This window comes from Runella zeae DSM 19591, assembly GCF_000423565.1.
In the GTDB taxonomy this organism is placed as follows: domain Bacteria; phylum Bacteroidota; class Bacteroidia; order Cytophagales; family Spirosomataceae; genus Runella; species Runella zeae.
On sequence record NZ_KE384036.1, the window covers coordinates 346,029 to 461,371 of the forward strand.

Annotated in this window: 98 protein-coding genes (2 of these 98 cut by a window edge); 47 read left to right on the forward strand and 51 right to left on the reverse strand. The window is 42.4% G+C overall.

Annotation, left to right across the window (positions count from 1 at the left end; translation table 11 throughout):
• Positions 1-268 carry the start of an OmpW family outer membrane protein gene (locus G563_RS0119985; protein WP_028666863.1) on the reverse strand. 401 nt of this gene lie to the left of the window's left edge, so 268 of the gene's 669 nt are visible here — the first part of the coding sequence; its start codon is at positions 266-268; its stop codon lies beyond the left edge, outside the window.
• A 42-nt stretch (positions 269-310) separates the two neighbouring features.
• On the reverse strand, positions 311-916 hold the full coding sequence (locus tag G563_RS0119990) for a DUF4136 domain-containing protein (protein WP_051211090.1): 606 nt from the start codon (positions 914-916) through the stop codon (positions 311-313).
• Positions 917-988: 72 nt separating this feature from the next.
• Between G563_RS0119990 and G563_RS0119995 the strand changes: the two genes are divergently transcribed.
• A complete protein-coding gene (locus tag G563_RS0119995; protein ID WP_028666865.1) occupies positions 989-1,906 on the forward strand; it encodes a histone deacetylase family protein in 918 nt (305 codons plus the stop codon).
• Positions 1,907-2,034: 128 nt separating this feature from the next.
• On the opposite strand, the gene feoB is transcribed toward G563_RS0119995, so the two are convergent.
• The gene (feoB, locus tag G563_RS0120000) at positions 2,035-4,155 is read right to left on the reverse strand and encodes a ferrous iron transport protein B (RefSeq protein WP_028666866.1); all 2,121 of its coding nucleotides are present in this window, start codon (positions 4,153-4,155) and stop codon (positions 2,035-2,037) included.
• Between the two features lie 5 nt (positions 4,156-4,160).
• Entirely contained in the window at positions 4,161-4,388 is a 228-nt protein-coding gene (locus tag G563_RS0120005; RefSeq protein ID WP_028666867.1) for a FeoA family protein, read from the reverse strand.
• Between the two features lie 302 nt (positions 4,389-4,690).
• On the opposite strand from G563_RS0120005, the gene G563_RS0120010 reads away from it, so the two are divergent.
• From G563_RS0120010 to rsgA, 11 genes are all read left to right on the forward strand, one after another.
• A complete protein-coding gene (locus G563_RS0120010; protein ID WP_028666868.1) occupies positions 4,691-5,071 on the forward strand; it encodes a hypothetical protein in 381 nt (126 codons plus the stop codon).
• A 106-nt stretch (positions 5,072-5,177) separates the two neighbouring features.
• Entirely contained in the window at positions 5,178-9,491 is a 4,314-nt protein-coding gene (locus tag G563_RS0120015; protein ID WP_028666869.1) for a CusA/CzcA family heavy metal efflux RND transporter, read from the forward strand.
• Positions 9,492-9,544: 53 nt separating this feature from the next.
• Positions 9,545-10,702, forward strand: coding sequence for an efflux RND transporter periplasmic adaptor subunit (locus G563_RS0120020; protein ID WP_084650922.1), 1,158 nt, complete (start codon positions 9,545-9,547; stop codon positions 10,700-10,702).
• Between the two features lie 61 nt (positions 10,703-10,763).
• The gene (locus tag G563_RS0120025; protein WP_028666871.1) at positions 10,764-11,345 is read left to right on the forward strand and encodes a peptidylprolyl isomerase; all 582 of its coding nucleotides are present in this window, start codon (positions 10,764-10,766) and stop codon (positions 11,343-11,345) included.
• 185 nt (positions 11,346-11,530) lie between these two features.
• Positions 11,531-13,051 (forward strand): LTA synthase family protein, encoded by a 1,521-nt coding sequence (locus G563_RS0120030; RefSeq protein WP_037327573.1) that lies wholly within the window; start codon positions 11,531-11,533, stop codon positions 13,049-13,051.
• Between the two features lie 123 nt (positions 13,052-13,174).
• A complete protein-coding gene (locus G563_RS0120035; protein ID WP_028666873.1) occupies positions 13,175-14,383 on the forward strand; it encodes a DegT/DnrJ/EryC1/StrS family aminotransferase in 1,209 nt (402 codons plus the stop codon).
• 68 nt (positions 14,384-14,451) lie between these two features.
• Positions 14,452-14,610 (forward strand): hypothetical protein, encoded by a 159-nt coding sequence (locus G563_RS38190; protein ID WP_157585495.1) that lies wholly within the window; start codon positions 14,452-14,454, stop codon positions 14,608-14,610.
• A gap of 5 nt (positions 14,611-14,615) precedes the next feature.
• Positions 14,616-15,110, forward strand: coding sequence for a DUF6169 family protein (locus tag G563_RS35385; protein ID WP_051211091.1), 495 nt, complete (start codon positions 14,616-14,618; stop codon positions 15,108-15,110).
• A 33-nt stretch (positions 15,111-15,143) separates the two neighbouring features.
• Positions 15,144-16,223 carry an iron-containing alcohol dehydrogenase family protein gene (locus G563_RS0120050; RefSeq protein ID WP_028666874.1) on the forward strand — a complete coding sequence of 360 codons (1,080 nt, stop codon included), beginning with the start codon at positions 15,144-15,146 and terminating at the stop codon, positions 16,221-16,223.
• A gap of 57 nt (positions 16,224-16,280) precedes the next feature.
• Positions 16,281-16,931 carry a hypothetical protein gene (locus G563_RS35390; RefSeq protein ID WP_051211092.1) on the forward strand — a complete coding sequence of 217 codons (651 nt, stop codon included), beginning with the start codon at positions 16,281-16,283 and terminating at the stop codon, positions 16,929-16,931.
• 157 nt (positions 16,932-17,088) lie between these two features.
• Positions 17,089-18,012: a ribosome small subunit-dependent GTPase A gene (gene rsgA, locus G563_RS0120060; protein WP_037327703.1), complete on the forward strand. Its 924-nt coding sequence runs from the start codon at positions 17,089-17,091 to the stop codon at positions 18,010-18,012.
• A gap of 67 nt (positions 18,013-18,079) precedes the next feature.
• Here rsgA and G563_RS0120065 read toward each other — a convergent pair whose 3' ends face one another.
• The 6 genes from G563_RS0120065 to G563_RS0120090 form a co-directional block, all read right to left on the reverse strand.
• Positions 18,080-19,762 carry a RagB/SusD family nutrient uptake outer membrane protein gene (locus G563_RS0120065; protein ID WP_211235295.1) on the reverse strand — a complete coding sequence of 561 codons (1,683 nt, stop codon included), beginning with the start codon at positions 19,760-19,762 and terminating at the stop codon, positions 18,080-18,082.
• Positions 19,763-19,776: 14 nt separating this feature from the next.
• Positions 19,777-22,893, reverse strand: a complete 3,117-nt coding sequence (locus G563_RS0120070) for a SusC/RagA family TonB-linked outer membrane protein (protein ID WP_037327576.1) — start codon at positions 22,891-22,893, stop codon at positions 19,777-19,779.
• Between the two features lie 327 nt (positions 22,894-23,220).
• A complete protein-coding gene (locus G563_RS0120075) occupies positions 23,221-23,598 on the reverse strand; it encodes a hypothetical protein (RefSeq protein ID WP_028666878.1) in 378 nt (125 codons plus the stop codon).
• Between the two features lie 145 nt (positions 23,599-23,743).
• Positions 23,744-24,349 carry a recombination mediator RecR gene (gene recR, locus G563_RS0120080; RefSeq protein ID WP_028666879.1) on the reverse strand — a complete coding sequence of 202 codons (606 nt, stop codon included), beginning with the start codon at positions 24,347-24,349 and terminating at the stop codon, positions 23,744-23,746.
• Positions 24,350-24,539: 190 nt separating this feature from the next.
• On the reverse strand, positions 24,540-25,379 hold the full coding sequence (locus G563_RS0120085; protein WP_157585497.1) for a helix-turn-helix domain-containing protein: 840 nt from the start codon (positions 25,377-25,379) through the stop codon (positions 24,540-24,542).
• A gap of 141 nt (positions 25,380-25,520) precedes the next feature.
• Positions 25,521-25,811, reverse strand: coding sequence for an ATP-dependent Clp protease adaptor ClpS (locus G563_RS0120090; protein WP_028666881.1), 291 nt, complete (start codon positions 25,809-25,811; stop codon positions 25,521-25,523).
• 102 nt (positions 25,812-25,913) lie between these two features.
• Here G563_RS0120090 and G563_RS0120095 point away from each other — a divergent pair, with 102 nt between their 5' ends.
• Positions 25,914-27,401: a sodium:solute symporter gene (locus tag G563_RS0120095; protein WP_028666882.1), complete on the forward strand. Its 1,488-nt coding sequence runs from the start codon at positions 25,914-25,916 to the stop codon at positions 27,399-27,401.
• A 14-nt stretch (positions 27,402-27,415) separates the two neighbouring features.
• Here G563_RS0120095 and fbp read toward each other — a convergent pair whose 3' ends face one another.
• Both fbp and G563_RS0120105 read right to left on the reverse strand, forming a co-directional pair.
• A complete protein-coding gene (gene fbp, locus G563_RS0120100; protein WP_028666883.1) occupies positions 27,416-28,414 on the reverse strand; it encodes a class 1 fructose-bisphosphatase in 999 nt (332 codons plus the stop codon).
• A 169-nt stretch (positions 28,415-28,583) separates the two neighbouring features.
• Positions 28,584-29,471, reverse strand: coding sequence for a fructosamine kinase family protein (locus tag G563_RS0120105; protein WP_028666884.1), 888 nt, complete (start codon positions 29,469-29,471; stop codon positions 28,584-28,586).
• A gap of 79 nt (positions 29,472-29,550) precedes the next feature.
• Between G563_RS0120105 and G563_RS0120110 the strand changes: the two genes are divergently transcribed.
• Positions 29,551-30,747, forward strand: coding sequence for an anhydro-N-acetylmuramic acid kinase (locus G563_RS0120110; RefSeq protein ID WP_028666885.1), 1,197 nt, complete (start codon positions 29,551-29,553; stop codon positions 30,745-30,747).
• A gap of 51 nt (positions 30,748-30,798) precedes the next feature.
• On the opposite strand, the gene G563_RS0120115 is transcribed toward G563_RS0120110, so the two are convergent.
• Complete coding sequence (locus G563_RS0120115) at positions 30,799-32,055, reverse strand: aspartyl protease family protein (RefSeq protein WP_028666886.1); 1,257 nt, start codon at positions 32,053-32,055, stop codon at positions 30,799-30,801.
• A 251-nt stretch (positions 32,056-32,306) separates the two neighbouring features.
• Between G563_RS0120115 and tpiA the strand changes: the two genes are divergently transcribed.
• Together tpiA and G563_RS0120125 are read left to right on the forward strand one after the other, a co-directional pair.
• Entirely contained in the window at positions 32,307-33,071 is a 765-nt protein-coding gene (tpiA, locus tag G563_RS0120120; RefSeq protein WP_028666887.1) for a triose-phosphate isomerase, read from the forward strand.
• Between the two features lie 92 nt (positions 33,072-33,163).
• On the forward strand, positions 33,164-34,261 hold the full coding sequence (locus tag G563_RS0120125; RefSeq protein WP_028666888.1) for a hypothetical protein: 1,098 nt from the start codon (positions 33,164-33,166) through the stop codon (positions 34,259-34,261).
• Here the strand turns inward: G563_RS0120125 and G563_RS0120130 are convergent.
• Both G563_RS0120130 and G563_RS0120135 read right to left on the reverse strand, forming a co-directional pair.
• Positions 34,258-35,031 (reverse strand): amidohydrolase, encoded by a 774-nt coding sequence (locus G563_RS0120130; RefSeq protein WP_028666889.1) that lies wholly within the window; start codon positions 35,029-35,031, stop codon positions 34,258-34,260. The two genes, G563_RS0120125 and G563_RS0120130, sit on opposite strands and share 4 nt — an antisense overlap.
• Before the next feature lie 50 nt (positions 35,032-35,081).
• On the reverse strand, positions 35,082-36,395 hold the full coding sequence (locus tag G563_RS0120135) for an alkaline phosphatase D family protein (protein ID WP_028666890.1): 1,314 nt from the start codon (positions 36,393-36,395) through the stop codon (positions 35,082-35,084).
• Positions 36,396-36,491: 96 nt separating this feature from the next.
• On the opposite strand from G563_RS0120135, the gene G563_RS0120140 reads away from it, so the two are divergent.
• The 4 genes from G563_RS0120140 to G563_RS0120155 all read left to right on the forward strand — a co-directional run bounded on the left by G563_RS0120140 (position 36,492) and on the right by G563_RS0120155 (position 40,214).
• On the forward strand, positions 36,492-37,226 hold the full coding sequence (locus G563_RS0120140) for a class I SAM-dependent methyltransferase (RefSeq protein WP_028666891.1): 735 nt from the start codon (positions 36,492-36,494) through the stop codon (positions 37,224-37,226).
• Between the two features lie 145 nt (positions 37,227-37,371).
• A complete protein-coding gene (locus G563_RS0120145) occupies positions 37,372-38,046 on the forward strand; it encodes a hypothetical protein (RefSeq protein WP_028666892.1) in 675 nt (224 codons plus the stop codon).
• A gap of 124 nt (positions 38,047-38,170) precedes the next feature.
• Positions 38,171-39,409 (forward strand): diaminopimelate decarboxylase, encoded by a 1,239-nt coding sequence (gene lysA / locus G563_RS0120150; protein WP_028666893.1) that lies wholly within the window; start codon positions 38,171-38,173, stop codon positions 39,407-39,409.
• Between the two features lie 91 nt (positions 39,410-39,500).
• Positions 39,501-40,214 (forward strand): YebC/PmpR family DNA-binding transcriptional regulator, encoded by a 714-nt coding sequence (locus G563_RS0120155; protein ID WP_028666894.1) that lies wholly within the window; start codon positions 39,501-39,503, stop codon positions 40,212-40,214.
• Between the two features lie 35 nt (positions 40,215-40,249).
• Here the strand turns inward: G563_RS0120155 and G563_RS0120160 are convergent, their stop codons facing one another.
• The 7 genes from G563_RS0120160 to G563_RS0120190 all read right to left on the reverse strand — a co-directional run bounded on the left by G563_RS0120160 (position 40,250) and on the right by G563_RS0120190 (position 52,208).
• Complete coding sequence (locus tag G563_RS0120160; protein ID WP_051211093.1) at positions 40,250-43,663, reverse strand: VCBS repeat-containing protein; 3,414 nt, start codon at positions 43,661-43,663, stop codon at positions 40,250-40,252.
• Positions 43,664-43,726: 63 nt separating this feature from the next.
• On the reverse strand, positions 43,727-45,268 hold the full coding sequence (locus G563_RS0120165; RefSeq protein ID WP_028666896.1) for a RagB/SusD family nutrient uptake outer membrane protein: 1,542 nt from the start codon (positions 45,266-45,268) through the stop codon (positions 43,727-43,729).
• 69 nt (positions 45,269-45,337) lie between these two features.
• Complete coding sequence (locus tag G563_RS0120170) at positions 45,338-48,871, reverse strand: SusC/RagA family TonB-linked outer membrane protein (protein ID WP_028666897.1); 3,534 nt, start codon at positions 48,869-48,871, stop codon at positions 45,338-45,340.
• Positions 48,872-48,932: 61 nt separating this feature from the next.
• Positions 48,933-49,898, reverse strand: a complete 966-nt coding sequence (locus tag G563_RS35395; RefSeq protein ID WP_051211094.1) for a FecR family protein — start codon at positions 49,896-49,898, stop codon at positions 48,933-48,935.
• Positions 49,899-50,012: 114 nt separating this feature from the next.
• On the reverse strand, positions 50,013-50,630 hold the full coding sequence (locus G563_RS0120180; protein WP_028666898.1) for an RNA polymerase sigma factor: 618 nt from the start codon (positions 50,628-50,630) through the stop codon (positions 50,013-50,015).
• A 118-nt stretch (positions 50,631-50,748) separates the two neighbouring features.
• A complete protein-coding gene (gene miaA / locus G563_RS0120185; protein ID WP_028666899.1) occupies positions 50,749-51,666 on the reverse strand; it encodes a tRNA (adenosine(37)-N6)-dimethylallyltransferase MiaA in 918 nt (305 codons plus the stop codon).
• 83 nt (positions 51,667-51,749) lie between these two features.
• Entirely contained in the window at positions 51,750-52,208 is a 459-nt protein-coding gene (locus tag G563_RS0120190) for a hypothetical protein (protein WP_028666900.1), read from the reverse strand.
• A 135-nt stretch (positions 52,209-52,343) separates the two neighbouring features.
• Here G563_RS0120190 and G563_RS0120195 point away from each other — a divergent pair, with 135 nt between their 5' ends.
• The gene (locus G563_RS0120195) at positions 52,344-53,021 is read left to right on the forward strand and encodes a DUF4230 domain-containing protein (protein WP_028666901.1); all 678 of its coding nucleotides are present in this window, start codon (positions 52,344-52,346) and stop codon (positions 53,019-53,021) included.
• A gap of 4 nt (positions 53,022-53,025) precedes the next feature.
• On the opposite strand, the gene holA is transcribed toward G563_RS0120195, so the two are convergent.
• Complete coding sequence (gene holA / locus G563_RS0120200; RefSeq protein ID WP_028666902.1) at positions 53,026-54,045, reverse strand: DNA polymerase III subunit delta; 1,020 nt, start codon at positions 54,043-54,045, stop codon at positions 53,026-53,028.
• A gap of 93 nt (positions 54,046-54,138) precedes the next feature.
• Positions 54,139-55,434, reverse strand: coding sequence for a type IX secretion system plug protein (locus G563_RS0120205; RefSeq protein ID WP_028666903.1), 1,296 nt, complete (start codon positions 55,432-55,434; stop codon positions 54,139-54,141).
• 101 nt (positions 55,435-55,535) lie between these two features.
• Here G563_RS0120205 and G563_RS0120210 point away from each other — a divergent pair, with 101 nt between their 5' ends.
• The 4 genes from G563_RS0120210 (at position 55,536) to G563_RS0120225 (ending at position 59,930) form a co-directional block, all read left to right on the forward strand.
• Positions 55,536-56,561, forward strand: a complete 1,026-nt coding sequence (locus tag G563_RS0120210) for a S66 peptidase family protein (RefSeq protein WP_028666904.1) — start codon at positions 55,536-55,538, stop codon at positions 56,559-56,561.
• 80 nt (positions 56,562-56,641) lie between these two features.
• Positions 56,642-57,628: a gliding motility lipoprotein GldB gene (gene gldB / locus G563_RS0120215; protein WP_028666905.1), complete on the forward strand. Its 987-nt coding sequence runs from the start codon at positions 56,642-56,644 to the stop codon at positions 57,626-57,628.
• Positions 57,629-57,682: 54 nt separating this feature from the next.
• Positions 57,683-59,485, forward strand: coding sequence for an ABC transporter ATP-binding protein (locus tag G563_RS0120220; RefSeq protein WP_028666906.1), 1,803 nt, complete (start codon positions 57,683-57,685; stop codon positions 59,483-59,485).
• Between the two features lie 106 nt (positions 59,486-59,591).
• Positions 59,592-59,930 carry a phage holin family protein gene (locus G563_RS0120225; RefSeq protein WP_037327581.1) on the forward strand — a complete coding sequence of 113 codons (339 nt, stop codon included), beginning with the start codon at positions 59,592-59,594 and terminating at the stop codon, positions 59,928-59,930.
• Positions 59,931-60,032: 102 nt separating this feature from the next.
• Here the strand turns inward: G563_RS0120225 and G563_RS0120230 are convergent, their stop codons facing one another.
• The 3 genes from G563_RS0120230 to G563_RS35400 all read right to left on the reverse strand — a co-directional run bounded on the left by G563_RS0120230 (position 60,033) and on the right by G563_RS35400 (position 62,103).
• The gene (locus G563_RS0120230) at positions 60,033-60,635 is read right to left on the reverse strand and encodes a T9SS type A sorting domain-containing protein (protein ID WP_157585499.1); all 603 of its coding nucleotides are present in this window, start codon (positions 60,633-60,635) and stop codon (positions 60,033-60,035) included.
• Positions 60,636-60,960: 325 nt separating this feature from the next.
• The gene (locus G563_RS0120235) at positions 60,961-61,497 is read right to left on the reverse strand and encodes a DinB family protein (RefSeq protein ID WP_157585501.1); all 537 of its coding nucleotides are present in this window, start codon (positions 61,495-61,497) and stop codon (positions 60,961-60,963) included.
• Between the two features lie 36 nt (positions 61,498-61,533).
• Positions 61,534-62,103: a TetR/AcrR family transcriptional regulator gene (locus G563_RS35400; RefSeq protein WP_051211095.1), complete on the reverse strand. Its 570-nt coding sequence runs from the start codon at positions 62,101-62,103 to the stop codon at positions 61,534-61,536.
• A 157-nt stretch (positions 62,104-62,260) separates the two neighbouring features.
• On the opposite strand from G563_RS35400, the gene G563_RS0120245 reads away from it, so the two are divergent.
• The 3 genes from G563_RS0120245 to G563_RS0120255 all read left to right on the forward strand — a co-directional run bounded on the left by G563_RS0120245 (position 62,261) and on the right by G563_RS0120255 (position 65,515).
• Entirely contained in the window at positions 62,261-63,532 is a 1,272-nt protein-coding gene (locus G563_RS0120245) for a metal-dependent hydrolase family protein (protein WP_028666910.1), read from the forward strand.
• Between the two features lie 144 nt (positions 63,533-63,676).
• Complete coding sequence (locus G563_RS0120250; protein ID WP_028666911.1) at positions 63,677-64,963, forward strand: citrate synthase; 1,287 nt, start codon at positions 63,677-63,679, stop codon at positions 64,961-64,963.
• A 192-nt stretch (positions 64,964-65,155) separates the two neighbouring features.
• The gene (locus tag G563_RS0120255; protein WP_028666912.1) at positions 65,156-65,515 is read left to right on the forward strand and encodes a hypothetical protein; all 360 of its coding nucleotides are present in this window, start codon (positions 65,156-65,158) and stop codon (positions 65,513-65,515) included.
• Between the two features lie 23 nt (positions 65,516-65,538).
• On the opposite strand, the gene G563_RS0120260 is transcribed toward G563_RS0120255, so the two are convergent.
• The 10 genes from G563_RS0120260 to G563_RS0120305 all read right to left on the reverse strand — a co-directional run bounded on the left by G563_RS0120260 (position 65,539) and on the right by G563_RS0120305 (position 79,554).
• Positions 65,539-67,173 (reverse strand): M1 family metallopeptidase, encoded by a 1,635-nt coding sequence (locus G563_RS0120260; protein ID WP_028666913.1) that lies wholly within the window; start codon positions 67,171-67,173, stop codon positions 65,539-65,541.
• A 188-nt stretch (positions 67,174-67,361) separates the two neighbouring features.
• Entirely contained in the window at positions 67,362-70,715 is a 3,354-nt protein-coding gene (gene secA / locus G563_RS0120265) for a preprotein translocase subunit SecA (protein WP_028666914.1), read from the reverse strand.
• Between the two features lie 307 nt (positions 70,716-71,022).
• Entirely contained in the window at positions 71,023-72,678 is a 1,656-nt protein-coding gene (locus tag G563_RS0120270) for a sodium/sugar symporter (protein ID WP_028666915.1), read from the reverse strand.
• A gap of 69 nt (positions 72,679-72,747) precedes the next feature.
• Complete coding sequence (locus G563_RS0120275; RefSeq protein ID WP_028666916.1) at positions 72,748-73,452, reverse strand: L-ribulose-5-phosphate 4-epimerase; 705 nt, start codon at positions 73,450-73,452, stop codon at positions 72,748-72,750.
• 43 nt (positions 73,453-73,495) lie between these two features.
• Positions 73,496-74,980, reverse strand: a complete 1,485-nt coding sequence (gene araA, locus G563_RS0120280) for an L-arabinose isomerase (RefSeq protein ID WP_028666917.1) — start codon at positions 74,978-74,980, stop codon at positions 73,496-73,498.
• Between the two features lie 37 nt (positions 74,981-75,017).
• On the reverse strand, positions 75,018-75,680 hold the full coding sequence (locus tag G563_RS0120285) for a DUF6250 domain-containing protein (RefSeq protein WP_157585503.1): 663 nt from the start codon (positions 75,678-75,680) through the stop codon (positions 75,018-75,020).
• 27 nt (positions 75,681-75,707) lie between these two features.
• Positions 75,708-77,342, reverse strand: a complete 1,635-nt coding sequence (locus tag G563_RS0120290; protein WP_028666919.1) for a ribulokinase — start codon at positions 77,340-77,342, stop codon at positions 75,708-75,710.
• Between the two features lie 57 nt (positions 77,343-77,399).
• Positions 77,400-78,095, reverse strand: coding sequence for an NUDIX hydrolase (locus G563_RS0120295; RefSeq protein WP_028666920.1), 696 nt, complete (start codon positions 78,093-78,095; stop codon positions 77,400-77,402).
• 79 nt (positions 78,096-78,174) lie between these two features.
• Complete coding sequence (locus G563_RS0120300; protein ID WP_229598540.1) at positions 78,175-78,942, reverse strand: sulfite exporter TauE/SafE family protein; 768 nt, start codon at positions 78,940-78,942, stop codon at positions 78,175-78,177.
• A 42-nt stretch (positions 78,943-78,984) separates the two neighbouring features.
• Complete coding sequence (locus tag G563_RS0120305) at positions 78,985-79,554, reverse strand: MarC family protein (protein ID WP_374754529.1); 570 nt, start codon at positions 79,552-79,554, stop codon at positions 78,985-78,987.
• Between the two features lie 329 nt (positions 79,555-79,883).
• On the opposite strand from G563_RS0120305, the gene G563_RS0120310 reads away from it, so the two are divergent.
• Genes G563_RS0120310 through G563_RS0120325 form a run of 4 tightly spaced genes read left to right on the forward strand, consistent with a single transcriptional unit; the run spans position 79,884 to position 83,918 of the window.
• Positions 79,884-80,252, forward strand: coding sequence for a PadR family transcriptional regulator (locus G563_RS0120310; RefSeq protein WP_037327713.1), 369 nt, complete (start codon positions 79,884-79,886; stop codon positions 80,250-80,252).
• 50 nt (positions 80,253-80,302) lie between these two features.
• Entirely contained in the window at positions 80,303-82,852 is a 2,550-nt protein-coding gene (locus tag G563_RS0120315) for a PspC domain-containing protein (RefSeq protein WP_028666924.1), read from the forward strand.
• A 25-nt stretch (positions 82,853-82,877) separates the two neighbouring features.
• A complete protein-coding gene (locus tag G563_RS0120320; protein WP_157585505.1) occupies positions 82,878-83,087 on the forward strand; it encodes a hypothetical protein in 210 nt (69 codons plus the stop codon).
• A 6-nt stretch (positions 83,088-83,093) separates the two neighbouring features.
• A complete protein-coding gene (locus G563_RS0120325; RefSeq protein WP_028666926.1) occupies positions 83,094-83,918 on the forward strand; it encodes a hypothetical protein in 825 nt (274 codons plus the stop codon).
• A gap of 32 nt (positions 83,919-83,950) precedes the next feature.
• Here G563_RS0120325 and G563_RS0120330 read toward each other — a convergent pair whose 3' ends face one another.
• The 6 genes from G563_RS0120330 to G563_RS0120355 form a co-directional block, all read right to left on the reverse strand.
• A complete protein-coding gene (locus G563_RS0120330; RefSeq protein WP_028666927.1) occupies positions 83,951-84,280 on the reverse strand; it encodes a nucleotide pyrophosphohydrolase in 330 nt (109 codons plus the stop codon).
• Positions 84,281-84,299: 19 nt separating this feature from the next.
• Positions 84,300-84,836 carry a bifunctional pyr operon transcriptional regulator/uracil phosphoribosyltransferase PyrR gene (gene pyrR, locus G563_RS0120335; RefSeq protein WP_028666928.1) on the reverse strand — a complete coding sequence of 179 codons (537 nt, stop codon included), beginning with the start codon at positions 84,834-84,836 and terminating at the stop codon, positions 84,300-84,302.
• A 52-nt stretch (positions 84,837-84,888) separates the two neighbouring features.
• Positions 84,889-86,970 (reverse strand): NAD-dependent DNA ligase LigA, encoded by a 2,082-nt coding sequence (ligA, locus tag G563_RS0120340; RefSeq protein ID WP_028666929.1) that lies wholly within the window; start codon positions 86,968-86,970, stop codon positions 84,889-84,891.
• A gap of 79 nt (positions 86,971-87,049) precedes the next feature.
• Positions 87,050-88,264: an ABC transporter permease gene (locus G563_RS0120345; protein WP_028666930.1), complete on the reverse strand. Its 1,215-nt coding sequence runs from the start codon at positions 88,262-88,264 to the stop codon at positions 87,050-87,052.
• A gap of 13 nt (positions 88,265-88,277) precedes the next feature.
• A complete protein-coding gene (locus G563_RS35405; RefSeq protein ID WP_211235296.1) occupies positions 88,278-89,687 on the reverse strand; it encodes a glycoside hydrolase family 140 protein in 1,410 nt (469 codons plus the stop codon).
• 149 nt (positions 89,688-89,836) lie between these two features.
• Positions 89,837-90,967 carry a glycosyltransferase gene (locus G563_RS0120355; protein WP_028666931.1) on the reverse strand — a complete coding sequence of 377 codons (1,131 nt, stop codon included), beginning with the start codon at positions 90,965-90,967 and terminating at the stop codon, positions 89,837-89,839.
• Positions 90,968-91,126: 159 nt separating this feature from the next.
• Here G563_RS0120355 and G563_RS0120360 point away from each other — a divergent pair, with 159 nt between their 5' ends.
• The 3 genes from G563_RS0120360 to G563_RS0120370 are packed head-to-tail and all read left to right on the forward strand — an operon-like array spanning position 91,127 to position 95,705.
• A complete protein-coding gene (locus G563_RS0120360; RefSeq protein WP_028666932.1) occupies positions 91,127-92,845 on the forward strand; it encodes an alpha-amylase family protein in 1,719 nt (572 codons plus the stop codon).
• A gap of 45 nt (positions 92,846-92,890) precedes the next feature.
• The gene (locus G563_RS0120365) at positions 92,891-93,763 is read left to right on the forward strand and encodes a helix-turn-helix domain-containing protein (RefSeq protein WP_028666933.1); all 873 of its coding nucleotides are present in this window, start codon (positions 92,891-92,893) and stop codon (positions 93,761-93,763) included.
• Positions 93,764-93,797: 34 nt separating this feature from the next.
• Complete coding sequence (locus tag G563_RS0120370) at positions 93,798-95,705, forward strand: S9 family peptidase (RefSeq protein ID WP_037327590.1); 1,908 nt, start codon at positions 93,798-93,800, stop codon at positions 95,703-95,705.
• Between the two features lie 97 nt (positions 95,706-95,802).
• On the opposite strand, the gene G563_RS0120375 is transcribed toward G563_RS0120370, so the two are convergent.
• Entirely contained in the window at positions 95,803-96,036 is a 234-nt protein-coding gene (locus G563_RS0120375) for a DUF3820 family protein (protein ID WP_028666935.1), read from the reverse strand.
• Between the two features lie 12 nt (positions 96,037-96,048).
• Positions 96,049-98,229: a penicillin acylase family protein gene (locus G563_RS0120380; protein ID WP_028666936.1), complete on the reverse strand. Its 2,181-nt coding sequence runs from the start codon at positions 98,227-98,229 to the stop codon at positions 96,049-96,051.
• Positions 98,230-98,273: 44 nt separating this feature from the next.
• Between G563_RS0120380 and G563_RS0120385 the strand changes: the two genes are divergently transcribed.
• Both G563_RS0120385 and uvrC read left to right on the forward strand, forming a co-directional pair.
• Positions 98,274-100,886, forward strand: a complete 2,613-nt coding sequence (locus G563_RS0120385) for a cation-translocating P-type ATPase (protein ID WP_310586562.1) — start codon at positions 98,274-98,276, stop codon at positions 100,884-100,886.
• 87 nt (positions 100,887-100,973) lie between these two features.
• On the forward strand, positions 100,974-102,779 hold the full coding sequence (gene uvrC / locus G563_RS0120390) for an excinuclease ABC subunit UvrC (RefSeq protein ID WP_028666938.1): 1,806 nt from the start codon (positions 100,974-100,976) through the stop codon (positions 102,777-102,779).
• A gap of 62 nt (positions 102,780-102,841) precedes the next feature.
• On the opposite strand, the gene G563_RS0120395 is transcribed toward uvrC, so the two are convergent.
• Together G563_RS0120395 and G563_RS0120400 are read right to left on the reverse strand one after the other, a co-directional pair.
• The gene (locus tag G563_RS0120395; protein ID WP_028666939.1) at positions 102,842-103,219 is read right to left on the reverse strand and encodes a hypothetical protein; all 378 of its coding nucleotides are present in this window, start codon (positions 103,217-103,219) and stop codon (positions 102,842-102,844) included.
• 85 nt (positions 103,220-103,304) lie between these two features.
• Positions 103,305-103,673, reverse strand: a complete 369-nt coding sequence (locus tag G563_RS0120400; RefSeq protein WP_028666940.1) for a hypothetical protein — start codon at positions 103,671-103,673, stop codon at positions 103,305-103,307.
• Between the two features lie 273 nt (positions 103,674-103,946).
• On the opposite strand from G563_RS0120400, the gene G563_RS0120405 reads away from it, so the two are divergent.
• Positions 103,947-104,687 (forward strand): NUDIX hydrolase, encoded by a 741-nt coding sequence (locus tag G563_RS0120405; protein ID WP_028666941.1) that lies wholly within the window; start codon positions 103,947-103,949, stop codon positions 104,685-104,687.
• Between the two features lie 10 nt (positions 104,688-104,697).
• On the opposite strand, the gene ytxJ is transcribed toward G563_RS0120405, so the two are convergent.
• Positions 104,698-105,048 (reverse strand): bacillithiol system redox-active protein YtxJ, encoded by a 351-nt coding sequence (ytxJ, locus tag G563_RS0120410; protein ID WP_028666942.1) that lies wholly within the window; start codon positions 105,046-105,048, stop codon positions 104,698-104,700.
• Between the two features lie 120 nt (positions 105,049-105,168).
• On the opposite strand from ytxJ, the gene G563_RS0120415 reads away from it, so the two are divergent.
• From G563_RS0120415 to G563_RS35415, 6 genes are all read left to right on the forward strand, one after another.
• The gene (locus G563_RS0120415; RefSeq protein WP_028666943.1) at positions 105,169-106,455 is read left to right on the forward strand and encodes a 3-deoxy-D-manno-octulosonic acid transferase; all 1,287 of its coding nucleotides are present in this window, start codon (positions 105,169-105,171) and stop codon (positions 106,453-106,455) included.
• Between the two features lie 142 nt (positions 106,456-106,597).
• Entirely contained in the window at positions 106,598-106,948 is a 351-nt protein-coding gene (locus G563_RS0120425; RefSeq protein ID WP_028666944.1) for a DUF6787 family protein, read from the forward strand.
• 105 nt (positions 106,949-107,053) lie between these two features.
• Positions 107,054-107,422, forward strand: a complete 369-nt coding sequence (locus G563_RS37155; RefSeq protein WP_169579793.1) for a hypothetical protein — start codon at positions 107,054-107,056, stop codon at positions 107,420-107,422.
• A 66-nt stretch (positions 107,423-107,488) separates the two neighbouring features.
• Positions 107,489-107,929, forward strand: coding sequence for a hypothetical protein (locus tag G563_RS0120435; RefSeq protein ID WP_028666945.1), 441 nt, complete (start codon positions 107,489-107,491; stop codon positions 107,927-107,929).
• 314 nt (positions 107,930-108,243) lie between these two features.
• Complete coding sequence (locus G563_RS0120440; RefSeq protein WP_051211097.1) at positions 108,244-108,792, forward strand: DinB family protein; 549 nt, start codon at positions 108,244-108,246, stop codon at positions 108,790-108,792.
• A gap of 79 nt (positions 108,793-108,871) precedes the next feature.
• Positions 108,872-109,942, forward strand: a complete 1,071-nt coding sequence (locus G563_RS35415) for a glycosyltransferase family protein (RefSeq protein WP_037327594.1) — start codon at positions 108,872-108,874, stop codon at positions 109,940-109,942.
• 44 nt (positions 109,943-109,986) lie between these two features.
• On the opposite strand, the gene G563_RS37160 is transcribed toward G563_RS35415, so the two are convergent.
• Entirely contained in the window at positions 109,987-110,385 is a 399-nt protein-coding gene (locus tag G563_RS37160; protein WP_051211098.1) for a DUF4890 domain-containing protein, read from the reverse strand.
• 280 nt (positions 110,386-110,665) lie between these two features.
• Between G563_RS37160 and G563_RS0120455 the strand changes: the two genes are divergently transcribed.
• Genes G563_RS0120455 through G563_RS37735 form a run of 3 tightly spaced genes read left to right on the forward strand, consistent with a single transcriptional unit; the run spans position 110,666 to position 111,713 of the window.
• Positions 110,666-110,941 carry a TIGR03643 family protein gene (locus tag G563_RS0120455; protein ID WP_028666947.1) on the forward strand — a complete coding sequence of 92 codons (276 nt, stop codon included), beginning with the start codon at positions 110,666-110,668 and terminating at the stop codon, positions 110,939-110,941.
• Between the two features lie 15 nt (positions 110,942-110,956).
• Complete coding sequence (locus G563_RS0120460) at positions 110,957-111,553, forward strand: DUF429 domain-containing protein (RefSeq protein WP_028666948.1); 597 nt, start codon at positions 110,957-110,959, stop codon at positions 111,551-111,553.
• Position 111,554: 1 nt separating this feature from the next.
• On the forward strand, positions 111,555-111,713 hold the full coding sequence (locus G563_RS37735) for a DUF2256 domain-containing protein (protein WP_084650926.1): 159 nt from the start codon (positions 111,555-111,557) through the stop codon (positions 111,711-111,713).
• A gap of 44 nt (positions 111,714-111,757) precedes the next feature.
• On the opposite strand, the gene G563_RS0120470 is transcribed toward G563_RS37735, so the two are convergent.
• Together G563_RS0120470 and G563_RS0120475 are read right to left on the reverse strand one after the other, a co-directional pair.
• Positions 111,758-115,243 (reverse strand): PVC-type heme-binding CxxCH protein, encoded by a 3,486-nt coding sequence (locus G563_RS0120470; RefSeq protein ID WP_084650931.1) that lies wholly within the window; start codon positions 115,241-115,243, stop codon positions 111,758-111,760.
• A gap of 34 nt (positions 115,244-115,277) precedes the next feature.
• Positions 115,278-115,343: the 3' portion of a GDSL-type esterase/lipase family protein gene (locus G563_RS0120475; RefSeq protein WP_229598541.1), read on the reverse strand. Its footprint extends 1,176 nt past the window's final position; only the last 66 of its 1,242 coding nucleotides appear in the window; the start codon falls outside the window, past its right edge; its stop codon occupies positions 115,278-115,280.

Consider the following 115,343-nt stretch of genomic DNA (forward strand, 5'->3'; position numbering starts at 1 on the left):
GTGACCCTAACGAAACCCCTACGGAAAGGTTATTTTTAGGAAAAACGAAATCCATCAAAATAGAATAATTCCGCAAAGTGGATTTTTCCATATAATCCCCGAAGCTCCCCATCGGAAGCCCTAATCCGCCTGTCACCGAAATTCGATAGGTAGTGTAGCGTTCATAGGGCGACTCACGCTTATAGAGCTGATCGCGGGTGATTACCTGTTGCGCAGAGGCCTCAATAAAGAAACCTGCCGCTATTATCAAACACAATATTTTTCTCATTTTTTAGAATGCTGCTTTTAGCGAGTGTGGTTAATCAAAAAATCAATTACGTTTTATATAGGTCGATTGGGCAAAGAGGCTATCTATAATCGAAAACAGGGCATTTTCGTCAAATATACCATTGCCTCGAATCTGACCATTCCAGATTACGGTCGCTTGTTGGCTCGTGCCTGCATTTTTGAGATCGATGATTTCGACGTACCAATAGGTCTCCGTAGATTGGTAGTAAGAATAGGTAGGTGGGTAATAAAAACCTCCTCCGTATCCCCAATAGCTGTTCCAAGGGTTGTAGTTGGCCACAAGTCCCGTTTGGGTTTCGCTAATCCGCATCACATTGACGCCCAAATCAGGCTTGGCGTCTTTCAAAATACGATTATAGCCCCGCTTTGTCATATTTTCGGCGACTCTACTCAATACCCTAAAATCAAAGGCAGAAGTAGATACGCCCGAACGGTCGTTTTGAATTACAAATACGCTATCGGCCAAGCTAAAAGTAGCATAATTGTTAAAGTTGGCATTTTTATCGTAGTTCGTAATAAAAACTTGCGAATCTTCTAGGCTCAAATCTTGCAAGGGATCGGGCGTGCAAGAAAAACTCAATATGGCGACTACTAGCCCCAAAAAAAGGTTCAAAAACTTAACTTTCATCGTGTTCAAGTGTTAATTAGAATGTGTGTTTTACTATAACGAAATTTTCCTCAAAATCATTTTATTGTTTTCATGCTCAAAATTGCCTACGCTCCTTTATATTGTCATCCTCTACCAAAAGGTCCTCATGGCGAACCACACCGCTTTCCGATGCTCAAATACGAGCTCATTCCCGAACAGCTTATGTATGAAGGAACTTGTACTAAAGAACATTTTTTTGAGCCTGCTGAGTTGGACGAACGCTGGATTTTGGGAGTTCACACACAAACATACTGGGAAGACTTAAAGTATCTAAGAATTTCGGATAAAATGATTCGTCGGATTGGATTTCCGCTTTCGTCGGAGCTTGTCAAACGCGAAACGCGTATCGCCCAAGGTACTATCGAATGTACACATTTTGCTCAAAAAAACGGAATTTCGATGAATGTTGCCGGCGGAACTCACCATGCTTTTGCCGACCGAGGAGAAGGTTTTTGCTTACTCAATGATGTGGCTATCGCCGCTCATTATTTGTTAGAAACCAAACAAGCTCATAAGATTTTGGTGATTGATTTGGACGTGCATCAAGGCAATGGCACGGCGGCTATTTTCCAAAACGAAGAGCGCGTTTTTACTTTTTCGATGCACGGCAAAGACAATTATCCTTTGCACAAAGAAACCTCTGACCTTGATATTGAATTGCTTACAGGCACCAACGACCAAACTTACTTAGACCTATTAACCACTACTTTACCAAACCTATTTGACCAACAAAACCCAGATTTTGCTTTTTATATTTCAGGAGTTGATATTTTAGAGACTGATAAATTAGGACACCTCAAGGTCTCTCTTAGTGGCTGTCGCCAACGCGATCAATTTGTATTTGAGCAATGTCGCCAACACAACATCCCTGTGGTGGTTTCGATGGGGGGAGGTTATTCACCGCGTTTGGCCGATATTGTTGAAGCGCATTGTAACACTTACCGAGTAGCTCAGGAGATTTATTTTTAAAATAAAAATGTACGAGGTATAGACGTGTAGTACGAGGGATAGACGTGTAATACGAGGGATAGACATGTAGTACGAGGGATAGACATGTAGTACGAGGGATAGACGTAAAGCCTATCCCTACGGGCGCTTTACCTCAGTAGTTGATACGTCAAAAATGCTAATCCATAGGCTAAAACTGTCATGTAAGCCAACTGAATGAGGGGCCATTTCCAGCCATGCGTTTCGCGATATACCGTAGCAATCGTACTCATGCACATCATGGCAAATACGTAAAAAATCAACAGCGAAAAAGCCAAAGCAGGAGTGTACATCGGCTTACCTGTTTTGGGATTAATCTCGGCCCGCATTCGGGCTTTGATGGTGCCGTTGTCTTCATCGGCCTCGCTCCCAATGCTATAAATAGTACTCATCGTCCCCACAAACACCTCGCGTGCGGCAAAAGAAGCCAGTAGCGCAATGCCTATTTTCCAGTCATATCCAAGAGGAGCTATGGCGGGTTCGATAAATTTCCCAAAATGCCCCGCATACGAATTTTCAAGTTTTTGAGCCGCAATCGCATTGTCCAATTCCGTTCCTTGTAGCATTGGTTTTTCTTGTTTTACCTGCTCTTCAGCTTTTTCAATGCTATCGCCCGGGCCATAAGTAGCCAATACCCACAAGATAATCGAAATAGCTACGATGATTTTTCCGGCCTCTGTCACAAAAGACTTGACACTATCCCACACTGCCAAGCCTACATGATACCAACGTGGTACTTTATAAGTAGGCATTTCCATCACAAAATACCCTTTCTCGGTATTGGCAACCCAGCCTTTTATGACCCAAGCCGACAATAAAGCACTCAACAACCCCAACAAATACAAACCCATCAATGTAAGACCTTGTAGCGTAAAAAAGCCCAAAACTGGCGTAGCAGGTACGACCAAGGCTATCAAAATGGTAAAAATAGGTAAACGCGCCGAACAGCTCATCAAAGGCGTGACCAAAATGGTAAGCAAACGCTCTTTACGATTACCGATACTTCGGGCCGACATAATGGCCGGAACCGCACACGCCACACCCGAAATCAGCGGCACAACACTTTTGCCATTCAACCCAAAACGCCTCATGAGTTTATCCATAATCACCATCACCCTCGCCATATAACCCGACTCTTCTAAAAGAGCTACCAACAAAAACAAAAAGGCGATTTGAGGAATAAAAATCACGACGCCTCCAATTCCCGCCACCAAGCCGTCCGTAAGCAAATCAGTAACTAAACCCGGTGGTAAGGTTTCTTTAAGCCAATCATTGAAGGAGGCTATTCCTGCATCAATCATATCCATGGGATACGAAGCCAGCGTAAATACGGCTTGAAAAATCGTTAACAACACCAAAAAAAAGACGGCGTATCCCCAAAATGGATGTAGCAATATATTGTCTAATCTTTGGGTCCATAGGGGTTTTACCAGAAAATTGTCGGTCGTTTTTACCGACTCTTTTACCAATCCATCAATCACAGCATAGCGGTGCATGGTTTCGGCGGCTTGAAAGCCACTCTCTTTGAAATCATGCTTCTCTATCAATTTGTCGAATCCGACGCGTTTTTCGGGTGATAAAAATGAAAAAATATCATGTTGCTGTACATAATGAAGCGCCAAATAATTGTTTGACAATTGGCTGCCTTTTTTTACTTCATCTATCAAGCCCGGAAACTGTTCTGCGGGATCAAAATAATATTTCTGAAGATTCTTGGGTTTTTCTAAGGTTTGGACAATAGCCTTTTTGAGATTATCAAGCCCTTCGCCGACCCGAGCATTGATACGAACCACTGCCACGCCTAGCTTCATTGCCAGCTTTACGGCATTGATTTGCAGGTTTTTGTCTTCTGCTACGTCAAGCATATTCAACGCCAACACCACAGGTAGTCCAAGGTCAGCTACCTGCGTAAAAAGCAGCAAGTTCCGCTTGAGGTTTGATGCATCGGCTACTACTACCACTACATCAGGATAATCTTCATGATGGGGATTAGCCAAAATATCAATCACCACCCGCTCATCAAGTGCTTTAGGATAAAGGCTATATAGCCCAGGTAGGTCAACCACCGTCGCTTCGGTTTGCCCTTCCAACATCAACGGCCCCGATTTTTTCTCGACCGTTACACTTGGGAAATTACCTACTTTTTGGCGTAAGCCAGTAAGCTGATTAAATAACGAAGATTTGCCACTATTGGGATTTCCAATAAGGGCAATGATAGGTGTCTTTTTCAAAATAGTCAGATGCTTTCTTCTACCAAAACCGTTGCTGCTTCTTCTTTGCGCATGGCCAAACAATAGCCATTTACCTGAATACCAAGAGGGTCGCCCAAGGGAGCAATAAAATCAAGCATTACTTCACTTCCCGGCAAACATCCCATCTCAAGTAATTTCAACGACAAATCCACCTGTTGAAATTCTTTCACAAAAGCCCTCTCTCCTATCTTCAAATCAGCAATGGTTTTCATAAGTTATTAGGTATTTCTTCTCGATAGGTTTATTATTCTAGTATCTTTCAACAATAATTTCTACTAGAACGCCCAATCTATTTAGATTGAGTTTAAATAAAACACTTACAAAGTAACATCTCTAAGACTACAATTTCAAATGATAGGTATCATCCTTTTAAAATAAAAAAAGTAAGCATCTATATTTCAATCAGTTATACCAACCATTATCTATTCTAATTCTAAATTTTGGCAAAGCCGAACCAATTGTGTGGATTGTTGGTATCATTCAATGTATTTTTGATTGATAACTTCATTCTTCCATGAAAGTTTTGGTGGCATACTGTTTGGCGTGTATCGTGCTGGTGCAAAGTCTCCTTCCTCGGACGGCGACCGACCTCCTGCACTCTCCAGAAGTATGGGCCCACTTCAAAGAGCACAAGCAAGAAACCCCTGCGCCGCTCAGTTTTTGGGAGTTTTTGTGGATGCATTACTCTGCCGACTCCACACATACCAAACAAACCAAACATCATCTTCCTAGCATGGATGCTAATGGCATGGCGGGACTTTGTGTACTTCCTATTGCTATCTTATCTTTTGAAAGTAATATTCCCGTTTTCTTTTCTAAAGAAGCCAACTTTCAGTGGCTTAATTCTTACGCCTTTCTCTCTTTCAAGGCGCTTATTTGCCCACCCCGAGCTTAGTCTCTTTTTCTTCATGGGATAATTGTGCCCATCTGATGCTTCTTTCAGCGGCATCTTCTTATTGATATTTCTCCTTTTTTCATTTTACTTATTACTAAAATCAATCATGATTGATTCGTTGATTCATTATAGTATCAAAAACAAACTCATTATTGGGTTGGCGATACTTACGCTCATCATTTGGGGCGGTTATTCGTTATCGCGTTTGCCGGTAGATGCCGTGCCCGACATTACCACCAATCAAGTACAAATCCTCACCCTTACACCTACTTTAGCGGCACAAGAAGTAGAGCAATTTGTGACCACCCCTATTGAGCTATCTCTGGCCAATATCCCGGATGTAACCGAAATTCGCTCCGTTTCTAAGTTAGGGCTTTCGGTAGTGACGATTGTTTTTAAGGATGATATTGACATCATACGAGGAAAACAATGGGTGGCCGAGCAACTCAAAATGGTAGAAGCCGAAATCCCTGCGGAGTTTGGCAAACCGATGATTGCTCCTCTTACTACAGGTCTCGGCGAAATCTATCAATATACGCTTGCCACCAAAGAAGGCTTTCATGACCGCTATGACCTTACTGAGCTAAGGACGATTCAGGATTGGATTGTAAAACGACAATTGGTTGGGATAGAAGGAGTTATTGAAATCAGTAGTTTTGGCGGATTTGTCAAACAATACGAGGTCAGTGTCGACCCCGAACGTCTTCGCGCTCACAATACCACACTACCAGAACTTTATGCCGCGCTTCAAAACAACAACGCCAATACAGGTGGCAGTTATATTGAGCGGGTCGGGCAGGCTCAATTTATCAGAGGCGAAGGTGTAGTGAAAAGCCTCAGCGATATTGAGCAAATTGTGGTTAAAAATAACAACGGAATTCCATTATTGGTACGCGATGTTGCTTCTGTGAGCTTTGGCCATGCCAATCGGTTTGGGGCACTCGTCAGAAATGGGGAAGGCGAGGCCGTAGGCGGGATAGTGCTCATGCTCAAAGGTGCCAACTCGGCCAATACTGTCAATGCAGTAAAAGAGCGGGTAGCGCGTATTCAAAAAACCCTACCCGAAGGCATTGAGATTGTGCCTTTTATCGAACGTACCAAACTTATCAACAAGACTATTTCTACCGTTACAGAAAATCTACTTCTGGGTGGGCTTATTGTGATTGTAGTATTGGTAATGCTCATGGGAAGTTTGAGGGCGGGTTTAGTAGCGGCTTCGGTGATTCCGCTAGCGATGCTGTTTACCATCGGAATGATGAATACCTTCGACATATCTGCCAATCTGATGTCGTTAGGAGCCATTGATTTTGGGGTGATTGTGGATGGGGCGGTGATTATTGTAGAAGCCATTGTACACCGTTTTCAGGTATGGTACGAAGAAAACAAACAAAATAATGTAGATGACCCCGCCGAACGTGACAATATGGTGTACGAAACCTCCAAACGCATTCGTACGTCAGCAGCTTTTGGCGAAATCATCATTTTGATGGTGTATTTACCTATTTTATCGCTCGTAGGCATCGAAGGCAAGATGTTTAAGCCTATGGCGCTGACGGTGGGTTTTGCCATTTTAGGTGCTTTTATTTTGTCATTGACTTACGTACCAATGATGTCGTCGTTGGTAATGGGTCGAAACCTACACAAACATTGGACTTTTTCGGAGCGAGTACTTCAATGGCTTTATCGTCGCTACGAGCCCATGATTCGTTGGGCACTCCGCTGGAAAAAAGCCACCTTGGGCATCACTGCTGCCCTTTTTGCCGTCGCCCTTTTGGTATTTTCTCAGCTCGGTGGGGAGTTTGTTCCTACGCTCGACGAAGGAGACCTTGCCATTGACTTCCGCACCGCTTCAGGTACTTCACTCACCGAAACCATCCATGCGGCCAATAAAGCCCACCAAATTTTGAAAAAACACTTTCCCGAAATCCAGCAGATTGTAGGACGGGTGGGTGCTTCTGAAATCCCCACCGACCCCATGCCCATCGAAATGGTAGATCAGATGATAAACATGAAAGATATTTCGGAATGGAAAAATGCGAAGAATCGCCAAGAAATGTCCGAAAAGATGGCAGATGTATTGGCCAAAGAGCTTCCGGGTACTAGCGTCGAAATGACTCAGCCTATTCAGATGCGTTTCAATGAGATGATTACGGGAGTGCGCTCGGATGTGGTCGTCAAATTGTTTGGCAATGATTTGGAAGTGCTATACGAACGCGCCAATGCCGCCGCCAAAATCATCGAAAAAGTGGAAGGAGTTGCGAGTGTGCGTGTGGAGCAAATCGTAGGTTTGCCGCAAATCAGTATCGCATACAACCGCGCCAAAATCGCCCAATACGGCCTTAACATTGCTGACCTTAATCGACTCATCAGAGCGGGTTTTGCGGGCGAGACCACGGGTACAGTGTATGAAGAAGAACGTCGTTTCGATCTCGTGGTACGCTTAGATTCGCTTCATCGGCAAGACATCGAAAACGTACGGCAATTGCTCGTACCCCTCCCCTCCGGCGGAACGGTGCCTTTGTCAGAAGTAGCTTTGGTGGATTTTCGTAAAGCACCGGCGCAGATTTCGCACGAGGAAACCCGCCGCCGTATCACCATTGGCATAGGTGTACTGAACCGGGATGTTGAAAGCGTAGTCAAGGATGTAAAACTTCAAATTGAGAAAAAAGTAGCTTTACCATCGGGTTATTTTTATACTTACGGTGGCGCATTCGAAAACCTACAGCGTGCCAAAGAACGCCTTAGTTTTGCGGTACCTCTGGCCTTATTTCTAATTTTTGCTTTACTGTATTTTACCTTTCATTCCCTCAAAGAGTCGTTGCTTATTTTCACGGCCGTACCAATGTCGGCTATTGGGGGCATTTTTGCCCTTTGGCTGCGCGATATGCCCTTTAGTATCTCGGCAGGCGTAGGATTTATTGCTTTGTTTGGCGTGGCGGTATTGAATGGAATTGTATTGATAAGTTATCTAAATGATTTAGAAAAGCAAGGTATTAGCGATGTATATGATCGAATCATCAAAACCGTAGAAGTACGATTTCGGCCCGTGCTTATTACTGCTACCGTAGCATCGTTGGGCTTCTTGCCGATGGCTATTTCCAACTCAGGCGGAGCCGAAGTGCAACGTCCGTTGGCCACGGTAGTGATTGGGGGTATTTTGTCGGCTACTTTGCTTACGTTGGTAGTACTGCCTGTATTATATGCCTTGTTTTCGGTAAAAAAAGACAGCTCCACCCCCAAAGTAGGACTTACGGCAGTTGTATTGTTGGTAACAATAGGAATCGCCAACGCCCAAACATCCCCAGCCCTTTCGCTCAACCAAGTGATTGAACGCGCTACTCAGCAAAACCTCTCACTCAAAACCTCCCAACTCAATGTAGAATCGCAACAAGCCCTCGTAGGCTCCGCTTGGGCTATTCCTAAACTCTCTACGGATTTACTTGCAGGGCAAGTTCAAGCACGTCCCTTTGATTATACACTCAATGCGGTTCAGAGTTTTGAACCTTTTGGGGTGTATCGAAGCCGTGAAAAAGTTTTGAATCAACAAGTAAATGTTGTAAAAAAACAGCAACAACTTCAGCGTAACGAACTTATTTTCAACATCAAACAACAATACTATCAACTTCTGTATTTGTATCGTCTCCAACATCTTTTACAGGCGCAAGATAGTCTTTATCAAAAAGCCGTAGAAGCTACGAATGTAAGATACCAAACAGGCGAAGGAAGCCAATTAGAAAAAGTCGCGTCTCTTACCAATCTACGAGAAGTCCAAAATCGGGAAGTCATTTTGAAACAAGAACTCCAAACTTCCTACCTTACTCTACAAGCGTGGGTTTACTCAAATGAACCTTTACAAATAGACACCACTTTGAGTTTGCAACGCGCTCCGTCGGCAGTGGAAGGAAATAATCTTTATGTGGCCTTGGCCGAAGCTGAAAGTCAGCTAAGCCATAACTATATCGACCTCGAACGCGCACAACTCAAGCCCGATTGGCGCGTGGGAGTAGCCAACCAATCCATCGAGGGAAGATTAGGGTTTAGTTATGTGTCGGGGGGTATTGGCATTCCCCTCTACACCAAACCTCAAAAAGCACGCATAGAAGCCGCTCGTCTCAATGAGCAAGCTGCTCAAAATCAACTCAAAGTAGTCACGTTTCAGACAGAGACACAAGTCAAAGTGCTACGCCAAGTACTCAATCAAATTCAAAACACCCTCCAATATTATGAACAATCGGCTTTGCCACAAGCTGATTTGCTGATACAAACCGCCTACAAACAATTTCGACTAGGAGACATTGAATACATTGAGTTTTTTCAGAATACCCGGCAAGCATGGCAAATCCGTGAAGGGTACTTAGCCGAACAGCTTCGTTTTACCCAAAAGCTCATTGAACTGGAAAAATGGCTCGGAATAGAGTAAATCCTCTCCTAAAAGTATGATTCAACTTAAGAAATGATTTAATAAAAAATACCATGAAAATTTCCTCACAATTCATATCCTCTCCTAAAATGATTTGGGCAAGCGCCAAAAATACGTTCTTATCTTTCTTCATTTGCATTTTGGGACTAAGCTGTACCAAACCCGATGCTACCCAAACTGAAGAACCCTCTGCCAATAGTTCAGAACTTCGTCTTACGCCTGAGCAAGAAAAAAGTTTTGGGATTACATTAGGAAATTCTCAAATCCGTACGGTATATGATGCTATCGTACTCAATGGAGTAGTCGAAGTTCCCCCTCAGCAAACCGCCTCCGTGAGTTTCCCGTTGACGGGAACTGTCCGTAGCATTCATGTATTAGCAGGAAGTCAAGTCTCAAAAGGTAGTAACCTTGCTACCATTGAGAGCCTCGAACTTATTCAATTGCAGGAAGATTACTGGAAAACAGTAGGACAACTTATATTTGCCGAACAAGAACGCCAACGCCAAACCACCCTAAATCAAGAAGATGTAGGTACCAAACGAAAACTCCAACAAGCCGAATCAGAAGTACGGGTATTGGAAGCAAGCAAACAAGGTTTAGAAGCCAAGCTACAGCTTATTGGCCTTGACCCAAATAGCCTCAAAACCAACCAAATCGTCCGCAGTATTGCCTTACGTTCTCCGATAAATGGTACCGTAAAACTAACCAAAGTTAGCATAGGAGCATCGGTCGGGGCAGGAGAAGCACTTTTTGAAATAGCCAATCAAGTCAATGCTCGCCTTGTATTGAAAGTATTCGAAAAAGACTTTCCCCAAATCAAGATAGGTCAAAAAATAGTGTTTCAGGGTGGTTCAGGAACGATTACTTCCATCAGCAATTACTTTGACCCTACAAGCCGTACCGTAGATGTGTATGCTACTCTCCAAGGGGTGCGTGTTATCTCTGGTCAATACCTCAATGCCAAACTGGAATCTTCGCCCCGCCAAGCAGAGACAGTACCCGATATGGCCTTGGTACGTACTGGCGAAACGGCCCACGTTTTTATCAAGACACCACAGGGCATTTACCAGCCTATAGAAGTAAAAGCGGGAGTTTCGCAAGAAGGATTTGTAGAAGTCATTTTTTCGTCAAAACCTAACGCCCCTATCGTGCTTAGTGGTGCCCAAACCCTTCAAGCAGAGCTTACCAAAGATGCAGGTGAAGAAGAATAAGGTATTTTGATTTAAATATGTTTTTATTATTTTTGACAACCTTACATTGTCAAAAATAACTATGTATAAAACTCTTTTATTGCTCGCCCTTGCTGCTGTACTTGTTAGCTCAAACTACAAAGAAAAAACCTATGCGGTAGGTCAAATCAAAACCAACATGGGCGAGATTCTCTTTTGGCTCTACGACGAAACCCCCAATCACAAAGCTAGCTTCATCAAGCTAGCTAAGCAAAACTATTGGGATACGCTGACCTTCAATCGCGTTATCAACAATTTTGTGGCACAAGGAGGATGCCCCGATACTCCTGCCGGATTTTCGGATTCGCCTTATTTGCTAAAACCCGAATTCCGTAAAAACATCCGCCACATATACGGAGCCGTAGGCGCAGGGCGCGACAACAACCCCGAAATGCTCTCGGCAGGATGTCAGTTTTATATTGTTCAAAACAAAAATGGCTTGGCGAGACTGGATGATAAATTTACCGTATTTGGGCAAGTATTTAAAGGCATGGACGTAGTAGATGCCATAGTGGCTGTCAAAACCGACTCAACAGATACACCTTTTTCTCCTATTAAACTCGACGTTAATGTATTGTATCTAAACGCCAAGCAACTCAAAGTAAAAGGTTATACTCTTCCCTAATCCCTTGTTTTTACTCGCCTAAAATTCCACAAAGCTCTCAGACAGGTTGTTTGTTTTGATTAATTTCTATGTTATCTTTCTTAAAAAAGTACAGACTTTTATTTAGTCTGATTCCCATAGGTTTATTTATAATTGCCATTTACCCCAATCTTATTAATCTCCCTACTGGTGACGACATTTACACTATGGAGATTTTTAATCAGCTCCAAACAGCTCCTACTTGGTGGAATAAGGTTCAACTTTTGTTTTCCCAACACAACGAACACCGTATTTTGGTAACTCGGCTGGTAGCGTTGCTTCAATACAATATCAGTGGTTACATTGATTTACGGTGGTGGATTATCGTCGGCAACCTCTCTCTTTTATTGATTGCTTGGCTATTTTATAAAAATATCTCCCCAGATTCTTGGCTCTTTCTTCCCATTGCCTTCATCATCATTTGCCCCGCTTCTAATACACTAGCTGCGATGCAAAATGCCAATTTATTTTCTGTGGCTTTTGGGCTAGCTTCGCTACATTTCGCCCTCAAAAACACCAAGCCAGCCTTTGATTTCTATGCCTTCTTGTTTGCTTTCCTAGCCATTTTTTCTAATGGTGGAGGCTTTGTCAGCTTTGGGCTGATGGGTTGCATCTTCTTTTTTCAGCGTCGCTATCAATTACTCGCCATTTGGGCCATTTATGGGCTTATCATTTTTACGGGTTATTTCTGGAATTATGAGAAAATATACCGACATCCTACCACTGAAAAACTCTTTGAACAAATCCCCAAAGCAGCACGCTTTTTAATAGCCTTTGCGGGAAGTATTGCTTTTTCACCACGATTGGCTAAAATTACTGGGATTGTTTTCTTAGGGTTATTTGGGTACATCATTTATCGGCGCTATTACCTACGCAATCCCTTCATTTTCCTATGTTTTACCTATGGCATTGCTATGACATTTCTGACTAGCTTGACGCGCTACGAGCATGGATTTAATACGGCTCTGTCCGAACGTTATTCGATTTATTCAATGCTTATGTCGGCTTGCGCTATTGTGATTGTCTATGATTTTTTAAAAGATTCACCCCGCAGTCAAAACTATGCGCTCATTGGTTTTTGTATCTTAAGTATTTTACTCAATCTCAAATATGTGACACTCAAACTACGCGACCCAGAAGGGACAAAACTCAAGCTATTGACCAAAATGGAAAACTATCATCTCAACGATTCGGGATATACCTGCGTTGAAGTTAGTATTTTGCATCGCTTGGCTCAAAATCGTTTTTATGACTACCCTATTACAGAGCCCATCCATCCCAAGAGTTATTATGATAGTCTCAATCGCCCATTATTACCCCATATAAAACTACGGGTAGATAGAGCCTATGTAACAAACAAAAACATTAACCTGCGTTGTACATTTCTATCTCCTGTTGATGCAGCAGCTCAACTCAAGAAAATTGGCCTTAAATATTTATTTATTCATAACGATGACAGCCCATTGGATTGCAGTCACAACGAATTTACTAATCCCAACAACGACCAGACCATGATACTAGACATGGAACTGGAAAATGACCGTCATCACTTAGACTTTCCTCAATTTGAGATTATACTTCCTAAAAAACACTTTTGGAAGGGAAAATACGCCTTGTATTTTGTTTTTCTGACAGATGCGCCCGTCAATTACCACCCTGTTAAAACTAATGTTGCCTTCCGTTTATAGAGCAAAAAGTTATTTGGCTACGCATTAAAATCACTAACTTTGTGGTTCTAAAGAACTTGTCGTTGGTGGCAAGTTCTAATACGTATACATACTGTCAACTATAAACTGTCAATACAATAAAACATGCCAGGAACTGAACTATATGGCGCCGATGAGCGCAAAGAAATCAACGATGTACTGGAAACAGGAATTTTCTTTCGTTATAACCACGAAGCACAACGTAATAATATCTGGAAAGCCCGCGAAATGGAAGCGGAAGTATGTAAAGTGGTAGGAGCTAAATATGCCCACGCTGTTTCGAGTGGTTCGACGGCTATTCAGACGGCTCTTGTTGCCGCTGGAATTGGCACTGGTGACGAAGTCATCGTTCCTCCATTTACCTATATCGCTTCTGTAGAGGCCGTTTTGATGATTGGTGCCTTGCCAGTTTTTGCCGAAATCGACGAAACACTTTGCCTCTCTGCGGAAGGAATTCGTAAAGCCATTACTCCTAAAACCAAAGGAGTTTGTCTAGTGCACATGTGCGGCCAAATGGCTGATATGGATGCCATTATGGAGGTTGTCAACGAGCATAACCTCATCTTGGTTGAAGACGCAGGACAGGCCATGGGCGCTAGCTACAAAGGAACTTTCACTGGTCTTTGGGGCAAAACAGGTGCCTATTCATACGACTTTTTTAAGATTGCAACCGCTGGTGAAGGAGGAGTATTTGTAACAAACGACGAGCAAGCCTACAAATTTGCCGATAGCTATGCCGATCACGGCCACGACCATATCGGAAGCAACCGTGGCATGGAACAACACCCAATCATCGGGTTCAACTATCGTATTTCGGAACTTCATGCCGCTGTAGGTTTGGCCCAAACGCGCCGCGTACCGTACTTAGTAGAGAAAAACAACGAGCATAAAAAGTGGTTGATGAACCGTCTAGCCAACGTGCCTGGGGTTTCGTTTGCTCGCCTTCCTGATGCCGACGGAGACTCTGCTACGTTTTTGAATTTGTTACTCCCCGATACCGAAAGCGCACAGGCAGTTGTAGCCGAACTGAACGCCACAGGGGTGGGTGGGTTCAACTACTGGTTTACGAATATGTACCATTTCATTAATCAATGGGATCACCTCAAAGAAACGCGTACGGCGAGTAAATTAGCGGTTCAAGTATTGGGTGCTCCGCAAGATTATGCCAACCTTGATTTGCCAAAGTCGCAGGAAGTAATCGGTCGTCTCATTTCGTTTGGTGTACGTGTCACTTGGACTCAAACCGAACTTGAAACCCTCGCAAACAACCTAGAAAAGGCTATTCGTAAGGCGATGGCGGCTTATACGTGCTAATAGGCTTGGTTCTGATGATAGGTGAACTGCTTTAAAATTTTTGTTCAACATTTAAAACAAGTAAGCACATGAAAACAACCGAACAAAAACTTACGGAACAACCCAAAAGTTTGGGGCGTTGGCTAATGGAAAGCAAGCGTCAAACCCAGAAAGAAATGCAAGAGGCGTATAAAAAAAACCCAAGAATTCGAGAAATTTTTGAAAGACTAGAGAAAAAAACTCAATAATAGCGATGGAAGCATACTTATTTGAGTTTTTTCCTGATGAACATTTTTATCTTTTTAAAACAAGATATGAAGTTCGCTATGCAATACGTTTCAAACCCAGCTTTTACGTTCTTGACGCTGCTCCTGTCATTGCCGATAATGTCTATGAACTAGTCATTGCCCGAATCGAAAAACCTGAGGGACCAATTCCGCCTGACGAGCAGATTTTATACACTATTGCTGCCATCGCCGAGGATTTTTTCAAGAAGGAACAAAACATTGCCATTTATGTATGCGACGATAGCGGCGGAAAAGGCAAAGCTCGTAAGCGCAAATTTGATGGGTGGTTTGTTTATCTCAATTTTGAAGGCCGAGGTTTTATGAAAATTGACCAAGGTTTTCGCGAGGCTGACGGCTTTAGCTATTCGGCGTCGCTAATTTTCAAGTCTGAAAATCCGCTAAAAATTCAAATTATTACCGCATTGGATGATTTAGCAGCCAAATACAATCAACCTAAGTAACGCTTTAAATTTTTCTTTTAGACGTACAGATTCATGCATAAGAATTTCAAAGGAATCGAAAAAACCGTCTTCGGGCGGGGAAGTTTTGGACAATTGGGCGAAATCATTGCCCCACACCGTAGCGAAAACAATGGCTACATGGTGTTTATTGTTGACAATTATTTTAAAGGCAAAGAACTGGAAAGTCGATTACCTGTTCAAGCGGAAGATACAGTTTATTTTATTGATGTTGACCCGCACGAGCCAACAACGGAGCAAATCGACACCCTACGCGATGAGATTTTGGCCACCAAAGGCTTACCTTCAGGAATTATTGGTATCGGGGGTGGCGCTATCATGGACATTGCTAAATGCGTGTCGTTGATGGTCACCAACGAAGGCTCTTCTACTTTGTACCAAGGTCTAAACCTTATCAAAAAACCTGGCATTTACCACGTGGGCGTTCCAACTATCTCTGGAACAGGCGCCGAAGTTTCAATGACAGCCGTATTGACTGGCCCTGAGAAAAAATTAGGCTTAAAATGTGAATGGACGGTTTTCAACCAAGTAGTACTCGACCCTGAGTTGATTGCGACCGTTCCGCGCGACTGGTGGTTTTATGTCGGAATGGATACCTACATCCACTGCATCGAGTCAGAAAATGGACAGTTTAACAATGCTTATTCTCATGCCTACGCTGAGCAATCCATGAAGCTCTGTCGGGAGATTTATTTAGGCGAAAACAGTGGACAAACTGCTGAAAACGATGATAAATTGATGGTGGCGTCGTTGATGGGTGGTTTGAGCTTAACATACTCAGAAGTAGGGATTTGTCACGCCATTAGCTACGGACTTTCTAAGATTTTGGGAATGCGCCACTGCTACTCCAACTGTATCGCGTTCAATCATTTGGAAGACTACTACCCCGAAGGAGTAGCCGAATTTAAACAAATGGTTGCCCAACACAATATCACACTTCCCCAAGGATTATCTAAACACTGGACGGATGAGCAAATCACGGCTATGGCGCATGTGTCGTACAAACTCGACCATATGTGGAATCATGCGGTAGGATATGACTGGAAAGAGAAAGTAACGATTGCAGATATCGAAGCGATTTTTAGACGATTGTAATTTACTAGCCTTAATAAGGTTTTTGAACCTTATTAAGGTTAAGTTTACCACAATAACATGGGGAAATATCTTGATAGTTTTGAACCCAATCGATGTTATCATGTGTTCAATCATGCAGTACATAACAATAATTTATTTGTAACGGATACGAATTACCATTATTTTCTACAACAACTCGCCAAGCACACAGAAGCAGTTTATCAGTTTTATGCCTATTGTTTAATGCCAAATCATTTTCATCTTCTAATTAGAATCAAGGATAAAAATACAATCATTGAACATTATCATCAACGAAAGCTCAACAAACACCCTGACTACAAACCGCTAGTAATCAACCATAATGAATTCGATTTTCACGATTTTGTTATGCAGCAATTTCAGAATTTTTGTAATGGTTATGCCCAGGCCTTCAATCGGATGTTTGATCGAAAAAGAGCTTTGTTTTTAGATTTTATCAAGAGAAAACAAGTAAAAAACGAAAACTACTTTACAAAACTCATTCATTACATTCACTACAATCCAGTACATCATGGATTTTGTAAAGATTTGAATGATTGGCATTATACATCTTATCATTCTTTTCTTGACGATCGCGTCACAAAACTAGAACGGGGATATGTTTTAGAATGGTTTGGTGGAGCGAAAGAATATAGCCAATTCCACAAATTTACTCCTGACCCTAGGCTAATAAATTTAATGGAACTTTAAACAATCCCACTCTATTCAAAATTAAAAGGTAAAAAAACCTCATAATAAATTTATCAATTTGAAAAAATCAGGTAAAATAAAAGCACCTCCCGTCAAATTTCAGACCAAAAGCGCGGCCGCTATTGCCAAACGAACCGAAGAAATAAACGCTAATTCGTTGAAAGGATTAGTCATTCGTTCAACAGGCTCGTGGTATGACGTCCGTGATGAGGAAACAAATGTTTGGCGCTGTCGGCTACGGGGAAAATTTAAGTTTCAGGACTTAAAAGTAACAAACCCGGTCGCTGTGGGTGATCGTGTTTTTTGGGAAATTGAAGATGAGTCTTTACAAACAGGCATCATCAACGACATTGAGCCTCGTACCAATTACATTGCTCGTCAGTCGGTCCAAAAGTCAGCTCATTCACACTTACTTGCTGCCAATGTTGACCAAGCCATTATTGTAGCTACTCTTACGTTTCCACGTACATCGTTAGGGTTTATTGACCGCCTGTTGGTAGTAGCCGAATCATTTCGAATTCCGAGTGCGGTGATTTTTAACAAGCAAGACTTGTTTGATGATGAAACCAAAGCCTATCAAAATCAATTAATTGAGCTTTATCAAGGACTTGGCTATACTTGTTTTACTACGTCGAGCGTAACAGGCGAAGGAGTGGAAAGGTTTGAAGAACTTCTATCTGGAAAGATTTCTGTTTTATCAGGGCATTCGGGTGTTGGCAAATCGACCCTTGTCAATGCTATTGCTCCGCATCTCAATCTACGCACCAATGAAGTCTCTACCTTTGCCAACAAGGGGGTTCATACCACCACCTTTGCGGAGATGTTTGAGCTGAGTGCCGACACATTTATCATAGACTCGCCCGGTATTAAAGAACTAGGTCTATCAAATATTGATAAAGCAGAGATAAGTCACTATTTTCCTGAAATGAGGGATTTGTTAAATGAGTGTAAGTTTCATAATTGCCTTCATATCGACGAGCCTAAATGCGCCGTAAAAGCGGCTGTAGAAGCTGGCGAAATCGCTATAAGTCGATTTGAAAGCTACTTGAGTATGGTAGGTGGCGAAGACAACCGTCGTTGACATACTCACAACAAAGTAAAAGGGGAGCAAATGCTCCCCTTTTACTTTGTTGTGAGTATGTAATTTATTAATACCCTGGATTTTGGGCAAATACAGAGGTACCTTCCGCGTTTTTGGCACTACGGTCGATTTGTGTTTGTGGAATCGGACGCAGATAGTGTTTCTCTGCCACAGCCTGAGCTTGTGGATTATATTTTTTAACTCTATCTACCAAAATCCCCCAACGTTTCAAATCTAACCAACGAGTTTGCTCTCCCGCCAATTCACGAGCGCGCTCATCTACAATAAAATCAAAAGTCAATTCAGCCTCAGTGATTTTCATGGCGTCTTTTTTACCTGGCCAACCCGCTCTTTGTCTTACCACATTTATATCGGCAACTGCTTCGGCTTTTTTACCTAACTGGAACAATGCCTCAGCACGCATAAGATGAATATCCGCTAATCGCCATACAAAATAATCTCTTGACCCTCTTGGCTCAGTTCTATCCGAACGTTTGGTGTCAAAAAACTTCTGCAACGTTGGGAAGAGCGCCTCATCGTATCTACTTGGAACCAATACCTGATATTTTCTTTTCGCTCTTTCCGCTACACTCATTTCAAAACCCGGAATGAAAATGGTCGTATCTCCAGCGGCAAAAGTAACTTTTGCCTTTGAGTTATCGAATGACGTATTGAAAGTACCAGGGCTATTGCACAACCAAGTATCTTTAAAGGTTTTTTTGTAACGAGAATCATTTACTCTTTCACCAAAAATATTGTTCAAGCAAAAAGCGGTTGGTCTTAATCTTTTAAATGGACGACCATTGAATACATCTCTCACCATACCTGCTTGGGTATCATACTGCATACCAAAGAACAAGTGAAGGTTGTTACCACCGCCACCTTCTCCACCTACATTGGTAGCGTTGGTAATCATGTCGGTAGTGTATTGTACTGCAAAAACCACTTCTGAATTTTGTTGATTGTTTTCGTCGTGAACAGCGGCAAAATCATCCAATAATTTAAAACCATACTTTGTAATGAGGCCTGTACACAAATCAGCGGCTTTTTGAAAATCGTCTGCCGCTTTATTTGGTCCATAAGCTTTAGCCAAATATACCTTAGCTAAGAGTGCCTCTGCCGAAGCTCTTGTAGCCCTACCATAATCATTGGAATGTGCCTTATTTTCTAAATCAGCAATGGCTTCATTACAGTCTTTGATTATTTGAGCATAGACTTCTGCGGAGCTATTTCTTTTGGATTCTTTGGTAGGAGCCAACGTCTCAGTTAATCTCAAATCAAGCGGGCCAAACTGTTCGTGTAAAATGTAATAATAGTGCGCTCTTAAAAACTTGGCCTCAGCCACTCTCAATTTTTTGGTTGCATCAGAAACTCCATTTACAGACGCAGCTCTTTCGATTACGGCATTACAGGTATTTATACCTCTATACATTTCATCCCACAAGATAGCCAAGTAATCTACGGTTGGTTGAATTTGGTTATCATAAAAATGAAAACCCTTGTATCCACCATCAGCCCCCGTGGCGTAAATATCGGTTCCGTACTCCGTGAATGTCAAGCCTAATTGAGTACCATAAAACGTCCTGAGCGATGAATAAGCCGCCTTTGTGGCATCTTCAAACCCTTTAGCAGTGTTTATGTAATCGTTTCCGATGTTTGAAATCACCTCTTCTTTGAGTAAATCTTGGCAAGAAGTACTGATGAGTAGCATACTACCCAATACAAATACTTTTATTTTATTGATGTTCATGATAATTAATGCTTTTAAAATTTAACATTCAAACCAAATGTAGTTACTGTAGTAGAAGGAGTAACTCCACTATTTACCTCAGTTGTACCCGTTGGCGAACCAGTGATAGCTGCTTCTGGATCTACACCGTTGTATTTGGTCAAATAAGAAGACCATATTTTAGGTTGTTGGATTGAGGCATACAACCGCAACGACTCAGCACCGATTTTCTTGGCAATCGCATTGCTAAATGTATATCCGAAGTTGATATTTCTCAGCTTAACAAAAGTCCCGTCGTAGTAAAAGAGTGTTGAGTTATACACTGGAAACTCTTGGTTGCTTTTTGGACGAGGGAACTCATTGGTAGGATTATTAGGCGTCCAATAGTCCACTTTGATTTGTTGATAACGGCCAGCAAGTTGTAATTGGTTTCTGTGGAATCCAGACAAAATAGTGTTACCGAAACGACCAAACAAGAAGAAACTCAAGTCAAACCCTTTAAACTCAAATCTGTTGGTAAGACCACCCGACCATTTTGGTACGTCATTTCCAATGATTACCCTGTCAGCTGCGGTAATTCTACCGTCACCGTCAGTGTCCTGCACTTTGATTTGTCCAACTTCCGAACCATACGATTTAGCTAAGTCAGCCTCACTAGTTTGCCAAATTCCTGCTTTTTTGAAATCAAAATAAGTATTCAATGGATAGCCAATAAACCATCTGTTGCCTAAGTCATCCACTTTACCATTGTACAATTCAACGATTTCCTCTCTGTTGCGTGTAAATTGGAAGTCAGTTGTCCACTTAAAGCCATTTTTTGTATTCACGTTTACCGTAGTAACTCCTAACTCAATACCTGAATTTCTGGTATGACCTACGTTGTTACTGAAGAAGTTAAACCCAACAGAACCAGGTAAGAAATCGTTTAGGAGAAGGCTTTTGGTGTTTGTTTCATAAAACTCTAATGAACCCTGTATACGCCCACGGAAAACAGAGAAATCTAATCCCACGTTAGCAGTTGCAGTAGACTCCCATCTTAAATCTGGGTTGCTAATGGTACCTGGTCTAAATCCAAATGCTCCTGTGGCACCAAAAGCATAAGTAGTTCGTGACAATAATCCTTGAGTTTGGTACGGAGCCACCCCTTGGTTACCTACTTGTCCCCAACCTGCACGGAGTTTTAACAAATCAATCCATGAAACACCTTTCAAGAAAGTCTCATTGCTAATATTCCAACCCAACGCAAAACCAGGGAAATTACCATATTTGGTATTTTCACCGAAACGGCTCGAACCATCACGACGGAGTGTTGCTGTTAACAGATATTTGTCATCAAATGAGTAGTTTACCCGCCCCATCAATGAAGAAATCGTCCATTCGGTAAGCGAAGATTGAACTCCCAATACGGAGGTGGCAGAGTTTAAGCTATAAAATGCCTGTGCCTGAGCGGGTATTCCTTGAACTTCACTTCTGTATCTTTCAAAATTATCCTTTTGGATAGATTGTACCGCCGTCACGTTAAAGGTATGTTTTCCGACGGTTTTGTTGTAGTTCACGATGTTTTCCATCGTGAAGTTAAACCCAAAACGATTTTCGTTGAATGCTTGGGCATCACCACGACGACGAGCATTTGTTTCTGAACCAATAAAACGCCCCCAACGTGATATAGTGAAGTCAGGGCCTAAATTCAAACGATAAGTTAAGCCATCAAGGATTTTAACTTCTGCATAAATTGAATTAAAGATTCGATACCGCTTAGTATTATCTACATTCACCCCTGGCTCTACTTCAGATAGAGGGTTAGACAGAAGGGCATCGTTTGTAGGTTCGAATAGCAAACTTCCGTCTGGATTATAAGGCGTACCAAGTGGGTTTGCATTCAATGTATTTCCATAAGGGTTCAAGTTTTCACCATTTCTGATTGAATACATCATATAACTTGATATACCCACTTTCAATCTTCTGTTTACTTGGTGGTCAATATTTGCACGAAGCGAATTACGAGTAAAATCCAAGAGTTTTGTAATACCCTTGTCTTGGAAAAACCCACCTGAGATATAAAATGAAGTTCGGTCATTTCCTCCTTGAATACCAATAGTATGGTTTTGCATTACTCCCGTTCTAAGGATTAAATCCTGATACTGAGTATTTCTACCAGCTGCGATACCAGCCGCAACATTAGGATCGCCTCCTAAAACCGCCACTTTAGCATCTGCTGCTGCATCTGCAACTCCCGTTGGAACAGGATTACCAGCGGCGTCTCTATATAAGCCGGTAGCTCTGTAAGCTTCTCTTACGTATTCCGCAAATTCCTCTCCAGAAAACAATTCCAATTTACTGTAAGCCTTAGAAGTACCCGCATAAGTATCAATCGTAACCGTTGTTTTTCCTTTGTTTGCCCCTCTTTTGGTGGTTACTAAAACAACTCCGTTTGCTCCTCTGGCTCCATAAATGGCCGTTGCCGTAGCGTCTTTCAAAACTTCAATAGACTGAATATCGTTAGGGTTAACATCTTCATAACCCGCTGACAGTGGTATTCCATCAACAACATACAGGGGATCATTTCCAGCATTGAATGACCGGCGACCACGAATCAAAATTCGTGGGGCTGCACCTGGCTTAGACCCTGATTGTGAAACGTCAACACCCGCTGCACGACCTTGTAACGCTTGCCCGAGGTTAGTTAAAGGCATCTCTGTGATTTGCTTGGCAGTTACCTGTGAGATAGCCCCTGTCATTTGGCTTTTCTTCTGTGTACCATACCCTACTACTACTACCTCATTCAGGGTTTTTTGGTCAGTTGAAAGGGTAATATTAAAAACACTACTTTCGCCAACTACTATTTCTTTTTTTTCAAAACCAACCGCTGAAAATACTAAAACAGCTTTATTGTCTTTTACGGTTAGTTTAAAACTGCCGTCTCCGTCGGTATTGGTACCCGTAGTAGTACCTTTAACTACCACACTCACGCCTGGTAAAGGCGAACTGTCTTCTGAAGAAATGACTTTTCCGCTGACTGTTTTATCAATACTAACGACAGTAGTATTTCTACTACCACTTCCATTGGTGGGCGGCGTATATGCCATTACTGATGATGCCCCAAGCATCACAGTTGCAGCCCACACACTACACAAAGTAGAGATTTTCTGCATGATGTTAAGAAAATTTAGATAAATTAAGTGAAGTTAAAATGTAACTATTTTGGGTTCAATTACTAAAAATCACAGGTTAATATTCATTCGAGTTTAGACCTAATCGGCAAATTTCACAAAGGTTAGTTAAAAATATTTTATGCAATCGTTATCGGGAACGTTCCCGAAGTATGAATTTTAAAATTTATAATTGACTAATTTGAAGTTTTATTGTCATTTTAGTGACCAAAAAGCCTTTAACTTTTAAAGCATTTTTTAGTATTTTTCAAATACCACTATAACCTTTCTTTCCCAAAAATTGTTTTTGGATTCTCCAAAAGATATGATTTAATAGAGTTTCCAAACAATAAACCCTACCAATATAAGCCCCACAATCAAAGCAGTAAGCCAACGAACCAAGTAGAAGGCAGAAGCCAAAGGTTTTACTTCTTGGTCGAGAGGGTCTATTTCAGGAATAGTATTGACCGATTCTAGCACGCGTTTCCACAAAGTACGCATTTCGCCAGACGATAGTCCACTGTAGCTATCCGACACTTGCCCTACCAATGTACGAGCTTCAGCAATTTCGTGGGATTTGTAGGGGTGATGGGTAAGCCACACTTGCCAAAAATTACTCAGCTCCACATCGTCGGGCTGTTGTACCCACTGAATAAACAGCGGCTCAGCGGCGAAGTCCTCAACGGTGTAATGAGCAAAGTTTTTCATCTGATACTTTGGCGAGTCTCTATAGAGTTTATGTGATGAAGAAGAGACCAACCGGCACATTCTACTGACATAAAGGCAATTTTTTTATCCGGTACTATCCTGTGGTTGGAGTCAGTAGGTGGCTAAAATTGATATTGTCAGCCAATTAATCATAATTAATACGGCTCACTATGCTGCGACCGAGCGTTATTTCATCCGTGTATTCGAGGTCGCCTCCAATCGGAATTCCACGGGCAATGGTCGAAATCTTTAGAGAAAGAGGTTTGAGTTTTTTTTGCAGATAAAAAGAAGTAGTATCGCCTTCCATAGTGGGGCTTAATGCCAAAATAATCTCGTGTATTTCGGGGGCGTGAGTTAGTCGTTCTAAGAGCGATTCTATTTTCAAATCACTTGGCCCTATTCCTTCAAGGGGCGAGATAATTCCTCCCAAAACATGATAGAGGCCGTTGTATTGGCCGGTATTTTCGATAGCCAATACATCTCGGCTATCTTGCACTACACATATGACAGATTGATCTCTTTTGGGGCTAAGACAAATACTACAAAGCTCTCCATCGGAGATATTGTGGCACTTTTTACAATAGTGCGTCTGAGTCCGAACCGCCACTAAAGCATCTGCAAGCGAATGGGTTTCTTTTTCAGTACGTTTTAGCAAATGTAAAACAATTCGTAAAGCACTTTTCTTACCAATCCCAGGCAATTTAGAGACCTCACCAACAGCTTCTTCAATAAGTTTAGAAGGGAAATTCATAGATAACTCAAGCGACAACTACACAAAATTCTCTCACAAAAATACAAATTGCTTCGCGAAAAGCACTCGTAATCGTAGAGTTTTCTTTGGTGATAATATCAGTATATAAATGGCGGGATTTCAAAAAAAAGGAGTAAAAGTTTCAAACACCTATAACTAATTTCATTCACTTTATACTCCACGTAAAACCCTAACCTCGCGTTTTATTTTTTTTGTAGCGTAATGGGGTCTGTCCAAAACTCTTCTTAAATTGGGTAATAAATTTCACCGAATTGGCATAGCCTAGCCGCTGAGCTACTTCAGCTACATTCCATTTTCCTGACTTCAGCCATTGACTAGCCTGCTGCATACGGCGCTGCTGATAAAATTGATAAAATGGCATCCCAAAGTGTTCCTTAAACAGATATTTAAACTTGCTTTCACTCATACCCAACTCTTGGCTCAACTCCGCAATCGTAGGAATTGGCTTTCCAAATTCACTCATGTAGTTTTGGACAATCCAATCCATTTTTAGTGAGTCATTTTCTAATGATGATGTATTTTTGAGAATCTCCCAAAAACTATCTAAATAATTGAACAATAGACTTTTGAGCAGTAGACTATTGGTAGTGGGCACATAACTCCCCGCTTTAAACAAAGAGGTATGATGCTGAAGTGAATGAAAAAAAGAGGGAAAAACTGGAAAATCATAGGGGGAGTTTCTCAGAGGATGCAGATAATGCGCTACATCATTCCTCTCCAGCCATTCTGTACTAAACGATATTTTGAGTAACTGCCCTACTCCTACCTTCTTCACAGGTTCTATTTCGAAAGACTCACTTCCAAAAGACAGAAATTGCGTTTTTATTTGATATTCCAAGGAGCTTTGAAATACCTTCATCGGCGCTAATGAATCCCACAATACAACCTCATTGGCCTCCACCGAAAACGTCGTTTTGGAAGTCACACTCACAAATTCGACCTGTAGCCCTGACTCTAGGTTTAGCACAAGAGCAGTATGGAGTAGTTCCTCTTTGAGTTTATTTTTCATGTTAAAAAGGGCTAGAATGGTGACAAATACAAAAAAGCAATTATCGCTATGATAATTGCCTACCAAGTTTATGCCTTTTTTTCAAAAAATATAACTAGAAGACTTATTGGACAATATTATGAACTTATAAAACTATTTCTGTTACGAAATAATTTCAGCCGAAATCCCCCTTCTACAAATCTCTTCTCTCATTGGGACAAGTTCTTCCCAAGAGCCATTTTTTACGCGGCACTTCCCCTTATAGTGAATAATGATGGTACATTGTTCGGCTTGTTCAGGCGTATGATTGCAGACATCCATCAAAGTTTCAATGACCCAGTCGAAAGTGTTTACATCGTCATTGAATACTAATAAACTATACAAAGCCGTATCGACCACGCTCTCTTCGATTTCTTCTACTACGTCTATCTCGGGCATTTCAAACAGTTGCATTGGGTAAAGATTATATTATAGTTTATAAACACTTGTAACAAATTTACAAAAAACGTTATAGGTTTGCAAAACACAAAATGTTTTTAACCATTTTTCTAGCTTATGAGCCCCTATATTGCCCTTACAATTCTCGTCATTTATTTTGCTGTTTTGATTGCGGTTTCTATTTATACCTCACGAGGAGCGGATACTAACACGTTTTTTACGGCCAATAAGCAATCTCCTTGGTATTTAGTAGCGTTTGCGATGATTGGGACCTCCCTTTCTGGTGTTACTTTTATTTCAGTCCCGGGAGCCGTAGGCAAAATTCAGTTCTCTTATTTCCAAGTCGTATTGGGATATATTTTAGGGTATCTATTTATTGGTACTGTACTCATGCCCCTTTATTATCGCCTCAACCTTGTCTCGATTTATACTTATTTAGAACAGCGTTTTGGGTTTTGGTCATATAAGACAGGCTCTGCCTTCTTTTTACTCTCTCGTACCCTAGGCTCCGCCGTAAGACTCTATGTAGCGGCTCAGGTGTTGCAGCTTGCGATGTACAATGGCCTGGGTATTCCTTTCGAAATATCGGTATTGATTACGATTGCCTTGATTTGGGTGTATACTTTCAAAGGTGGCGTCAAAACAATCATCATCACAGATACGCTACAAACTACCTTTTTAGTAACAGCCGTAGCGCTTACTATCTATTTGGTAGCCAAAGAATTAAACTATTCTTTTGGAGGCATGGTTAGTGCCATTTCGGATAGCGAATATTCCCAAATTTTCTTTTTTGATGACCCAAAAGACAACAAATATTTTTGGAAGCAATTTTTGTCAGGGGCTTTTATTGCGATTACGATGACGGGTATGGATCAGGATTTAATGCAAAAAAACCTTACTTGTAAAAACATCGGAGAAGCCCAGAAGAATATGTTTTGGTTTACGATTACCCTCACTTTTGTGAACCTGATGTTTATGAGTCTGGGGGTACTACTTTATTTTTATGCCCATAGCAAAAACATTGCCCTGCCTGCCAAAACGGACGATTTGTATGCGATGCTTGCTCTCAATCATTTTGGGGTCAACGAAGGGACTGCCGGCCTAATTGTGGCTATTACTTTCTTGATAGGAATCACCGCTGCTACTTATGCTAGCTCCGATTCGGCGCTTACGGCTCTTACGACTTCTTTTTGTATTGACTTTATGAACGTTGCCAACAAACCTGAAGCCGAACGCGCCCGCATTAAGCACTGGGTTCATATTGGCTTTTCGGTTTTGTTTTATTTTGTCATTGTGCTTTTCAACCGCCTCAATAGCAAAGAAGTAATTACGGCCATTTTTGATATAGCCGGCTATACATATGGGCCTTTGTTGGGATTGTTTGCCTTTGGGCTTTACACCAAGCGCCCCATCAAAGATACACTTGCACCCTTGGTATGCGTAGCCGCTCCTATTTTGACTTACATCCTCAACCAAAACTCAGAAGCGTGGTTTGGGGGATACAAAATCGGCTTCGAACGGCTCATGCTCAATGGCTTTTTGGTCTTTATAGGTTTATTAATTATCTCTAAATCCAAGAAAGCTAATTCCCTAAATATGAATTAGAAATCTCACGAAACTCATATCAGATTGGTAAGTTCAGTCACCATTGCATCAGCGCCTATGTAAAGTGGGGCCCGCTGATGCAATGATTCGGGTACAACCTCCAAAACTCTCTGATAGCCATTGGAAGCCTTAGCTCCTGCTTGCTCAGCAATCATGGCCAAAGGAAAACACTCATACATCAAGCGAAGTTTTCCGTTAGGGTCTTTGTGGGTAGGAGGATAAAGATAAATCCCACCTTTTAGTAAATTCCGATGAAAATCGGCCACCAATGACCCAATATACCTAGCCGCATAGCCACGTTTGCGGCATTCTATCAAATACTCCCGCACGAAGCTGTCGTAGCTATTGTAATTGCCTTCATTATAAGAAAATATCTTCCCGTCAAAGGGACTACGAATAGCCGGATGAGATAATATAAATTCCCCCAACGACGAATCATACGTAAATCCGGCCACGCCGTTTCCGGTTGTATACACCAGAATCGTAGAAGAACCGTAAAGAATATATCCCGCTGCTACCTGTTTATCTCCTCCTTGCAAAAAATCATCTAATATAGGTTTTTCGCCAAGAGGAGATACCCGCCGATAAATCGAAAAAATAGTACCAATCGAGACATTCACGTCAATGTTAGAAGAGCCGTCGAGGGGGTCTATCGCTACCACATACTTGCTTTGATTGTTGCCCGTATAAATGATTTCATCTTCTTCTTCCGAAATAATTCCACATACTTCACCTCCATTGATAAGCGCCCTTATAAACCGAATATTGGCTACTACATCTAGTTTTTGCTGGGCTTCTCCTTGTACATTGTTGGTCCCAAAACCTCCCGTAATATCTATCAATCCAGCACGATTGATTTCTCGATTGATGATTTTTCCGGCCAACCCAATATCCCTCAACAACTGAGATAGCTCCCCCGTCGCAAAAGGGAAAGCATTTTGGTTGTGCATAATATAACGGTCGAGGGTTACACCTACTGGAACAGCAATGCTCTGTGTAATAGTAGTCTCCATGATTTTCGGGGGTTTGAGATAAAGACCTAAAGATGATTTTACACAAAACTATGAAAAGTTATATTTTTATATTCATTCCTGAATAAATAAATAATTTTAAAAATATTAGAAATATACAATTTGTTATATATTCCTAATATCTTGTATTTTTTCCATTTTGCGGTTATGCTCAGCTTCCAACGAATCGGCGCAAAAGTCGTTCGATAGGTGGAAGGTAACTTTTGCCAAACAAATTAACATGTACCAAGAGCGGGTATAAATTATAAATCTGGATACGACTTTGAAAGTTGGGAGTAAGTCGATAAGCCTCGTTGTAGGCTTCATAAAATTCATCATCAAAGCCTCCAAATAAGTGAGTAAAAGCGATTTCGGCTTCCCTTAAACCATAATAAGGGGCTGGGTCAACCAGACATACATAACCATAAGGATTGGAAAGAAAATTGCCAGACCACAAATCCCCATGTAGTAAGGAAGGTTTTTCGTTGGGTAGAAGATGAGGAAGCAAAGGATAAAACTGCTCAAAACAATCTCGAAGATTTTGAGTAATCAATCCATTGTACAATGCCAGCCCTACCATAGGACGAAGTCGTTTTTCTACAAAAAAGTCAATACCATTTTCATAATACTGGTTTCGCTGTTCCAATGAACCAATATAATTATCAAAAGATAATCCAAAAGAAGAATGCGTATGAGAATGCAAAACAGATAGTGAACGACCAAATTCTTGCCAAAAATCTGGGCGCTGTCCACCATTTTCGATAAACTCCAGTACTAAATATGATTTATCGTTGTACTCTCCAAATCCTACTACTTCCGGAATACAAAGAGCGTTTGTATCCTGAAGAAGCATTAGACCTTTGGCTTCTTTTTCAAACATATCTTCGTGTTCTGAGTGATTGAATTTCACAAAAAATGTACCTTCGAGGGTCGAAACACGTGCTGCGGTATTGATACTACCTCCTGATATAAACCTTATATCCTTTATCTCTATTTCGTGCCCAAAGGTTTTGAAAAGTATGGCCTCAAAAAATTGATACTGCTCGGCTCCAATCCACATAAGTGTATCGTCAAAATTGAATTTAGCGTTATGAAAAAATACCTATCTTTAATCCCCAAGAATACGTCTCGTTTTTCCCATGAATCCAAACCTAACAAAACTTTTTGAAATCGCCCAAAAGCCCGAAAGACGAATCATCGGGCTGATGTCTGGGACCTCTATGGATGGGCTGGATGTGGCACTTTGTCGCATCGTAGGCAGCGGAGTAGATACTAATTTGACTTTAGAAAAATTTGAAACTGTTTCATTTTCTGAAGATATTAAAGATGAAATTCGAAAAATCTTCGCGAAAAAAGAAATCGACTTTCAGCACCTTTGCCTACTCAATCCTTGGATAGGCCAACTACACGGAAAAATCGTACTTGATTGCCTCAACCAATGGGGCATTCTTCCCTCGGAGATTGACATTGTGGCGAGTCATGGCCAAACTGTTTTTCATGCCCCTCAAATCCTCCACCGACTTCCTAAATACCCTAATGCTACCCTACAAATAGGTGACGGAGATCACATAGCTGTTAAGACGGGCATTATTACAGTCAGTGATTTTCGCCAAAAACATTGTGCGGCAGGTGGAGAAGGGGCTCCTTTGGCGGTATATGGAGATTATTTTATTTTCTCTAAAAAAGACGAAAATCGTATCATGCTCAACATGGGCGGTATTGCCAATTTTACGTACCTACCCGGTACGCTCAGTTCTGAAGAAGTATTTGTGACTGATACGGGTCCTGGCAATACGCTCCTTGATGCCTTTATGCGTAAGTTTTTTAATCGTCCCTATGATGAAGGTGGCAAAGTAGCCCTCAGTGGCAAAGTTCATCCTGAGCTGCTCAAATGTTTAAAGAAAGACCCTTTTTTTTCGGGGCCTTTTCCCAAAACTACGGGTCCAGAGCTGTTTAGCCTTGACTACGTGCGTTTAGCTCAACAACGTAGCCAAACTACTTCGCTAGCTCCTGAAGACCTTATGGCTACGCTTACTCAATTTTCGGCCGAAACCATTGCCGAAGCCATACAGCGCGTCTGTAAACCTGACGAGCAGTATCGTCTCTATCTGAGTGGAGGGGGTATGCACAATCCTGCTTTGATTGCTTCCTTAAGAGAGCTTTTACCGGATTTGCCGATGGCGAGTACAGATACACTTGGGATTTCGGGCGATGCCAAAGAAGCAGTGTTGTTTGCAATTTTGGCCAATGAAGCCTTGTGTGGTCAACACACCGATTTTGGAAGTAGAGAAGGCGTACCGAGTGTTTCGATGGGAAAAATTTCATTTCCTTTTTAAAAAAGTTTCGCCCCAAATTTCCAATTTGGGGCGAAACTTAAGCCTATTGCATCATATCATACGTTTGAGTTGAAATTTCACAAACTGAATTGAGCCGTTTCGTCTTACAAGAAGGCTGATTTCTTTCCCTTCCCCTTTCTGAAGAATTTTATATATTTCACTTATTATCAAGTCGTTAGATGATTTATTATTGATAAATAGCACTTCATCTCCCTCTTGTAAGCCTGCTTCCCATGCGGGCGAATCTTCTACCACTTTATCAATATAATATTGGCGAAAGTCGTCACCTTTGGCCCTGACCTCCATACCACTCATATCATGCTCAAATGTCTCTTTCAGACGACGCTTAACGGGCTTCAGAATCATGTAGCGGTCGGCATAGTTAAAGGTTACTTTGAAGCGGCGAAGCAGTTCACAGCCAATGTTTCCGTGACGTTCGTCTCGTGAAGCTAGCTTCACTCCAAAACTTACACTATCCGGAAAAGAAGCCAATACATTTTCTAATTCATATTTACCAAAACGTACCTTATCAATCCTTCCCAAATTTCCATTAATGACCCCATTAAGACCACGCCCTAGCTGCGCTCGAAGTACCTTCTGAGGAAGTTGGATTTTGTTGGTAGGTGTTTTGTCAATCAACAAGGCGTGTCCAGCTCCCGTATCTATCACCACTCGGATGGGAAGCTCCCGCCCTCCTTCTACCAAAGCAACCACATCCGCATAAGGCTTGGTATCTTCGATTACGATAGGATAGCGTTCTCCTTGTTTACGACGGTATTTGTAGCTTTCAGGCCGTACCAATAATAGCTCCCTGTGCAGGAAGTCAATGGTTACGACAAAATTGTTGAAAACATCATACCCAAATATACCATCAATCGGCACGCCCACGTACTCAGATAGTTTGAGGACATCTTCGTCAAGCACTACCATATTTTGATGAGTAGCCATCATCTTACTCATTTGGATGGTATTGCCGATAGCCACCGAGGCAGTGAGTGCTTGCCCCTCTCCCGCTCCAGTCAGTTGCACTTTACGCGTAAAATGGAGTTTTTGTTTTTTGATGGCATCAGGATTTGTGATGAGAACAGAGCTCACTCCGGTATCCAAAATGAAATGAAGCGTATCAGAATCATTTACCTTTACAGGCACAACGATGAGATTAGCGTGCATTTCGAAAGGGATTCGGGTAAATTTAGAATTTCCCGACAAAAAATATCCAAACCTGTCCTCTTTTTTGCGGGCCTTTTGGGCAAACAAGAAAAAAGGCAGCATGGATAACAAGGCCAGTTGTAGATAACGTCGCGCCATAGCTTTATCCCCTAAAAATTCGTAGGCTGTTAGTAAAGATATACTTATTTCTTAGAAAAACAAAAAATATACCCAAAAAAGTGCCGTTTTCAATTAATTTATTCTTGCTAATTTCGCAACACTTTTCAAGTACAAATGTGGTAAATTACTGTTAATTTTGTTGTTTTGAGTTTTACCTTCAAAATCAGTTTTGTAATCCGTATAATATAAAATAAAATTAACCCAATTTTTGTTTAAACCGCTCGATTGAAATGAGAAAAAAAATTGTTGCTGGCAACTGGAAAATGAATAAAACGCTCGATGAAGCGCTCATTCTCACCTCAGAAGTAGTAAATATGGTGCGCGACGAAGTACGCGGCGATGTAGAAGTAGTACTTTGTACGCCTTACATTTATCTGCCAGTACTACAAAAATATGTGGAAGAAGTATCCCGCATCTCTTTGGGTGCCCAAAACTGTCATCACAAAGCGTCGGGTGCCTATACAGGCGAAATCTCAGCCGCGATGCTTGCTGCTTTGGGGACGCCCTATGTCATCGTCGGGCACAGCGAGCGTCGTCAGTACTTTGGTGAAACCGACGAGCTTTTGGCCGAAAAAGTAAAAATCGCCCTTGCCAACGGGCTCAAGCCTATCTTCTGCTGCGGCGAATTGCTCGAACAACGCCAGAATGAAGATTTTATAGCTATTGTAAAAAATCAAATCACGGCGGCTCTTTTTGACTTATCAGCCGAAGATTTCGGGAAAGTAGTGATTGCCTACGAACCTGTGTGGGCCATTGGTACAGGTCTTACTGCTACTTCACAGCAAGCGCAAGACATGCACGCTGCCCTTCGCGCTCATATCGCGTCTCAGTATGGCGAGCAAGTGGCCGATGATACTACTATTTTGTACGGTGGTAGCTGCAACGAAAAAAATGCTCCTGAGCTTTTTGCTTGTCCAGACGTCGACGGTGGATTGATTGGTGGTGCTTCGCTCAAATCTCGCGAGTTTACCAATATCATCAAAGCTCGGATGTAAGTCCACTCCTCTGGAAAGGCTTCTCAGCTTTTCCAGAGTTTTTCTATTTACTAGTCCTTCATTGCATTACAGCCTCCTCCCCACTCTCTCTCATGAAAAACTCACTCTCTATTTTCCTTTTGGCGATTTTTTGTTTGGTACTCACTCAGTGCCAGCGTCCCGCCACTAAACTATCTCAAGGCGCAACGATTGCCAAAGAGGGATTTATTGATTGTTTTGAAGCAGGGCTTCAAGCGGGAGGCAAAGATGTATGGTGCGAAGCTTCGGCGATTTTGTACGACGGCAAAAATGTGACATTGGCGAATGACAAAGATATGCCTGGTGCCAACGCTTCGGTGTTTTATTGGGTCTATGCCGATATGGGTACGTTTTCTGCCAAGCCCACTTATCTTACCCAATCGCTGTTGAAAGCAGCTCAGAAATACGAAGATTTTGCCTTGACACCCAATGGGAAAGTTGCCTTTTTGACCACGGCCTTTGACCGTATCAAAGAAGGTAGCCACGAGTGGGATACTTACAATACGCTTTTGTATTGGCCCGTCGGCAACAACCCTCAGCAGATACAGCCCAAAGCCGTGCATCTTGTAGCAGGTGAAAAATTTTCGGTCAGTTTACGAAATGCTCTTTCCAAAGCCCTCACTTCACCCGAATTTCCGAATGGGATGCCTTATTTTAAAATTGAGGGACTAGCAGCTACGCAAAACAAACTTTATTTTGGCGTGCGGGAAGAAGGAAAACAGTATGATAACTTCAAGTATAAAGCCAAAGTATTGACGGCCTCTTATCACATGGCGGGAGATTCTTTAATATTTGAGAACAACCTCCAAACGATGTCCGATATTAACATTGCCGAACTTCAACCTTCTTTGCCCAAACCTCTCGCCCTTTCTTGTATCGAATATGACCCACAACGCAAAATATTTTGGGTACTTACTTCTATGGAAAGCGACACCCAGCTCAATTGTGCCTATCTGTGGTGGGCCACCGAAAACGACCTCAAAAACAACAAATTAAACCTTGTTCATGACCGTGCCGGTCAGCCTCTCAAATTCAATCACAAAGCGGAAGATTTAACCCTTGTAGGCGCTCATCGCCTGTTGGTCATTCATGATGACGACCGAAACCGCACAAAAATAGGCGACCAGACGCGTCAGCCCCATCAAGCCGCCTATTCGGTAGTCGAATTTTAGTGCTGAATCTCAAACGCATCGGCATCCATATGCGCTGGAAAACGCTCTCGAAAACTCATGAGGGCGTCTTTGTCTAAGGTATAAATGACGGTTTTTTCGGCTGAATCTCGGTCAGTAAGCAAATCTCCCTTGAAATCAATTACGACTGAGTCTCCCGCATGAGCCACACCATGCCCATCTTCCCCTACCCGATTGACTCCTAGTACATAACTCAAATTTTCGATAGCTCGCGCTTGCAAAAGCGTATTCCAAGGGCCTCGCCTCACCGCAGGCCAATTGGCTACATACAGCAACACATCGTACGCAAGCCCCTGATTTCTAGCCCATACCGGAAAACGCAAATCATAGCAAATCAGTGGACAAATTCGCCATCCGTTGATTTCTTTGATGATACGCCGCTGCCCTTCGGTATAATGCTCGTGCTCCTTTCCCATTCTAAACAAATGCCGCTTGTCATAATAATCATATTCGCCATTGGGCGGCATCCAAAGGAGTCGGTTGAAATACTGACCTTTTTCTTGAACAATATAACTCCCCGTAAGCACCGCTCCCGACTGCTCAGCCATCTGACGCATCCATTTGAAAGTGGTGAGATTCATGGGCTCTGCCAATCCCTCAGGTTTCATCGAAAACCCCGTCGTAAACATTTCAGGCAATACAATTAAATCGACTTTTTGGGTGATTTCGGCTATTTTTTCCTCCAGCATCGCAAGGTTGGCGGTGGGGTTTTCCCAATAAAGCGCCGTCTGAATCAAGGCAACTGTGAGCATATTTTTTTATTTATCAGGCACTTTTTTATACATGCCTGCTTAGTTAACACTTATTTCAATTCACCAGCTTTGATTTCACGCGTCCAAAGCGGCTTATTTTGGGCATCGTACACACTTACTTTTAGCACCCTTTCTTTGGCTGGACCTGTCACTTCAAAAATGCCAAAATTTCGGGTGTTTTCAACCGTAGTCCCTTCCACAAAAGTAGCGGCCTTTTTTTCTACATCATTGGGTTTTCCAGCCCCTGAAGTAAGAGGAGAAATCGTAAAATCGTAGAGGGGATAAGTCCCAAAACGCTCCAACTTGTGCAAAGCCGTGTGGTGGCGGTCACCTGTCAAAAATACCACACCTGAGATTTTGGCATCCGCAATTTTTTGAAGAAAACGTGCCCGTTCTTCACCATAAGTTGCATAGTTTTCAAACAAATTGGCCGCGTTGATTACTTGCCCACCCGTCACGATAAATTTAAAAGATGCTTTGCTATTGATGAGTGCATCGATAAGCCATTGAATTTGGGCATCACCAAAATAGGTGCGGTCGTCGATGCGATTGTTGGGACTACGAAACCAGCGATCGTCCAATAAAAAAAACTGCACATCATTCCATTCAAAAGTACCCGTGCAGGCACCTTCAAAAATATAATTAGGATTTCCCCAAAAAAGCCGAAAAGCTTCCGAAGTAACATTTTTGAGTGCAAAGCTACGATCGGCGTCATTGGGGCCATAGTCATGGTCGTCCCAAATAGCATAATGATGCACCGAGCCTAGCAAAGGCTGTAGCTCTGGCAACGACCGCGTGTGGGTATAGCGATAAAGCACTCCCGTACGGGTATTCCAATCAGGGTCACGGGTGTAAGTATTGTCGCCGCCCCACACCATAAAATCAGGTTTTTGGGCGGCAATGCTTTTGAAAATCTCATATTCTCCGCCGTAAGCATTGGGGCGGTCGTAGGGGGCATCGTTGATGTAAGCACAGCTCCCAAAAGCAAATTTCAAGGCCGGTGGGTCGGTGCGCCATTGCCATAAAGTCTGCGACTGAAAACTGAGCTGATAGCTAATATTTGCTTTTTTGCCATCAATCCACACTTCATAATCATACTTCTTGCTAGGCTGTACTTGGTCCGCAACCAAGCGTGCAACAAAAGCGGTATTTTTGGCGGTAGTTACCTCATCTGTACTTAGTTTTTGGGCAGAATTCCCTTGTTCCCAATACATAAACTTCACCTTAGCGGCTTGCTTGGTTTGTACCCAAAGTAGCACTTCTCGCATCTCCGAATAGCCCACCATAGGCCCTGACTGAATCTGCGCTAAGCCATTCAAAGCGCAAAAAAACATAAGAGAAAAAAGAAAGGAGATTTTCTTCATGGTTATCGTTATTTTTGATGCAAGTTAAAAAACAAATGCGGAGTCAAAATCCGCGTGGGCAGGTTTTGGTGTAAAGTTTTTGTAAACTTCTATCTGATGAAAGACCTTTTCTCTGGCCATGCGCATGAGTATGCGCTCTATCGTCCCACTTACCCTACCGCTCTGTATGAATGGGTATTTAGTCATGTCAAGCAGTTTGATTGTGCCTGGGACTGCGGCACTGGCAACGGCCAAGTGGCTTCGGTGCTAGCGCAGCGTTTTAAGCAAGTAGAAGCCACTGACCTCAGTCAAGCCCAAATCAGTCAGGCAGTAGCACTGCCCAATGTACATTATCAAACTTCCCCTGCCGAACACACCCCTTTCCTAGACGCTACTTTCGACCTCATTACGGTAGGCCAAGCGCTTCATTGGTTTGATTTTGGAGCGTTTCATGCCGAAGTAAAAAGAGTTGCCAAAAAAGATGCTATCATTTCGGTATGGGGGTATGAGCTATTGCATATTTCACCCGAAATCGACGCTATCATTGGGGATTTTTATCGCAATGTGGTAGGAGCATTTTGGGACGCTGAACGGCGGCATACAGAAAACAAATACACCGATATTCCTTTTCCGTATCGCAATGTTGATAAAAAAGTTTTTCCACAACAATATGATTGGACTCTTACACAGCTTTGTTTGTATCTCAATACGTGGTCGAGCGTACGTAAATTTGAAAAAACCAACGGCTTTAATCCTATTCCTGCCTTAGAAGAAAAACTCTCTCTCCTGTGGGGCACGTCTTCTACCTTACCCGTCACCTTTCCAGTATTTGCCCAGCTTGGCATCGTATAAATTTCTTCTTACCCCCAATCATCTGCCCCATTATCAGGACTTTAATACTTCATTCCGTTAAATAAAATCACGGAAGAGAGTTAGGTATTGCTATCTTTTTTTGAAAAATTTGTTTTTCATTGTTCAATTTTATCAATTACTTACCATGAAATCTCTCGTTATCACGCTACTAGGTTTGGCCATTTCTGCCTCCTCTTTTGCCCAAATTTCCAACGACAATAGCCTTAGTGTACAAATCGACGGCAAAGAATACAAGACCGCCCCGCGCCGTATCAGGATTGGCCCCACATGGTATATTACCGCCAACGCCGTTAAGCCCGATAAGTCTTTGCGTTTTTGGTTTTTTTCGTCAGAAGGAAAAGAAGTCCCTAGTCCAGGGCTATACAAGATTGTGGATGAAGATTATGGTTCCAACAAAAAAACCATGAAAGAATTAACCGAAGATGGCAAATACAAGGGCATCGCCGTAGTCCGGTATGCCGAAGAAACCCGTAGCCCTCGTATGGAATTTCACATGGGAAAATCGCGCCGCGAAAACGGTGGTGAAATAGAAATTACGGCTTCGTCCGAAAAAACCCTAGAAGGTAAATTCAACGCTACCCTCGACGGCACTTACTGGAAAGAACGCACAAGCTCGACGGTTTTTGGAGGCGTAGGGCGTATTATCAACAAAATGGAAGACAAAGCCATCACAAGTGCCACAGGCTACGATTCGGACATTGATCCCGAAAAGTGGGACTACAAAAAACAATCCCAAAAAGATGAGATTGTACTCAAAGACGGGCTTTTTAAATTGGTGTTGATGAAAGAAGAAAAATAAGCTACCGCACCGGAATGTTGTGTTATATTTTTTCGCTAAAAGAAACCATTGACTATCTTTGCGCCTCAAAATCTGGAACATCGCCCAATAGCCCTTTGGAAGAGTTCTGTAATTTAGTCGCTCTGTGAAAATCAATAACAACCAATACGAAATACAAGGCATTCCGGTGCTGGATATTGCCCAGCAATTTGGCACTCCTCTTTATGTGTATGATGCCGATACAATTGTAGAAAAAATCAATCAATTACGTAGCGCTTTTGCGACGGTTGATTTGAAAATAAAGTTTGCTTGCAAAGCCCTCACCAATATCTCTATTCTCCAACTCATGCGCCAAAATGGCGTCGGGATTGATGTGGTATCTCCCCAAGAATTAGCGTTAGGATTACATGCAGGCTACCAAGGTAGCGACATTACGTTTACGCCAAGTGGAGTATCTTTTGACGAAATCGAAACCGCAGTTGCAGCAGGGGCGATTATCAATTTGGATAACCTTTCGGTGCTTCAAAAATTTGGTGAAAAATACGGCACTAGTGTACCTTGCATGATTCGGATTAAGCCCAATGTGGCAGCGGGTGGCAACGCCAAAATCATGACGGCTCATGAAGGTTCAAAATTTGGAATTGACATTCGTCAACGCGACGAAATCCTTCAAATCGTCAATCAATATGATATAAACGTGGTGGGTCTGCACCAGCATACCGGCTCCGACATCAAAGAAGCCGAAGCCTTTGTACGCGCAGCAGACATCATTTTTGAATTTGCAGCTTCTTTTCCTAAACTCCAAATCATCGACTTGGGAGGAGGATTTAAAGTATCCTATAAAGAAGGAGACCCTATCACTGCGATGCCCGAACTGGGAGCTCAACTTAGCGAAGCTTTTCACCAACTAAGCCAAAAGCTAGGCCGCAAACTTCAACTTTGGTTTGAGCCAGGCAAGTTTTTGGTAAGCGAATCAGGGGTTCTTTTGGTCAACGCCAATGTAGTGAAACCAACCCCTAATCGTACTTTTGTGGGGGTCAACTCAGGACTGAATCACTTGATTCGCCCTATGATGTATGGCTCTTATCATCATATCGTGAATGTTTCTAATCCAGTAAGTACACACACCTATACTTATGATGTGGTAGGGTATATTTGCGAAACTGATACCTTTGCAGAAGCAAGAACCCTCAATGAAGTACACGAAAACGACGTGCTTGCGCTACTCAACGCAGGAGCCTATGGATTTACGATGAGTAGCCAATACAACAGCCGCTTTCGTCCCGCCGAAGTACTTGTGTATCAAGGTAAAGCACACCTCATCAGAGCTCGCGAAACGATGGAAGATATATTACGAAATCAAATTCTTTTAAATATTCAATAATCACAGGGAAAGAGTTCAAACAATAGGGTTAAGACTTTATTTCAAAAAGAACTATTTACCTTTTACTAAAACATAGATTCACTCATTTGATATGGGACGCGCGTTTGAATACCGAAAAGCAAGTAAACTAAAGCGGTGGGGAATGATGGCCAAAACCTTCACCCGTATTGGTAAGGATATTGTAATGGCCGTAAAAGCGGGAGGTTCTGATCCTCAAAACAACTCACGCTTACGTGCTATCATCCAAAATGCCAAAGCGGCCAATATGCCCAAAGACAACGTCGAAAGGGCGATCAAGCGTGCCGTGTCTAAAGACCAAGAAGACTACAAAGAAGTAGTATATGAAGGAAAAGGCCCGCACGGAATTGCGATTTTGATTGAAGCCACTACCGACAACACCAACCGTACCGTAGCCAATGTGCGTAGCTATTTCAACAAGCTTGGCGGTACACTTGGCACGTCGGGTATGCTCGATTACTTGTTTGACCGTAAATGTGTATTCAAAATTTCAGCCGACAATATCGACCTCGAAGAGCTAGAGTTTGAATTGATTGATTATGGTGCCGAAGAAGTATTTTTGGACGAAGACACCAACGAAATCAACATCTACGGAGAGTTTACGGCCTACGGAAGCCTCCAAACCTTTTTGGAAGAAAAAGGCTATGAACTAAAAGGAGCGGAATTTACCCGCATCCCGACGGAGCTCAAAGAGCTTACCGAAGAGCAAGCTGCCGAAGTGGATAAGCTCATTGAGCGCATTGAAGAAGACGACGATGTTCAGAATGTATATACCAATATGAAATAAGCCTCTCTTGGCTTATTGTACAAAAGCGCGGACTATTACCGCGCTTTTTTTATGTCGCCCAAAGGCTTAAAAACTTTCAAGCTATCCGCATTTGAGCCTACGATGAGTGCTGTATGAGTATCTTTGAGGGTGATTTTAGCTACCGTTTTGGCATCACTTCTCACCCAAAATCCTGATTTAGAAGTAGAAAGTGGCGTAAAATTCCCACGACCATCGCCCTTCAGTACCCATCCTTGCGAGGCATCGTAGCGCCCCGTTAGTGACTCTGTTGCGTACGAATTACCTACTGCCACAATATCTAATTTCCCATCTTTATCAAAATCAAGCGGTAAAATATCGTTTATAGGCGCAACTTGAGCAGCCGTAGGAAGAAGTTTGGTTTTGAAATGTCCATTACCTAGATTTTCTATATACACGGAGGCTAGAGTATTGGCTTCTTCTTTGTACATTCCTTCTTGGTCTTCCTTCGAAAACAAATCATCAAAGCCCATTTTACCGTATTTATGATAATACAAGACCTTCCGCTTAAGGCTTGCTACTTGCTCCACCATCGTTCCGCGCGGATGTGCGGGATACTCTCGACCGTCATTGTATAGCGATAAAAAAGCGTCATAATTGCCATTATTATCAAAATCTTTGGCTCTGACCCTCACAGGTTGTTGCTCAGAAGCCCGATAACGAGAATTCAAGCCCAAATTTCCTAATACAAAATCTACATCACCGTCATTGTCAAAATCAGCGGTGGCCAAGCTGTTATACCATCCTTTTTGCTGATTTAGATCATGCTCTACTTTTTGTAATGATTTGCCTTGCTTGTTTTTGAACATCAAAAGGGGCATAAATTCTCCCGTCACTACCAAATCAGGCCAGTGGTCATTGTCCATATCCACCCATTGAGCCGTCGTTACCATACCAATCGTGGCAAGTTCGGGATTCAATTGGGCGGTCACATCCGTAAATTTCAATTTATCTGATTGACCTTTGGGAGTATCGTTTCGGAGTATATAGCTACGCGCAGGCTGCGGCCACTTTCGCGGTACTACCCTTCCACCTACAAACAAATCCAGATCACCATCATGGTCATAATCAGCCGCTACCACACACGAGCCACTAGCCGTAGTAAGGGGCAGTGCCTGCGAGGCAGCACTGAAATTGCCCTTGCCGTCATTCACAAAAAGCATATCTTGATAGGCATCGGCATCGGCAAACTCATTCCCGCCTGCTACACAATACAAATCATTGTCACCGTCATTGTCAGCGTCAAAAAGTAATACGCCCGTTTCTTCTTGTCTTTTTTCGACAAGCTGATTGGTCATGTTTTTTTTGATAAACCCTTGGGGAGTTTGTACAAAAAAACATCCGCTATGACGCGAAGCACCTGCCACATAAAAATCTTCTAGCCCGTCGCCGTTGACATCTCCAACGGCAATTTTAGGACCTTGCCTTGAGTAACGGTGCGGCAAAGTGGGTTGATAATTAAAATCCATGTAATCGTTTTCTTCATGCATAAAAGAAATACCCAAAGACTGACTCACTTCCTTCCAAAGCGGGCTTTCGAGCGTTTGGGGTAGCTCGCGATTGCCATTTTTAGCCTCTTTTTCGGCAAGCACCAAAGTCTGATTTGGACTTATGTTTTTTAATAATTGGCGTTTTCCTGAAGACCATTTTATTTCAAGTGAATCAATCGAAGGAGTATTGCCCAAACCAAAATATTCCACATTTTCGACCGAAGACAAATAACCCCGTTGAAGGGTATGCTCGGCATACTGCTGCTGTTGCTGATGCCAAAGGGTGATTTTGGCGCCGATTCCTTCCAAATTACCTATTTCGCCTTTGAGTTTAATTTTCAAAAAATGATTGTTTTTGGGTTCTGCGTCTTTGCTTCGAGCATTGTTTTGATACACAAAAGCCTCATCGTTAAGATTGTTCATGATAAGGTCTAAGTCACCATCATCATCAAAATCGGCATAGGCAGTACCATTGCTAAAGGTCTTTTCGGGCAAGCCCCATTGGGGAGCTTTATTGGTAAATGTCAAATCTTTGTTATTGATAAACAACCAATTGGGCTTTTTAACCTCCCCCAACTCATTGGCTTTTTCGCGCAATTGTTGAATTTTCGACGTTTTCCCACCAAAATTGTATTCATTGGCATAAGACGTAAAATCCATATCGGTCACATCTTTGACATAGCCATTGGTAATCAGCAAGTCTTTCCAGCCATCCAAGTTAAAATCTGCAAAAAGCGGCCCCCAACTCCAGTCAGTAGCAGCCACGCCAGCCATGTATCCAATGTCAGAGAAAGTCACAGCACCCTTGCCAAGGCCAACGGGGCCATTGTTGAGTTGGAGCATATTCCTAACAAACTGCGGCTGATAGCCTTTCAAAAGTTGTTGCTCATATTTGTCATGCGTCACGGTCGGAAACATCGTTTTTTGCCGTAGATTGTCTTCGGGAAGCATATCTACTACACACAAATCCTCCAATCCGTCGTTGTTGAAATCGGCCATATCTACACCCATTGAGTTGTGGGATTGATGCGCCAAATAATCCGCTATTTTGTTACTAAATGTACCATTACGATTATTGATGTAAAGATGATCGTTGGATTGAAAATCATTTGCCACATACACATCCGACCAGCCATCTCCATTAAAATCTTTGACCACTATCCCTAGCCCCCAGCCTTCTATCTGAATTCCAGCTTCTTTTGATACGTCTGTAAAATGTGGAAAATTAGGCGAAGCTACACCCGAACTTTTGGGAAGAGAGCCATCATTTCGTAACAGTTTGTCCTGACTATTGCCGGTACCGTCGGTGCGTTGCCCCATGATTTCGTTTCGGTTAAAATCTTCATGAGAATTGTTGCAGAGATAAACATCCAAATCCCCGTCGTGGTCATAGTCAAAAAAAGCCGCTTGGGTAGCATAGGCCGAATCGGCCAGCCCTGCTTCGGCCGCCACTTCCCGAAAAGTAGGAATGCCTTCTTTGTTGTTTCCTTCGTTTAAAAAAAGCAGATTAGGCGCAGGTTTGTTTTTTTGAGGAAAAGCCGTAGAAACATAAATATCCAGCCAACCGTCTTGGTTAATATCAATCATAGCGACCCCCGTACACCAGTAAGCGGTCTCGGTACGCGCTATTTTGGTAATATCCTTAAACCGAATCTTTTCTTCTTGGCTTTCATTTAAGTAGAGCTTACTACTTACCATATTTCCCGCCAAAAACACATCGGGCTTACCGTCATTGTTGACATCGCCTACGCCTACACCTCCTCCATTGTAGATGTATTCAAAATTAAACACATTGAGCGTGTCGTTTTCTTGGATATCGTTTCGGAAATCAATGCCCGTTTGGGAGGCATCTAGCCGCGAGAAGAGGGTATCATCCGACTGGCAGCCCATAAGAACGCTCAGTAGCCCTATCACAAACAAAGGAATCAGTCTAGTACTCATATCACAAATTTATGAAAAAAAGCCCCTCCAAATCGAAGGGGCTTTGTCAATGAAGCCTTCAAACTAATAGCCAGGGTTTTGGTCTTTTAGTTCAATTTTGGGATTGTTGTCAATTTCACTCTGTGGAATCGGCAACAACTCATGCTTATTGGCAATAAAGTAAGAAATAGGTTCTGTTTTTTGCTTTTTATTTTTACGCCACCGGATGATGTCAAAATTGCGGATTTGCTCAGCCGCAAGCTCTATCATACGCTCATGCACCACCGCATCAAATACTTCACTCTGATTGCTACATGGATAGTTTTTGGTAGGATACGGAGGCATATCTACTGATTTTCGCGCTCTGACTTGGTTCATCAGCGAAATAGCCGCCGCCGAATTACCCAGTTCATTTTCACATTCGGCTAGCATCAAAAGCACATCCGCATAACGCATGATACGCATATTGATACCACTTGTCACAAACCCATTATCAACTTTATACAAAACAGAATATTTGCGCCAACTTACTTTCTGCGTCACTCCGTCTACTACTGAAGAATTTCCTTGTACTCGGTCGGCAGTCATGGTACTTGCGCCGTTGTTGAATTTGTCACCTTCTTTCCAATAAGACATATCATAACGAGGGTCATTTTTGGCATCACCTTTAGAGACCCGTTCGTAAGCATTCAGTATTTTGTTGGAAGGAATTACATTTCGCCAACCTACGGCTGAATATTCCTGCGTACGTACGGTTTCTTCTTGGACAGCCGAGCCATCACTATCGCCGCCCCAGTTGTAAGCGCCACCAGAGGGAGCATACACAATTTCAAAAATCGATTCACTGTTAAATTCTCCTTCTTCGTTGGTCAAGTCGAGGTAATTGTCCACCAATTTATAAAGCCCCGAACTTACAACTTTCTGTAATTCAGTTTTGGCACTATTGTAGTCCCCCAGCTGAAGATAAGTACGCGCTAAGAGCGTCTGAGCCGCCGCCTTAGTAGCACGCCCTTGGTTATTGGCATTATAGGAAGCAGGGAGAGCAGGTTCGGCCGCTTTCAAATCTGCAATCACCAAATCAAATACTTCTTTTTGGGTAGAACGTGGCGCTGAGCCTTCGACCGACTTTACAAACTCTTTATAAATAGGCACCCCTCCAAAAAACACCCCTAGTTCGTAATAAGCCCATGCTCTTAAAAAACGTGCCTCTCCCACAAGGCGGTCACGGGTAGCGGTGGGCATATTGGCTACGGTAGGACCTTTCTCGATGATTACGTTGGCACGGTGAATCGTACGGTACCAGCCTCTCCAGATGCTATTTGTGAGCCCATTGGCAGGGTCATGCACCCCAATCAAGAGCTGATTACGAGGAGTTTCGAGCTGCCCTCCGCCCGACGCCATCTCATCTCCCCGAAGGTCATGGGTAAAAAACCATTCTCTCGACACCAAGCTATTGGACTGTATCAGGGCATAGACAGCATTTACGCCCGCCGTAAGTTCGGCTTCATTGTTAAAATAAGTCTCAAACGTCACCCCATTAGGGTTTACTTTGTTTAAGTCTTCGTCGCTACAGCTGGTGGCCATCCCAAAAGCCAATATGCCAGTAATTACGATTGCTTTTTTCATTGGTATTTTCATCATTATTGAAATCCTTTTAATGTGTTAAGTCCTCACACTTTTCCAAAATTTACGAGGTTAGAATCCTAAACTTACCCCAAACATCAAAGTACGGGCTTGTGGATACTGACCATAGTCGATTCCATTGTTCAATAAATTATAGCTCTTTGAAGACACTTCAGGGTCATAACCAGTGTATTTGGTAAAGGTCAAGAGGTTTTGGCTTGACACATACACTCTCAGCTTATTTACAGCATTTCGGGTGAGTTTGCTAAGCGAAGCCGCCGGAATGGTATAGCCAATGCTCAGGTTTTTAAGACGCAAATAAGAACCATCTTCTAAGAAACGATCCGAGGTGCGCGTGTTTTGATTAGGATCCCCACTTACAGCTCTTGGCACATCCGTATTGGTATTTTGTGGCGTCCAAGCATTCAGCACGTCGGTAGTGGAATTAAACAAACGAAGCATTCCTTGCCCAATCACCTTGGTACCATTATAGACTTTATTGCCTTGAACACCTTGGAAATAAAGGGTAAAGTCAAAGTTTTTGAAATTACCAGACCAGTTGAGCCCATACGAAAACTTAGGAATAAAACTTCCCAAATAAGTACGGTCGCTTGCATCTACTTTACCGTCGCCATTGAGGTCTCTAAATTTGATATCGCCAGGAGCGGTTTTATCATTTTGGTAATAAATCGTCTGTCCATTGGCATCTTTTTTGTTCACAGCGTCGATTTCGGCTTGATTCTGGAAGATTTTTTCTACTTGCCATCCATAGAAAGATTGAATAGGATGCCCTGCTTCGGTACGTGTAATGTCATTGCCTCCAAAATCAGAATTAGCACCCGAATTGATCGTAGCACTTGGCGTAGCCAAACTCAACACTTTATTGCGGGTCACATCAAAAGTTCCAGTAAGATTCCAATTAAAGTTACTGCTACTATAATTATAGCCTGCGGCCAATTCAAAACCCCAGTTTTTCATGCTGCCGACGTTGGCAAGGGGGCTTTCTGAATATCCGAGCGACTCAGACAAAGGTACACTCAACAATAATCCCTCTGTTTGACGAGTATAGTATTCGGTGCTCACGGTGATTTTGTTGCTCATAAGAGACAAATCAAATCCCACGTTGCTCATACTTGTCACCTCCCAGCTCAGCTCATTGTTGCCCAATCGGTTGAAGTAAGAGCCTAGGTTAGTATTTTGATTACCCAAAGGATAGATGGTATTATTGGCTTGCACTAACGGCTGCCATTCATAGTCGCCAATAGAGTTGTACCCTGTTTGACCATAGCTTGCACGGAGTTTTAATTCAGAAATCATCGGGAAAGACTTCATAAATTCTTCTTCGCTGATACGCCATCCTACAGACACCGCCGGGAAAGTTCCCCATTTACGCCCTGGAGCAAACTTAGAAGAGCCATCTCTCCGAATCGATCCTCCCACTAAATACTTACCAGCATACTCATAATTGAGACGACCAACGTACGAAATCAAGGTGTTTTCTGACAATGTACTTGAGCCATTGGGATTAGATACCCCCTGAATCACCTGAATATTGTTGTCGGGGCGTTGTCCTCGCGCTGTCAAACCTCTTGAAGAAGCCCGTTGTTTTTCGGCCACTGCTGTCAGATTCACGTAATGTTTACCCAACGTTTTTTCAAAAGTCAATTGATTTGTAAACACTGCCGAAAAGTACTGGTTACGGGTTTCGCTCACCTCGGCAATCACTCGGCTACGGTTGCCATCATTGTAGATAGGCAAAAACGAATTGAAACGAGAGGTAGCAAAATCTCCCCCCATTGTGAAGCGGTATCTCAACCAATCGGTAAACTTAAGTTCGGCAAACATCGTCCCTAAAAACTTAAAGGCGCGATCGGTTTGGTATTGCTGCTCTTGTTCTGCTACGCGAAGTGGGTTTTCGGGGTCAGTAGCGTCTAAGCCTTGCGCTGTTGTGCTAAACCCTCCGATTTTTGTGGGGTCGCGTTCGGGCCAATAGGGAATCATCCTCATGATATTCATTACCAAACTCCGACCACCTCCGTCTCGCTCTTGGGTGCGGAAGTCGGTAGCTGCTAATAAGGTTTGTCCAATCGTCAGGTACTTATTGACCTTATGGTCAGAGTTGATACGAAAACTTTGGCGATCGTAGTTGGTAAAAGGCAAAATCCCTTCCTGTTTGAAATACCCCAATGATGCATAAAAACGTGAGGTGGCATTGCCGCCCGATAGCGATACCTGATTGTCGGTAATAGGGGCATTTCTAAACATCGTTTTTTGCCAGTCGGTATCAGTTTGTGCAAAAGTTTGCGTAGCACCGTCATAAATAGGAACATTCAGATTCGTAAATCGCCCTGGAATAGGCTGGCCCGCAGCCGTCAAAAGCGCTGTACCATAGCGGATATATTCATCCCGATTGAGCAAATCGAGGGTCCGCCAAGCCGATTGGGTACCTACATAAGAATCAATGTTGATACTCAATTTTCCATTGTTGGAGCCTTTTTTGGTAGTAATCAAAACCACCCCATTGGCTGCCCGAGAGCCATAAATAGCTGCGGCACTTGCATCTTTAAGTACTTCCAACGACTCAATATCTTTGGGGTCAATATTGTTGAGCCCGCCAGCAGGCACGCCATCTATGACATACAATGGATTGGGATTCAAGCTGATAGAGCCTACACCCCGTATCCTTACTACTGGCTCAGAGCCTGGGCCGCTGTTGTTGGTAATTGATACTCCCGGTACGCGTCCTTGCATCGCTTGCGTGGCGCTCACTACTGGCAAAGCCTTGAGTTCTTTCTGAGTTACTGACGATACGGCCCCTGTCAACGAGGATTTTTTCTGAGTACCATAGCCTACCACAACTACTTCATTCAAAGATGAAGTAGAAGGAGCCAAACCGATATCAATAGAGGTACGTCCCGAGGTTACTCTCACTTCTTGAGAAGCGTACCCAATAAAGCTAAAAACCAAGGTTACATCTCCGTCAGGTACTGACAATTGATACCGTCCTTGTCCGTCGGTAGTAGTGCCTTTGTTAGTACCTTTTAGAAGTACACTTACCCCTGCTAGCATTTCGCCACTTTCTTGATCCGTAATTTTACCTTGGACTGTACGGTCAGCGATTGATGTCATGCTAAACCCCATACGGGTTATCTTCGAGGCCATCAATGTATTAGGTGTATTGATTTCACTTACGCTATAAGAGTTTTCAGGGAAATCGACTTTGTTGAGCTTGCGAATCACTTTTTCTTTCTTTTGCTCACTCGACAAAATAATGTAAAAATTATCGCGTACTTTTTCGTATTTAAGTCCACTATTTTTTAGGACTCGATCAAGCTGATCTTCTACTTTAGATGCTTTTCCGGTATTTACCAACGGAATTTCGGCGTCCATTAATTCGCTACGATAAATAAACGACACTTTATACCGTTTTTCTAAATCAGTAAGTACAGTCTTAAGGGCTATCATTTTGGGGCGTTCGGAGGTACTCCCATTCTCTTGAGGCGTGTAACGCTGATTCGACGCTACCAATTGAGCTTGTGATGATTCTGTAAACAGAACACCCACAAGTCCCAAGCTCACCAGCCAGTGTACAATTCGTTTCATCATGTGTGCAGTTTTAGGTTTTGAGTGAGTTTAACTTTGTTTTGGGTTATTAATTGAAAAATGGCTATTGATTGGATTGAATAATGACTTTATCTTGATTTTTAATAATTTTCAGGTCAAACAAACGTCCTAGCGCTTCTAGTAGAATATCGATATTTTGAGTAGGAATTGTCCCCGAAAATTCTTGGCGAAGTAGGGTTTTGTCTTCTATTACTACTTCTAATCCATAAGTATCTTCTAGCTGTTGGGCGATATCAGCCAGCGACATTTTATCAAAGGTGAGGCGAGCATTACGCCACGAAGAGTAAACTTCAGAGTTGACCCTGCGAGTGACAAGTTTTGTATCATAAGCATTTGACTCGTACAAATCCCCGGGCTTCATTACCAAAGGATTGTGGTCTTGCTCTGAATGAGTGAGTTGAATTTTTCCAGTATTGAGTACTACGCGAGTTTTGGTTTTACGGGCATACACATCAAATTCTGTCCCGAGTACTTCTACATTTACTTTATTGGGCAAATGCACCAAAAAATGCTGATGATTAGGAGTATGAGCTACCTGAAAAAACGCCTCCCCCTCAATCCATACCTCCCGCTTCTGAAAACTGTGCCACTGTTTTTTGAAACGTAATTTTGAATTGCCATTGAGAATGATTAACGTACTATCGGCTAGTTTTACGGTGCGCCTTTCGCCATAGGCAGTCTGAACAATCTCCTCTTTCATAAACTGATACCAATACCCTCCCGCTACTACTACCATAGCTGCTGCCACCCAACGCGCCCATGTCCAATACACCGAATGCGCATTAGAAAAAGCCGTGCGCCTGTTGATTTTTTGTTGAAGGCGAGCCAATAAAGCTTCCGAATCAAAAGCTGCTTCTGATTCACTAAGCTCTCTATGGGCTAAGTCATCATCTAAACGCTGCTTTAAGTACTGCTGTCCTTCATCAGTATCAAACCATTTGAGTACTAGCTCAGCCTCTTCTACGCTGCACTGATTATTAAAATACTTTTCGACTAATTCTGATTGCATAGGTTGACGTGTAAGAAGTGTTACTTCCTTATACACCAAACCTCAGAAGTGGTATTATATTAAATGAAGATTATTTTAAGTTTTTTTTAGATAAAAAACCTAGAAGATTGAAAATCAAAACATTATCCAAAATAATATTGGAAATAAAATAATTTCAATACGGTGCTGAACGTAGGTTCTGAGAAAATGAAGGGCTTGAGAAAATTGAAATTTAACCGTATTGATAGAGAGGCCCATTTGAAACGCTACTTCTTCGTTTTTGAGTCCACTTTGCATTCTTAGTTCAAAAACTTTCTTTTTTTGCGGCGACAACTTTGAAATTCCTTGCTGAAGTATGCTACTATATTCGTCCCATTGCTTGATTTCCTCCCCTGTTCCTTCGCTTTCAGACCAGTCGAGGGTGTATTCGATGTATCGCAAAATCTCGCGTTTTTGATCCCTTAACACATTAAGAACGTGATTTTTCATCATAGTCGCCAAAAAGCCTTTGAGAGACTGATGGGCATCTAATTGATAACGATGAGTCCAAAACTTCAAAAAAATATCTTGGAGTGCATCTTCTGCCAAAGCGGGGTCTTTAAGATATTTCAGAGCAATTCCATACAAATACCGATTATATAAACGATATACTTTAGCGAAAGCAGCCTCTGCCAAAGAGGTAGCCTCTGCCTGAAGATCGACTATCAGTTGGAGTTCTATTGTAGAGTTTCTGCTCGCGACCAGAGGGTGCATTTTTTTAAAATTACTTATTCAACCTATTTACTTTATCGCTCAAACTCCACTACCTATTAGTGAAATTTTATCTAAATATAGTAATATATTTTTAACAAAGCAATAGCTTATGGTAATTTTAACTATATCTTTTTAAATCCAACTCAATTTCTTTTACAATTCCTTCAAAATCAGACGCTTTAAACCACCTAAAATTTCCCTGATGTTTAAACCATGTAAGTTGACGCTTAGCATAGCGGCGCGAGTTGCGCTTCAACAATCTAACCATTTCATTAAATCCATATTGCCCGTCGAAATAATCGAAAATTTCTTTATAACCTACCGTTTGGAGAGCATTATGCTCGCGATATGGCAGTAGAGATCTGGCCTCTTCAACAAGCCCTTTACGAAGCATATCATCCATTCGCATATCAATGCGCTGATACAATTCTTCTCTATCTCTTTCGAGCGCTATTTGGATGATTTGAAAGGATCGCTTTACAGGCTGACGCTCGCGAAAAGAAGAAAAAGGTTTGCCTGTCATAATACATACTTCAAGCGCCCGCACTACTCTTTGCGTATTTTGGAGGTCGTTTTGGGCACAATAAACGGGGTCTAATTCACGCAACTGCATCTGGAGAGATTCGAGTCCTTCGAGTTCGAGTCGCTGCATAAGTTCGGTGCGAAGTTCGGGAGGGGTCTCAGGCAAATCATCCAATCCTTCACATACTGCTTTAATATAAAGCCCTGAGCCTCCCGTCAAGATCACAATGTCTTTTGTTTCAAAAATTTTATCTATCACCGCCAAAGCATCTCGCTCAAAGGCTCCTGCACTATATAGAATATCAATCGAATGAGAATCTATAAAATGATGCGGTACACCTGCCATTTCTTCGGGGGTGGGTTTGGCAGTACCGATGGTCAATTCTCGATAAAACTGCCGCGAATCGGCCGAGATTACTTCTGTATCAAAAAATTTTGCCAAACGCACACACAGATTTGTTTTTCCTACTGCCGTGGGGCCCGCAATCACTACCAGCGTTTTTGGAGTTGGCATATCATCATAAAAAAAAGCTAAGTGTTCAATATCAGGCTTTTTCAAACCTTTTACTCAACACTTAGCCAACAAAAATGTATTAATTAATTTGCTTTTAAAGTCAACTCTTCCGTTTCTCCTGATACGTTTTTGGTTGATATTTCCAGCGTATTTCGCGTAAAGTTGCTTATCGTATATTTGGCGGTTTTATTAAGAATAAGTTCCGTTTCGGCGGTATTAAATTCCCAACTTCCCTTTTCATAAACTTGTTCGTCAGTAGGTTTACATTTAGTGGCACCTTCATTACGCTCATACGTTTTGTTGGTATTAAAAACCCAATTATCATCCTTCGCACACGCAAGTGTGTAAGGCAATACATTCAAACCATTTACTTTGGCTACTTCTACCCGCCATGATTTAGTGGAGGTTCCGGCTAGCAATTCGGTCTTGGTGACACCTGGCTCGGGTTGGGGGTCATCCTCGTCATCTCCTTTTGTAGTCTCACATCCTAGCACTCCCACCACTAGTGACACTGCCAACAACCACGTAAAAACAAGTTTCATGCTTTCAAATTATATTTATTCAAAATAACGCTTTTCTTTTTAAAGAAGCAATGATTTTGCCAAAGTTACCCTTTGTTTCTTCCACAAATTAGAAAACGAAAAATTTATCTAACTTTCGCAAAATCATCACAAGCAATGGACTTTTCTTTACTACTTTTTTTTCTTATTACGCTCGGCCTAGGGGGTGGGCTTGGATTTGGTACTTTATATTTTTTAAAGTCCAAACAAAATGCCAATAAGCAACTCGTTCAGTCTTCTACTATTTTGTTAGAACGCATCGAAAAGGTGTTTAAGGTAGTGATGGCTGAAGGCTATTTTACCGAAATATTTGATTATAAAGACGACAAAAAGTTTTTATATCTCTTCAAAAACTCAAAAAAAGCACTCATCATCGCCAAAGCGAAAGTGCTCGTAGGATTTGATTTTGCAAAGATGCGATTTCATATTGACGAAAAAACCAACAAAATGGTCATAGAGTATTTTCCCGAACCAGAGGTGCTTTCAATCGATACCGATTACAAATTTTATGATATTGAGCACGGCATTTGGAACAGGTTCAATCACGAAGATTATACAAACCTGCTGGTAGATGCCAAACAAGCCATGAACGAAAAAGCGCTTACGAGCGACTTGCCCCGTATTGCCAACAATCAGGTACAATTCATGATGTTTCAGTTGGCCTCATCGATGGGGTGGAATATTGATATGCAACTTCCTTCTTCCAACCAAAAAAAGCTCGAACAATTTAATGAATATGACGAAGTAAAGGCGGAAGTTTTGCCCTTGCCCAAAGACGAAAATGACGAAGAATAGTGGCTCAATGCAAAATCCGAAAGATAAGTTCTTTCAAAATAGCTTCTTCATTGACGGTGCCTGATTCAATGCCTTTGCAGGCATTGTCGGCATAGCGAATCGCTTTGATGGCATTGACCACATGCCCTAATGAATACTGACGCGCTGCCGATAAATAATCTTTCACAAAAAACGGATTAACCCCCAATACCGAAGCCAAATTTCCTTCTGACTTATCCTGAGTACCATGAATGACCAATACTTTAGTGAAAAAATTGTAAAGAATAATCAGCACCTGAGGCAAGGGGTTTTCTTTGGTATGGGTGGCGAAATAATTAGCGATTTTATTGGCTTTAATCACGTCACGCTGAGTGAGTGCTTTCTGAAGCTCAAATACATTGTATTCTTTGCTGATACCCACATATTTTTCTACAACTCCGGCGGTGATTTCGTCACTTGCCGAAAGGTTAAGCAAAATTTTATCGATTTCGCTCGTGATACGTTTCAAATCATTGCCAATATTTTCGACTAGCATCTGAATCGCCTTGATACTAATCTTGGCTCCTAAGCTACGGGTGTATTCGCCTACCCAATCGGGGAGCTTGTTGTCGTACATTTTTTTGCATTGTACCAGTACTCCATTTTTTTCAAAAGTCTTGGGCAAGGACTTTCGCATGTCAAAATTTCCCTGAAAACACAATACCAATATCGTAGAAGACAAGGGTCGCGTAGCATAGTCCTCTAGCAAAGTGGTTTTTTCTTTGTTGTCGATACCGCCAACCTGCTGGGCTTCTCTGACCAACACAAGCTGACGCTCCGCCATAAAAGGAAACCGACGAGCATAATTTAGGATGGATCCCAAATCGACATCTTTGCCAAAGAGCACAAATTGATTGAATCCTTTTTCGGCTTCTGGAACTGCCACTTTTTCGATGGCCTCCGCCAATTGCTCAATATAGTAAGGTTCGTCTCCGTAGATAAAATACAAAGGTTGTAGTTTTTTTTGGCGAATTTCTTTGAGCGCTTGTTCGGGGGTAAGATTCATGGGGTAGTAGTTTACAAAAATGCCATGGGGGCTATGGAAGACCATGTAGGCCGCAAAAATCGGAAATCATCTTTCGGAAATCAACTATATCTTTTACCTTCTTCCGTATTCAATCAATCGATACCCCACAAGTTGGTCAGCTCTAGCAGCCGGAGGGCGGTGATATACAAAGATTTCGTAATCGTTGGCGGTGTTAGAAAAACTTCCTTCAAAAGAAACATCGTCCATCTGGCCGTCTCCTTTCAAAGCATAATAACAGTAATTTACGACACCTTGCTTGATGTACATACTCGCTTCGTAAGCTCCCGAGCTAGTATTGTAGGTCATGCGGCTGGCGTCGTCGTGCTGCCATAGATTAAAAGCTCCCCCTACATATACCTGCGCATTGGGATAGGAGGGCGACTGAAGCGTAAATACGACATTGAGGTAATCGGCTTCGTTGGAACTATTGGCGGCATCTCGATTAAGCACAATGTACTGCCCATTGAGGTCTTGGGCCTGAAAACTCGCTCCCCCTCCCAGTCGCGAAGCATCTTTGTGAAGCCGCACTATGGTCTGGTCGGGCAGTTGCTCAATGTCATTGACGCTCATTCCTACGGCGCGTGATAGGCGGGTATCAAACCATCGAAACTCATTGCCCCCTAGGATATTATTAGATAAGTCGAAGGGACGATACTCCAATCGATAATCAAAAGCGCGTACGTTGGTAGGACGTAGTTTTGTAAGGACTTTGTCCCAACGGAAATTTTGTCGAATTACTATTTTTAAATCATCTTGTGGCGACAATAACTCATATCCTTTGTATTCGATATCAAAATCTATCTGCTGGTGAGTACGCTGCTCGGCTATCCCCGTCGAAAGTCGAACTTGAGGCCATACATTTACCCGTGCCTGATACACCATAAACCGCCGACTCAATACTAATTTGCCAGGACGTTTGTCTTCGTATACCGCTACTACGTAGTTTCCAGGAAGCTTTAATTTGGGTAATTCAAATACATAGTGAAAGTAAGGAACTTTGGTATTGAACGATGATTGATAATCATTGATAGGGTAATCATTGTATTCATACGTAAACTCAATATCGTTGAGATTGGAAGGAGTCCAGTCTGCATTACAATGAAAAACCTTATAACGAAAACTACGAAAACGCGCCGAAAGATCGTCAAACTCAGCAATGAGTGGGGTATTGGAATCCATACTCACCACTGGCGGATAAGTAGTACGGGCGGGGTCTTGCAACTGCACGGGAGCAGGATACACCGCTACTGTTTTGATGTTGGCTTCATAAGTAGCATCTTCATAACGCAGGCCATTGAGTTTTTGAGCAAAAAGATTCAAGGTTATGCCCAAAAACATTGTAAATAGGTAAGTAAGTTGTTTAATCATCACATAATTTTCTTTTGGTATATACCTTGTACTCTAACGGAATCAGGTTCATTTTTGTGTTTTCAAATCACTATATTGCACAAATGTAAAAACTGATTTCCATGCAACGTCGAAATTTCCTCCAAACCCTTGCCGCAACCACTACACTCACCGTGCCAGCTTTTTCAAAAGCAAAGCCAATTATTAAACCTCCCCGCCTCAAGCCCGGCGATACCGTCGGTTTGGTCTGCCCTGCTGCTCCTGCTTATAGCAAACAAACCGTAGAGGTCATTGCAGAATCTATGCAGGCATTGGGATTTAAGGTCAAATATGGCAAAAGAATGTGGGAAAGATATGGCTACTTGGCAGGAAAAGACGACGAACGCGCCGCTGACATCAACGAAATGTTTGCCGACCGTTCGGTACAAGGTATCGTGTGTGTACATGGTGGATGGGGCTGTGCACGCCTTTTACCGCTTCTCGACTACGACATGATCCGCAAAAACCCCAAGGTACTCCTTGGCTACTCAGATATCACGGCTTTGTTGTTAGGGATTTATAGTCAAACGGGCCTTGTGACCTTCCATGGCCCCGTAGGAGCGGTAAGCTGGAATGAATTTACGGTGAGCTATTTACGAAAAGTTTTGATGAACGGAGAAGCGGTTCTTTACAAAAACCCAAAAGTCATAGGTGATAATCTCACTCAAGTAGCTGACCGCATAGACCTAATCAACCCCGGTAAAGCCCGTGGGCGTCTACTAGGCGGCAACCTTACCGTCTTGAGTCACTTACTAGGTACGCCTTATTTACCTGAATGGGAAGGTTCACTTTTTTTTGCGGAAGACGTAAGTGAGGCTCCCTACCGCATGGATCGTATGATTACGCAAGTGAAGTTGGCAGGAATCTTAGAAGAAGTCAATGGTTTTATTTTTGGCAAATGTACCGAATGCGACCCCGGTGATGGTAGCTACGGCTCACTTACCCTCGAAGACCTCTGGAACGACCACATCCGTCCTTCGCAAAAACCGGCCTTCGCAGGTGCTATGATTGGGCATATTCGCCAAAAGTTCACAATTCCAGTAGGTATCGAAGCCGAAATGGACGCCCAAGCTGGCACGATTCGCTTCTTAGAAAGTGCCGTCATCTAAACGAAGTACGGATTAAAATTGGATAAAAATCAAACTTTTTGCTCTTCGTTTTTCGTTTGAGTAGATTATCACTCCTTTGCATGAAACCAGTTTATTATTACCTTTTTTTGTTAGCCGTTTTTTCTTTTGCATTGAGTTCTTGTCAAGACCCAACGGAAAAAACTGTTCCAGTGAGTATTCAGCGTTTAGAAACGGAAATTTTTGGTGCCAAAACTCCCAACGATTTGGCTGCTTTATTCAAAAAACACCCCTATCTAAAGGCCTATTTTGGACTTCCTAAAAACGCCTCTGATTCTTTGTTGGTAGCACAGCTGTTTGCGAATATCAACAATCAAGATTTGCAACAATTTCAAAAAGAGCTTCAAGCGCAATTTGGCGATTTGGCTGACCTCCAAACCCAGCTTCAAGGGGCGTTTGGAAAAATTAAGGCCAATTATCCCACCTTCAAAGCCCCTCAAGTCATGACTGCCATCACGGGTTTTATGGGTACGGATTTGTACGTATCAGACAGTGTAATCGTAATTGGATTAGATTATTTTGGCGGCCCCAAAGCCAAGTATCGCCCTCAATTGCATGATTACCAGCTGCGTCGATATCAGCAAGAATACATTGTGCCAGCGATTTTGTTTTTTATTTCTGAAAAATACAACAAAGTTGCCAAAGAAGACCAGACCCTCTTAGCTGATATGATTTGGTATGGTAAGGGGTTTGAATTTGTCAAACATATCGCTCCTGCTACAGCCGATAGTCTCATTATTGGGTATTCTACGCAGCAATTGGCCGATGTGTATGCCTCCCAAGAAGATATTTGGGCTTATTTTATTGACAGGAAACTATTATATCAAACCCGTGACGCCGAAAAAGATCGTTTTATCGGCGAGCGACCAGCTACCCCCGAAATTAGTCAATATTGCCCCGGAGGGATTGCACGGTGGGTAGGATGGCGCATCGTAAGCAGGTATTTACAAGAAAAACCCAGCACTTCATTGACAGACTTGATGAATACTACCGACCCTCGTAAAATCTTGGAAGACTCTAAATACAAAGGTCAAAAAGAAGAAGAATGATTGTGCTTTTGTTTCATACTACTCAGCCAAGTTAATATATAAACGACTCAACCCATGGCTCGCCGCAACGATTTCAATACGGATCCTGATGCAACTACTCCCAAGCTTAAATTCAACCGAGAAAATATCTCAAAGGCGCTTAAGATTTTTAGATTTGTACTTCCTTACAAAAACAAATTTTTGATTGGAATTGCCTTTTTAATTTTATCAACAACTACCAATCTCATTTTTCCTAAACTCATCGGCGAAATTGTATCCGTCATTGAAGGCAAATCCAACTATGGACTCAACCAAGTTGTGTTTTTTTTGATAGGTATCCTCATTCTTCAATCTCTCTTTTCCTTTGGTCGTATTTTCTTTTTTTCGATTGTTAGCGAGCGTTCGATGGCCGACATTCGGCAGATGGTGTACAGTAAAATCATTTCATTGCCTGTTCCTTTTTTTGAACAAAACCGCGTAGGTGCTCTCATGAGCCGCATTACGTCCGATGTGCAATCTCTCCAAGATGTACTTTCGTTTACGCTTGCAGAGTTTTTTAGGTCAATTGCCACCGTTGTGGTAGGTATCGTGATTATCTGTCTAATTTCTTGGAAGCTCACTATATTTATGTTGGCTACCTTTCCAGTGGCTATTGTGATTGCTATGTTTTTTGGGCGTCATATTCGTAAATTATCCAAGAAAGCCCAAGATGAACTTGCCCAAGCCAATGTAGTAGTGGAAGAAACACTTCAATCGGTAATGGTCGTCAAGGCTTTTACCAACGAACTCTTAGAAAAGCAACGCTACGGCAATGCCCTGTCGCGGGTAGTGACAGCCGCCCTCAAAGCCGCTAGATTTCGGGGAGGCTTTGTTTCATTTATCATTTTTGCTCTTTTTGGAGGAATCGTCGGCGTCGTGTGGTTTGGAGCTACTTTGGTACAAAGCGGCGAAATGCCACTTTCTGAACTAATGACTTTTTTGTTTTATACCATGTTTATTGGAGGGTCTATTGGAGGTTTGGGCGATATTTATGCCCAAATCCAGAGGACTTTGGGGGCATCTGAGCGTTTGTTAGAGATTTTGGACGAACACTCAGAAGTAGACCTCACCACCCCTCCCCCTCCCCTTGAAGTGACTGGAAATATAAAATTTGAAAATATAAAATTTGCCTACCCTACTCGCACCGACATTACCGTCCTAAAAGACATCTCCTTAGAAGTCGCGGCAGGTCGTAAAATCGCTTTGGTGGGCTATAGCGGCGCTGGCAAATCTACCATTGTGCAGTTGTTGATGAGGTATTATCAGCCTATCTCTGGTCGTATTTTGGTAGATGAGCAAGACATCCAATCTTTTGATATTAGTGCCTATCGGCACAATATCGCCGTAGTACCCCAAGAAGTTATCTTATTTGGAGGGAGTATTCGCGAAAACATCGCTTATGGCAACCCTTCAGCTACCGAAGCACAGCTAATAGCTGCTGCGCGTAAAGCCAATGCCTTGGAGTTTATTGAATCATTTCCAGACAAATTTGATACCCTCGTAGGCGACCGCGGCATCAAGCTTTCGGGCGGCCAACGTCAACGGATTGCTATCGCTAGAGCCATCTTAAAAGACCCAAAAATCTTGATTTTGGATGAAGCCACTAGTTCTCTCGATGCCGAGTCAGAAAAGCTCGTGCAAGAAGCACTCGATAGCTTGATGCAAAACCGTACCACCATTATCATTGCACATCGTCTAGCCACCGTCCGTAATGTAGATTGTATCTATGTCATCAAAGATGGAGTTATTCTTGAATCTGGCTCACATGAGCAGCTCACGGCTTCTCCCGACGGGCTCTATGCTAGCCTAATCAAACTACAGTTTGAGATGGTCGATTAAATCACGATTTATCTTTATTTTACAATATCATTGATTTTCAATTATGTTTTTATTTTTTTGAGAGTCATTTAAATCATCCAATATTCATTCAAATCTTCTAAATGATATGCTAAACCTCATCGTCCGACTTGTAGTGAGTACAGTGGTAGTGATTGTAGCAAGCCGCGTACTCAAAGGCTTTTATGTAGATACTACCCAAACCGCCATCATCGTGGCTATCGTAATGGGTATTCTCAATACATTTATCAAGCCTATTTTGCAGTTTTTATCTTTGCCAATAACGATTCTCACACTCGGCCTATTCTACTTTATCATCAATATTGCATTGGTGTACTTGTGTGCCTATTTGGTAGATGGCTTTGATGTCAATAGTGCTTTGGCGGCGCTTTTGTTTAGCTTAGGGCTTTCGTTGGCGCATTCTATTGCAGGGGCATTCATGGATTAAAAAAACAAAAAAATACCCGTCAGTTTAGCACTGACGGGTGTCTCAACATTACCAAGATGGTGTAGTTATAGTAATTTGTTGACTGAAGACATTAGAGAAAAATTATTTTACTTTTACGTATTGTTTGAAGATTTTGTCAGCAACCGTAAATTCGAAGACATACTCACCAGAAGCTAGATGTCCTAAGTTAAAACGATTGGCATTTGACAAATAACCGTCATACACTACTTCACCTGAAAGGTTCAAAATAGCCACTCCCAAGTCAGCTACGTTTTTGTTAGAAGTAGTCACTGCGAAGCGATTGAGTCCAATCGATTCTACTTGTGGAATGATTACTTCTTTATAGCTATTTTCGTTGATTTCAACGTTACCGTTTTCGATTGAAAGTTCTTGTGAAGACCAAAAACCGTCGTTTGAGCAGTTGAGGTAATAAGTGCCAGAAGGCAACGCATTGAGGTTAAATTGAGTAGTAACATTTTCGTTACCTTTAACTTCACCTGCATATACAATGACACCCTCTTTATCTTTCAATTCTACGTCCAACGTACCTACGTTTGGTTGGTTGATGCGTAATTCAACTTTCTTTGTATCGCGTTTTACTAATTTTACATCCTTGTTGATTAGATGACTTTCTGCCATGGCGCTTCCTGCGTTGGCCAACATCATAGCTGCTAAGATTGTCGAAAGTACTGTGATCTTTTTCATTGTGTTTATTGTTTTAGTACCATCTTGTCACACCTTCATGAGGTGGTTTGTTTTTGACATTGCAAAGTTGTAAGGTTTTGATTTATAAAAAAATAGGGTAAAAACAACCTCTTGATAAAGTCATATACACTATTTAAACCTTTTCTCAAAATAGTACAAAACAAAGAATTCTAAAACCAGATAATTCAATACGCACTAGGTTTCATACAATTAAATTTTTCACAAAATCGAAAAGTTCTTTAAATAATACAACAAAAATAGAAAAAGTACAACACTCAATAATCCAGTTCGCTACCCAAAATGTACAAAAACGTCATTTTGACACTTATCCCAACATTGCTAGCTCACCCCTTCTTTGCATAATTTGAAGATGATGCTCGGTATGATAGACCGTAAAAAGCATCATTTCTTTGAGCGTAATGGGGCCTAATAGAGGATGCGGAATCAAGCAATTTTCTAGGTCACTTTCAGACCACACCAAAAACACCTTCTCCAATTCTTTATAAACAGAAGTAAAAGCTTTTACCAACTCTTCGGTATTATTTCCTTCTAAAATAGGGACAAAGACACTTGGAGCCTGAACTCCCCCACCCAAAGCTTTTTGATAAGTGCTCACCATGACTTCATACGACCTAGATGCGTAAGAAGCCTGCCCCCACTTCTCTACAAAATAGGAAGCAGGCCGCCCCAATACCCTTACAAAAGGCTGCGCCGACTGAATTAGGTGCTGCACATTTTCAGCCGCTGACCATACATTTTCGGCAGGCTTCACATAAAGTACCTCAGAAGGAATATGATTCATAAAAGATACAACTGCATCGGCTTTTGTCCACAATAGGGAAAGAATAGCTACTTTTTCCATGATGATTTGATTGTTTTTGAATTGTTGGTACTTCAATTATAAATTATGAGTGTCGAAACGATAAACTGCCCGCTGTAATACATCCTCTAAATAGCGGCTCTTACCCGTAAGCTTGACCATGATCCACGCGCCTTCATACTCCACCACTGCTTGCTCTGCCAATTTTTGTGCCTCCTCAGGAGTATATTTGTAAGCATACACATGTGAGAGTACTTGTAAATATTCTTCAAAAAATACCCGCATTTGGGGCAAAAATTCATCTGTAACCAATGCTGTTTCGATAGCCATGTTTCCCATCAGGCATCCACCTTCGGTACTAGCTACGATTTTTATTTTTTTTGAAATCATTTTCTCAAGCCGTTGACGCGGAGACAATGATTCATCGTAGGCAATCGGGAATACTTTTTCTTTAAAATAGCTATGAACCAGCTTTAGTACCTCACTCATTAAAGCATCTTTACTAGGGAAATAATGATAAAAACTCCCCTTCAGCAGGCCACAGGCCGCCGCCAAATCAGCCATACTTGTACGATGATATCCTTGCTTTTTAAATAGCAATAAAGCCTGCCTTACCACCTCTTCTTTTGTAACCTTCTGAATGGGCATCTTACAATTGATTTTACATTTTTTGTTACAAGATTAGAACTTAAAAATGATTTTGCCAAACGACCGTTTGGTAAAATATCTATACTATTTTACCAAAATAATATAGATAGATTTTAAGTCTTCGTTACTTATTTCTATAAACCCAACAAACTACCCAATGAGATACCGCTCTCAACTATTACTGCTTGGAGTTTTATTTTTTCATTTAAGCATAGGATTTTCCCAAAAAACCTATTTGTTGAAACCCGCTCGTGTTTTTGATGGGATTGCTACCCATGAAGGTTGGTGGGTATTGGTTCAGGGTGAAAAAATTGTCAGGGTAGGGCCATCTACCGATTTTAAAAACCTATCGAATACTTCTGCCGAAACCATTGATCTCAAAGGCTGTACTTTGCTTCCGGGTTTGATTGAAGGGCATTCACATCTTTTTTTGCACCCTTACAACGAAACACCTTGGGATGACCAAGTACTGCGAGAAGCTCGTTCTCTGCGCACTGCCCGAGCCACCCTCCACGCCAAACTCACCCTTAAGGCAGGATTTACGACAGTGCGGGATTTAGGAACCGAAGGAGCTGAATTTGATGATGTGGGGCTCAAGCAGGCTATCAATCAAGGGATTATTCCGGGGCCTCGAATGCTCATCGCGACCAAAGCACTCATTGCTACTGGAAGCTATGCTCCCAAAGGCTTCAGCCCTGATATAGAAGTACCTCAAGGAGCAGAAGAAGCAGACGGGCACGACAAACTGATTCAGGCCGTAAGAAGGCAAATAGGAAAAGGGGCGGATGTAGTCAAAATTTACGCTGATTATCGATGGGGCTTGATGGGAGAAGCCCGCCCAACGTTTTTAGTAGACGAAATCAAGCTCATCGTAGAAACTGCTCGCAGCAGTGGACGCCCTACTATAGCTCACGCAGGTAGCACCGAAGGAATGCGACGAGCCATAATGGGAGGTTGCGAAACCCTCGAACATGGCGATGCAGGTACTCCTGAGATTTTTAAATTGATGCAAGAAAAAGGGGTAGCTCTCTGCCCAACACTAGCCGCTGGTGATGCTGTGAGTCAGTATAGAGGCTGGAAAAAGGGAGTAGAACCTGAGCCTGAACGTATCAAAAACAAACGCCTCACCTTCAAACAAGCCCTTGATGCGGGCGTCATCATCTGTTTTGGAGGCGACGTGGGGGTGTTTGCCCACGGCGACAATGCCCGCGAAATGGAAATGATGGTAGAATATGGCATGAAACCCCTTGAAGTATTAAAATCTGCTACGTCTATCAATGCTCGGGTATTTCACTTAGCACAACTCGGTCAGATACAACCGTCGTTTTTGGCTGATTTGGTAGCCGTAGAGGGTCGCCCCGACGAGCAGATCAGTGATGTTAGAAAAGTAAAAATGGTCATGAAAAATGGCATTATTTTTAAGGAATAGATGTTAAACTAAAATCACTTATATTAGTTATAAGTGAAAAAATAAGCAAAATCGTTGGGGATAATATAGTGAAAATGGATTTTTTTTCGCAAAATTGTACCCTTGTCCGAATCCATCCAATATTCATTAACCTACCACTGCTCTATGTCAGATAAAGCACAACTTATATTAGAAGGTAAAACCTATGAGTTTCCCACCATCGAAGGATCTGAGCAAGAAAAAGCCATTGATATCAATACCTTGCGCGACTCAACGGGTTATATAACAATCGATAGTGGCTACAAAAATACGGGAGCAACCAAGAGCGCCATTACATTTCTAGACGGCGAAGAGGGGATTTTGCGTTACCGTGGCTATTCAATCGAAGAATTAGCCGAAAAGGCCACCTTCCTTGAAGTAGCTTACTTGTTGATTTATGGTGAACTTCCTACCCAAGCCCAGTATGATCATTTTGAGCATGAAATTCGTACCCATACCCTGGTAAACGAAGACATGCGAAAAATCTTTGAAGGATTTCCAGTCAATGCTCACCCTATGGGCGTACTTTCGTCGCTAGTAAGTGCGATGAGTGCTTTCTACCCTGATTCTTACAATGAAAAAGCACCCGATAGCACCGAAACCCACATTATCAGATTGATGGCCAAAATGCCTACGATCGCTACTTGGTCATTCAAAAAATCACAAGGGCATCCGGTAAACTATCCTAAAAATGAACTCGACTACTGCTCAAACTTCCTTCATATGATGTTTGCCTTACCAGTAGAAGAATACACCGTAGACCCTGTTGTATCAAAAGCCCTAAACAAACTTTTGATTCTTCACGCTGACCACGAGCAAAACTGCTCAACTTCGACAGTAAGACTCGTAGGTTCATCACGTGCCAATCTATATTCTTCTATTTCGGCGGGGATTTGTGCTTTATGGGGCCCTCTTCATGGAGGTGCGAATCAGGAAGTAATCGAAATGCTCGAAGATATCAAAGCCGATGGCGGCGATGTAGCCAAATATGTGGATATGGCCAAAAACGCTAAAACAAGCGGCTTCCGTCTCTTTGGATTTGGACACCGAGTTTACAAAAACTTTGACCCTCGTGCCAAAATCATCAAAAAAGCAGCAGACGATGTCTTAGCCAAATTGGGGGTCAATGATCCCGTTCTTGAAATTGCTAAAGGACTTGAAGAAGCCGCACTGCACGACGAATATTTTGTGAGCCGCCGCTTGTATCCAAACGTAGACTTCTACTCAGGAATCATTTATCGGGCGTTGGGTATTCCTACCAACATGTTTACGGTAATGTTTGCATTGGGACGTTTGCCAGGCTGGATTGCTCAATGGAAAGAAATGCGTACCAACAAAGAACCTATCGGACGCCCACGTCAGATCTATACGGGAGCTACTTTACGTCAATTTGTTGAAATGGCAGACCGTTAGGCACGACTTTATCAATAAGTAGGGTACTATAAAACAGTACTTTTATCCATCAAAATCCCCGACAATGTCTATTTGACAGATTTCGGGGATTTTACGTTTTGAAGCATTATCAATGCTATTCGCTCCTCCAAGTTTTTAAGTTTATTTTGACTCTATCTAAATAACATCCCAAAATATTGTATATTTGCGGTCATGATTGACAGAGCAACATATCAAACAGAACTTTTTAGTAATAGCAAGGGGGTTACGTATCAATGTGACCGCACAGCACGGATTATCGTGGAGTTTGGCGGCTATATCATGGCTTTCAAAATCACCGATTTTCTTTACTTCAAAAGAAAAGTTGACAGTGTAGATTTGCACGCCATGATTTTCAACTTATCTGATGATTATGATTTTGAAGTAATCGAAGCTCCCCAAGCTAATCTATCGCTCAAACTAACCCTCTGTGAGCTGGTTAATCTTCGCGATTTGTTGGCCGGTACTAAGTTTATGCTTGATCTCAACAGTATGCTTTACGAGTTGATTTACAACGTACCGACTTACGCTTGATGTCTACATTCAAAATTTGATAATCAGCTAGTCACTTTTTTGACATCTACATAGAAGTTCTTGTCAACTTCAAACTCTCCTAATTTCTTTATTTTCAAGGTTTTCCAGTCAGAAGTGGGTTGTATTTTTTCCCATTCCCCTTTCTCGTTTTTATATTTAACTGGCATCGCAAAGCCTTCTACGCAATTGTTCCAACGGTACAGCAACTTTTTCTTTTCGATTTTATATTCAAGTACTGGAATCTTGGTATCTCGCAGATATTGGTCAAAAACTTTCGACAAGTCTATTCCTGTTTGCTGACTCATATAATCTTCAATCTGACGGGTAGTGACAGTTTGGTGGTAAAAAGTTTGGTTCATACCTCTTAATACTTGACGCCATTTTTCATCATTATCTACCAATTGACGAATCGTGTGAAGCATATTTCCGCCTTTATAGTACATATCTCCCGACCCACTATGATTGACATTGTAAATGCCAATAATGGGTTTGTCATTACGGATTAGTTTTCGACATCCAATCACGTATTCGCTACCTGCTTGTTTACCAAAATAGTATTCTGTATATAGATTTTCGGAGTAATTAGTAAAACTTTCGTGTATCCACATATCAGCTACGTCTTTGTAAGTAATGTTGTTGGCATACCATTCGTGACCAGATTCGTGGATGATAATAAAATCCCATTTCAAACCCCAACCCGTAGCGGATAAATCTCGACCCAGATAACCGTTCTGGTAGCCATTGCCGTAGGTTACCGAGCTTTGATGCTCCATTCCTAGGTAAGGTACTTCTACCAATTTATAGCCATCTTCGTAAAAGGGATAGGGTCCAAACCAATGCTCAAAAGCGCGCAGCATTGGCTTCACTTGCTGAAATTGGCTTTTGGCTTTTTCCAGATTTTCGGTCAAGGCATAAAACGATAAATCTAACGTCCCTTTTTCACCTTTCAGGGTGTCAGTCCAGCTTACATAATTCCCAATATTGACATTGACGCCATAGTTGTTGATTGGATTCTGAACGTACCATTCAAAAGTACGGGTATTATCATTGTTGTCGATGATACGTCGCAAACGTCCGTTAGAAATATCCATCAATGGTTTGGGGACGGTTACGCTGATTTGCATACTATCAGGCTCATCATACATGTGGTCTTTGCAAGGCCACCACACACTTGCCCCTAGTCCCTGACACGACGTTGCTACAAAAGGCAAACCTTCTTTGTCTTTTTTCCACGAAAACCCTCCGTCCCAAGGAGCACGTTTAGCAACGTGTGGCTTACCACTGTACTCTACCAAAATCGATTCTTGATTACCCCTAGATTGTGGTTTTTGGAGTGTTACAAAAAAAGCATTACCCTCACGACGAAAATCTAGTTCTTTTCCGTCTTGGGTGATTCGTTGAATCGTAAGGGGTCGCTGCAAATCTACTTGTAATACTTGGGCAGACTGAAGCACTTTGTAGCGAATGTTTACACTGCCTTTGATACTACTGTCGGCAGGATTGATGCGGACGTTAAGATGATAAAATTCCAAATCCCACCAAGCGCGTTCTTGGGTGATGCTACCTCTCAAAGTATCGTCATGAGTAAAGGTATATTTTTGGGCAAAAAGGTTAGATTGAGTAATCAAAAATAAGCCTACAAAAGCAAGAAACTTCATTGGATACTAGGTTAGTCGTTGTGCAGAAGTAAATCGGTCAAATTCGATACAACAATAATAGCAGTTTAAGGGCAAAAAAAAAATCCGAACAGGAAGCCCATTCGGATTTAATATCTTTACTCAACGTTATGAAAAACTCTATACTTAAGACGTGAGCAAAGGAATAAGGTCACATTTTTTATATTTTTTTACGCAATTACCACACAATCACCCCTTTCCACTTCGTGTTCTACCTTTTTGTACTTCACATCTTTCACCACGCGCCCGTCACGGTACTGAACGGTCACTTTTTGGTTACGGTCGGCGATTTTGATAGAGCGTACAGGGGCTTGTTTTTCGACTTGGCGAGCTGCATAAGCATTAGGTCCCCCTACCTCTTCTTCTTCTTCCTCTACGCGATTGGTTTGTAGTTTGGGTTCGGGGGCACGACGTGCCGGGCGAGGGGCGGGCTGTTGAGGCTCTTCTTCCTGCGGAATATAAGTCTTCATCAAGAAGCTGATAGTCTCAAAGTTAATCTTAGTCATGAGACGCTTAAATAGCTCCACCGATTCAAACTTATAAATCAACAATGGATCTTTTTGCTCATAAGCCGCATTCTGAACAGACTGTTTCAAATCGTCCATGTCGCGGAGGTGTTCTTTCCATTCTTGGTCGATGAGTGAAAGTACCACAAATTTCTCCATTTCACGTACAATCTCACGACCATTGGTATCGATAGCTCTCTGTAAGTTTACGCCGATTTGAGTACCCTTGATACCATCCGTAAACGGAATCACAATCTCCTGAATTGTCCCGCCATGATCAGCAGCAATTTGTTTAAGTACGGGTACTACTTGTTCAGAGATAACTTTATTCTTTTGGGCATAATGTTGTTCAGCAGCGTTGTACAATCGTTGTACGCGCTGTTCTGGCTTCAACTTATTGTATTCATCACGCTGGAAAGGTGGCTCAATTCCAAAGTTAGTAATGACCGCCAATTCCAATTCTTCGTAGTTACTTTCGGTATTGGTGATGATTTCGTTACAAACTTCATAAAGCGTATCAGCGATGTCAATCGACAAGCGATCTCCAAACAAAGCATTGCGGCGACGTTTGTAGATGTTTTCGCGCTGCATGTTCATCACGTCGTCGTATTCGAGCAAGCGTTTACGAATACCAAAGTTGTTTTCTTCTACTTTGATTTGTGCACGCTCAATCGACTTGGTCACCATTGAATGCTGAATCACCTCACCTTCTTCAAGGCCCATACGGTCCATTATACCAGCGATACGATCAGAACCAAACATACGCATCAAGCCATCTTCGAGCGATACAAAAAACTGAGAAGTACCAGGGTCACCTTGACGACCCGCACGCCCTCTCAACTGACGGTCTACACGACGGCTTTCGTGGCGCTCTGTACCTACAATGGCCAAACCTCCCGCCGCTTTTGCCTCAGCGCTAAGTTTAATATCCGTACCCCGACCGGCCATGTTTGTCGCAATCGTCACCGTACCTGGCTTACCGGCTTCTGCTACGATTTCGGCCTCACGTTGGTGTTGTTTTGCGTTCAATACTTGGTGAGGTATCTTACGCAAGGTGAGCATCCGGCTGAGTAGCTCTGAGTTTTCGACCGAAGTAGTACCCACCAACACAGGACGTCCCTTACTTACCAATTCCACGATTTCGTCTACTACGGCATTGTATTTTTCGCGCACTGAACGATATACTTTGTCTTCTTCGTCTTTTCGTACGACAGGAATATTGGTAGGAATACTTACCACATCAAGTTTATAAATTGTCCAAAACTCCCCAGCCTCCGTTTGGGCTGTACCCGTCATACCACACAGCTTGTGGTACATACGGAAATAGTTTTGGAGCGTAACAGTCGCATAGGTTTGAGTAGCATCTTCTACCTTCACATTTTCTTTGGCTTCTACGGCTTGGTGAAGTCCATCTGACCAGCGACGCCCTTCCATAATACGGCCTGTTTGCTCATCTACGATTTTGACTTTGCCGTCCATGAGTACATAGTCCACATCCCGCTCAAACAAAGAATACGCCTTCAACAATTGTTGTACCGTATGCACACGTTGCGTTTTGATAGAGTAATCGCGGATGACCTCTTCTTTACGCAACAATTTCTGTTGGTCATTATAATCCGGGTTTTGGTCGATGGCGTTCAAGTCAATCGACAAATCAGGAAGTACAAAGAAAGTAGGGTCTTCACCTTCTCCTGTGATATAATCTAAGCCTTTTTCGGTAAGCTCTACACTATTGTTTTTTTCTTCAATGGTAAAAAACAACGGGGCATCAGCTTCTGGCATCAACTTCTGGTTTTCGGCCAAATAGATTTTTTCGGTTTCCTGCATGAGGGTTTTCATCCCAGTCTCACTCAAAAACTTAATGAGAGGCTTGTATTTGGGAAATCCACGATGCGCACGAAACAACGCCAATCCACCTTCTTTTTTATCGCCAGCCGCAATTTTTTTCTTGGCTTCGTTGAGCAAATCTGTCACCAAACGTTTTTGGGCATCCACTATGCGCGACACACGAGGCTTCAATTCTGCAAAATCCTGCTCATCACCACGAGGCACCGGCCCACTGATAATCAAAGGAGTACGAGCATCATCAATCAATACAGAGTCAACCTCATCGACCATCGCAAAGTGATGTTTACGCTGTACGAGTTCTTCGGGCGTATGCGCCATGTTATCGCGCAGATAGTCAAAACCAAACTCATTGTTGGTTCCATAAGTAATATCGGCTAAGTACGCTTGACGACGCGCAAAAGTATTGGGCTGATGACGGTCGATACAATCCACGCGCAACCCGTGAAATTCAAACAGAGGTCCATTCCACTCACTATCGCGGCGAGCCAAGTAGTCGTTGACAGTTACGACATGCACCCCCTGCCCCGACAACGCATTCAAGAATGCTGGTAGCGTAGCCACGAGGGTTTTACCTTCACCCGTAGCCATTTCAGAGATTTTACCTTGGTGAAGCACCGTTCCCCCGATGATTTGGACATCGTAATGAACCATGTTCCATTTAATAGGATGTCCTACTACATTCCAAGTAGTGCTCCAGATGGCTTTATCTCCGTTGATTTTGACATTGTCTTTTTTGGTAGCAAGCTCTTGGTCAAGGAGGGTTGCTGTTACTTCCAACGATTCATTTTCGGTGAAACGCCGCGCGGTTTCTTTCACAATCGCAAAAGCGGTTGGTAGGATTTGAATCAAAACTTTTTCAAGTTCTTTGTCGCGCTCGGCGATAAAAGTATCAATCTGCTTAAAAATTTCTTCCTTCTGATTGACATCCATTTCGGCATTGTCAACAATCTGCTGGCGAAGAGACGCGATTTGGTCATCTATTGACTTAAGTTGACCTGCGATATACGTTTTGAGTTCTTGAGTAGCCTTACGTAACTCATCATGGCTGAGATTGCGAAGTTTAACAAACTCAGCATTTACTTTTTCTACATAGGGAGTAAGTTCTTTCAAGTCACGGTCCGATTTCGTCCCAAAGAGCCCTGTAAAACTTTTAGTGAGGAATTTTATCATTTTTATATATATAATAAGCTGCAACTATCGTCGTATAAGGTCGCAGTGGTTTATCGTTTTTACGTTTCAATGATGCCAGTTCTTTATACGCCACCAATATCGCGCCTAAAGTTCAACATTTTCGCAAAGTTAGCTTTTTGTCAGTAGTTTAATAACAATAATTGCCTCACAATATTTTATTCAGACAAATTGACAGTTAAAAATAGTGACTGACAGGTTGCCATTTTTGATTGTTTGCGTCTACGGATATGGTTTAAAACAAAGAAAGAGGAGTCTCCTCCCCTTTCTTTGTGAGAATATCGTTTTTTTACCAGAAAATCCAATAAATTAAACAAAAAGCCGTAATGACAGCAATGGCACCATACCGAAACTCAGGGGTAACTTTAAACCATTCGGTACGTACTTCAAAAGCATTGGCTTGGTTTTTACCTTTGGATTGGGCGAGACTAATCGCAATATGCACCGCCGAACAAATCCAGAATACTACTCCCATACGATTGAGGAATGGAAAATCAGGATACAAATTTTCAATCACTGCCGATAGTGCAATACTCAATACGGCGGCTGCCAAAGCGCCATTGGCAGTGGCTTTTTTCCAGAAAAAGCCCAACAAAAAGATACTCAAAATACCCGGAGAAATATAGCCCGTATAAACTTGAATGTATTCGAAGGCTTGTCCAAAATTAGCTAACAATGGACTCACCAACAAAGCGATGATAAAAGCAATAACAATCACTAAGCGCCCTGTCCAAACGGTTTGTTTTTCGGTGAGGTTTTTGTTGAAAAACTTCTGGTGAATATCTAATACATAAATCGTAGAAATACTATTGGCTTTTCCTGCCAAACTTGCCACAATCGCCGCCGTGAGGGCTGCAAAAGCCAGTCCTTTCAAGCCCACAGGAAGAAGGTTGAGCAATACAGGATAGGCATTGTCTGGCTTGACGATGCCATTTTGGGTAATACCATTTACGATAGAGGTATCGGCATTTTCTTGAAACAATACATAAGCAGCCAATCCAGGCAATACCACAATAAAAGGCATCATCATTTTCAAGAATGCGGCAAAAAGTACTCCATTACGGGCAGTGTTGATGTCGGCACCTAAGGCACGTTGGGTCATGTATTGGTTACATCCAAAATAATTAAGATTGTTGACCCACTGCCCCCCAATGATAAACATCATGATACCCGGGAGCTGATTGTAGGCATCGATAAAGCCCCCACGACCGTCATGAACTTGGTATTGGCCGGGGGTAAAAATCATGTGTAAATGACTATCTGCTTTTTCTCGAATCAAGCCTAGCCCTTCTAATACTCCAGCCCCTGTGCCTACTTTTACGGACAACAAATCTAGCGCTAGATAAGTAGTAGCCAAACCACCAAATATTAAGCACACCACCTGAATAACATCCGTATATCCAATTACTTTCATTCCACCTAGGGTAATAATGACGGCAAAAGTGGTCAGAAAAATCGCACAAGGCATAAAAGCAAAACCCGTCATTTTTTCGAGGCTCAATGCTCCTAAATAAATGATAGAAGTGAGGTTAACGAAAATGTACAAAAACAACCAAAAAACGGCCATGATAGTCGCCAATCGCTCATTGTAGCGTTTTGACAAAAACTGAGGCATGGTATAAATTTTGTTGTTGAGATACATGGGTAAAAAGTAAACCGCTACAATAATGAGCGCCACTCCTCCCAGCAATTCATATACCGAAATGGCAATTCCCAATTGGAAAGCTTGTCCACTCATTCCAATAAACTGCTCTGCGGAGATATTGGAAGCAATGATAGAAGCCCCGATTGCCCACCAAGTAAGGGAGCCTTCGGCCAAAAAGAAGTCTTTTGAATCGGCGGTTTGTTTGCCTTTGTGTTTGTAAATCCAATAGCCATAACTAGAAACAATCACAAAATAAACGAGAAAGATTACGTAGTCTAGGGTTTCGAGTCCAAGGGTCATAGGGTGCTAGGTTTGAATGGGTAAAAGAGGTAAGGTTTGGAATAATTCGCTAGGTTAGTTTAACATTAATCAGCATCCTTGCCCATAATAGGCATTTTTACCATGTTTGCGTTCATAATGCTTCATGCGTAAACTGTCTTTGATACGTGGGGTATGAGGGTTGATTTGTAAAGTCAAGTAAGCCATACGGGCCACTTCTTCCAACACCGCTGCATTGTACACCGATTTTTCGGCATTTTTACCCCAAGTAAACGGCCCATGATTTTGGAGCAATACCATTTCGACTTCTTTGTGCGACAATCCCCTTCCTTCAAAAACTTCAAAGATTTGATTGCCTGTTTCGTACTCATAATCTCCCTGAATCATTTCGTCAGAGAGTACCGCCGCACACGGAATGTCTTGATGCGTATGGTCGGCATGAGTAGTCCCAAAGATAGGAATATCGCGCCCCGCTTGTGCCCAAGCTACCGCATAAGTACTATGGGTATGAGTGATACCGCCGATGTCGTCCCAAGTTTTGTAAAGCAGCGCATGGGTTTTGGTATCAGACGAAGGGCGCATTGTCCCTTCCACGACTTTGGCATCATAATCCATGATAACGATATCTTCGGGTTTGAGAAGTTCGTAAGGAACCCCGCTAGGTTTGATAGCAAAAACAGCCTTGTCTCTATCAACGGCGCTTACGTTGCCAAAAGTAAATAATACCAGGCCCAATTTAGGCAACTGCATATTGGCTTCGTAACATTCTTGTTTCAATGATTGATATAAGCTCATAAGAAATTCGTTTCTCCTGAAAATGTTATTGCTTAAAGTTAGCTTATTTATAGGCTACTTCGCTGTATCTCAACTGATTCTTCAAATCACGAATCTTGGTATCTTTGTCAATCACCACTAGCTCTACGCCAAACATATCAGCCAAATCTTCGATGTATTCGGTGCTGAGGTTTTGGCTATAAGCCGTATGATGCGCTCCACCTGCCAAAATCCAAGCTTGTAAGCCTACTTCCATACTTGGTTGGGGTTTCCATAAGGCACGTGCGGTTGGAAGTTTGGGAAATGCTTCGGTTACTTCTACGGCTTCCACCTCATTGACCAATAAGCGAAAACGATTGCCCATGTCAATCAAAGATACATTGAGGGCAGGGCCTGCTGCTGCGTCAAAAACCAACCTTACGGGGTCTTCTTTACCGCCGATACCTAATGGATGAACTTCACACTTAACCTTACTTTTGGCAATCGACGGACAAATTTCCAACATATGCGAGCCTAAAACAAGGGGATTGGCAGGGTCGAAATGATAGGTATAATCTTCCATAAAAGAATTGCCCCCTTCCAATCCTGTAGCCATTACTTTGAGGGCACGTACCAAAGCCGACGTTTTCCAGTCTCCTTCTCCACCATAGCCATAGCCCGCAGCCATCATACGTTGAGAACCAATACCAGGCAATTGCCGCATTCCGTGGAGGTCTTCAAAAGTATTGGTATAAGCCGCAAATCCACCTTCTTCTAAAAACGCTTTTAAACCCAACTCTATACGCGCCGCTTCTATCAATGACTGACGCATAAGGCCTCCATTGTGGAGCGAAGGCATGAGTTCATAGGTATCTTCATATTCTTGGATAAGCGTAAAAATATCAGCTTCTGAGATTTGATTGATATATTTTACCAAATCTCCTACGCCGTGGGTATTGACCGAAAATCCAAAGGTCATTTCGGCGGCTACTTTATCGCCATCTGTCACGGCGACTTGGCGCATATTGTCACCAAAACGTACCACTTTCATGGTTTGTAGTTCATATTTAGCGGCTGCCACCCGGCTCCACACGTTGATTTTTTGAATCACGTCTGCTTGCTGCCAATGCCCTACTACTACTTTACGATTGAGGCGCATCCGCGACATGATAAATCCAAACTCTCTATCTCCATGCGCCGATTGATTGAGGTTCATAAAGTCCATGTCAATGCTATCCCAAGGAATGTCGCGGTTGTATTGAGTATGTAAATGCAACAATGGTTTTTTGAGAACATTCAACCCTCGTATCCACATCTTGGCTGGCGAAAAAGTATGCATCCACGCAATGATTCCGATACAGCCCGGCGCTACATTGGCCTCTTGACAAATCGCATAAATCTCTTCGGGGGTTTTGACCACGGGTTTGAATACTACCCTAACGGGGATTTGAGGCGAGTCATTTAACGACCCTGCGATTATGGACGAATGCTCATCTACTTGGCGAAGTGTCTCTTCTCCGTACAAATGCTGGCTTCCAGTGACAAACCAGACTTCAAATTGTTTTAGCATGATTGTTTATAAATAGCGAGTTGTTTCTTAATAACTTTTATTTTTGAACTACCTTAAAATTGTCAATTGATTGTCTGGATTTGGTAGTTCTAAACCCAAAATATCCCTTCGGTAAGGGTGCCTCATCAGTAAAGCTAAAAAACAGTCGGTCATTGACATACAACTGCGTGATACGGTCTTGTACTGAGATTCGAAAATGATATACTTTATTGGCCTCCAGAAGATGCTTTTTATCAGTATATTCGAGCAACACCACATGTTCTTGATCTGCTTGATACTTACCAAATTCGGTCAGTGTGTTGTTTTCTGCGCCAATTTTGGCATAATACAAACTCAAAGAATCATAACTTGCCAATAGAGGTTTTCGCCCCATTACTTTACTTGAGTGGGGGTCAGAGACTTGCCAAAAAAAATCAACATTGGCTACTCTGTCGTTTATCTTGCCTGATACCAGCACAGTACGATCAAACTCCATAGTCCATTGTGAGTTGAGCTCGTGTTTTAGCCAAATAGTAGCTTCCCCATTCACATCCATAATCATCTGCCCGTTTTCGACATAAATACTGTTGTGAGCGCTATCGAGCGTTTCTACAAACCACAAATCAGCGTTGAACCCTTGCTCAAAATTATCCTGATAAGTAGCTTTTTGAGCTACCGCCATCCCAGAAATCAGACAACAAAGCACCCACCATAAACCCATGCTATTAGCCCCTAATTAATTGACCGATTATTTTTTCTCCACAAATTCTCCTAACGTTAAATATTTTTGGTAGAGATTTTGATACACCGCTACTTTGTCTACTTCAGGCAGATATTCGGCATCAAATCCCGAGCCCATCGCCTTTTGGGCTACTTCCATAGAAGGGTGGATTCCTGCCGCTACGGCCGCACACATAGCCGCACCAAGCGCACAAGCTTGATCCGCACTCGCCGCTTTGATGGGCATATTGAGCACATTGGCAAGCGTCTGCATCACAAAAGGTGACTTTTTAGCTACGCCTCCTATGCCAGTTACTTTTTTGATAGAAACTCCTTCTCTAAAAAATCTTTCGACAATAGCCCGCGAGCCAAAGGCTGTAGCTTCTACCAAGGCTTTGAAGATTCGGACAGCATCCGTACCTAAATTTAACCCCGAAATAGCGGCCTTCAAGGTATGGTTGGCATCAGGTGTACGGCGACCATTGATCCAATCAAGGGCAATAGGGTCATTCTCCGTTACGGGTAGTTGAGAAGCTTGTTGCGACAAATAAGGAATCAGTTGTTTGCTAAGGTTCTGTGCGGCCTCTTCTCCTAAAAGCACTTTTACTGGTTCCACTATTATCTTCTGAAACCAAGCATATACATCTCCAAAAGCCGACTGCCCTGCTTCCATGCCTAGCATTCCGGGTACAATCGACCCATCTACTTGACCACAAATTCCTTTGATGAGCAAATGCCCGATTTCTTCATTAGGGGCAATCAACATATCGCAGGTAGAGGTTCCCATCACCCTCACAAAAGTATAAGGCTCTATCTCCGCTCCTACCGCGCCCATGTGGGCATCAAAAGCCCCGACACCTATCACTACGCTTGTGGACAAACCCAGCTTAGTAGCCCATTCTTGAGAAATAAAGCCCATAGGCTCATCAGAAGTATAAGTATGGGTATAAAGTCGGTCTCTGGTACCTGCCAACAACGGATCTAGCTTCACTAAAAACTCCTCTCCGGGCAACCCATCAAATTCATTGTGCCACATGGCTTTGTGTCCAGCAGCGCAACGAGAGCGTTTGAGCGATAGTGGGTCAGTATTTCCAGTCAACACTGCCGAAATCCAGTCACAATGCTCTACCCACGAAAATGCGTGTTGGCGAACAGCGGCATCCGTACGAAGTGTTCGCAAAATTTTGGCCCAATACCATTCCGACGAATAGATTCCTCCTACGTATTTGGTATAATCTACGTCCCAATGATGCGCCAAATCATTGATTTCTTCGGCTTCAGCATTGGCAGTATGGTCTTTCCAAAGAATAAACATACCGTGAGGATTTTCGGCAAAATCAGGCAAAAGGGCCAAAGGCGTGCCGTTTTTATCTACTGCTACGGGCGTTGAGCCGGTAGTATCTACCGAGATACCTTTAATTTGCTGACGTACTTCGTCCGATACCGCCGCCAAAGCACCTTTGATTGATGCTTCTAACCCTTCCAAATAATCCAAAGGGTGCTGCCTAAATTGAGAAATAGCCGGGTCACAATAAAGCCCTTGTTTCCAACGTGGATATTCAAATACATGGGTTCCTACGCTCTCGCCCGTATGAGCATTGACTACCAACGCCCGCACTGAATCAGTGCCGTAGTCAACTCCTATCACATATTGATTTTGCATTTCTTTTGAACAAATTTTAACGGTTAAGTAGTTAAATTATCACTCACAAAAAGGCTCTTACGACGACTCTGGCATGAAATACCAAAAGGCATTGAATTTGCTCTCGTATTTTTGCTTATCGAGTCGGTAAAGAATCGCTTTTTTAGTAGCCGAATTTTCGTTTTTTTCGCCTGTATCTATCAATAACCCCGTCGATAAGATTTTGCGACTAAAGTTGCGCCGATCAAGACGCATATCATAGATAGCTTCGTAGAGTTTTTGTAGCTGAGGAATGGTAAATTTTTCGGGCAATAGTTCAAAACCAATCGGATGAAGTGCCGCCTTATACCGCAAACGTTCCAGCGCATTTTCGACCATTCTATCATGGTCAAAAATCAACTTAGGAGCATTTTTAAGGCTGATCCATTGGGCATTATGAGCCCGAACCGATTCTTGGTCGTGGGCATGAATATTAATGAGAGCAAAAAAGACAACGGATATTGTGCGTTCGACAGGATCGCGATTTACTTTGCCATAAGTTTGAAGGTGTTCCACATAAATGTTGTCAAGCCCTGTCAACTCATACAAAATCCGTTCGGCACCCACCTCCAAATCTTCCTCTTCTTTCACAAAACCACCCATCAACGACCATTTGCCTTTCTCAGGCTCAAAATTTCTTTTGATAAGCAGTAGTTTGATTTCTTCCCCATCAAAACCGAATATAATACAGTCGATTGCAACAAGTAAACGAGTGGAATGTAAATAGCGGTTCATTAAATGTGTCATTTCGACACAATAATAGACCCTTTTTTATTACTTTTCAACTATTTTCTTGAATTTATTAAAACATTTTTTAATTACTAAACATTTTAACCACATCATACCCAAACCGAAGTATCAAACCAAACACTACCACCAAAAATACGGCTCGTATAAAGGTATTGCCGCGCAAGATAGCCATTCGGCTTCCTAAAAACGAACCTACGATGTTACAGGCCATCATTGGCAAGGCAATTTCAAACACTACGTACCCCTTCCATAGAAAGAAAATCAAAGAAGACACATCGGCTACTACATTGATGATTTTGGCAATGGCAGAGGCTTTCAAAAACTGATACCCTACTATACTTACAAAACCAAAAACCAGTAAACTTCCCGTACCTGGCCCCACAAATCCATTATAAAATCCGGCTGTCATCCCGATCAACAATCCATACCCAAGGAGTCGAGTAAGGGATACAGGGGGATTTTCTTCATGCCCTAAACGCTTATTGACATACGTATAAATCGCAATAGCGGCCATCAGTACCAGTATGATTGGCTTCAATATCTCAGCTTTCAGGTGGCTTGCTACTGTTGCTCCCAAATACGACATCAAAGCAGTACCCAAAGCCGTGAGTAACACCACTTTCCACGGCACGTCTACCTTACGCGCATATTGATAACCTGCCACGCTTGTGCCCAAAAATGAAGCAAAACGGTTTGTGCCTATCACTTGAGAAACCGAAAAATGCGGAAATAAAACAAAAAGAGCAGGAACCTGTACCAATCCCCCTCCCCCCACAATAGAATCTACAAAACCAGCCAATAATGCCGCTAACGACGCCAAGATAATTTCCAACTCCAAAAGATTAAAATTAAACAATCAAAATGTCACTCAATCTTAAATATTGCTTCTCAATAATTTGATGGAGATAGCTATCAAAATCAATCCAAAAATCTTGCGTAAAACATCTGTCCCCGCTACTCCCAATAATCTTTCAATCCAGACCGAAGAACGTAAGACCAAATAAATAAAAATAAGATTAATCAAAATCCCGATGATGATGTTGATTTCTTGGTAAGCCGCTTTCAACGACAAAATGGTAGTCATCGTACCTGCGCCCGCAATCATCGGAAAAGCAATCGGCACAATAGAGGTGGCATTGGTATGGACAGCATCATGCTTGAAAATATTGCGTCCTAAAATCATCTCTAAGCCAATCAAAAACAAAATCAAGGCTCCCGCCACTGCAAACGATTCGACATCTACCCCAAAAAGCCGAAGGATTTCTTTTCCAATGTATAAGAAAGCTATCATCAAGCCACCCGATACAAAAGTGGCGCGGCGGGCATTGATAGCTCCTGCCTTACGACGTAAATCAATAATAACAGGAATAGATCCCAAAATATCAATCACCGAAAACAAAATCAGGGTGACTGAGACAATCTCTTTAAAGTTTGGAATGGGCATACATTTAAGAAGGATGAAGGTGTAAAAGCTTCGCAAAGCTACGAGGTTTTTGTTTATACTTTCTCACGACCTTTCATCTGTTTTTTGGGCCGTTCTTCAAACTAAGAAAAAAAATCTAGCCAAGTACCTTGCATCACAAAGTACCTTATATTAGCTTTGTACCATCGATTACCTATTAACAGCCATTTGAAAACAAAGCAAGGGAATGTGGAGTGAGTGTAGGAGGGCGAGAAGCTTATAAAACATCTGACCTTTTATACTTGCTCTTGTTCCCTGTACTTTTTACAGCCATGACCGTCAATCTAAAAATTTCAAAACATGACAACAGCATGAATATTGAGAACGCTCAAGTGCAGATGCGAAAAGGGATTCTAGAATTTTGTATCATGCACATCATCTCTCGGGGCGAAGTTTACGCTTCCGATATGCTAGACGAACTGACCGCAGCCAAAATCATGGTAGTGGAGGGTACGCTGTACCCACTCTTGACTCGTCTCAAAAACTCTGGTCTGCTCGATTATAAATGGGTAGAATCTTCGTCTGGCCCCCCACGCAAATATTATATATTGACTGAAATGGGCAAGCAGTTTTTGAACGATATGCAACAAACTTGGGTCGAGCTTTCCGACTCCGTCAACACGATTGTGCAAAAGACACATGACTTGGGAGAAAAAAGCGAGCAACAGCCAACCAACTAATTGACAAACAAAACGGACAACTGTTAACTGATGCGCCAGCATCCATTGCCATGAAAAAGACTATTAGCATTAATATCGCCGGTCTAATTTTTTATATTGAAGAAGACGGTTACGATAAACTTAGAAATTACCTAAACTCAATCCAAAAGTACTTCTCCACTTACGAAGATAGTAAGGAAATCATTTCTGATATTGAAGGAAGGATTGCCGAAAAATTCTTAAACAAACAAAAAGCCACCGAAAAGCAGGTAATTAGCCTTGAGGATGTCGAGGAACTCATCAAAAGTATGGGTACTGTTTCGGATTTTGAAGCTATTCAAGAAGAAGAAGACTTGGCCAACGAAGTAGTACAAACTACCACAGTTCCAACTTCAACCGAAGCAGTTGGGTCCACTCCCAGCGCCTCGTATACTTCTTCTTCCACTACTACTGCTCCTCGCAAACTCGTTCGCGATACCAAACGTAAGCTTTTGGGAGGCGTATGTGCTGGAATTGCCCATTATTTCAATGTAGACCCTCTTTTGGTAAGACTTCTTTTCTTACTCTTTTTCATGGGACTACCTGCCTTGAGTGGAGGCGTATTTGGAGGGGATAGCATTGAGTTTTTTGGTCCTTTGAGCGGAATTTCATTTTTAATGTACATCGCGTTTTGGATCTCTTTTCCAGGATCTCATACACTTGAAGAAGACAAGAGCATCAAGAAGTTTTACCGCAATCCTGACAAAAAAGTAGTAGGCGGAGTTGCCGCAGGCGTAGCCGCTTATTTTGGAGTGGATTTGGGGGTAGTCCGATTTGTATGGGTATTGAGCATTTTATTGTTTGGTACAGGGTTTTTGCTCTACATTATTTTGTGGTTGATTACACCTCGGGCCAACACCCTCACCGAAAAAATGGAGATGAAAGGCCAGCCTATCACCCTCGAAAACATAGAAACTAACGTAAAGAAAGCACTACAACCTGAACAAAGAGAAGAAAATATCCTTACAAAATTATTGTTGTTTCCTTTCCGTGCCGTAGCGATTGTTTTTAATGGGCTGACTCCCCTGATGCGCTTTTTGGTAGTAGTTATGAGAATCTTCGCAGGGCTGATGCTCGTAGCGATTAGCTCAGGAGCCTTGTTAGGACTTATTACGGCACTGCTTGCGGTGCTGGGATTAGGAACTTGGGATTTTGGAGATATTGATAATGATCTTATGCCTCTTCACTTTTTTATCGGTGAAGTATCTCCCATGGCTTATATTTTTCTCTTTTTTGCGGTAGGTGCTCCTTTTGCGGCTATTGGATGGCTTGGGGTATCGCTTCTCGCAAAAGAAAACAAATTTTCGTCGGCGGTTTGGCAAACTTTACTTGGGTTATTTTTGGTGGGGATTGTCGGAAGTACGATTTTTGGATTTCGATATGGAGCCAATTTTAGAAGAGAAGGCACCGTAGAAAAAGTACAGACTTATACGCTTCCACAAACGCCACTATTGATTGATTTAAAAAATCAAAACTCAAGCGGCAACTACAACAATACTCATTTAGATTTAGAAGGTTATGAAGGTAATGTGGCCAAATTGGAGCTTCGTTTTCGCTCACAAGGTAGGTCGCGTCAAGATGCCGAGTTTAATGCTTCCAATATTCTTTATAATGTAACTCAAAGTGATTCTTCTCTGCTGTTTGACGAAGATTTCACTCTCTCCAGCAAGGCCTCTCGCTTCCGTGGTCAACGCCTCACAATGACACTTTATATGCCTTACGATAAAGCATTTAGAATGAGTCGCGACTTTTACGACCACTTTTGGGGAGTTCGCCACACCGCCCAAAAAGAATATGACCTCGAAATCAATGACGAGCTTTTCAAAAACGTACGTTGGAGTATTTCAAGAGATTCGGGATTGGTATGTCTTGACCGCCCTGTGGTAGAGCAAAGCAACGACGACAACAACTATAGCGACGACAACGAAATAGACGAACTTAGCGACGATATTGAGTCGGGTCTCAACGAAGCCTTTGACCGCTCTTTTGACAAAAAAGGTGAAATGAGCAAGCAGTTTGATGTAGCGAATTTCAATAAAATCAGAGTGGGAGGAGCATTTGTGGTAACTGTTAAAAAAGGAGAGACGCACAAAGTAATAGCCGACGGCAGTGAGGATTCGCTAGACGAAGTGGAAGTAAAAGTAGAAGATGGCACTTTGCGCGTCGAAAATCGCCGAAATATCAAACTCACAGGGCGCCAAAAAAGAATAGGTTTGACTATCGTAGTACCTAGCGTCGAAGAAATAGATTTTTCAGGAGCCACTTTATCCCGTATCGAAAATTTCAACAACCTTAGTTCGCTTAAAGTAAACATTGCAGGTGCTTCCAAAACCCTTATCAACGTGGATGTCCAAAGACTTGATTTAAGTATCTCAGGAACATCCAAAGCAGAATTGCGCGGAAGTGCCAAAAACTTAGAGGCAAATTTGGCAGGGACTTGTTGGCTAGATGCTGAGCAAATGAACATTCAGACGGCTAAAGTTGAAGCCTCAGGCGTAAGCAAAGCCAACATGGGCAATATCCCTAATCTGACTTCAAATGCAAATGGATTGAGTCGCATACGTCGGCAAGGTGAAAACTAAAAAGAAAAAACATAACATCCTGTTTATGGCTGCCTTCTGGGCAGCCATTTTTTTTAATATCTTCTTTAAGATTCAATTAGGCATTCTTTTTGCTGTATTGAAAATGGTCTTTTCGCTTTGGTATAAATTGCGCCTTAAAGGCGCTCTTTTTACACAAAATCGCCAGTCAAAGAAGAATCACAATATTGGCATTTTTTTTGATTTATTATTTAGTATACCAGTAACAATGCAATAAGTGTATATGCCAAAAAAATTTAGCAATCTTTTAGGAATACTTTTGGGAGTGGTGTTGATTGGCTTTTTTGTATCTGAAAGCTGTCGCCCCAAAAACGATGATACCAATCCTATTTCCGTAGATTCTACGGCACTTTCTTCTTGCATTTTGATGTCAGAAAGAATCAATGATGCCTTGCTCAAAACTTATGAGTATGATTCCTTGCGCCGTCTTACGCGTGTATTTGAATATGGTGGCATCCCCCAAAGCAATCGCCTTCTCAAAAGATACTCGTTTGTGTACGACTCCAAAAGTAGAATTTTGCAGTTTAGAGAAACCAATTTAGCAGTTCGTGACCAAAACTTTATTTATAACCTGACTTACAACAATAAAAATATTCTAGAAGCAATAGAAGTGCAAAGAGTATATAATTCTGGTGCACGTTCGGAAGATACTTTATTTGTCAAATACGACCCCAACAATCGGCTTACGGAACTCTCGTCACGGCGAGGAGTCTCGTCCAAATGGGAATACGATACTGAAGGGAATGCCGTAAAATGGTTTGTAAAAACACCTCTAATGCAAGCAGACAGCCTAGCCGCCGAATATGGCAACTTCGACGATAAGGTGAATATTTACGCTTTTTCGCAGGGAATTCAACTCATCAATTTGTTAACGGGCCGTGCGCCTAGTCGACGCAACCCTCTCAACTACACTGCCTCTGGCCAAAGCGTAGAGGCTTCGTACCAATATAACCTAAAACGGGTGCCGACTTTGGCAGTGCTTAAATACAAAACCACCAACAATACCCTTCGCGAAACGGTATACAGCTATGAGCTTTCTTGTAACTAATGGGTAGTTGTCACTCAAAATCAGCCTTAAACTTAGGACTTTAATTTTTCGTTGTCTAAGTGTCGAGTGGCATCTCTTTGGGTCTTTTTAGCCAGATTTTTCTCAAATGCTTCCGTTAAATTTACTCCTGTTTGATTGGCCAAGCAAAGCAATACCCACAGCACATCGGCCATTTCATCGGGTAGATTTTTCTCCAAATCTGATTTTTTAAACGACTGATCACCGTAGGTACGCGCCATGATACGCGCAAGTTCTCCTACTTCTTCGGTCAAAATAGCCATATTGGTCAATTCACTAAAATACCTAACGCCATAAGTCTTTATCCACTTATCTACCTCTTGTTGGGCTTGTTCTAAAGTCATATTTTCTTAGTCTATTTTTTTAATCCACAATCCAAATCCGGTCTGCTTCGTGGCCTTGCTCACGCCATTCTACCAATACACGTTGCGTATCTAAAGTATTGACTTTCATACCTGTATAATCTGGTTCAACCGGAATCTCTCGATTATACTGCCGATCTATCAAAACCAACAACTCTACCTTTCGAGGACGCCCAAATGCCTGCATAGCATCTAGTGCAGCGCGTACCATCCGGCCGGTTGCCAGTACATCGTCGATGAGAATTACTTTCTTTTCTTCTATCACAAAATTTACTTTGGTGGCATTGGGTTTGAGTGGCTCACGCCGCCGGAAATCGTCTCGGTAAAAAGTGGCATCCAAATACCCCAACGGAATGTGTAAACCCGTAATTTGGCGAAGTTCGTTGGCTATCCTTTCGGCAAAATAAATGCCCCTAGGCTGAAGTCCCAACAAAACTGAATCAGAAAATTCTTGGTGATTTTCGATGACTTGTTGACAAAGTCGGCTCACCATAATTTCGAGCAAAGGGCTGCTCAATATAAGACGATGTTGATTCATAATATCCATTCTATTTTTAGTCTCACCATGCGTGCTTGCGCACGCTTGAGCGTTATTCACCATTTAGGCTACCAATCATTGCTAAAAACTCTTCTCCCGAAATCATTTTTACTCCTAATTTGGTTGCTTTATCCACTTTTGAAGCGCCCGGTTTTTCGCCTACAATCAAGAAGTTGAGTTTGGCAGATACCCCACTTACCAGTTTTCCTCCATTGGCTTCGATTTTATTTTCCAACTCTTCACGGGTCATATTTCCAAAAGTACCTGTATAAAGAAATGATTTGCCTTCCAATGCATTGGATTCTACCACAATAGGAGCATCATCTGTTTCCATTTTCAAACCTGCCGCCCGTAAACGGGTGACATACTCCCGATTAGCAGGCTCGGCAAAAAAGTCTACGATGCTTTGGGCGATTTTTTCGCCAATCTCAGGTACCTGACGTAGCGTTTCAAAATCGGCATTCATTAAGGCGTCGATATTTTTGAAATAAGCCGCTAGCTTCTCGGCCACCGTAGCTCCCACAAAGCGAATTCCAATCGCAAACAACACTTGCTTAAAAGGCACTTGCTTAGACTGCTCAATTCCCTTCAAGATATTCTCGACAGTCTTCTCCTTAAACCCAATTCTTTTGGTTTTACCTGTCTCATCATCCACAATAACTTTTTCTAATCCAAACAGCTTTTCATAACTTAAATCATACAAATCGGCGGGTTGTTGAATCAGTTTTTTATCAAACAATAGCTCAATTTTTCCTTCGCCTAAGCTATCAATATTCATCGCTTTTCGGTGAATAAAATGCTCTACTTTTCCGCGCAATTGCGGCGGACAACCGCGTTCGTTGGGGCAATAATGATTAGCTTCTCCTTCTTTTCTAACCAACTCGGTACCACACTCGGGACAATGAGTGGGAAACTGAATCGGGAAAGTGAGCCTTGTAGCCCGAGCAGTTTGGTCTACACCCGTGATTTTGGGAATGATTTCGCCACCTTTCTCCACAAAAACCACATCATTGAGAAGCAGACCAAGGCGTTCTATTTCGTTGGCATTATGAAGCGATGCTCGCTTTACTCTTGTACCAGAAAGCCACAGCCCTTTGCCGTTTTGTTCTAAATTGTCAAGGTTAGCCACGGGAGTCAACGCCCCCGTACGGCCTACTTGGTAAGATACAGAACGCAATACGCCTGGTTTATTTTCGGCTTTGTATTTGTAGGCAATAGCCCAGCGGGGGCTTTTGGCCGTAAACCCAAGTTCACGCTGCTGCGCAATAGAATTTACTTTTATGACAATCCCGTCGGTAGCTAGCGGCAAACTATGCCGCTTGGTTTCCCACTGATGAATATAATTTAGTACATCTTCGATAGTAGCGCATTTTTCCCAGCTTGGCGATACATTGAAACCCCAAGATTTGAGGGCTAGCAAACTATCTGAGTGAGTAGAAAATACCTCATCGTCGGCTAAGAAATAATACACATAACAATCAAGTTGACGCCGTGCTACTTCGGTCGAATCCTGCAACTTAAAAGCACCCGACGCAGCATTGCGAGGATTGGCGTAGGTGGTTTCGTCAGCGTCTTCTAGTTCTTTGTTCAATTTCTCAAAAACACTATTAGGCATAAACCCTTCTCCTCTCACCTCAAAATTGGCAGGTATTTGGGTGGCCCGAATCTTCAAAGGAAGGGTTTTAATCGTTCTGACATTGGCCGTAATGTCGTCTCCTCGTGTACCATCGCCCCGAGTCACCCCTCGTTTGAGCACTCCATTTTCGTAAGTCATGCTCAATGAAATACCATCAAATTTGAGTTCGCACACATATTCGTATGCTTCTCCGTTGAGTCCTTTTCGCACCCTTTCGTCAAAATCTCTGAGGTCTTGTTCGTTGTAGGTATTGCCCAACGAAAGCATCGGATAGCGATGTGCTATGGTTTCAAAGTTTTTGGTAATCGTTCCTCCCACTCGCTGTGTGGGTGAGTCGGATTGTTTTAGATGAGGATATTGATTTTCGAGTTGGATAAGTTCTTCCAACAACTTATCAAATTCATAATCACTGATTTCGGATACACTCTCTTGATAATAACGATGATTGTAGTAATTCAGCAAATCAGAAAGTTCGACAATTCGTTCGGCTGGGTTCATGGGTTGTGATTGTTTTCGCAGCTAAGTAACATACAAAAGATCATTCGGGCAAGCATATTCATGAGGGAATAAAACGTCGCTAACGTATAGGACTCAAAGAAGCTCTTTTAGCAGGTACATAAGACACAATCATCGTTACGAGGATTACGGTAAAGGTCGTTATTACAAAATCTTGCCATTGCATTTTGACAGGATAAGCATCTACCAACGAGCTTATCATACCCATCGACACAAAACCGTAGGTTTGTTGAAGCCAACAAATAATCACCCCCATCACTAGTCCTACAATAGCGCCCGTAAAAGCGACCAAAGCTCCTTCAAACAAAAAGATTTTTTTCACAAGCGACGCCGTAGCTCCCATCGCAAATAGCATTCGAATATCGTCCTTTTTTTCGATGACAAGCATTGAAAGCGAGAAGAAGATATTGACAGCAGCTACCAAAATAATCAGGCCAAGCGTGATAGTCACAAAAAGTTTTTCGAGTCGGATAGCTCTCAGCAAATCTGCGTTTTGCTCATCGCGCGTTTGTACTCGAAACCCTTCCCCAAGCTGTGACGCCACCACTGCCTTGATACGGTCGGGGTTGGATTGGGGCGTCAGTTGAATCTCCAAAGCGGAGCGTTTATCGCCATATCCCAAAAGCGAAGACGCAAACTGTAAAGGCACAATGACATAATCATCAAAGCGCAATTCCAACATATACACACCTCCCACACGGATAATCTGCTCATTGAAGGCATCAGGCGAATTGAGATTGAGGGTACGGGTATCACTTCGGGGATAGGCAAGCTCTAATGGAGTAAAAATATCGTTGGTATTGATACCCAACATCTGCTGTACCGTTGCTCCTACCACTGCTTTCAGCTCATCACGGTCGTTTAGGAGCAGTTTTCCTTCTATCATAGCTGTATCGAGCTGTTTGCGTTGAGAAAATGTCTCATCCACACCCTTGAGTTTTACCAACACCCTGCGGCCACCATAGCTCGCAAGTGCATTGTCTTCAATCACTTGGGTGACAAACTTTACACCTTCCAATTGGCTGAGTTGCTTTAGTTTTGTAGGTTCTATCACAAATCTTTTACCGCTGGTAGGGGTTATTTTCAAATCAGGGTCAAAGCTTCGAAAAAGCTGTCGATTAAGTTCCTCCATGCCATTAAAAACCGACATCACAATCACGAGTGCCATCGTACCTACCCCTACCCCCAACATGGACATGTTGGAAATCAGACTGATAAAGCTTTTCTTTTTTTTCGAACTAAAATAGCGTCGCGCTATAAAAAATGGAAAGTTCATGCGTTTGTTAATTCTACTTTTTGGTGTTTTTGGGTAAACCATAACCCGCCCACGGCTTGGTGGCATCATCTACAACAAGAGTCCAATCGCAAGTAGGGCAGGTCACTGGTGCCTTAAATTCCTTCACCCCGTCGTTGGCATAATCCCCAATTTTGGTAGAAACACCATCGCGTGGATTGTACCAATAAGCCACCAATTGAGTACTTGTCAATTGCCCCAAATCTATCTTCAAAGCACGCCCTACTGGCGTATAAGCTATCAAAAAATCTTTGTTTTCGCCCATGGCTGCCATTTGATAGCCCGCATTTTCGGGGTTATCACCTTTCACAATGGCTTGGTTTGGTACGAGTTGTTGCCAAGGATGAGCTTCGTATAGTTTTTTCAAATATCCCATTTGCCACGCGCCTTCTTGGTCAAGCGCCCGGCGCCAATGCGTACGAGCAGATGAAACGGGTTTGTTGCGGTTTGGGTCAAAAAACTGCCAAACATTATGGTTGCCATAGGTATGTCCACAGCCGCCGGCCAACATCGCCCACCATGCTGCTTGGCGTACATCGTGCGAGTTGAAATAATCTTGCTCTGGTTTCCAATCTACCGGATGGTCCTCGTAGCGAGGCTCTCCGTCGAGGGTAGGTTTGACGGGAAAAAGCTGGTAATTTTGTCGCTGCATCACATAGTTTTTAGCATTTTTGGCCGAATGCCCCGACTGGTACATATTGATATTGAGCCAGTTGTCTTTATGAAAAAAGCCCGCCGAATTGCTATTTCCCATAGGGTGATAAGTGATAAGCTGCGTTGCGCCGCTACCACTTTTGATACCCTCGGCCATGGCTCTGATGATGTCAAAATGTTTTTCTGATTCTGGGCTTCGATCACCTCCTAATATCCAAATTACAGGTCTACCTTTGTAACGTTTAGCGAGCCATTCGCCATATATTTTTGCATTTTGTGGCGTAAAAATTTCGGGGCCAATCCCCCATTTTTTATTGAATTTATCTCCCCAAGTAGGCAGTAGCCCAACCATCATTCCGAGCGAAGCCGCTTTATTGATGACGTAATCGACATGCTGAAAATATAGCTCGTTGGGTTGGGTGGGGTCGTTGTTTTTGAGTGGAAGCTGCCCGTACTGGTTAGGCTGTGTAAGTCCGTCAAATTCGGCCAAAGCTACCGCTTGAATCACCGTAAAACCTTGTTCGGCTCGGCGTTTGAGGTAATAATCTGTTTCCTCTTTGGTAAGACGATGAAACAACTCCCAAGCCGTATCTCCCAACCAAAAAAAAGGTTTACCATCTCCCCGAGTAATCACTCTTTTATCAGGTACAATGTACAGTTTAGACCACTGGGCTTGTTTGGGGGCAGGTTGAGCTTGAATCCGAGAGGTCATTAGCATCAAAAAACAAATACCAAAACAAACAGCTTTCATATCAATATGAGTTAAAAAACGACAGTAAACTGTGATAAGGCTTTAGACTAATAATTGAAAAAGCGAAGGTAGGAATACTTTTACCAAAAAAGCAGTCAAAACTTGAATTTTCAGCCGCTTCAATTGGGAGATTCATAGATTGTTTTTATTCAATTTTCGTAGAGATTTAACAAACTAGCAGCTTCTCGTTCCCAATTGTACTTATTGATTACAGCTTCTTTCCCATTCCGTCCCATTTGAGACATCAAACCAGGATTTTCGATACAAGTTATCATGGTATGAGCTAGGCTATCAGCATCGTAAGCCGAAACACAAAATCCACACTTATGAGCCTCTATCACTTCCTTCAATAAAGGTAAATCTGAAGTAATGACCGGTAACCCCAAAGCCATATAATCAAACAACTTAGTAGGATAAGAATCAACATAATCACCGACGGGTTTTAACAAAACAATCCCGGCTAAGGAGGTTTTGGCGTACTCAAAAGCTTGCTTTTGCGAAACATAACCGTAAAAAGTAAGGTGGTTTTGCATGGCTTCATAATCTGACAAATCCCGAAGACTCTCCTCCGAAATACGTAAATGCCCAAATAGTCGAAGGTGGACATTTGGATACTGCAAACTGACTTTTTTGAGCGCTGCCACCATCGTGTCGAAGCCTCGTTCGAGACTAATTACTCCCGCATAAAAAAAACTAGGACTGTGGTAATATGGCTGAGGCAAGGGCCATGAAAGCCATCTCGACTCCGCAAAATTGTGAACAACCGCAAAAGGGCGTAACAGATTTTTATATTCCTGCAAATAAGCATCTTCCGTCAATACAAACTTAAAAAACCGTCTTGCTTGTTGGTCAAAATGGCGAAACATTCGCTCAAAAAACCAACCACGATTGTAAGATTTCAAAGGAATTTTTTTGTACAAATTTTCCTGTACTTCATAAATTACCTCCGCCCCTAACCAACGAAATACAAAAGCCAAAGGCAGCAATTCGGCCACAAAAATGTGAACAATCTGCGGTCGGATTTTTAGAAAATACCATAGGGCCTGTGGATGTAGCCATACCAACCGCCATAGCAATCGACGGAAATTAGCAAAAGCATGTAGGTTTAATTTTTGTGTTAGAGATAAAGAGTCGTCCGCCGAATGGGTTTTCACTAAAGCACAATACACCTCATAATGTGGCAAAAGCGCAGGTCTGATTTTGCCCATTATACGCGGGTCTATTACAGAATGAACCGTACTGAGCAGTAAGACGCGGCGACGTTTGGGAGGTGAATACATTTTGCAAATATGGGCTAATCCCCGTATTTTTGAAAAAAGTAGCTACTTTTTTCAAACCTATGACACATGAAAAATCTTCTTAAAGCCAATATTTGGCTCTTTTTTTATTTATTGGCACTCTTAACCACCGCCCAACCATCCCCCAAACTGAAACCTTATATGAATTCACCACAATCTGACAAAATTGTTGTATATCAAATCTACACTCGCCTTTTTGGCAATCTTAATAGCACCAACAAATTTTACGGCACTCGCGACGAAAATGGGGTCGGCAAATTCAATGATATTACCTCTACGGCTCTTCAAGAACTCAAAAAATTTGGCATTACTCATGCATGGTATACAGGCGTAATCGAACACGCCACGATGACCGATTATTCGGCTTATGGAATTCCAAAAGACAACCCCTATGTGGTAAAAGGAATCGCGGGTTCGCCTTATGCCATCAAAGATTACTACGATGTTGACCCTGATTTAGCGGTAGATGTGCGGCATCGGATGGCGGAGTTTGAAGCACTCATCAAACGCTCGCACGAAGCTGATTTAAAAGTCATTATTGATTTTGTTCCCAATCACGTGGCTCGTCAATACAAGTCGGATATGAAACCCGAAGGCGTCAAAGACTTCGGTCAAGAAGACCATGAGAATGAAGCATTTAATCCCCAAAACAATTTCTATTACCTTCCTCATCGGAAATTTGTTGTTCCCGACAATGTTCCGATTCCTCCTCGTATTTCCACTTTTCCCTATGAAGAGTTTCCAGCAAAAGCTACTGGAAATGACGTTTTTTCAGCCAAACCTAGTATCAACGACTGGTTTGAAACAATCAAGCTCAACTACGGCGTCGATTATCTCAATGGACGCACCCGGCACTTTGAGCCTACTCCTAGCACTTGGCTCAAAATGCGTGACATCCTGCTGTATTGGGCCGCCAAAGGTGTAGACGGATTCCGTTGTGATATGGCCGAAATGGTACCCTTTGAATTTTGGGGGTGGGTGATTCCTGAAGTCAAAAAAGTGTATCCAAAGACCATTTTCATTGCCGAAATCTACAATCCAGCCGAGTACCGCAATTACCTCTTCAATGGCAAATTTGACTACTTGTACGATAAAGTAGGGCTGTATGACTCCCTACGCCGCCTCATGGAAGGCCACGGCCATACGGGCGATATTACACGTGTCTGGCAACAAGAATCGGGAGATTTTGCCAATCGAATGCTACGCTTTTTGGAAAATCACGACGAACAACGCATTGCCTCTAAGTATTTTGCCAAAAACCCCTTTTATGCCATCCCTGCGATGGTAGTTTCGGCTACGCTTCATGGAGGGCCTCTGATGTTGTATTTTGGCCAAGAAGTGGGGGTAAATCCTACACTAGCGGAAGGATTTTCGGGCGAAGATGGCCGTACTACGATGTTTGATTATTGGGGTGTACCCGAATTTCAAGCTTGGGTAAACGACGGTAAATTTGACGGCGGTCAGCTCAACGATGATCAGAAAAAACTACGACAGTTTTATGCCGATTTACTACATCTTGTCCATACCAGCGAAGCAATTCAAAAAGGACATTTTTATGACTTACAATACGCCAACAACGGTGGCCAAAGTAGCGGATACAACGACGCCAAAATGTATACTTATCTCCGTCATACTGACCAACAGAAGCTCCTGATTGTCTGCAATTTTGATTTATATAATGGTACTCAAACCACTATCAATATCCCTGCTCATGCTTGGGAAACTATGGGGCTGTCGAACCAAGGGAAATATACATTAAAAGAAATTTTTCAATATCCCCAAACCATAAATATAAATGCTAATGAAGGCATTCCTCTTTCAATAAATGCAAATAGTGTGCGGGTTTTTGAAATAAAATAACCCCTAGCAACCATTTGGCTGATTTTAAACTACTTTCCTAGCTCAATGAGCAACATTTATCACGAAATAACACCCCTGACCGACAACGATTGCTTCATGGTATTTACTCGGATAAAAGACAAGTTCGACTTTCCGCTTCATTATCACGAAGAGTACGAACTGAATTTTATCGAAGGAGGGCAAGGCGCTAGAAGAATCGTGGGTGACAATATCGAGACCATCTCTAATTTGGAACTAGTGCTGGTAGGTTCTAATATCCCGCACGGGTGGTTTATGCACGAATGCGTCAGTAGCGAAATCCACGAAACAACGATTCAGTTTCACCGCGATCTTTTTGACGATAAGTTTTTAAAGCGCAATCAGCTCAGTTTCATCCGAACCATGCTCGAACGCTCCGCCCGTGGGATTTCGTTTCCTGAAGAAACTATTCAAAGCATTAAGCCTCGACTTCTGTCACTCCAACAAAAAAGCGGATTTGATTCGGTAATGGATCTGATGTCTCTGCTGCACGAATTATCGCTTTCGCGCCACGTCCAAACCCTAACTAGTTCTTCGTTTGTCAACGAAAATACTGCCTACAACAGCCGTCGTATCGAAAAAGCTTTTGAGTTCATGAAAGCTAATTATGAAAAAGACATTTCGCTCGAAGACATGTCCAAGATAGTCAACATGACAGAGGTAGGTTTTAGTAGATTTATGCGCAAACGAACGGGAAAAACATTTATCGACAGTCTCAATGGTATTCGCTTGGGTCATGCTTCTCGACTGCTTATTGATACGACCCTTACGATTTCGGAGGTTTCATTTAGATGTGGGTTCAACAACCTTTCTTATTTTAACCGTATCTTTAAGAAAAAGCATAAATGCACTCCCAAGGAATTCCGCGAGAATTATTCTGGCACCCGTACTTTTGTTTAAAAACAGCTTTATCAATCTTCTAACAATAGTCGATATGTATCCCAAAAAACTTTCTTTTTTGTTGTTTTTGGCTGTCAGTATAGTGGCAGAAGCACAAACGTCCCTTACCCCCGACCAGCTCTGGAAGCTAGGAAGAGTAAGTGGGCGAGGTATTTCAAAGGATAGTAAATATGTGGTTTATAGCGTTAGCACACCCAACATCGAGACCGACAAAAGCAGCAGTAAAACCTACATCATCCCAATCAACGGTGGTACACCAACCGAAATCAAAAACGCTGACAGTCTGCTTGCCAACACCAAAATATCGCCTGATGGCAAATACAAAATCAGCAGCGAAGAAGTAAAAATCAAAAAAATAAGCGGCAGTGATTTTTATCCTGACCTACCCAAAAGCAATGTCCTCATTTATGACCAACTCAACTATCGCCACTGGGATGAGTGGGAAGACGGGAAGTTTGGACACGTAATGCTTACCCCCATCAACGGAGACCCTGCCAAAGACCTGATGCAAGGAGAACCCTATGATTGTCCTCAAAAACCTTTTGGAGGCGATGAAGATTTTGTCTGGAGTACTGATGGTAAAAAAGTAGTGTACGTTGCCAAGAAAAAATTTGGTACACCTTATGCCATTAGTACCAATACCGACTTGTATGCTTATGATATTGCGACCGGAACCACCACCAATCTCACCGAAGAAAACAAGGGCTACGACATCAACCCCACTTTCAATCAGCATGGGCAAATGGCGTGGCTACAAATGAAACGAGACGGGTATGAATCTGACAAACAAGACCTTATCGTGAGCAATGGCACTACCAAAATGAACCTCACAGCGCAAAGGGACGATATTCATGTCGAAAGCTATACGTGGAATGAAGATGGGCGAAGCCTCTTTTTTATCGCCCCCACCAATGGTACATTGCAGTTATTTAAAGTGACTTATCCGGGCCTCACCAAAATGATGCCGATGATTTCGCAGATTACCAAAGGAGACTTTGACGTTAGTGCTATCGTAGGGCAAAGCGGTAATACCCTCATCGTGAGTCGTAGTGATATGAACCACGCAGCCGAACTCTACAGCGTCAATCTTACGGATGGACAATTGACCCAACTCACCCATGTCAACGACGACACCTACTCCAAACTAAGTATGTGTAAAACTGAACGTCGTTTTGTCAAAACTGTTGATGGCAAAAACATGCTAGTATGGGTGATTTATCCACCCAACTTTGACCCTAAACAAAAATACCCCGCTTTGCTTTATTGTCAGGGTGGTCCGCAAAGCCCCCTTACGCAGTTTTACTCTTTCCGTTGGAATTTTCAACTAATGGCTTCGCAAGGATACATAGTGGTAGCTCCCAATCGGCGTGGAATGCCAGGCCACGGTACGCGCTGGAACGAACAAATTAGCAAAGACCACGGTGGTATTGTGATGCAAGATTATCTGAGTGCTATCGACAATGTAAGCAAAGAAGTTTTTGTTGATAAAAATCGTCTAGGATGCGTGGGAGCAAGCTATGGAGGCTATTCGGCATTTATGCTGGCGGGCATGCACCAAAAACGCTTCAAGACTTTTATCGCCCACGATGGCATCTTTGATTTTCGCTCTATGTATGGAAGCACCGAAGAAGTGTGGTTTCCGGATTGGGATTATGGTGGTGCTTATTGGGATACAAAAAACCTAGCTGCCCAAAAATCTTACCGTGAATTTTCTCCTAGCAATTTTGTAGCAAAATGGGACGCTCCTATTTTGATTTTTCAGGGAGGTAAAGACTATCGCGTACCACTCGAACAAAGCCTACAAGCTTTCCAAGCCGCCCAACTCAGAGGTATTAAGAGCCGACTCGTGGTATTGCTTGACGAAAATCACTGGGTACTGCACGCTCAAAATGCGCAGGTTTGGCAACGTGAATTTTTCAAGTGGCTTAAAGAAACATTGTAATTCTCTTTCTAATAATAAAAAAGAAGACCTTCCAAGTTCTGAAAACTTGGAAGGTCTCTAAAAAATTTTATCTCACTCTAGAATGCCACAGGAATTACTACATTTTCGGATATTTTTCTTTCAAAGGTCTTAGCAGATACTCCAACCCATTGAGTTTGATTTCGTACATAGTAGCAAGCAAAACGCCTAGTTTTCCCTGTGGAAAGCCATTTTTATAAAACCACACCAAATACGGCTCAGGCAAATCGCACAACAACACGCCTTTGTACTTGCCAAATGGCATCGGTATCTTCACCAATTCCTCCAGTAATTGAGGATTGAAATCACTCATTTTTGTCAAAATTTATTGTCCAGGATGATAAGTTCGTTCTGCATTCTTCAGAACATCTTCTTTGTAAAACAATACCTCTTTAAATTTCCCTTTGGCATACATCTCACTTTGGTCGTTGAAATGTTTTGAAGCAGGGTCGCCGCTTTCTCCACCTGCCAACAGTGACTTAGCTTTGATACGTGGACCAAATTCTATCGCACAAATGAAACTATTTCCACTCACTCCGTAGCGTTTTTGTGTACCAGCATACGGACGACTATTGTAAGAGGGAAGCATCCCCCACATAGCCGAAGCAAAACCCACCGGAATACTCGGCTGATTGTCATCGTATTTGCTCTGAATATCTCCCGTTAATCTTTGAAAACGATTGATTTCCCCCCAAGGCATGTTCCATTTTCCAAAGCGCGTTTTGAGTTCACCAAGTGTCGTAACAAAAGGCGTAATCAACTGAGAAGGTGTAGCCGAAGCCACAAAGCGTTTGGTATTTTGTACTTGATCGGCTTCACCTTCGTTGATGTATAGCCGCATGATGGTAGGGGTCAATTTTTGTGCCCATTCGATAGCCAAAGTTGCCGCTATGGATTGTTCAGAAGTATGATAATCCCACTTTCTTAATATATCCATCGGCGCAGCCAACTGCGCATACAGCGAATCTGTCGGTTTTATACTTTGGTCAAAAGCTTTTACAAGGGCAGGAATCAATACCTCAAAAGCCGACAAATAGGTATCATAGCCCGCTTCAATGACTTTGTCGATAGTATAACCCGACCCCGCACTCAATACGCGCACCGCATTTACGCCACGGAAGTTTTCACCGTCAGGAGCCATATAGGCTGGATAATCCGATTTTTTGGGGCTATTTTCACCGGCGGCAGTATAAGGCGTCGAATTGCAGTTTTGTAACCATCCGTTGGCAGGATTATAAATATGCACCGTCTCATCCACCGAATGTAGTCCTTTCCACTCGGTAGTAGCTACACTCCCATCCATTACTTTCGACCAATTCATGCTTTTGTCGCGTACGGGTACGTAGTTTCCGTGCCAATAGGCGATGTTTCCTTTATTATCAGCAAAAACCGTACTGTTGGAAGTATTTGCTTTCAAATCCATCACTTTTTTGTAATCATCAAATCCTTTTGCTTTGGTGCGTTGCCAGCTTTGTATCAAGCTCGTCAGGGAGCGATTAAACGAACGGAGGCTTACCCATTTGCCATCTCTTTTGGCCATAATCGGCCCATGATGCGTATAGTATATTGTAAAAGTTTTAGACTTCAACACCGTTCCGTCTAAGTATTTAATTGTGATTTGCTTTTCCGTAACAGGTTTTAATTTTTGCTCGTATTCATAAAAAAACGTATTGCCTTTTTTAACAACCTTTTCGGCATACATATCTGCTACATCTACGTTGCAAGAAGTGTGCATCCAACCACAATATTGGTTAAAACCCTGATAGACAAAAAATTGCCCCCATGTCACTGCTCCATAGGCATGCAAGCCTTCTTCGCTTACGACTTGTACCTCAGGACGGAAATAAAACGTAACGTGTGGATTGATGTACAAAATGGCATTGCCTGAGGCTGTTTTGGAAGGCGCGAACGCAAAGCCGTTAGAACCTGTTTGATACTCTGGGTCTTTGGGTTCGGGAATCGCTGCCGTAGCCTCACCCGAATAAAAATTTTTGAGGTCGGTCACCGTCAAGTCAGCCGTACTAATAGCCCCAATACTCCCGTCGGTCCAAAGTAATGGATACCAAGGTTGAAACTTTGTCAAGAGACGGGGTTTTATTTGCGGATTTTTGTGCAAAAAGAAATTGATACCATCGGCGTACGCGTTCAATAGTTTTTTGAGCCAAGGAGCTGCTTTTTTGTAGTCTGCTATGGCCTCAGTAGTATCGATAAGTAGCCTGATTTGCAAATCGTTGTACAAGTCTTTTTCTCCATTTAGCTCTGAGAGTCGGCCTAATTTTTCGATATAGTTGAGTTCTACCCGTTTAAAATCATCTTCACATTGAGCATACAAAAGTCCAAAAACCGCATCGGCGTCGCTTTTGCCATAAATATGCGGAATACCCCAATTATCGCGCACAATAGTGACCCGATTGGCTTGTTGCTGGTATCGAGTGAGTTCAGCGGTGGTAAAACGCTGCCCCCATACAAAAGTAGGCAGGAGACACAGTAAGAAGAGTTGTTTCATAGGTAGAAAAAAGGATGAGGATGTTTGTAGATGAATAATTTTTAATGATTGCCACGATTATTTGTAGCTTTAGCAAACTTATCAATTACGCCGACAAGCTCAAAACTAAATTTCAACTCAATTTTAGTATGGCTGCCAATCCTTATCCTTTTGAAGGGCTTTCTGACAATGAAGTGGTAGTTTCTCGTCAAAAAAATGGTGACAATTCTCTCCAAAAAAACACCAACAATGCTTGGCTAGGCTCACTCAAAGATGCCGTCACAGAGCCGATGTTTTTATTGTTGGTAGCCTGCACTGTCATTTATTTTTCGTTGGGCGAAACATCCGAAGGTTTTTTCATGCTAGGGGCCATTGTGCTAGTATCCACGATTTCGTTTTACCAAGATTCGCGTAGCAAAAAAGCATTGGAAGCACTTAAAAGCTTTTCGCAAGCAGCGGCCAACGTGATTCGCAACAATCAACTCGCTGAAATCTCTGTCGATGAGGTAGTGGTGGGCGATTATGTAGTGGTCTCGGAAGGTGAGCTTGTGCCTGCCGATGGGAAAGTAAAACAAATCAATGACTTCTCTATCAATGAATCTCTTCTCACGGGCGAAGCATTTGCGATTCATAAAGAACTCAATACAGCCGATAATAGCGAAGTATATCGAGGCTCATTGGTGCAGTCGGGTCAATGTATATTTGAAGTAACAGCCGTTGGAGTCCACACCAAGCTAGGTCAAATTGGCAAGTCTCTTCAAGAAATTGAAACCGAAAAAACACCCCTTCAATTACAAATCGAAAACTTCGTCAAAAAAATGGCGGCCGTGGGCATAGTAGTTTTCCTGTTGATTTGGGGGATTAATTATTTCCAATCGCGCGATATTTTGGCAAGCTTACTCAAAGGGCTTACCATTGCAATGTCGGTATTGCCCGAAGAAATCCCCGTGGCTTTTGCCACTTTTATGGCTTTGGGGGCGTGGCGGTTGATGCAGCAAGGGGTGATTGTGAAACAAACCCAAACTGTCGAGGCGCTCGGTTCGGCGACTGTCATTTGTACCGACAAAACGGGCACTATCACCGAAAACAAAATGGAGCTTCATCGGATTTATGTGTTTGAAACTGACCAAACTCTTGCTCCTCAACAATGGCACGAAGCGGCGGCCCAACGGCTTATCGCTACCGCGATGTGGGCCAGCGAACCCGTACCTTTTGACCCTATGGAGAAGGCACTTCACGAAATCTATCAACGATTGGCCTCCGTCGACGAGCGCCCTCTTTACAAATTTATCCATGAATATCCCCTTTCGGGCAAGCCTCCTATGATGACTCATATCTTTGAAAATGAGGCTCATCAACGCATCGTCGCTTGCAAAGGAGCCCCCGAAGGGATTATCCAACTCGCGCAGCTTTCTGAAAAGGAGCAGTCACATTGTCGTCAGAAAATAGCCACCCTAGCCTCTGATGGTCTCCGAGTACTAGGCGTAGGCATTGCCTCTTATGACGGCGAAGTTTTTCCCGAAGAACAACAAGATTTTTCGTTCAAATTTTTAGGATTGGTTGGTTTTTATGACCCTCCTAAACCCAACATTGGGCATGTTTTCAAGCAATTTTATGATGCCGGAATTCAGGTCAAAATCATCACAGGCGACAACTCCCTCACTACGGCGGCTATTGCCAAGCAAGCGCATTTTCGCAGTTCCACGCCCCCGATTACCGGGCAAGAACTTCTCCAACTAGATGCCGACACACAAGCCCGTAAGATTGCCGAAACGAGCATTTTTACGCGTATGTTTCCAGAAGTCAAACTAAAGATTATCAACACCTTAAAAACCCAACACCAAATAGTAGGTATGACAGGCGACGGAGTCAATGATGGGCCAGCGCTCAAGGCGGCCCACATCGGCATTGCTATGGGTAAGCGCGGCTCCGAGATTGCCAAGCAAGCTTCCTCGCTGATTTTAATGGACGATGATTTCGGAAAAATGGTGGATGCCGTAGCCATGGGTCGAAAAATTTATAATAACCTCAAAAAAGCCATTCAGTATATTATCTCCATTCATATTCCTATCATTTTGACAGTGGCTATTCCGCTGATTTTGGGGTGGGCCTATCCCGCGATTTTCACGCCCGTTCATGTTATTTTTTTGGAACTCATCATGGGGCCAACTTGCTCGATTGTTTATGAAAACGAGCCTCTTGAAAAAAACAGCATGCGCCAACCACCCCGCCCCCTTACTGATACGTTTTTGAGCCTTAAAGAATTATCTATCAGCATCATACAAGGGTTCATCATTACCCTTGGCACTTTGATGGCTTACCAATATGCCCTTCATCAGGGTTATGATGAACCCCTTACTCGTACAATAGTTTTTACGACTTTGGTAATCGCCAATGTATTTTTGACCTTGGTCAATCGCTCCTTTCGTGAATCGCTCTTGACGAGTTTTCAGTACAAAAACAACCTCTTACTAGGCATTATTTTATTGACCGTGCTGATGCTGTTTGCTTTGATTTATATACCATTGTTTGCTGATTTTTTCCAGTTATCTCCTTTGTCTAGCAAAGACTTTGGTATCTCTTCGGCGATTGGTTTTTTGGCCACAGTATGGTTTGAAATCTACAAATGGCAAAAAAGACAAAAAGCCGATAAACCTACACCCCACTCAATATCTTAAAATCCACTTTTTGATTGGGGACAAACTTTAGGTATTTTGTGTTTAAGAAGTATTCATTTAAGATAAAAATCAGGAGCAACCACCGATATGTCTGTTTTTGACGCCAAAGCCGAGTTAGCCAAAATCCCCTCTGAACCAGGAGTTTACCGTTATTTTAGCGAAGAAGAAGAAATTATTTACGTAGGAAAAGCCAAAAATCTCCGCAATCGGGTAAGTAGTTATTTTATCAAAAATCACCCCGACCGCAAAACCCGCCGCTTGGTAAGTCAGATTAGGCGTATCGAATATACCATTGTTCATACAGAATTTGACGCTTTATTGCTCGAAAATCAGCTCATCAAAAAATACCAGCCGCGCTTCAATATTCTCTTGCGCGACGATAAATCTTATCCTTTTATCAAGGTCTTTAACGAACCTTTTCCGCGCGTTGAAAGTACTCGGAGGGTAGAGAAAAAGACGGGTACTTTTTATGGCCCTTTTGCCAACGTAAAGGGTATGTATCATCTGCTTGATATGTTTCGCGAATTGTATACTTTGCGGACTTGCTCCCTCAACCTTACCCCCCAAAATATCGAAGATGGCAAGTTTAAGGTCTGCATGGAATACCACCTCAAACGCTGCAAAGGCCCCTGCGAAGGCAAACAACCACGCGAAGAATACGAAGAAGAAATCGCCCAGATTCATCAAATATTGAAAGGGCAACTCACTATTCCGCAGCAGTATTTCAAAAAAAATATGATGGAAGCTGCCGAAAAATTGGAGTTTGAGAAGGCTCACCAATGGAAGCAAAAGCTCGAAACCTTACAAAATTTCCAAGCCAAATCGACGGTAGTAAATCCCAAAATTGGCAATGTGGACATCATAGCGATTGCCTCGGACGAAGAAGCGGCCTACGTCAATTATCTCAAAATCGTCAATGGCTATATCAACGGTGCCCAAACCCTCGAAATCAAGAAAAAACTCGACGAAACCGACGAGGAAATCTTGGCACTCGTGCTTTTTGAAATGCGCACCACCTTTGAAAGCGACGCCAAAGAAATCATTTCCAATATCGATATCAGCGTAGATTTTAAAGCCGAAATCACCATTCCCAAAATTGGTGATAAACGGAGTTTGCTGGATATGGCGCTCAAAAACGTTCATTTTTTCCGTAAAGAAAAAGCCGAACGCAAGCTCATCGAAGCAAGTGCCACTACCAATCGCCGCGACCGTGTTTTGATTAAACTCAAAGCTGATTTACAACTTAAAAGCCTCCCACGGCATATCGAATGTTTTGACAACTCCAATATCCAAGGCACTAATCCCGTAGCGGCGATGGTGTGTTTTAAAGAAGGGCGACCTTCTAAGAAAGATTATCGACATTTTACCATCAAAACCGTAGTAGGGCCTAATGACTTTGCGAGTATGCACGAAGTAGTGACGCGGCGCTATACACGCTTACTCGAAGAGCAAGCCGAGCTCCCCGATTTGATTGTCATAGATGGTGGCAAAGGCCAATTGAGTGCCGCTTGCGATGCGCTCAAGGGCATTGGGCTATACGGCAAAATACCTATCGTAGGGATTGCCAAGCGCCTCGAAGAAATCTACTTTCCCGAAGATACTCTGCCGCTTTATATCGACAAAAAATCAGAATCACTGCGGCTTATTCAACAAATCCGCGACGAAGCGCACCGCTTTGCCATCACTTATCACCGCGACAAGCGGAGTAGAGCGGCGATTGTGAGCGAATTAGAAAACATAGAGGGAATCGGCAAAAAAACTGCCGCCAACCTCCTCAAAGAATTTAGAAGCGTAAAGGCTATTCGCGAGGCAGAAGAAGAAAAAATTGCGGAGTTTGTAGGAAAAGACAAAGCCCACAAAGTCAAAGAATATTTTGCCAATATAGAGCAGTAATTTTGAAATATACTTGGCAAGTTTAAGCATCCAACCAATAAAACTTGCCAAGTTTTCTTCTTCTATTTTAGCCTTACTGCCTTTGCCTCAAACATATTCATGAGGGTTCCTTTGAGATTGTTGTCATCTACTTTGCTAAGGTCGATGTTGACATCATACCCTTGGGTAGAGAAGTAAATTGTAATTTTTCCGTCGCCTTCTTCAATCGTGGTCGGAATCTTCTCTTTGTTGTCTCCGGTGGGCATTTCTAACTCTCCTTTCAGTTTGCCGTCTTTGCGGCTCAACTCAGTTGCAAATTTAGCATCACCGTTGGGTGTACCTACTACCAAAATCTCCCATTTCCCCACAAAAAAGTCAGTGGCAGGCTTATCAGTTTGTGCAAATCCTTGAAGGACTACCCCAACCACAAATGCGAGAGCGAATACAATTGATTTTTTCATTGGATTGATTTGTTAAATTGATTTTTAAGTTGGATTCGAGACAGGTTATACCGGTTTTAGTGATTCATAGACAACTTTCCTCAAGTTATTCTTTCACTCTTTTGGCATTTGCTTCAAAACTCATGAGTGCCCCTTTGAGCGTGTTGTTGTCTATTTTATCTAAATCAATCGAAATCTCTCCTCCTTGGGAAGACTCAAAATAGATGACCAATTTTTTATCGCTTTCTTCAATTTTAGTAATAGGGCGTTTGGTGTCATCTGTTACCAATTCACCTGTGAGTTTGCCGTCTTTTCGTGTCAAGTTGGTCTTAAATACAATATCACCACGCGGTGTACCTGCTACGGCAATCTCCCATTTGCCGGCATAAAAATCTGCGGAAGCCGTGGACTGTGAAAATCCATTAAAGACGACACTAAAAAATAGTGTAAGCGTAATAACAAGTAGCTTTTTCATTTGTCAACATTTGTTTTTGTAACTATTTCAAGGCAAAATTAGCAAAAACTTTTTTATTGTATAATAATTATACAATAAAAATTTATAAATTTACTAACCTCTGTTCGAGTCACAAATTCATTGATTACAAATACGTTATGGCTTTCTCACGGTCAATAACTCAGAATAGAGAGCAGTCCCACATTTTTTAAGAAGTCGATAGAAAAAATAATTTTGCATTTACTTTGGTCTTCAACACACCATTAGAGGCCTGTTGAGACAAGACACTACTTTATGAAAAATCCTAGCCAACAAAATTATATCTCCCAAGTATCAATAGACTGTGTCATTTTTGGGTATCACGAACGTCAGCTTAAGGTTTTGATTCCAAAGCTCAATTTTAAAGGTGACTTTTGGGCCTTACCGGCCGGATTTGTGTATCAAGATGAAGATATAGACCGCGCTGCCAAGCGGATTTTACAAGAACGAACTAGCATTAAAGACATTTACTTAGAGCAATTTCATGTATTTGGTAACGCTAGCCGTAACAACAAGGCTTTTTTAGATCAATTAATCGCTAGTAACCCTCATATCGTAGTTTCAAAAAACGACAATCAGCGGGAATATGAATGGTTTACCCAGCGATTTATTTCGATTGGCTACTATGCTTTAGTAGATATAAACAAAGTGATTCCCCAGAAAATAGATTTGGATCACTCTATCGAGTGGTACAATGTGCATTCTTTGCCTCCGATGATTATGGACCATAGCGAAATTGTGGCAAAAGCCCTGACAGCCCTACGGACTGATCTCAATGAAAAAATCAATGCCTTCAATTTACTACCCGAAAAATTTACGATGAAAGAAGTACAAGAACTTTACGAAACCATCTTCGACAGGCCGTTTGTACGTACCAATTTCCAGAAAATGATTCTTGAATTAAATGTATTAGAACGCCTCGAAAAGAAATTTACGGGTGCGGCCAACAAAGCGCCTTACTTGTACCGATTCAAAGTCAAAGATGATATAGGCTAGTGGCTTTACTTTACTTCTCTAAAACCGATACCTGAGCTTTGATGTCTTCAAACGAAATATCAAAATGAGACGCATCGAAGATACTTTCGCCCTTGTGAATGATAAGCGCTTGAGGAGATTCGTGCCATACTCCAAACTCCTCCGCTACTTGATTGGAGATAGAACGATTGGCAATCAAATCCAAAAAATAAGGTTTGAGCGTACCCACTTCTCCTTGTTTCCAATTCCGCTCTAAACGCCCAAGAGTGGCCGAACTAATAGAGCAACGAGTGCTGTGTTTATAAATCAAAATCGGGTGTTCAAAAGACTCTTGCTTGATTTCTTCTAATGCCGTAGCGTTGGTAATCTGATGCCAATTCATTTTGTCAATTCTTTTATAATGATTCTTAGAGGAGGAATAAATGTTATTTTTTAGGAGTAAAAGCTCATTTTTAGCGCAATCCCCCTTAGCTTTGCCAACAAAACACAACCTATTCCAAAATTGTTCGCTTTTTTATATACGCTTTTCATTCGGCTTTCTTACGGGTTAGCACAGGTGGCTGCCCTTTTCCATCCCAAAACCCAAAAATGGGTCAAAGGACAACAAAACATTTGGAAATCTTTAGCCAAAAGCGATGCTTTTCCCCAAAAAGACACCTCTCGTTCTTCACTTTGCATCTGGTTTCACTCAGCTTCGTTAGGCGAATTTGAGCAAGGAAGGCCCGTCATCGAAGCTTGCCGAAAATTATATCCTAACGCCAAAATCGTCCTGACCTTTTTTTCGCCTTCGGGATACGAACACCGCCAAAATTACGATCAAGTAGATATTATAACCTATTTACCACTTGATACTCCTACCAACGTCTCCCGTTTTTTAGATATTGTACGGCCTGATATTGCTTTGTTTATTAAATACGAATTTTGGTATCATTACTTATCCGAACTCAAAAAAAGACAAGTTCCAGCCCTACTTTTTTCGGCTATATTTCGCCCCAATCAGCTGTTTTTTAAATCTTATGGGGGTTTTTATCGAAAGCTTCTTTTTTGTTTAGATACCATTTTAGTGCAAAATCAAGCCTCAGCCCAATTGCTCCAACAGATTCACTATCCAAACGTCATAATTGCCGGTGACACCCGCCTCGACCGCGTCGTACAAATCGCCTCACAAGCCCGTAACTACCCTCTCATTAAGGCATTTAAAGGAGACAGTCCCTTAATGATAGTAGGCTCCGCTTGGCCCGACGACCTTGATGTGATTATTCCGTTTATTAATCAATTTAGGAAGCCCCTCAAAGTCGTTGTTGCACCTCATGAAATCAATGCTGAACAAATAAAAAAATACCAGCAGCAACTACAAGTACCTACGGCCACCTATCTTGAGCAATTGCCCCAAGGGCATATTTCTCCTGAGACCTGCGTTTTGTTTCTTGATACTGTCGGGATGCTTTCTGCCATGTATCGTTATGCTGATTTTGTGTTTGTGGGGGGAGCTTTCAAAGATGGCCTGCACAATACCATGGAGCCGGCGGTGTTTGGAATGCCTATTTTTTTTGGTCAACCTTACTTTAAAAAGTTCCAAGAAGCCTTGGATTTGCTACGTTTGGGCGGGGCTATTACAGTAAAAAATACTCAAGAATTCGAGAAAACTTTCACAGAACTGTATGATGACTTAACTTTGCGGCGCAAAAAAGGCGAAATTTGCCGCATTTATGTACACCAAAACAGTGGCGCTACCGAAAAAGTAATGCAGCAAATAAGTCAGATTTTAAATAAAAAGATTTTACGCTAGTCTCTAAAACCAAACCCCTGCTTTAATCGTAATTTATATAAAAGCCTTTTGATTGCGACAAATATCATTTTTTGTGAGTAAAATTTCAGGCTTTTGGGATTATTAACAAAAACAGGATAAGCCAATCGCTCATCCCATACATATGCAAACATCCGATCAAACTCATTGGCTTGCCCGCCTCCAAAACAAATGGGGCTTGAAAAACACTTGGCAAGTAATCGCAGTCTTACTGACTTTCACTTTTGCAGGCTCTTCCGTAGTATGGTTCCGAAAAGGGTTATTTTATCTTCTCGGCTATGACGAAACTACCCCTTTCTGGCTCAAAACCGTCACTTATCTTATCTTCATTTTCCCAACCTACCAAACGCTTCTGCTTCTTTATGGTTTTTTGTTTGGTCAGTTTAGTTTCTTTTGGGAAAAAGAAAAAAAGATGATTGCGTGGATTAAAAACAAAATCAATGGCAAAAAAGCCGTTGTGGGAGAAAAAGCTTAGTAAACCACACAGGGCATATTGGTAGATTTTCAGATATACTCAATAGCATTTTGAGTATATTTGTGCCGGCTTATTTATTCGTCAATGTCCTCTAAACGGTACATAGTGCTTTCTCTTTTAGTGCTTATCAGTTTCAAATCGCTGGTGGTACCGTTTATTTATTTGGATTTTGAATTGCGCAAAGAATACATCATCCAAAACCTCTGCCAAAATCGCTTCAATCCCCAATTACACTGCGATGGTAAATGCTACTTGGCCAAGCAGCTCAAAAAAGTAGCCCAAGAACACGCCCGCGACGCGGCTCAAAAACAAAGCGAAAGCACCAAAAAACTTCTCCTAGAAATATTTGAAATTCTTCCTCCTGAGCTTCATCTTGAGAAAGTATTTCACGAAAAGACATTGATTTTTTTTTATTTTCACTCCTCTATCCAAAAAGGCTTTACTTTAACACCTCTCATGCCTCCTGTTGCCTAGTGTATCTATCTCAGACAGAGTTTTTTAGTCAACAATTTTTGTTTCAACTAGGCAATCCACATTTCAATGAAAATCCAGTCATTGCTTATAGCAGTAGCTATAAGTATCGCTTCTTGTCAAACCCAAGAACAAAAACAAATCGACACCCTCGAAAAAGAGGTAATGATGATTCATGATGCTGTCATGCCCAAAATGGGCGAATTGGTAGCTTTGCAAAGCACCCTCAGCAAGCACATTGCTTATACTGACAGTCTTCTCAAAATCACCCCCAGTGATACCTCTCTCCAAAATACCCTGAAGCAATCTACCATGCTTGCTACTGACCTCAAAAAGGCCGATGATGGTATGATGAATTGGATGCACCAATACAAAGGTGATTCGCTCAAAAAGCTTCCTCCAAAAGAGGCTATCCAAGCACTTACCAACGAAAAAATAAAAATCGAACAAGTAAGCGACGATATGTTGAAAAGTATTGAAGACGCTCAACAATTATTAAAAAAGCAGTGAAGAATACCCAAAAAGCGGTGATTGTTTCGCAATTAGTCTCAGATTTATAAGAGGCTTTTTGTACATTTGAGTGCATTGATATTCAAAAATCAGTACAAGGCTGTCTCAAAAGTCTAGTAGTACCAAATTATCTTCGGTGTCTATTCAACCTCACCCCCTAAATCCCCCTCTCCTTTCAGTAGAGGGGGACTTTTAAAGCCCTTCTCCTGGCAGGAGAAGGGTTGGGATGAGGTTAAAACCAAAGAATATTTTGTGCCCTGTTACTTTTGAGACAGCCTTATTTTATCCATCACAACACTAAAAGCAATTTATTCATGAAAATCAGCCGTAAATCAGCCATCCACACCCTCACGGGAAGCTTACTCTCCATTCCTTTTGTGGGAATGTCGCGCAGTCGCAAAGACCTTCAAAATTTTAGTCAAGAGTTTTCAAGCGCATGGAAACGCTCATTAGATTATACTGTCACTGTTTTTAATCAAATGCCAGAAGAGCATTTGGACTATAAATACACGCCTGAGTCCTTCTCATTTCGTACCCAATTTGTGCATTGCATTGTGTTTTCTTCTCTTCAGTTTGCGGGTCGATTGGAAATCAAAAATCCTTATGAAAACAAAAAAGATTGGAACAAACTCACCAAAGCTCAGTTGGCTGACGAAATCAAAGGATTTTATGCATGGGTCGAAAAGGTAGCTAGTGAAGTTTCTCCCGAACGCCTTGCCAAAGAGGAGGCTTTTGCGGGCGGAAAACTCCAAGTATGGCAATTTTTTTATGCCATGGAAAACCACATCATTCACCATCGAGGCCAAGCTATCTGCTATCTCCGCCTAAAGGGAATCACGCCCGAAGGCTACGTGGGTTGGTAACCTAAACATAATTTCAAATTCATCAATTGAAGGGGATCATTATTTAGTTTTGTAAAGCAACTAGTTTAATAAATGTAAAATGACGAAAGTACTTTTCTTGGTGCAAGGGGAGGGACGTGGGCATTTGACCCAAGCCATTTCGATGAGTCAGCTACTACGCGAGGCTGGGCATGAGGTAGTAGCCGTATTGGTGGGAGGTCCACAAGACCGCCCCGTTCCTGCTTTTTTTCAAGACCAAATCAACGCTCCCGTAGAGGCTTTTGCCAGTCCTAATCTCGTTTTTAGCGGCGCTGGCAAAGTAGATTTCACCAAAACCGTAGTACATCATTTACCCCACATCGGGCGTTTTTTAGGAAGTTTGAAACAAATAGACACGGCCATTCAACGCTATCAGCCTGAGCTTATTCTCAATTTTTACGAAATTTTATGCGGATTTTATAACCTCTTTTATCGTCCTTCTATTCCTACGTTTTGTATTGGGCATCAGTATCTTTTTTTTCATCCTGATTTTAAGTTTCCCCCGCAAAAAAAATTAGACCGTTTTTTAGTCAATCTTAATACAAGGTTTACGGCCATAGGAGCAAAAAAACGCCTGGCACTATCGTTTGATGCGCTGCCCGACCAGCCATCTAAGGAGCTTTGGGTGGTTTCTCCCTTACTCCGTCGGGATATTCGGACGTTGACGGTAGACCAAAAAGCTTTTATTTTAATTTATCTCAATCATCCCTCTTTGTTTTCACAGATTCAAGAGTGGCATCGACAAAACCCCGATGTTGAAATACATTGTTTTTGGAGCAAACCCGATGCTCCCCCAGAAGAAAAAGTCAGCCCTAATCTGACCTTACATAAACTCGACGGGGTGAAGTTTTTAGAAATGATGTCACAGTGTAAAGCCCTTGTGACCACGGCGGGATTTGAATCGGTATGTGAAGCAATGTATCTGGACAAACCCGTGATGGTAGTTCCGATTCATTATGAGCAAGCCTGCAATGCCGCTGATACTGAGCGCGTAGGCGGAGGCGTCGCTGCGGCGGCTTTCGACCTTTCAGTTCTGATGAAATACTTACCTCATCATCGGCCTGTAGGAAATAATTTTAGAAAATGGTGCGGAGAAGGGGAAAAGAAATGGCTAAAACACTTTGAACTTTAACAAAAACCACCTACCTGCCTATCGCGAGTAGGTGGTTAGTTTTTTTAGCGACGACGGCGGCGATTACCATCTCCGCGAGGTCCGCGTTTTTGGCGCTCAGAAGCTTGCCATTCTTGGTACTTTTTGTACTGTTCTTCACTCAAAACACCCTTCATGCTCGTCTGAAATTTTTCATTAACTCCTTTCATACTACTGCGCATTGCTTCGCGGTCTCCCGCATTGGCTTCCCTGATTTTAAGGGCTTCTTGGGTGCGCGCCAATTCCAAATCATAGATTTTTTTGGTGGTAGCATCATCAAGCGTCAATGCTTGTTTCAAATCTGCCGAAACGCGCTCTGCACGTTTTTCGGGATTCATCTGACCACGCTGGGCAAAGGTTGTAAATTGAGCACCAATAGCCAAAGCTACTACCAACAGGGTGCGAATCATTTGTGTTTTTTTCATGGTTTTCTGTTTACCGCCTCAGCGGCTGTTTTTTGTTTCGTAAGCTTTGATGTAGAAGTCATACGAAGGTTTAATGCTGCTCTTATTTTTAATTAGAACGAAGGCTTACGCAAATTTCCATTTAAGACATTGAATGTCAGTCAAATCCTTATGAAGGTTTGAAATCTTTACATGGGTTTTAACAAATTAGCTATTTGATTGCTTTAGCATTTAAGTTTTGGTCAAACAAATTCTTCGCAAAATAGTTGAATCCAAAAACACTTAATTATACACTCACCCCATGAACTTGACCCCTCAAGACCTTGACCGCATCGTACAAATGGCGTGGGAAGACCGTACTCCTTTTGAGGCTATAAAAGCCCAATTTGGGTTGGCGGAGAAAGATGTTATCGCGCTGATGCGTCAAGAGATGAAGCGTAGTAGTTTTGAAATGTGGCGCAAACGAATGAACGGACGCAACACAAAGCACCGCTCTTTGCGAGCCCTTGATATAGAGCGATTTCATTGTTCGCAACAGCGTAGCATTAGTGCCAACAAAATCGCTAAACGCGGATAAACCAACACATTCAATTTGGATATACGTACTTTTGCGGGGATTGATTACGGCGCCAAAACATCTGGAAATACCGTAATTTGCTATCATGATGGCCAATATCTCCTTTTTTTTGATGCTCTCAAAAAAGACGCGGATTCATTCATTTTTGAGTGGATGCATCAAAACCCATTGGTTTCAAACCTTTTTTTGGATGCGCCTCTTTCCTTACCTGCTGTCTATTTTCAGCGTGCGGGTTTTGTCAATTATCACTATCGCCAATGCGACCTTGCCTTAAAAGCTATGTCGCCCCTATTTTTGGGAGGATTGACAGCGCGCGCCATGGAATTAACCCAAAAATTGAGTTCGGCTCTGAATATCAAAACCTATGAAGTTTACCCAAAAGCACTGGCTCAATTGTGGCTAGGAAATAGCTATCACAAAAAACTTTCGGTTTTTGAAATGGAGCAATTATGTGAAATTTTAATCCAAAAACACCCTTCTTTGTCTTTAGCACATCTTCCTCATAATCAGCACCAATTCGATGCTTTTCTGGCTTGGTTGTCGGGTTATCGCTTTGTGAACGAGCAGCACCTGACTTTTGGGGAGACCGATGAGGGCCTTATTATTGTTTGATATGAAAAACGTAAAAAAAGAGAATTTACCTCAAAAGGTATGTACCGTTTGTGGTAGGCCTTTTGTGTGGCGCAAAAAATGGGAAAAAGTCTGGGAAGAAGTAAAATATTGTAGCGAACGCTGTCGCCAAAATCGGGCAAGTGTAGGGAAAACGATTTGAGCGCTGTTTACGATAAACAACGCCCAAACCGATTTACCCCCATACTAACGCATAATGAGTCTTGTCTGAGCAGGAGAAGTATCGGCCTCTTGCAGCTGAATACTTAAGGAATTGGTAGAGTTTGTAGCACGATCAATCGCCAACGTAATCGTGTGTACACCTTGTGGCAATTCGGTCACAATCCCGTATTGTCCTATTTTCAAAGGTTTAGTCCCTGCCCATGCGCTCACGCCATCAGTCGAATTGAAAGAAAAGTTCACATTTCCTTTGTTGAGTACTTCAATGTCGAACTTCACAAAACTGTATTTTTTGGTCGCATTTACTTCCACAATCGGCAGTTCATTCAAGGGCAAATCTCCTGCCACTTTGCTGTAACCTGGCAACAAAGAAAGTTTGGCATTGTCTTTAGCCACATAATTTACGCCTTCTTCTTTGAGTTTGCGAGTTAGTTCTTTGGCGGCAAAGACAGTTTCCCAATGACGAACAAAGCGGGTGTTGGGTACACGAAACTTACCCGATTCTCCTAGTTTTGAAAGAAAACTAACAAGGTTGATAAAATCTTGCTTGTCCAAATCGGCAGTAAGTCCTGCGGGCATGAGCGAGCCCGGCACTTTTTCCATTAGTTCCATTTGGCTTTTTGGAATCGATACTTTTTTACCCAATACATCACGAATCACTACCTCCGATGTCCCTTCGCTCACTAAGTAGCCCATCATTTCACTACCGTCTTTTTTCACAACTCGCTTCAAGTCGTATCCTTCTTTGATAGATTCGTTAGGTGCCAAAATCGAACGGATAATTGTCTCTACGGGCGAGCTAGTCCCCAAACTGCTCAAATCAGGCCCAATAGCACCACCCGCGCCACCGATAGCATGACAAGATTGGCAATTGGTCGAAGTTTTACGAAATATCAATTCCCCTTTTTCGGGGTCGCCCGATTCCTTAATCGTTTTGGCCAAAGATGCCAACTCCTGCTTGTTGAGTTCTTGCGGCATACGCTCCGGAGGCAGTGTACCACCCGAAGCCTCCAACCCTTGCTTGAGAAGTACGACTTCTGCGTCTTTTTGGCGGTTAGCATTCACCTGCCGTTGCACTATTCGACGTCCTACTTTGGCAAACTCTTCAGGAATTTTTTGATTTGACAAGGTCTCACCCAAGGCTTTCATGGCTTGTTTGTTAGCCACAAAAGCCTGAAATAAATCAGACACATCGGTACCAGCGGGTAAGTTTCTCAAAACCCCTACTCCTACTTGTGCGGCTTCATTGGCATCTGTAGAGACCAATTGCGCAGCGGCCAAGAGTCGCAGCTCAGGCGTATTTTTTGCGGTGGTCATTTCAAGCAGCATCGCTTTGGCATTTGGATTCATGTTGGCTAATGAAGCCAATGCTGTCTTCTTGATATTTTTTTCACCAGTTTGTACCAAAGTCGTCAGTTGCGGTTTCAAATCTTCCAATTTCCACAACCCAATCAGTCGAATAGCACTTAGGGCCACTGCTTCGTCTGAATGATTGATGAAAGTAGCAATGCGGCTAAGATTTTGAGTGGGTTTTATTTGCCGCTGTTTTACGGCATCTTCAAGGCCTGCGAGCTGTGCCAGCAGGATTGAACTATTGGGGGTTTTGGTGGCTTTATCAAGCAATATTTCGATTTCTATGTCCCCTCCTCTTTTGGCCACCACTCCAATCACATCCTTTTCGTAGCTTTCGGGTACTTTATTTTGGGCATATAACTGTGCCAAACGTGCGGTAGCTTCGGGGCTATTTACCGACTTGAGGGCATAAACTGTTTTTTTATCATCTCCCAAAAACGAAGGTTCAGTTTTTACGCGCTTAGCCCAAGCAGGTTCAAGTTCGCGGACGGTCTGCCAAAGAGCAAAATCCAAAAATTCGTCCATTGGGGCATCCAATACCGTCAGTGCTGCGCGAGCAGATTCGGCCGTGGGAAGTTTTCTTAAAGCAATCACTGCTTCTAAGCGCACTTGTGCATGAGGGTCAGCCACGGCTTTGGCCAACAAAGCTTCTGGCTTCGAAATTTTATTGTACCAAAATCCAAGCGCACGAAGGCCCGCTGCCCGCGCTTGATGATTTTTGGCATTAAGCAAGCTCAAAAGCAGTTTTTCGTTGACTACGTCCAGAGATTGATATACCCACAGTGCTTCCAACAACTGATGTTCATAATTAGCATCTTGCGGGTTAAGTCCAGCTACCCATTTTTCGAGAGAAGGCACTACTTTGGCCGCGCCATGTCCCTTAAGTACTTGTTTGGCTTGTCCACGCGTCCAATCTTCGGGCGATTTGAGTGCGCTCAACAGTTCGTCGATTGAAGCTTTCGATAATTTAGGCGTTTTGAGCAAGGGGCGGTTTTTGGCTGTAATGCGCCAAATACGGCCATGTTGTTGGTCGCGACGAGGGTCATAAAAATCCACTTCTCCGTGTTGGATGATAGGATTATACCAATCTGCCACGTAAATAGCCCCATCAGGCCCTACCGAAATATCTACGGGACGAAAGGCCACGTGATCGGTCCAGAGTAGGTCTTCGGCTTGTTTAGATACATACCCGCTGCCCTGCTCTTCTAGCCTAAATCGATTGACCCGATTGGCGCGGAAGTCGTTTGTAATCAAGCTTCCTGCCCATGCTTCTGGCAAATGTCGCCCCGATACAATATCCAGGCCACAATGTTTGGGCTGCCCCGGGTTCAACCCCCGAATGATTCTTTCGGCCTTAGGGGCGGTTACAAAAGTAGCGCCCGGAAAAGCAAAATTGATACCTTCTCCGCCCGCTCCGTCGGTAAGGAATGATTGTCCCCAACGGTCAAAAATCAGCCCCCAAGGATTGATAAGGCCACGTGCATAAATATCCAAATCAAGAGTCTGAGGATTGAGCTGCCATACGCCTCCCCCTTCTAGCCGTTTGATGCCAGAAGGCGTTTCGATGTGGCTATAGATATAAATCGATTGGTTGAAATAAAGTCGGCTTTCGGGTCCCCACCGAAATGTATGGATTAAATGGTGCGTATCGCCTGTCCCAAATCCCGTTAGTACTTGTTGCCGTTTGTCGGCTTTCCCATCGCCGTCGGTATCGGAAAGAAAAAGAATTTCGGTAGAGTTGGCCACATATACCCCACCATCACCTGGCAAAATCCCCGTTGGCGTCAACAACCCTTCCGCAAAAATGGTTGACTTGTCGGCTTTGCCATCGCCGTTGGTATCTTCAAGGACATAAATCTTATCGTTGGCGACATCACCCGTTTTCAAATGAGGATAAGTGGTACTACTTACTACCCACAAGCGCCCGTCGGCGTCCCAATTCATCTGAATTGGCTTCACCAACATCGGCTCGGCGGCAAAGAGCGTCACTTCCAAACCTTCCGCCGTTTTGAAAGAATCAAGCTCTTTTTGTGGGTCGGGATTCTCTTTTCGATCATCAGGATTGACTGAAGAGGTAATCAAAAACATGAGCGGAATGCTAATGACTTTGGCACACAGTTTCAAAAATTTGGTAGATATTGTCAAGGTATTTTTTGTCATTCCAGTAAAATCTTTTATCAAATCAATCAATTTTTCACTTCAAAAGTATCAATCCATAGGTATGAGGCTGAGGAACGCGCACCAACGAAACCTGACTTTC

Coding starts and splice junctions, on each gene's coding strand:
- pyrR (WP_028666928.1), bottom strand. CDS start 84,836: ATGAATCAACATCGTCTTATATTGAGCAGCCCTTTGCTCGAAATTATG.
- G563_RS0120375 (WP_028666935.1), bottom strand. CDS start 96,036: ATGAGTGATTTCAATCCTCAATTACTGGAGGAATTGGTGAAGATACCG.
- uvrC (WP_028666938.1), top strand. CDS start 100,974: ATGTCTGTTTTTGACGCCAAAGCCGAGTTAGCCAAAATCCCCTCTGAA.
- ligA (WP_028666929.1), bottom strand. CDS start 86,970: ATGAACCCAGCCGAACGAATTGTCGAACTTTCTGATTTGCTGAATTAC.
- G563_RS0120125 (WP_028666888.1), top strand. CDS start 33,164: ATGAAAAACTCACTCTCTATTTTCCTTTTGGCGATTTTTTGTTTGGTA.
- G563_RS0120070 (WP_037327576.1), bottom strand. CDS start 22,893: ATGCAGAAAATCTCTACTTTGTGTAGTGTGTGGGCTGCAACTGTGATG.
- G563_RS0120210 (WP_028666904.1), top strand. CDS start 55,536: ATGCAACGTCGAAATTTCCTCCAAACCCTTGCCGCAACCACTACACTC.
- G563_RS37735 (WP_084650926.1), top strand. CDS start 111,555: ATGAAAAACGTAAAAAAAGAGAATTTACCTCAAAAGGTATGTACCGTT.
- G563_RS0120235 (WP_157585501.1), bottom strand. CDS start 61,497: ATGGAAAAAGTAGCTATTCTTTCCCTATTGTGGACAAAAGCCGATGCA.
- G563_RS35390 (WP_051211092.1), top strand. CDS start 16,281: ATGGGGAAATATCTTGATAGTTTTGAACCCAATCGATGTTATCATGTG.
- G563_RS0120015 (WP_028666869.1), top strand. CDS start 5,178: ATGATTGATTCGTTGATTCATTATAGTATCAAAAACAAACTCATTATT.
- G563_RS0120135 (WP_028666890.1), bottom strand. CDS start 36,395: ATGAAGAAAATCTCCTTTCTTTTTTCTCTTATGTTTTTTTGCGCTTTG.
- G563_RS0120160 (WP_051211093.1), bottom strand. CDS start 43,663: ATGAGTACTAGACTGATTCCTTTGTTTGTGATAGGGCTACTGAGCGTT.
- G563_RS0120115 (WP_028666886.1), bottom strand. CDS start 32,055: ATGGCGCGACGTTATCTACAACTGGCCTTGTTATCCATGCTGCCTTTT.
- G563_RS0120035 (WP_028666873.1), top strand. CDS start 13,175: ATGCCAGGAACTGAACTATATGGCGCCGATGAGCGCAAAGAAATCAAC.
- G563_RS0120190 (WP_028666900.1), bottom strand. CDS start 52,208: ATGAAACTTGTTTTTACGTGGTTGTTGGCAGTGTCACTAGTGGTGGGA.
- G563_RS0120330 (WP_028666927.1), bottom strand. CDS start 84,280: ATGACTTTAGAACAAGCCCAACAAGAGGTAGATAAGTGGATAAAGACT.
- G563_RS0120165 (WP_028666896.1), bottom strand. CDS start 45,268: ATGAAAAAAGCAATCGTAATTACTGGCATATTGGCTTTTGGGATGGCC.
- G563_RS0120145 (WP_028666892.1), top strand. CDS start 37,372: ATGAAATCTCTCGTTATCACGCTACTAGGTTTGGCCATTTCTGCCTCC.
- G563_RS0120180 (WP_028666898.1), bottom strand. CDS start 50,630: ATGCACCCTCTGGTCGCGAGCAGAAACTCTACAATAGAACTCCAACTG.
- G563_RS0120225 (WP_037327581.1), top strand. CDS start 59,592: ATGCTAAACCTCATCGTCCGACTTGTAGTGAGTACAGTGGTAGTGATT.
- secA (WP_028666914.1), bottom strand. CDS start 70,715: ATGATAAAATTCCTCACTAAAAGTTTTACAGGGCTCTTTGGGACGAAA.
- G563_RS0120220 (WP_028666906.1), top strand. CDS start 57,683: ATGGCTCGCCGCAACGATTTCAATACGGATCCTGATGCAACTACTCCC.
- G563_RS0120090 (WP_028666881.1), bottom strand. CDS start 25,811: ATGCAACTGTTTGAAATGCCCGAGATAGACGTAGTAGAAGAAATCGAA.
- G563_RS0120365 (WP_028666933.1), top strand. CDS start 92,891: ATGAGCAACATTTATCACGAAATAACACCCCTGACCGACAACGATTGC.
- G563_RS0120325 (WP_028666926.1), top strand. CDS start 83,094: ATGCCAAAAAAATTTAGCAATCTTTTAGGAATACTTTTGGGAGTGGTG.
- G563_RS0120385 (WP_310586562.1), top strand. CDS start 98,274: ATGATTGCCACGATTATTTGTAGCTTTAGCAAACTTATCAATTACGCC.
- G563_RS35400 (WP_051211095.1), bottom strand. CDS start 62,103: ATGCCCATTCAGAAGGTTACAAAAGAAGAGGTGGTAAGGCAGGCTTTA.
- G563_RS0120025 (WP_028666871.1), top strand. CDS start 10,764: ATGTATAAAACTCTTTTATTGCTCGCCCTTGCTGCTGTACTTGTTAGC.
- G563_RS35405 (WP_211235296.1), bottom strand. CDS start 89,687: ATGAAAGCTGTTTGTTTTGGTATTTGTTTTTTGATGCTAATGACCTCT.
- G563_RS0120400 (WP_028666940.1), bottom strand. CDS start 103,673: ATGAAAAAGCTACTTGTTATTACGCTTACACTATTTTTTAGTGTCGTC.
- recR (WP_028666879.1), bottom strand. CDS start 24,349: ATGAATTTCCCTTCTAAACTTATTGAAGAAGCTGTTGGTGAGGTCTCT.
- G563_RS0120380 (WP_028666936.1), bottom strand. CDS start 98,229: ATGAAACAACTCTTCTTACTGTGTCTCCTGCCTACTTTTGTATGGGGG.
- G563_RS35385 (WP_051211091.1), top strand. CDS start 14,616: ATGGAAGCATACTTATTTGAGTTTTTTCCTGATGAACATTTTTATCTT.
- G563_RS0120425 (WP_028666944.1), top strand. CDS start 106,598: ATGCAAACATCCGATCAAACTCATTGGCTTGCCCGCCTCCAAAACAAA.
- G563_RS0120140 (WP_028666891.1), top strand. CDS start 36,492: ATGAAAGACCTTTTCTCTGGCCATGCGCATGAGTATGCGCTCTATCGT.
- G563_RS0120395 (WP_028666939.1), bottom strand. CDS start 103,219: ATGAAAAAATCAATTGTATTCGCTCTCGCATTTGTGGTTGGGGTAGTC.
- G563_RS37160 (WP_051211098.1), bottom strand. CDS start 110,385: ATGAAAAAAACACAAATGATTCGCACCCTGTTGGTAGTAGCTTTGGCT.
- G563_RS38190 (WP_157585495.1), top strand. CDS start 14,452: ATGAAAACAACCGAACAAAAACTTACGGAACAACCCAAAAGTTTGGGG.
- G563_RS0120010 (WP_028666868.1), top strand. CDS start 4,691: ATGAAAGTTTTGGTGGCATACTGTTTGGCGTGTATCGTGCTGGTGCAA.
- G563_RS0120095 (WP_028666882.1), top strand. CDS start 25,914: ATGAGCCCCTATATTGCCCTTACAATTCTCGTCATTTATTTTGCTGTT.
- G563_RS0120455 (WP_028666947.1), top strand. CDS start 110,666: ATGAACTTGACCCCTCAAGACCTTGACCGCATCGTACAAATGGCGTGG.
- miaA (WP_028666899.1), bottom strand. CDS start 51,666: ATGCCAACTCCAAAAACGCTGGTAGTGATTGCGGGCCCCACGGCAGTA.
- G563_RS0120310 (WP_037327713.1), top strand. CDS start 79,884: ATGAATATTGAGAACGCTCAAGTGCAGATGCGAAAAGGGATTCTAGAA.
- G563_RS0120085 (WP_157585497.1), bottom strand. CDS start 25,379: ATGAAAAATAAACTCAAAGAGGAACTACTCCATACTGCTCTTGTGCTA.
- G563_RS0120205 (WP_028666903.1), bottom strand. CDS start 55,434: ATGATTAAACAACTTACTTACCTATTTACAATGTTTTTGGGCATAACC.
- G563_RS0120110 (WP_028666885.1), top strand. CDS start 29,551: ATGAATCCAAACCTAACAAAACTTTTTGAAATCGCCCAAAAGCCCGAA.
- G563_RS0120270 (WP_028666915.1), bottom strand. CDS start 72,678: ATGACCCTTGGACTCGAAACCCTAGACTACGTAATCTTTCTCGTTTAT.
- G563_RS35395 (WP_051211094.1), bottom strand. CDS start 49,898: ATGCAATCAGAATTAGTCGAAAAGTATTTTAATAATCAGTGCAGCGTA.
- G563_RS0120195 (WP_028666901.1), top strand. CDS start 52,344: ATGGACTTTTCTTTACTACTTTTTTTTCTTATTACGCTCGGCCTAGGG.
- G563_RS0120360 (WP_028666932.1), top strand. CDS start 91,127: ATGAATTCACCACAATCTGACAAAATTGTTGTATATCAAATCTACACT.
- G563_RS0120345 (WP_028666930.1), bottom strand. CDS start 88,264: ATGAACTTTCCATTTTTTATAGCGCGACGCTATTTTAGTTCGAAAAAA.
- gldB (WP_028666905.1), top strand. CDS start 56,642: ATGAAACCAGTTTATTATTACCTTTTTTTGTTAGCCGTTTTTTCTTTT.
- ytxJ (WP_028666942.1), bottom strand. CDS start 105,048: ATGAATTGGCATCAGATTACCAACGCTACGGCATTAGAAGAAATCAAG.
- G563_RS0120295 (WP_028666920.1), bottom strand. CDS start 78,095: ATGAACCGCTATTTACATTCCACTCGTTTACTTGTTGCAATCGACTGT.
- holA (WP_028666902.1), bottom strand. CDS start 54,045: ATGAATCTTACCCCCGAACAAGCGCTCAAAGAAATTCGCCAAAAAAAA.
- G563_RS0120260 (WP_028666913.1), bottom strand. CDS start 67,173: ATGAAGTTTCTTGCTTTTGTAGGCTTATTTTTGATTACTCAATCTAAC.
- G563_RS0120275 (WP_028666916.1), bottom strand. CDS start 73,452: ATGAGCTTATATCAATCATTGAAACAAGAATGTTACGAAGCCAATATG.
- G563_RS0120315 (WP_028666924.1), top strand. CDS start 80,303: ATGAAAAAGACTATTAGCATTAATATCGCCGGTCTAATTTTTTATATT.
- G563_RS0120155 (WP_028666894.1), top strand. CDS start 39,501: ATGGGACGCGCGTTTGAATACCGAAAAGCAAGTAAACTAAAGCGGTGG.
- G563_RS0120005 (WP_028666867.1), bottom strand. CDS start 4,388: ATGAAAACCATTGCTGATTTGAAGATAGGAGAGAGGGCTTTTGTGAAA.
- araA (WP_028666917.1), bottom strand. CDS start 74,980: ATGCTAAAACAATTTGAAGTCTGGTTTGTCACTGGAAGCCAGCATTTG.
- G563_RS0120255 (WP_028666912.1), top strand. CDS start 65,156: ATGATTGACAGAGCAACATATCAAACAGAACTTTTTAGTAATAGCAAG.
- G563_RS0119990 (WP_051211090.1), bottom strand. CDS start 916: ATGAAAGTTAAGTTTTTGAACCTTTTTTTGGGGCTAGTAGTCGCCATA.
- G563_RS0120130 (WP_028666889.1), bottom strand. CDS start 35,031: ATGCTCACAGTTGCCTTGATTCAGACGGCGCTTTATTGGGAAAACCCC.
- G563_RS0120305 (WP_374754529.1), bottom strand. CDS start 79,554: ATGCCCATTCCAAACTTTAAAGAGATTGTCTCAGTCACCCTGATTTTG.
- G563_RS0120250 (WP_028666911.1), top strand. CDS start 63,677: ATGTCAGATAAAGCACAACTTATATTAGAAGGTAAAACCTATGAGTTT.
- G563_RS0120290 (WP_028666919.1), bottom strand. CDS start 77,342: ATGCAAAATCAATATGTGATAGGAGTTGACTACGGCACTGATTCAGTG.
- G563_RS0120050 (WP_028666874.1), top strand. CDS start 15,144: ATGCATAAGAATTTCAAAGGAATCGAAAAAACCGTCTTCGGGCGGGGA.
- G563_RS0120230 (WP_157585499.1), bottom strand. CDS start 60,635: ATGAAAAAGATCACAGTACTTTCGACAATCTTAGCAGCTATGATGTTG.
- tpiA (WP_028666887.1), top strand. CDS start 32,307: ATGAGAAAAAAAATTGTTGCTGGCAACTGGAAAATGAATAAAACGCTC.
- G563_RS0120020 (WP_084650922.1), top strand. CDS start 9,545: ATGAAAATTTCCTCACAATTCATATCCTCTCCTAAAATGATTTGGGCA.
- G563_RS0120435 (WP_028666945.1), top strand. CDS start 107,489: ATGAAAATCCAGTCATTGCTTATAGCAGTAGCTATAAGTATCGCTTCT.
- G563_RS0120065 (WP_211235295.1), bottom strand. CDS start 19,762: ATGAACATCAATAAAATAAAAGTATTTGTATTGGGTAGTATGCTACTC.
- G563_RS0120245 (WP_028666910.1), top strand. CDS start 62,261: ATGAGATACCGCTCTCAACTATTACTGCTTGGAGTTTTATTTTTTCAT.
- G563_RS0120105 (WP_028666884.1), bottom strand. CDS start 29,471: ATGTGGATTGGAGCCGAGCAGTATCAATTTTTTGAGGCCATACTTTTC.
- fbp (WP_028666883.1), bottom strand. CDS start 28,414: ATGGAGACTACTATTACACAGAGCATTGCTGTTCCAGTAGGTGTAACC.
- G563_RS0120470 (WP_084650931.1), bottom strand. CDS start 115,243: ATGACAAAAAATACCTTGACAATATCTACCAAATTTTTGAAACTGTGT.
- G563_RS0120030 (WP_037327573.1), top strand. CDS start 11,531: ATGGAGATTTTTAATCAGCTCCAAACAGCTCCTACTTGGTGGAATAAG.
- G563_RS0120370 (WP_037327590.1), top strand. CDS start 93,798: ATGTATCCCAAAAAACTTTCTTTTTTGTTGTTTTTGGCTGTCAGTATA.
- G563_RS0120405 (WP_028666941.1), top strand. CDS start 103,947: ATGAAAAATCCTAGCCAACAAAATTATATCTCCCAAGTATCAATAGAC.
- G563_RS35415 (WP_037327594.1), top strand. CDS start 108,872: ATGACGAAAGTACTTTTCTTGGTGCAAGGGGAGGGACGTGGGCATTTG.
- G563_RS0119995 (WP_028666865.1), top strand. CDS start 989: ATGCTCAAAATTGCCTACGCTCCTTTATATTGTCATCCTCTACCAAAA.
- G563_RS0120170 (WP_028666897.1), bottom strand. CDS start 48,871: ATGATGAAACGAATTGTACACTGGCTGGTGAGCTTGGGACTTGTGGGT.
- G563_RS0120075 (WP_028666878.1), bottom strand. CDS start 23,598: ATGAAAAACTTTGCTCATTACACCGTTGAGGACTTCGCCGCTGAGCCG.
- G563_RS0120285 (WP_157585503.1), bottom strand. CDS start 75,680: ATGGGTTTATGGTGGGTGCTTTGTTGTCTGATTTCTGGGATGGCGGTA.
- G563_RS0120440 (WP_051211097.1), top strand. CDS start 108,244: ATGAAAATCAGCCGTAAATCAGCCATCCACACCCTCACGGGAAGCTTA.
- G563_RS0120320 (WP_157585505.1), top strand. CDS start 82,878: ATGGCTGCCTTCTGGGCAGCCATTTTTTTTAATATCTTCTTTAAGATT.
- G563_RS0120355 (WP_028666931.1), bottom strand. CDS start 90,967: ATGTATTCACCTCCCAAACGTCGCCGCGTCTTACTGCTCAGTACGGTT.